87 protein-coding genes are annotated in these 115,343 nt (G+C 43.0%); 52 read left to right on the forward strand and 35 right to left on the reverse strand.

Going from position 1 to position 115,343, the window contains the following annotated elements; genetic code table 11:
- The first annotated feature begins 127 nt into the window (after positions 1-127).
- Both DB520_RS17335 and DB520_RS17340 read left to right on the forward strand, forming a co-directional pair.
- Complete coding sequence (locus DB520_RS17335; protein ID WP_114751033.1) at positions 128-1,384, forward strand: DUF6786 family protein; 1,257 nt, start codon at positions 128-130, stop codon at positions 1,382-1,384.
- A 23-nt stretch (positions 1,385-1,407) separates the two neighbouring features.
- Positions 1,408-2,862, forward strand: coding sequence for a sulfatase (locus DB520_RS17340; RefSeq protein WP_198675379.1), 1,455 nt, complete (start codon positions 1,408-1,410; stop codon positions 2,860-2,862).
- A 191-nt stretch (positions 2,863-3,053) separates the two neighbouring features.
- Here DB520_RS17340 and DB520_RS17345 read toward each other — a convergent pair whose 3' ends face one another.
- The 4 genes from DB520_RS17345 to DB520_RS17360 all read right to left on the reverse strand — a co-directional run bounded on the left by DB520_RS17345 (position 3,054) and on the right by DB520_RS17360 (position 9,405).
- Positions 3,054-3,842, reverse strand: coding sequence for a tetratricopeptide repeat protein (locus DB520_RS17345; protein ID WP_114751034.1), 789 nt, complete (start codon positions 3,840-3,842; stop codon positions 3,054-3,056).
- Positions 3,843-3,983: 141 nt separating this feature from the next.
- Positions 3,984-5,108: a PQQ-dependent sugar dehydrogenase gene (locus DB520_RS17350; protein WP_232835034.1), complete on the reverse strand. Its 1,125-nt coding sequence runs from the start codon at positions 5,106-5,108 to the stop codon at positions 3,984-3,986.
- A gap of 258 nt (positions 5,109-5,366) precedes the next feature.
- Positions 5,367-7,829, reverse strand: coding sequence for a ligase-associated DNA damage response DEXH box helicase (locus DB520_RS17355; RefSeq protein WP_114751035.1), 2,463 nt, complete (start codon positions 7,827-7,829; stop codon positions 5,367-5,369).
- On the reverse strand, positions 7,819-9,405 hold the full coding sequence (locus DB520_RS17360) for an ATP-dependent DNA ligase (protein ID WP_114751157.1): 1,587 nt from the start codon (positions 9,403-9,405) through the stop codon (positions 7,819-7,821). The genes DB520_RS17355 and DB520_RS17360 overlap by 11 nt, the downstream gene beginning before the upstream one ends.
- Positions 9,406-9,583: 178 nt before the next feature.
- Between DB520_RS17360 and DB520_RS26755 the strand changes: the two genes are divergently transcribed.
- The 3 genes from DB520_RS26755 to DB520_RS17370 all read left to right on the forward strand — a co-directional run bounded on the left by DB520_RS26755 (position 9,584) and on the right by DB520_RS17370 (position 10,582).
- Positions 9,584-9,751, forward strand: coding sequence for a hypothetical protein (locus DB520_RS26755; RefSeq protein ID WP_157972141.1), 168 nt, complete (start codon positions 9,584-9,586; stop codon positions 9,749-9,751).
- A gap of 4 nt (positions 9,752-9,755) precedes the next feature.
- Positions 9,756-10,283 carry a hypothetical protein gene (locus tag DB520_RS17365; protein ID WP_114751036.1) on the forward strand — a complete coding sequence of 176 codons (528 nt, stop codon included), beginning with the start codon at positions 9,756-9,758 and terminating at the stop codon, positions 10,281-10,283.
- A 62-nt stretch (positions 10,284-10,345) separates the two neighbouring features.
- Positions 10,346-10,582: a hypothetical protein gene (locus tag DB520_RS17370; RefSeq protein WP_157972142.1), complete on the forward strand. Its 237-nt coding sequence runs from the start codon at positions 10,346-10,348 to the stop codon at positions 10,580-10,582.
- A gap of 117 nt (positions 10,583-10,699) precedes the next feature.
- Here DB520_RS17370 and DB520_RS17375 read toward each other — a convergent pair whose 3' ends face one another.
- From DB520_RS17375 to DB520_RS17395, 5 genes are all read right to left on the reverse strand, one after another.
- Positions 10,700-11,641: a DUF4625 domain-containing protein gene (locus tag DB520_RS17375; protein ID WP_114751038.1), complete on the reverse strand. Its 942-nt coding sequence runs from the start codon at positions 11,639-11,641 to the stop codon at positions 10,700-10,702.
- 90 nt (positions 11,642-11,731) lie between these two features.
- Positions 11,732-14,110, reverse strand: coding sequence for a TonB-dependent receptor (locus DB520_RS17380; RefSeq protein WP_232835035.1), 2,379 nt, complete (start codon positions 14,108-14,110; stop codon positions 11,732-11,734).
- A 79-nt stretch (positions 14,111-14,189) separates the two neighbouring features.
- Positions 14,190-14,399 carry a DUF3820 family protein gene (locus tag DB520_RS17385; RefSeq protein WP_114751039.1) on the reverse strand — a complete coding sequence of 70 codons (210 nt, stop codon included), beginning with the start codon at positions 14,397-14,399 and terminating at the stop codon, positions 14,190-14,192.
- Positions 14,400-14,413: 14 nt separating this feature from the next.
- Positions 14,414-14,845: a hypothetical protein gene (locus tag DB520_RS17390; protein WP_114751040.1), complete on the reverse strand. Its 432-nt coding sequence runs from the start codon at positions 14,843-14,845 to the stop codon at positions 14,414-14,416.
- Between the two features lie 76 nt (positions 14,846-14,921).
- Positions 14,922-16,082, reverse strand: a complete 1,161-nt coding sequence (locus DB520_RS17395; RefSeq protein WP_114751041.1) for an AI-2E family transporter — start codon at positions 16,080-16,082, stop codon at positions 14,922-14,924.
- A gap of 384 nt (positions 16,083-16,466) precedes the next feature.
- On the opposite strand from DB520_RS17395, the gene DB520_RS17400 reads away from it, so the two are divergent.
- The 4 genes from DB520_RS17400 to DB520_RS17415 all read left to right on the forward strand — a co-directional run bounded on the left by DB520_RS17400 (position 16,467) and on the right by DB520_RS17415 (position 23,726).
- Positions 16,467-19,187, forward strand: a complete 2,721-nt coding sequence (locus DB520_RS17400; protein ID WP_114751042.1) for a cation-transporting P-type ATPase — start codon at positions 16,467-16,469, stop codon at positions 19,185-19,187.
- Positions 19,188-19,572: 385 nt separating this feature from the next.
- Positions 19,573-20,190, forward strand: coding sequence for a hypothetical protein (locus tag DB520_RS17405; protein WP_114751043.1), 618 nt, complete (start codon positions 19,573-19,575; stop codon positions 20,188-20,190).
- A gap of 543 nt (positions 20,191-20,733) precedes the next feature.
- Positions 20,734-21,969 (forward strand): MFS transporter, encoded by a 1,236-nt coding sequence (locus DB520_RS17410; RefSeq protein ID WP_232835036.1) that lies wholly within the window; start codon positions 20,734-20,736, stop codon positions 21,967-21,969.
- A gap of 332 nt (positions 21,970-22,301) precedes the next feature.
- Positions 22,302-23,726 (forward strand): sulfatase family protein, encoded by a 1,425-nt coding sequence (locus DB520_RS17415; RefSeq protein WP_114751045.1) that lies wholly within the window; start codon positions 22,302-22,304, stop codon positions 23,724-23,726.
- Between the two features lie 166 nt (positions 23,727-23,892).
- Here DB520_RS17415 and DB520_RS17420 read toward each other — a convergent pair whose 3' ends face one another.
- A complete protein-coding gene (locus DB520_RS17420) occupies positions 23,893-24,066 on the reverse strand; it encodes a hypothetical protein (protein WP_157972144.1) in 174 nt (57 codons plus the stop codon).
- 408 nt (positions 24,067-24,474) lie between these two features.
- On the opposite strand from DB520_RS17420, the gene DB520_RS17425 reads away from it, so the two are divergent.
- Positions 24,475-24,885: a hypothetical protein gene (locus DB520_RS17425; RefSeq protein WP_114751047.1), complete on the forward strand. Its 411-nt coding sequence runs from the start codon at positions 24,475-24,477 to the stop codon at positions 24,883-24,885.
- Between the two features lie 872 nt (positions 24,886-25,757).
- Here DB520_RS17425 and DB520_RS17430 read toward each other — a convergent pair.
- Positions 25,758-26,426 carry a hypothetical protein gene (locus tag DB520_RS17430; protein WP_157972145.1) on the reverse strand — a complete coding sequence of 223 codons (669 nt, stop codon included), beginning with the start codon at positions 26,424-26,426 and terminating at the stop codon, positions 25,758-25,760.
- Between the two features lie 373 nt (positions 26,427-26,799).
- On the opposite strand from DB520_RS17430, the gene DB520_RS17440 reads away from it, so the two are divergent.
- The 4 genes from DB520_RS17440 to DB520_RS17455 all read left to right on the forward strand — a co-directional run bounded on the left by DB520_RS17440 (position 26,800) and on the right by DB520_RS17455 (position 33,335).
- Complete coding sequence (locus DB520_RS17440; protein WP_262511326.1) at positions 26,800-28,026, forward strand: sulfatase-like hydrolase/transferase; 1,227 nt, start codon at positions 26,800-26,802, stop codon at positions 28,024-28,026.
- A gap of 26 nt (positions 28,027-28,052) precedes the next feature.
- The gene (locus DB520_RS17445) at positions 28,053-30,347 is read left to right on the forward strand and encodes an alpha/beta hydrolase (RefSeq protein ID WP_114751050.1); all 2,295 of its coding nucleotides are present in this window, start codon (positions 28,053-28,055) and stop codon (positions 30,345-30,347) included.
- Positions 30,348-30,372: 25 nt separating this feature from the next.
- On the forward strand, positions 30,373-32,481 hold the full coding sequence (locus DB520_RS17450) for a polysaccharide lyase family 8 super-sandwich domain-containing protein (RefSeq protein WP_114751051.1): 2,109 nt from the start codon (positions 30,373-30,375) through the stop codon (positions 32,479-32,481).
- A 290-nt stretch (positions 32,482-32,771) separates the two neighbouring features.
- Entirely contained in the window at positions 32,772-33,335 is a 564-nt protein-coding gene (locus tag DB520_RS17455; RefSeq protein WP_114751052.1) for a hypothetical protein, read from the forward strand.
- 260 nt (positions 33,336-33,595) lie between these two features.
- Here the strand turns inward: DB520_RS17455 and topA are convergent, their stop codons facing one another.
- Positions 33,596-35,920, reverse strand: coding sequence for a type I DNA topoisomerase (topA, locus tag DB520_RS17460; protein ID WP_114751053.1), 2,325 nt, complete (start codon positions 35,918-35,920; stop codon positions 33,596-33,598).
- Between the two features lie 147 nt (positions 35,921-36,067).
- Here topA and DB520_RS17465 point away from each other — a divergent pair, with 147 nt between their 5' ends.
- The 3 genes from DB520_RS17465 (at position 36,068) to DB520_RS17475 (ending at position 39,175) form a co-directional block, all read left to right on the forward strand.
- Entirely contained in the window at positions 36,068-36,544 is a 477-nt protein-coding gene (locus DB520_RS17465; protein WP_114751054.1) for a SixA phosphatase family protein, read from the forward strand.
- 32 nt (positions 36,545-36,576) lie between these two features.
- On the forward strand, positions 36,577-37,650 hold the full coding sequence (locus DB520_RS17470) for an agmatinase family protein (protein ID WP_114751055.1): 1,074 nt from the start codon (positions 36,577-36,579) through the stop codon (positions 37,648-37,650).
- Positions 37,651-37,777: 127 nt separating this feature from the next.
- Positions 37,778-39,175 (forward strand): MATE family efflux transporter, encoded by a 1,398-nt coding sequence (locus DB520_RS17475; RefSeq protein WP_114751056.1) that lies wholly within the window; start codon positions 37,778-37,780, stop codon positions 39,173-39,175.
- Between the two features lie 139 nt (positions 39,176-39,314).
- Here the strand turns inward: DB520_RS17475 and fdhD are convergent, their stop codons facing one another.
- Positions 39,315-40,166, reverse strand: coding sequence for a formate dehydrogenase accessory sulfurtransferase FdhD (gene fdhD / locus DB520_RS17480; RefSeq protein ID WP_114751057.1), 852 nt, complete (start codon positions 40,164-40,166; stop codon positions 39,315-39,317).
- Positions 40,163-42,439, reverse strand: a complete 2,277-nt coding sequence (locus DB520_RS17485) for an FdhF/YdeP family oxidoreductase (RefSeq protein WP_114751058.1) — start codon at positions 42,437-42,439, stop codon at positions 40,163-40,165. Before DB520_RS17485 ends, fdhD begins: the two co-directional genes overlap by 4 nt.
- A gap of 323 nt (positions 42,440-42,762) precedes the next feature.
- Here DB520_RS17485 and DB520_RS27500 point away from each other — a divergent pair, with 323 nt between their 5' ends.
- Positions 42,763-42,885: a hypothetical protein gene (locus DB520_RS27500; RefSeq protein ID WP_262511325.1), complete on the forward strand. Its 123-nt coding sequence runs from the start codon at positions 42,763-42,765 to the stop codon at positions 42,883-42,885.
- Positions 42,872-43,054 carry a hypothetical protein gene (locus tag DB520_RS26760; RefSeq protein WP_157972147.1) on the forward strand — a complete coding sequence of 61 codons (183 nt, stop codon included), beginning with the start codon at positions 42,872-42,874 and terminating at the stop codon, positions 43,052-43,054. Before DB520_RS27500 ends, DB520_RS26760 begins: the two co-directional genes overlap by 14 nt.
- A 37-nt stretch (positions 43,055-43,091) precedes the next feature.
- On the opposite strand, the gene DB520_RS17490 is transcribed toward DB520_RS26760, so the two are convergent.
- Positions 43,092-43,559, reverse strand: coding sequence for a PRC-barrel domain-containing protein (locus DB520_RS17490; protein ID WP_114751059.1), 468 nt, complete (start codon positions 43,557-43,559; stop codon positions 43,092-43,094).
- 215 nt (positions 43,560-43,774) lie between these two features.
- Between DB520_RS17490 and DB520_RS17495 the strand changes: the two genes are divergently transcribed.
- A complete protein-coding gene (locus DB520_RS17495; protein ID WP_114751060.1) occupies positions 43,775-45,334 on the forward strand; it encodes a serine hydrolase in 1,560 nt (519 codons plus the stop codon).
- Between the two features lie 18 nt (positions 45,335-45,352).
- On the opposite strand, the gene DB520_RS17500 is transcribed toward DB520_RS17495, so the two are convergent.
- A complete protein-coding gene (locus tag DB520_RS17500) occupies positions 45,353-47,296 on the reverse strand; it encodes a polysaccharide lyase domain-containing protein (RefSeq protein WP_157972148.1) in 1,944 nt (647 codons plus the stop codon).
- 151 nt (positions 47,297-47,447) lie between these two features.
- Between DB520_RS17500 and DB520_RS17505 the strand changes: the two genes are divergently transcribed.
- The 10 genes from DB520_RS17505 to DB520_RS17555 all read left to right on the forward strand — a co-directional run bounded on the left by DB520_RS17505 (position 47,448) and on the right by DB520_RS17555 (position 61,032).
- Complete coding sequence (locus DB520_RS17505; RefSeq protein ID WP_114751062.1) at positions 47,448-48,260, forward strand: 3-keto-disaccharide hydrolase; 813 nt, start codon at positions 47,448-47,450, stop codon at positions 48,258-48,260.
- Positions 48,261-48,720: 460 nt separating this feature from the next.
- Entirely contained in the window at positions 48,721-49,476 is a 756-nt protein-coding gene (locus DB520_RS17515) for an LOG family protein (protein WP_114751064.1), read from the forward strand.
- Positions 49,477-49,572: 96 nt separating this feature from the next.
- The gene (locus tag DB520_RS17520; protein ID WP_114751065.1) at positions 49,573-50,373 is read left to right on the forward strand and encodes a PhzF family phenazine biosynthesis protein; all 801 of its coding nucleotides are present in this window, start codon (positions 49,573-49,575) and stop codon (positions 50,371-50,373) included.
- A 194-nt stretch (positions 50,374-50,567) separates the two neighbouring features.
- Entirely contained in the window at positions 50,568-51,356 is a 789-nt protein-coding gene (locus DB520_RS17525; protein ID WP_394340945.1) for a DUF547 domain-containing protein, read from the forward strand.
- Positions 51,357-51,470: 114 nt separating this feature from the next.
- On the forward strand, positions 51,471-52,016 hold the full coding sequence (locus DB520_RS17530) for a sigma-70 family RNA polymerase sigma factor (RefSeq protein WP_157972149.1): 546 nt from the start codon (positions 51,471-51,473) through the stop codon (positions 52,014-52,016).
- A gap of 113 nt (positions 52,017-52,129) precedes the next feature.
- Positions 52,130-55,330, forward strand: coding sequence for a SusC/RagA family TonB-linked outer membrane protein (locus DB520_RS17535; protein WP_232835038.1), 3,201 nt, complete (start codon positions 52,130-52,132; stop codon positions 55,328-55,330).
- An 18-nt stretch (positions 55,331-55,348) separates the two neighbouring features.
- Entirely contained in the window at positions 55,349-56,875 is a 1,527-nt protein-coding gene (locus tag DB520_RS17540) for a SusD/RagB family nutrient-binding outer membrane lipoprotein (RefSeq protein ID WP_114751068.1), read from the forward strand.
- A gap of 485 nt (positions 56,876-57,360) precedes the next feature.
- Positions 57,361-58,671, forward strand: a complete 1,311-nt coding sequence (locus tag DB520_RS17545) for a peroxidase (RefSeq protein WP_114751069.1) — start codon at positions 57,361-57,363, stop codon at positions 58,669-58,671.
- Positions 58,653-60,092: a Dyp-type peroxidase gene (locus DB520_RS17550; protein WP_232835039.1), complete on the forward strand. Its 1,440-nt coding sequence runs from the start codon at positions 58,653-58,655 to the stop codon at positions 60,090-60,092. The genes DB520_RS17545 and DB520_RS17550 overlap by 19 nt, the downstream gene beginning before the upstream one ends.
- A gap of 1 nt (position 60,093) precedes the next feature.
- A complete protein-coding gene (locus tag DB520_RS17555) occupies positions 60,094-61,032 on the forward strand; it encodes a catalase family protein (protein ID WP_114751070.1) in 939 nt (312 codons plus the stop codon).
- Here the strand turns inward: DB520_RS17555 and DB520_RS17560 are convergent.
- Entirely contained in the window at positions 61,005-63,065 is a 2,061-nt protein-coding gene (locus tag DB520_RS17560) for a D-arabinono-1,4-lactone oxidase (protein WP_114751071.1), read from the reverse strand. The genes DB520_RS17555 and DB520_RS17560 overlap by 28 nt on opposite strands.
- A gap of 210 nt (positions 63,066-63,275) precedes the next feature.
- On the opposite strand from DB520_RS17560, the gene DB520_RS17565 reads away from it, so the two are divergent.
- Complete coding sequence (locus DB520_RS17565) at positions 63,276-67,106, forward strand: PVC-type heme-binding CxxCH protein (RefSeq protein WP_114751072.1); 3,831 nt, start codon at positions 63,276-63,278, stop codon at positions 67,104-67,106.
- Here the strand turns inward: DB520_RS17565 and DB520_RS17570 are convergent.
- Complete coding sequence (locus tag DB520_RS17570; RefSeq protein ID WP_114751073.1) at positions 67,103-67,711, reverse strand: hypothetical protein; 609 nt, start codon at positions 67,709-67,711, stop codon at positions 67,103-67,105. The genes DB520_RS17565 and DB520_RS17570 overlap by 4 nt on opposite strands.
- A 153-nt stretch (positions 67,712-67,864) precedes the next feature.
- Between DB520_RS17570 and DB520_RS17575 the strand changes: the two genes are divergently transcribed.
- Positions 67,865-68,554 carry a tetratricopeptide repeat protein gene (locus DB520_RS17575; RefSeq protein ID WP_114751074.1) on the forward strand — a complete coding sequence of 230 codons (690 nt, stop codon included), beginning with the start codon at positions 67,865-67,867 and terminating at the stop codon, positions 68,552-68,554.
- Here DB520_RS17575 and DB520_RS17580 read toward each other — a convergent pair.
- Together DB520_RS17580 and DB520_RS17585 are read right to left on the reverse strand one after the other, a co-directional pair.
- Positions 68,541-69,377, reverse strand: coding sequence for a universal stress protein (locus DB520_RS17580; RefSeq protein WP_114751075.1), 837 nt, complete (start codon positions 69,375-69,377; stop codon positions 68,541-68,543). The genes DB520_RS17575 and DB520_RS17580 overlap by 14 nt on opposite strands.
- Before the next feature lie 14 nt (positions 69,378-69,391).
- A complete protein-coding gene (locus DB520_RS17585; protein WP_114751076.1) occupies positions 69,392-70,312 on the reverse strand; it encodes a 2-hydroxyacid dehydrogenase in 921 nt (306 codons plus the stop codon).
- A gap of 248 nt (positions 70,313-70,560) precedes the next feature.
- Between DB520_RS17585 and DB520_RS17590 the strand changes: the two genes are divergently transcribed.
- Positions 70,561-71,409: a DUF2911 domain-containing protein gene (locus tag DB520_RS17590; RefSeq protein WP_114751077.1), complete on the forward strand. Its 849-nt coding sequence runs from the start codon at positions 70,561-70,563 to the stop codon at positions 71,407-71,409.
- Positions 71,410-71,460: 51 nt separating this feature from the next.
- Here the strand turns inward: DB520_RS17590 and DB520_RS17595 are convergent, their stop codons facing one another.
- The 4 genes from DB520_RS17595 to DB520_RS17610 form a co-directional block, all read right to left on the reverse strand.
- Positions 71,461-72,873 (reverse strand): Gfo/Idh/MocA family protein, encoded by a 1,413-nt coding sequence (locus DB520_RS17595; protein WP_114751078.1) that lies wholly within the window; start codon positions 72,871-72,873, stop codon positions 71,461-71,463.
- Between the two features lie 83 nt (positions 72,874-72,956).
- Positions 72,957-74,060 (reverse strand): acyltransferase family protein, encoded by a 1,104-nt coding sequence (locus DB520_RS17600; protein ID WP_114751079.1) that lies wholly within the window; start codon positions 74,058-74,060, stop codon positions 72,957-72,959.
- A 403-nt stretch (positions 74,061-74,463) separates the two neighbouring features.
- Positions 74,464-75,885 (reverse strand): DUF1593 domain-containing protein, encoded by a 1,422-nt coding sequence (locus DB520_RS17605; RefSeq protein WP_114751080.1) that lies wholly within the window; start codon positions 75,883-75,885, stop codon positions 74,464-74,466.
- Positions 75,886-75,975: 90 nt separating this feature from the next.
- Positions 75,976-77,109, reverse strand: a complete 1,134-nt coding sequence (locus DB520_RS17610; RefSeq protein ID WP_114751081.1) for an SGNH/GDSL hydrolase family protein — start codon at positions 77,107-77,109, stop codon at positions 75,976-75,978.
- Positions 77,110-77,267: 158 nt separating this feature from the next.
- On the opposite strand from DB520_RS17610, the gene DB520_RS17615 reads away from it, so the two are divergent.
- The 3 genes from DB520_RS17615 to DB520_RS17625 are packed head-to-tail and all read left to right on the forward strand — an operon-like array spanning position 77,268 to position 82,509.
- Positions 77,268-78,752, forward strand: coding sequence for a sulfatase (locus tag DB520_RS17615; RefSeq protein ID WP_114751082.1), 1,485 nt, complete (start codon positions 77,268-77,270; stop codon positions 78,750-78,752).
- Between the two features lie 19 nt (positions 78,753-78,771).
- Positions 78,772-80,397 (forward strand): sulfatase family protein, encoded by a 1,626-nt coding sequence (locus tag DB520_RS17620; RefSeq protein ID WP_114751083.1) that lies wholly within the window; start codon positions 78,772-78,774, stop codon positions 80,395-80,397.
- A gap of 3 nt (positions 80,398-80,400) precedes the next feature.
- The gene (locus DB520_RS17625) at positions 80,401-82,509 is read left to right on the forward strand and encodes an outer membrane protein assembly factor BamB family protein (protein ID WP_114751084.1); all 2,109 of its coding nucleotides are present in this window, start codon (positions 80,401-80,403) and stop codon (positions 82,507-82,509) included.
- A gap of 6 nt (positions 82,510-82,515) precedes the next feature.
- Here the strand turns inward: DB520_RS17625 and DB520_RS17630 are convergent, their stop codons facing one another.
- Positions 82,516-82,881 (reverse strand): Hpt domain-containing protein, encoded by a 366-nt coding sequence (locus DB520_RS17630; RefSeq protein WP_114751085.1) that lies wholly within the window; start codon positions 82,879-82,881, stop codon positions 82,516-82,518.
- Between the two features lie 281 nt (positions 82,882-83,162).
- Here DB520_RS17630 and DB520_RS17635 point away from each other — a divergent pair, with 281 nt between their 5' ends.
- The 4 genes from DB520_RS17635 (at position 83,163) to DB520_RS17650 (ending at position 84,914) form a co-directional block, all read left to right on the forward strand.
- Entirely contained in the window at positions 83,163-83,579 is a 417-nt protein-coding gene (locus DB520_RS17635) for a rhomboid family intramembrane serine protease (protein ID WP_232835040.1), read from the forward strand.
- Between the two features lie 66 nt (positions 83,580-83,645).
- On the forward strand, positions 83,646-83,807 hold the full coding sequence (locus DB520_RS27075; RefSeq protein WP_198675380.1) for a hypothetical protein: 162 nt from the start codon (positions 83,646-83,648) through the stop codon (positions 83,805-83,807).
- Positions 83,800-84,264, forward strand: coding sequence for a DUF2452 domain-containing protein (locus tag DB520_RS17645; RefSeq protein WP_114751088.1), 465 nt, complete (start codon positions 83,800-83,802; stop codon positions 84,262-84,264). Before DB520_RS27075 ends, DB520_RS17645 begins: the two co-directional genes overlap by 8 nt.
- Positions 84,264-84,914, forward strand: a complete 651-nt coding sequence (locus DB520_RS17650; protein WP_198675381.1) for a DUF7255 family protein — start codon at positions 84,264-84,266, stop codon at positions 84,912-84,914. The genes DB520_RS17645 and DB520_RS17650 overlap by 1 nt, the downstream gene beginning before the upstream one ends.
- A gap of 6 nt (positions 84,915-84,920) precedes the next feature.
- Here DB520_RS17650 and DB520_RS17655 read toward each other — a convergent pair whose 3' ends face one another.
- Positions 84,921-85,538, reverse strand: a complete 618-nt coding sequence (locus DB520_RS17655) for a deoxynucleoside kinase (RefSeq protein ID WP_114751089.1) — start codon at positions 85,536-85,538, stop codon at positions 84,921-84,923.
- A gap of 60 nt (positions 85,539-85,598) precedes the next feature.
- Between DB520_RS17655 and DB520_RS17660 the strand changes: the two genes are divergently transcribed.
- From DB520_RS17660 to DB520_RS17670, 4 genes are all read left to right on the forward strand, one after another.
- Entirely contained in the window at positions 85,599-85,988 is a 390-nt protein-coding gene (locus DB520_RS17660; RefSeq protein ID WP_157972150.1) for a GNAT family N-acetyltransferase, read from the forward strand.
- Positions 85,989-86,330: 342 nt separating this feature from the next.
- Positions 86,331-88,571: an outer membrane protein assembly factor BamB family protein gene (locus DB520_RS17665; RefSeq protein WP_114751091.1), complete on the forward strand. Its 2,241-nt coding sequence runs from the start codon at positions 86,331-86,333 to the stop codon at positions 88,569-88,571.
- Between the two features lie 13 nt (positions 88,572-88,584).
- A complete protein-coding gene (locus DB520_RS26765; protein WP_157972151.1) occupies positions 88,585-88,737 on the forward strand; it encodes a hypothetical protein in 153 nt (50 codons plus the stop codon).
- A gap of 193 nt (positions 88,738-88,930) precedes the next feature.
- Entirely contained in the window at positions 88,931-90,151 is a 1,221-nt protein-coding gene (locus DB520_RS17670; protein ID WP_114751092.1) for a cupin domain-containing protein, read from the forward strand.
- A gap of 178 nt (positions 90,152-90,329) precedes the next feature.
- On the opposite strand, the gene DB520_RS17675 is transcribed toward DB520_RS17670, so the two are convergent.
- Positions 90,330-92,261 carry an SMP-30/gluconolactonase/LRE family protein gene (locus DB520_RS17675; RefSeq protein WP_114751093.1) on the reverse strand — a complete coding sequence of 644 codons (1,932 nt, stop codon included), beginning with the start codon at positions 92,259-92,261 and terminating at the stop codon, positions 90,330-90,332.
- A gap of 331 nt (positions 92,262-92,592) precedes the next feature.
- On the opposite strand from DB520_RS17675, the gene DB520_RS17680 reads away from it, so the two are divergent.
- Complete coding sequence (locus tag DB520_RS17680; protein WP_114751094.1) at positions 92,593-93,384, forward strand: hypothetical protein; 792 nt, start codon at positions 92,593-92,595, stop codon at positions 93,382-93,384.
- Here DB520_RS17680 and DB520_RS17685 read toward each other — a convergent pair.
- Genes DB520_RS17685 through DB520_RS17700 form a run of 4 tightly spaced genes read right to left on the reverse strand, consistent with a single transcriptional unit; the run spans position 93,351 to position 98,293 of the window.
- Entirely contained in the window at positions 93,351-94,019 is a 669-nt protein-coding gene (locus DB520_RS17685; protein ID WP_232835041.1) for a hypothetical protein, read from the reverse strand. The genes DB520_RS17680 and DB520_RS17685 overlap by 34 nt on opposite strands.
- Positions 94,020-94,033: 14 nt before the next feature.
- Positions 94,034-94,726 (reverse strand): SIR2 family NAD-dependent protein deacylase, encoded by a 693-nt coding sequence (locus DB520_RS17690; protein WP_114751095.1) that lies wholly within the window; start codon positions 94,724-94,726, stop codon positions 94,034-94,036.
- Entirely contained in the window at positions 94,726-97,125 is a 2,400-nt protein-coding gene (locus tag DB520_RS17695; RefSeq protein ID WP_114751096.1) for an OmpA family protein, read from the reverse strand. Before DB520_RS17695 ends, DB520_RS17690 begins: the two co-directional genes overlap by 1 nt.
- Before the next feature lie 10 nt (positions 97,126-97,135).
- A complete protein-coding gene (locus DB520_RS17700) occupies positions 97,136-98,293 on the reverse strand; it encodes a hypothetical protein (RefSeq protein ID WP_114751097.1) in 1,158 nt (385 codons plus the stop codon).
- 331 nt (positions 98,294-98,624) lie between these two features.
- Between DB520_RS17700 and DB520_RS17705 the strand changes: the two genes are divergently transcribed.
- Positions 98,625-99,299, forward strand: coding sequence for an NUDIX hydrolase (locus DB520_RS17705; RefSeq protein ID WP_114751098.1), 675 nt, complete (start codon positions 98,625-98,627; stop codon positions 99,297-99,299).
- A gap of 23 nt (positions 99,300-99,322) precedes the next feature.
- Here DB520_RS17705 and DB520_RS17710 read toward each other — a convergent pair whose 3' ends face one another.
- The gene (locus DB520_RS17710) at positions 99,323-100,114 is read right to left on the reverse strand and encodes an AraC family transcriptional regulator (RefSeq protein WP_198675382.1); all 792 of its coding nucleotides are present in this window, start codon (positions 100,112-100,114) and stop codon (positions 99,323-99,325) included.
- Between the two features lie 464 nt (positions 100,115-100,578).
- On the opposite strand from DB520_RS17710, the gene DB520_RS17715 reads away from it, so the two are divergent.
- The 5 genes from DB520_RS17715 to DB520_RS17735 all read left to right on the forward strand — a co-directional run bounded on the left by DB520_RS17715 (position 100,579) and on the right by DB520_RS17735 (position 112,261).
- The gene (locus tag DB520_RS17715) at positions 100,579-103,797 is read left to right on the forward strand and encodes a SusC/RagA family TonB-linked outer membrane protein (RefSeq protein WP_114751100.1); all 3,219 of its coding nucleotides are present in this window, start codon (positions 100,579-100,581) and stop codon (positions 103,795-103,797) included.
- Between the two features lie 12 nt (positions 103,798-103,809).
- Positions 103,810-105,387, forward strand: a complete 1,578-nt coding sequence (locus DB520_RS17720) for a RagB/SusD family nutrient uptake outer membrane protein (RefSeq protein ID WP_114751101.1) — start codon at positions 103,810-103,812, stop codon at positions 105,385-105,387.
- 409 nt (positions 105,388-105,796) lie between these two features.
- Positions 105,797-109,231: a CRTAC1 family protein gene (locus DB520_RS17725; protein WP_114751102.1), complete on the forward strand. Its 3,435-nt coding sequence runs from the start codon at positions 105,797-105,799 to the stop codon at positions 109,229-109,231.
- Entirely contained in the window at positions 109,191-110,795 is a 1,605-nt protein-coding gene (locus tag DB520_RS17730) for a glycoside hydrolase family 28 protein (RefSeq protein WP_114751103.1), read from the forward strand. The genes DB520_RS17725 and DB520_RS17730 overlap by 41 nt, the downstream gene beginning before the upstream one ends.
- A gap of 44 nt (positions 110,796-110,839) precedes the next feature.
- Positions 110,840-112,261 (forward strand): endo-1,4-beta-xylanase, encoded by a 1,422-nt coding sequence (locus tag DB520_RS17735; protein ID WP_114751104.1) that lies wholly within the window; start codon positions 110,840-110,842, stop codon positions 112,259-112,261.
- A 207-nt stretch (positions 112,262-112,468) separates the two neighbouring features.
- On the opposite strand, the gene DB520_RS17740 is transcribed toward DB520_RS17735, so the two are convergent.
- Both DB520_RS17740 and DB520_RS17745 read right to left on the reverse strand, forming a co-directional pair.
- Positions 112,469-112,753 (reverse strand): hypothetical protein, encoded by a 285-nt coding sequence (locus DB520_RS17740; protein WP_114751105.1) that lies wholly within the window; start codon positions 112,751-112,753, stop codon positions 112,469-112,471.
- A 149-nt stretch (positions 112,754-112,902) separates the two neighbouring features.
- Positions 112,903-113,550 carry a hypothetical protein gene (locus tag DB520_RS17745; protein ID WP_114751106.1) on the reverse strand — a complete coding sequence of 216 codons (648 nt, stop codon included), beginning with the start codon at positions 113,548-113,550 and terminating at the stop codon, positions 112,903-112,905.
- A gap of 297 nt (positions 113,551-113,847) precedes the next feature.
- On the opposite strand from DB520_RS17745, the gene DB520_RS26770 reads away from it, so the two are divergent.
- Positions 113,848-114,006 carry a hypothetical protein gene (locus DB520_RS26770; RefSeq protein WP_157972153.1) on the forward strand — a complete coding sequence of 53 codons (159 nt, stop codon included), beginning with the start codon at positions 113,848-113,850 and terminating at the stop codon, positions 114,004-114,006.
- Between the two features lie 265 nt (positions 114,007-114,271).
- Here DB520_RS26770 and DB520_RS17750 read toward each other — a convergent pair whose 3' ends face one another.
- Positions 114,272-115,276 (reverse strand): LacI family DNA-binding transcriptional regulator, encoded by a 1,005-nt coding sequence (locus tag DB520_RS17750; RefSeq protein ID WP_114751107.1) that lies wholly within the window; start codon positions 115,274-115,276, stop codon positions 114,272-114,274.
- Positions 115,277-115,343 lie beyond the last annotated feature (67 nt).

A 115,343-nucleotide genomic window follows, 5' to 3' on the forward strand; every position in this document is an offset into this window, starting at 1 on the left:
AAACTTAGGGGAGGGTGACTAGAAACCGAAGGTAATTTCCTTTCTGTAAATTTTTGTGTTTTTGCCCAAGAATGTACCTAGGTAAATGTTAACTTGTCGTTCGAAAAAAAATCAAAGCCTTTAATAAATGCAAATTAGATCTTATTTCCACTCCAATTTCCTTCTTAGAATTTTCATCTTAATTCTGGGACTTGCTTCCTGTGATAGTCCCGAGCAGGAGGAAAAGGTGGATTCTTACCCTCCCGGTACTTTCGGGTACGATTATCAATTCTTGTCCCAACACGACAGTACCTTGCTCCTTATGCGGGACAGTGCCGCCATTCTGGTGTCTCCAGCCTTTCAGGGGAAGGTATTTACCAGCAGCACTAGAGGCATGTCAGGGAAAAGCCATGGCTGGATCAACTACGATGCAGTTGCCTCCGGTAAGATTGCCCCACATATCAATGCCTATGGGGGAGAGGACAGGCTGTGGCTTGGGCCAGAAGGTGGTAAGTTCGCAATCTACTTTGAACCCGGAGCGGAAAGAACCTTTGAGAATTGGCAAACCCCTAAGGGTATAGATTCCGAACCTTGGAATCTTGTTTCCAATACAGAGACCGAGGCTTTTATTACCAAAACCATGCAGGTGACCAATAACCTGGGTACTACTCTTGACCTCAGGCTCGATAGGGAAGTAAGGTTGCTTTCTGGCAGCGAACTTATGCGCTATTTGGACATTACTCCCAATGAGAAAATTAGTTGGGTGGGTTTTGAATCCGTAAATTCCCTTATCAATATTGGAGAGGAACCTTGGGACGAAGAAGGGGGTACGCTATCCATGTGGACACTTGGTATGTTTAACCCTTCTGATGAAGTTACAGTAGTTATTCCCTACAGAGAGGGATCCGCAGAGGATCTTGGCCCTGTGGCCACCACCGACTACTTTGGAGAAATCCACGAAAGCCGAATTAAGGCAGAAAATGGTATTCTCTATTTTCGTGGAGATGGGAAAAAGCGAGGAAAGCTAGGACTTTCAAAAGAGAGGGCAATCCCGCTTTTTGGCAGTTATGACGCTAGGTCTGCTGTGCTGACCCTGGTACAATACAGTGAGCCGGAAGGGGAGGAGTTACGATACCTCAATCAAATATGGGAAGAAAAAGAAGAGGCCTTTGGTGGGGATGTAATCAACTCCTACAATGATGGGCCTTTGGAAGATGGCGAGCAAATGGGTCCATTCTATGAACTGGAAACTTCCTCACCGGCAGCCTTTTTGGAACCCAACGAGAGCATGGTCCATGTACATAGGACCTTTCACTTTGAAGGGGATGCTGAAATGTTGGATCAAATTGCCAAAAAATGCTTAGGGATCTCTTTGGGGGAAGTAGCCACAGCATTGGATTATTGATTAGTTTTAGTTAACTGAATGTAATGGTTAAAATCATTCCCACTGTCGTTTTGGTGTTTATTGCCTCTTTTCTGCTAGTATCAGGATGTGATGGCTTGAACGCTGCGAAGGTAGATGCGCCTCCTAACATCCTTTTGATTGCCGTGGACGACCTAAACGATTTTGTGGGAGGAATGGGGCATCCGGATGCCATCACCCCCAATTTGGATAGTTTGATACAACAGGGCGTGTTATTTGCGAATGCCCAATGTCAGTCTCCCATGTGCAGTCCATCTAGGGCGGCTATCATGACTGGGCTAAGACCATCCACTACCGGAATTTATGGGTTTCTGGATGATAACCTGGTGCAGGGTACCAACGAAGCAACCAAAAAAGTCCCCTTGATGTATGCGTACTTCAAGGAACATGGCTATCATACCATGGGTGTAGGGAAACTTTTCCATTTTCATGCCCCAGAAGGCTTGCTCGAAGAAAGCGGTGGTAGGGAAGCGGGATTTGGCCCTGCACCTCCGAAACGCATCCACTGGGATAAAAAGGGAACTTCTACAGACTGGGGGCCATTCCCGGAAAGGGATGAGCAAATGCCGGATTACCGAAGTGCCAAATGGGCTGTAGAGCGCTTACAGCAGGAATATGAAAATCCATTTTTCCTTTCGGTTGGTTTTTTAAGGCCTCACGTTCCCTGGCATGTGCCCCAAAAATGGTTTGACCTCTATGATACGGCCTCCCTTTCCCTGCCTGCCTATTTACCCGAAGACAGAGAGGATCTGCCGCCAATTGCGCTTGAGATAGATGACTTGCCCATGATGCCCAGTACAGAATGGGCCATTGCCAACCAACAATGGAAAAACATCCTTCAAGCCTATATGGCCTCCGTGTCTTTTGTGGATCATTATATAGGAGAAGTCCTATCGGCCTTGCAAAACTCGCCCTATGCGGATAACACATTGATAGTACTTTGGTCAGATCATGGGTATAGGCTTGGGGAGAAGGGCACCTTTGCTAAGGTGGCATTATGGAACAGAGCAACGCACTCCCCATTGGTGTTTTCCGGAGTAGGAATACCCAAGAATGTGAAGCTGGATTGGCCTGTGGAGCTGTTTAGCATTTACCCCACCTTAGTCGAGCTCAGTGAATTACCCGAGGTGCCCGATATGGAGGCAGAATCCATCGCCCCATTATTAAAAAACCCAAAAATGAGTTGGGAAAAACCTGCTCTTACCACCTGGGCGAGAAACAACCACGCCGTGGTTACCAAGGAGTACAGGTATATTCACTATGAGGACGGATCCGAAGAATTTTATCTCCTAAGTGAGGATCCTCACGAATGGTATAACCGTGCGAAACTTCCCGAATATAGGGAAAGAATGGATGAACTGAAGCAGTACCTCCCACAAACCAACGTGAAATGGGCTGCTGCATCAAAATATGACAACAATGACTATTTCGTAAAACAAAAAAGGGAGCAGAGTGAGTAGATAATTAATAGAGGTCAAGGAAAATGTATCCGTTTATGGACACCAACTTCAGGCAACCGGGAAATTCATCCCCAACCGGGGAGGGGTTTAAAATGCGCAGTCAACAAAACCAGATTCAGAGATTTGGGGCTAATGGGGTTGAAAGCCTGTCGGGTGTCTTTGTTTTTTCTCTTAATTTACCCAAGAACAATTTACTGGCACTTATTCTGATAATAGGCTTTTCCCAGAAAATTTCCGTTGTCCGCAGCTTTTTTCAATTCCTGACAGGCCCTCCTTGGTTCATCCTCCAGCCTGCAAACAGCCCTTCTAGCCATCGCCTCATAGTGGTCAGGCTTTACCCGCAGCACCTCGTCAAAATCCTCGATGGCCCAGTCCTTATAACCGAGTTTCATCAGGGCAAAACCTCGGTTGTAATGAGCCACTACGTTGTCGGGTTCAAAAAGTAAGTAATGGTTAAGGGAGGTTACTACACCAAGCCCATCTCCTGAGTAGCCCCTGGCCAATGCCATATAAAAGTGAGGGGTTGGTTCTTCTGGCTTCAAGTCAATGGCCGTTTGTAAAAACTCCTCTGCACTTTTGAACCTTTGGTTTTTGATCATGGATCTGCTGAGTAGAAGCAGTATGTCGTAATCGTTGGGGTCATGCATGGCAGCATGAAGAAAATGGCGTTCAGCCTTTGGAAAGTCCTCCTGCTTCCATGCCAGTTTTCCTAAACCCGCATGGGCCTGGGCGTACTTGGGGTCTAAGCTTAGAATATGCTCGTAATCTGCTTTTGCCAGTTTAAACTGCTCCAATTCCTCATAGGCTCTTGCCCGCAGGTGTAGGGATTTGACATCGGTAATGCTAACGAACAGAACCCTATTGAATTCCTTAATGGCCTTTTCGTAATCGCCATTCCTGAAATAAGCCTCTCCATCCTTAAACTTTCCAAAACATCCGGTAAACAATAAAACGAGGGCTAAGGGAAGAAGTATTCTCATAACAAACACTAATTGATTAGTTAAAATTACCCAATCTTTGTAAGTATCAAAACCATTTGGTGAAATAAATTCCAATAAGTCACTACCAACAAGGGGTTTAGCCAAAAATGACTATCATATTACTTACAATCTTGGAGGGAATTAGGTTCCTTTAGGTATAATTTTCACGATTCCTTTGCCTTCCACTCCTGCATAAATAAAGCCATCGGGACCCTGCATCACATTTCTAACCCTGCCCATCTTGTCCAACAGCCTTTCCCGCTTGGTAACTTCCCCGTTTTCTAAGGTGAGTTTTTCCAAATAGGCGAAGCTTAGAGAGCCAGCCAAAAGATCCCCTTTCCATTCGGGGTACTTATCGCTGGTAATGATGGCAAAGCCACTGGGAGCTATAGAGGGAACCCAATAATAAAGAGGTTGCTCCATTCCATCCTTATGGGTCTTTTCCGTAAGGATACTCCCGTCATAATTAATGCCATAGGAAATCACTGGCCATCCGTAGTTTGCAGCCTTCTTGATGACATTGATTTCATCACCGCCCCTTGGACCATGCTCATGAACCCAGATTTCACCCGTTTCAGGATGTACAATCATGCCTTGAGGGTTACGGTGTCCATAGGAATAAATAGCCTCTTTTGCGCCTGCCTTTCCCACAAAGGGATTGTCATCAGGAACTTTGCCGTCATCGGTAAGTCTATAGATTTTTCCTCCGTCCCTACGTATGTTTTGCGGGTTTTCCTTGTGGTTTCCTCTTTCCCCAATGGAAAAATACATGTATCCACTCTCATCAAAAACTATTCGGGAACCGAAGTGATGGCCTGCTGAGGTGTTGGGCTCTGCTTTATAGAGGGTTTCGATATTTTCCAACCGGTCTCCGGACAGCTTTGCCCGGCTGATTGCCGTATGCGCTCCAGAGCCATCTCCTTCCTTGGAGCTGTAGGAAAAATAAATCCATCCATTATTTTCATAATCGGGATGCAGGGTGATGTCCAGCAGTCCTCCTTGGCCCTGGGCCCTCACTTCTGGTACATTGTTGATTGTCGTTTTTTTGCCGTTTTTTACATGGAGAAGTTCACCTGATCTTTCGGTAATCAACATGCTTCCATCCGGCAAAAATGCCAATCCCCAAGGTACCTTCAAACCGTCAACAACGGTTTCAACCTCGAAATTGCTCCAACTGGGGTCAGTGACCTCTGGGCCATTAGGTGGTGTTTGGGCCATGCAAAATTGACTGATGAATGCTACTAGTATTAGCTGAAGTCTTTTCATATGATTATAATTTGTTTTTTAAAGGCCATATGGAATCTCGCAGTCTATAATCATCCCAGTGTGTGACGTGCTCGTCATGCCCTGACTGCCGTCAGGACAGGCTCGATTTCATATGTTTATATTTTTTTCAACGGTCAGAGCTTACTGCCGTCCTTTAGATTTAGTTATTATAGTGGTTCCTTTTGGGAATAAGGTAACTTAAGAACAAACAAATTAATGTATAGTTCATTAGTTTAAAACCTGTTTTCCACTGATGGTTTACCTTAGAAGCCTGGCTTGCATTTTCATCACCCTATCTTCTAAAGACTCACTGCTCAAAGTGGCCCTGCTCAGTCTGTCCACCATGATCGGAAAAGCAAAAGGGGTAACCCTTTGAGGCCTTTTTAGGATCAGTTTTTGGCCACCTATCCGCTTTACCACTTGGAGTAAGCGGTCCTTTTCCATTTGTACTTGTAATACTTCTTCCCGGGCTTGCTTGAGCAACAAACTGTCCGGTTCATAATCTTCAAATACACCGTATAAAATACCTGATGTAGCTTGCAAATGCTTAGTGTTTACTCCTTTGCCAGGAAACCCCTGGAAAACCAAACCGGCAATAGCAGCAATTTCCCGGAACCTTCTTCTAGCCATTTCACTTTCATTTACGCTAGCTAGTATGTCTTCTAAAAGGTTTTCCATACGGAACAGGTCTGAGGCCAATACCTCTTCTACATCGAAACTGGTATCACATAAAAGTTCAAACCCGTAATCGTTCATGGCAATGCTGAAACTTACGGGAAAGGAGACGCTTATGCGATAAGCCACCAATGCTGCCAAAACATCATGTACAAACCGGCCTTCGAAGGGAAACATAAACATATGAAAACCTTCACGGGTACTGATGGCCTCAATTAGAAGTCCGTCTTTTGGTGGAATAATGGAAAGTTCCTGCTGCAAAGCCACAATAGGTTGGATGGTCTGCAGCTCCGGGGAGTTTAACTTACCAACAGACATTTCCTGCAATTCTTCTCGGATTACCTCAGAAAGCCTGGAGGAGAGCGGCATTCTCCCTCCCATCCATCTGGGGATGATGCTGGTTTTCTTTTTGGAGCGCCTAACCAAAACGCTCATGTCCTTAAGCTGAATAAATTCCAGGCTTTTACCACCAAACCAAAATACGTCATGCGGCTTCAATTTGGATATAAAACTCTCTTCTACCGTTCCGACGTATCCCCCAGTCATATATTTGATTTTAAGCATGGGATCGCTGACTATGGTGCCAATCGATAGCCTGTGCCTCATGGCAGTTTTTCGGTTATTCACCTTAAATTTTCCATCGGATTCTACTTCCACTTTTGCATATTCCTCATAACTTCCCAAGGCTCTACCTCCTTTGGTAATAAAGTCGAGGACCCAGTGAAAAGACGCCTTGTTTATAGATTTGTACGTATAGGTACTGGATATGCTGGTAAATGCCTCTTCAGGAAAAAAGCCGTCCCCCAGGGCCAGGGTAACCATAAATTGGATTAATACATCGTAGCAGTTTTCAAGTGGTACCTGCTCTTCAAACTTCTCCTCTTTTATGGCCTTTCTCATTGCGGATGCTTCAATAAGTTCCAGTGCATGCGTAGGTACAAAAAAGATCTCACTTGGCATACCCGGTTGGTGGTTGGCCCTTCCTGCCCTTTGCACAAATCTGGAGACCCCTTTTGGGCCTCCCACTTGAATCACCGTATCAACGGGGCGAAAATCCACTCCTAGGTCTAGGCTACTGGTGCAGACCACCAACCTTAGCTGTTTGTTGTGTAGGGCATTTTCCACCCAGGTCCTTACTTCTTGGTCTAGGGAACCATGATGCATGGCCATTATTCCTGCCCAATCGGGTCTTTTTTCCAGGATTTTTTGATACCAGATCTCTGTTTGAGAGCGGGTGTTGGTAAACAACAGGGTGGTTTGGCTTTTTGCGATGATAGGTAGAATCTGCGGAAGCAGTTTAATTCCCAAATGTCCCGTCCAAGGGTATTTCTCCACCTCCTTGGGTAGTATGGAAGTCACAATTATTTCCTTGGGTAGTTGGGACTTTATAATATGAATGGGTTCTTTCTCGCCTAGAAGTACCTGATGCGCCTGCTCCATGTTGCCAATAGTAGCAGAGATTCCCCATATTTTTATGGGTATTTTAGAAAGGTTTTTTAACCAACATAGTGCCAACTGAACTTGTATACCTCTTTTGTTGCTTAACAGCTCATGCCATTCGTCCACAATCACAGATTGTAATCCCGAGAAAAGCAGATGTGCATCCTTCTGCGAGAGCAAAAGGTGTAGGCTCTCCGGGGTTGTCACCAAACACTCTGGCATATTCCTTTTTTGCTTTTGCCTTTCGGAGCTGGGGGTATCCCCGTTTCTCAAGGCGATGCGCCATGGCAAGCCCAATTCATCGCACACCTGCTGCATGGCTTGATGTATATCCTTTGCCAATGCCCTAAGCGGGGTGACCCATAATATCCTTAACCCGTTTTTTTTTCTTGTTTTCCAACTATTTGGGTGTTCGGCAATGTATTCCAATAGCACCGGAAACCAAAGCGCAAGGGTTTTTCCACTTCCAGTTGGGGCGTTTAGCAGTCCACTTTTACCCTGAAGATAGGAATCCCAGGCCTCGTATTGGAAGTCGAAGGGTTTCCATCCCCTTTCCGAAAACCAGTTTTCGGCCACTGCTATCTGCTTTCCCAGGTTATTTTCCATAAAGATCAAGTAAATCTTGAAGATCCGTCAAGGTATTGGCATCCTCAGGCTTTTTGTCCTTGCGCCAGCGAAGGATTCGTGGGAAACGCAAGGCAATTCCCGACTTGTGCCTTGGGCTTTCTTGTATGCCTTCAAAGGCAATTTCAAATACCAACTCCGGTTCTACGGTCCTTACCGGTCCGAACCGTTCCTTTGTATGTTTTTTCACGAAACGATCCACTTCCCTTATTTCTTGATCGGTAAGTCCCGAATAGGCTTTTGCAAAGGGAACGAGCTGATCTTCTTTCCAAACGGCCAAGGTATAGTCCGTGTAAAGATCGGCCCTCCTGCCATGGCCTTTTTGGGCGTAAAGCATAACTCCGTCCACCGTGAGGGGGGCTATTTTCCATTTCCACCAATTTCCCCTTTTTCTTCCCACCTCATATAACCCATCCCTTTTTTTGATCATTAGTCCCTCGGCCTTTTTGATTCTGCTCTTTTCCCTTTCCTTCGTAAGGTCCTCCCAGGTGGGAAGTTGGATTAGTTCGGAAACCCTAAAGTTGGGATGGATATTGCACAATAATTCCAACTTTTCCCTTCGCTTTTCCAAAGTTAAAGCCCGAAGGTCTTCCCCTCCCCACTCTAAAAGATCATAGGCAACGAAGGAAACAGGAACATCGGTGAGGATCTTTTTAGTCAGGTTTTTCCTGCCAATTCTTGTTTGAAGTGCGCCAAAGGGTAGGGGGGAGCCTTCCCGAAAAGGTAAAATCTCCCCATCCAAAACGGTACCTGAGGGTGTTTGATGACCTATTTCGACAATCTCCGGGAATTTCTCTGTGATGAGTTCTTCGCCTCTGGACCATAGGTACACTTCTCCATTTCGGTGTATCAACTGACCACGGATCCCGTCCCATTTCCATTCCAACAGCCATTCACCCGGCCTACCCAAGCTAGCTACGTCGGCCTCTACGGGGTGTGCCAGACAAAATGGATAAGGACGGGAAAGATCATCCTGAGGGTTTTGGGAGAGTATTAAGCTTTCAAAAGTGGTGGTTAAGGGGTTCCAATTACCCATGATTCTATGGGCCACCTCCGTTTTATCCATTTTAAATGCCCCAGCAATTGCCTGGGTGATCAGGTTTTGACTCACACCGATTCGGAACCCACCTGTAATCAATTTGTTAAAAACAAACCTCCCCTCCTGGTCCAATTCTTCCCATAGGGAAAGAATGCTTGTTTTTTTTTCTTCATCCGAGAGAGGCTTCATACTTAAAAGTTCCTGGATGATTTCGCTAAGCGTTTTTGAGGTGCTTTTTTCGGTTTTGGGGAGCAATAAGGAAATGGTTTCGGCCAAGTCGCCAACCGTTTGGTAGGACTCCTCAAAAAGCCACTCCGACGTAGAAGACACCTCTCTACACCATTCCCTCAACTGGGCGGTTTTGACGTTCCTTTTCGGCCTCTTATGGGTAAAAAGCGCCAATGCCCAAAGTTTATCCTGATCCGGAGCTTCCAAAAAGTAGGATTCTAAGAATTCGATTTTATCTTTGGTCTTGTTGGTTTGGTCAAGCTGTATGAATAGGTCTGTAAAACGCCTCATAAAAACTTTTTTGTTTTTGCTGACAATAATCATGCAATAAGGGTATAACTTAATACCCTGATCATCGTTTAATTTAATGTTACAATATTTAATAGCTTTATGAAATCAAGCATGAGGAAAACCTAATACGAAGGGATGATAATAATCATGCAAGATTCCACCTAGACGGCAGTCAGGCATGACGCAAGCAACACACGAAGGTATGGTTATCGTTGCGAGATTCTCCCGAAATAAATTCCCCGAAACGAGTTCGGGGCAGGCAGGGACAGGCTCCCGAAACGAGTTCCCCGAAACGAGTTCGGGGCAGGCAGGGGCAGACTATATGACCGCTAAAAAGAAATTATAAACATATGAAAAAATTCAAATCACTGGTACTTATAGCATTGGTTGTATTGGTTTCCTGTCAGGAGCAGGAAGTAGAGTCTGTTTATTCAGGAAGAAGTTTAAGCTATGACTTGTTTCAGTCTAGTGATTTTGACTACAAGGGATTAGCTTTGGTAAGGGAATTGAAGTCTGGGGATTTGGAGATAGAAATAGACATGGAAGGCCCTGGCTCAGTAGAGGAGTATTTCTTTGCGGGACATTTGCATTTTGGCACCTATGATGCCGAAAGCGCAGATATTGCTTATTTGTTAAATCCCGTGGACATCAGGAGCCTAAATAGTAAAACCATTTTGGGCCAGCTTTCCAACGGAGAAAAGTTGGACTTTGAGTCTTTCAAATCTTTTGATGGACATATTAAAATCCACCTGGCGGAAGAGGGGCCTGACTATTCAATTATCCTGGTATCGGGAAATATTGGTGCCAACCCAAATTCTATCGAGAGTTTTGACAGGAATAAAATTACACTTTGTACCCCGTATTATCCCGAAAATTAATTCTAATTCCCATTTAAACAATTTTGTTTAACAGTAGTTCTATTATTGTTAAACAGATTAGAATGGGAACTTTTAATAAATTTATGTTAGGTATGGCACTCTTTTTGGTCATTGATCAAGAAGGTATCGGAAATACCACCCTGTCCGATGCGTTTGGGCATGAAGAAGACCTGAAAAAGATGCCCATTGAGGAACCTAGCATGGAAAGTCCCTTTTCTATATTAAAAGGGCTATTCGGCAAATTTTCGGAGAAAATGGGTGATTTTAAATTGGAAGATCTTGGGGATACCTTGCGATAAAGGAATGTCAAGAAACTTCAATCTAGTTTATCAAATCTTAAAAATATTTACTCTCTCTATAAAAATAAAAGAGGCTGAATTTCAGCCTCTTTTTTATTTGTTTACCTAATTACTGTATTATTCCAGGTGGACTTCATAAGTCATTTCTGTAATGTTTCCGTTTTGATCTTCTACCCAAATAATCAAATTTAGATGATCGGCTCCTGCAGGAGGTATAATGGCATTATCTCCTACAAAAACATCAGCAAGATTTAGGGATTGCGTATTGGGTATTTCCGGGCCACTCATTCCGCCTCTCCATGCAGATGAACCCCACATTTGTTCGTAATATTCGTCCAGCACCCTGCTATCGTGACCTCCATGCCCATGTTCGTCTTCGTCTGTAAGCCTCACCCAGATAAATGCTATTTCTGAACTCAATTCGTGATCCCCCATACCGATGGTACCCTCAATCTGCAATGGCTCTCCAGCTTCTCCTTCGATCTCTCCGTCATGAAGGTTGGTGATATCCACTACAGGAGCATAGGCCCTTCTGATATGGAAGCGCACAAAATAGTTGGACTCATCCGCAAAACTTGTCTGATTGCCATGGATGTCTATGGCTTGTATAGTAAAGTCATAAGGCCCAGCCAATACATTGCCCTCTACTCTGGAGGAAGGTCCCCCCCAATAAATATCGGTACCCGGTCCATCTATACTAACCCTGGTAGCGCCTTCTGGAAACAAAAAGTCGGGGCTTGCAGCGTTTGGGGAATAAATGTCATCCACATTTAAAGGTTCAAAATCAGATTTTATCCGACCATGAGTATGCCCGTCAAAGCTATTATGTACATCTACCCGTATCTGTGCAATTCCTGATGGGTCATCTACTCCAAACCTGACATGCATATGATCTGTCGTTGCAGCCCTTGCTTCTTCATTTTCAGGTCTAATGGCATCCCTTCCATCAGCAGGTCCAATAATGGGAGCGTCTAGGTCCCGAATTGGGTCATCATCGGTTTCACATGCCGCCATTACAAAGGCTAGTCCAATCAAGGGGTAAAGAAAGGTTTTTTTCATGGTATGTTAAATTAAATATGGTTGCAAATGCAAATATGTTGCAATATTAAAATATAGGTTTGAAACCTCCTAGGCATTCTACCTAAAAATTCAATTTTTTATCTGAAAGGGGATTTTCAAACTGAGATTTACATTCCTGCCCTGTTCCGGTAAATTAAGCAACCTATACCTACTTAGGTGGTTGAAATAGAATGCATTGGTGAGGTTTTGACCACTCAATTGGAATTTCAGGAGCTGTGATCCAAGGGAGAGATCCCAACCAATTCCCGCTTCCAGTAAGTCAAAGCCAGCGGTACTCCTTTCGTTTCTGTCCACTCTGTTTTGGGCAGCAGCATGCCTGTATTCCACATAAACATACCCGTTTTTCAGAGTACCACCAATTTTTGGCACTTTGTATTCTACCCCAGAAAGAATGCTTAGGGGAGGGGTAAGAGGAAGGGGAAGACCCGTTTCCAAATTGAGGTTGTACACGTATTCACCAGCGATGTTTAAATGCAAGTTTGGGAAAGGAACCCATTCTGCTTTAATTTCTCCACCGGTAAATATGGCGTTGTGTTGCCTATATTCCCACATGGTACTGGCTCCAGGGATGGTGGAAAACCTGCCCATAGGGGCAAGGTAGATAAAACCATCATAATACCCCCAAAAAGGGCTAATTCCAAAAAGGAACTGTTTTCTGGAGTAAGAGAAATTTAAATCCGCCTGATAGCTTCTTTCACTATTTAGCTCGGGGTTGCCCACTTCATGCCTAAAGTTCCCATGGTGGATGCCATTGGTGGAAAGCTCTATGGCAGTGGGAATCCGGTAACTGCTTCCAAGGTTTAATTTAAGGTTATGGTGGTTGTCAAGGATCCAGGAAAAGCCCCCTGAGCCACTCATATTGACAAAGGAGCGGTCTATATTGGGGTTTCTCTGGTCATACTCCCCTGTTGGTTCCAGCCTTTCAAACAGCGGTTGCAGGTGTTCCATAATGCTGTGCCTTGCTCCATCCACCCGAACTCCGGCGTTTACGATAAAGTTGTCTGCCCAACGGTATTCGTGAAAATAAAAGGCTCCTCCCTGCAAAGTGGTGAATTGTGGAAGCAAAAATTCAAAGCCTGCGTAATTATTGTCCATCAAGGAAGCCTGAAACCCAACAATGCTCTGGGATTTTTCATTGATTTGAGCATTATACCTCAGATTGGCAGTATAGGTGTCCAAGAAAAGTCCCAGGGCAAGATCCCCCTCCGGAGTAGGCGCACTTCCATGGGCATGGGGAAAGGACCTTTCAAAGCGGGTATTTCGCTGGAAACCCAGGTCCAACTCCAGCCAATTTTGTTTGTATTGGATGGTGGTATTGGAGATTACTTTTAAGTGGGTGTTGTCCTGGCTTGGAAGGTCTATGGAAGAATGGTCTCCATCATGCCTTAGATTATATGCCCGGGGTATGCCCACCGCACCGGGGAAGAGCCCTGCATGCTGGTTAAATTGGCTTACGGTCAAGGTACTTTTTCCCCAGTTCTTTCGAACCCCTCCCGTAAGGGAAAAATGTCTTTCCCTTCCTGCCGTATTCTTTAGTCTATTGTCATAGACCGGCAGCACAAAGCCTGCATAATTGAAGCTTTCGGTGGGAACCCGGTAGTCCTGAAAATCCTGTGCCGTGAACCTGCCCTTGAATACAAAGTCCTTTTCGCTGCCCTCTACCATTGCTGTATTTCCCCACATGGCATTATTGGTGCGGTAGGTGCTGATCACATGGCCCCTAATAGTGCCCTCCTCGGGAAAGCCGGCAGGTGAAATATTGATGACTCCGGACATCCCATCCGAGCCGTAAATTAAGGAGGCAGGTCCTTTTATAACCTCTACCCGGTCCACGTCAAAGGGATCAATTTCCAAGCCATGGTCGGCACCCCATTGCTGTCCTTCTTGCTTGATGCCCCTGTCATTGACCATGATGCGGTTAAAACTCATACCACGAATCACTGGTTTGGAAATCCCAACACCTGTGTTGATAGTGCTGATGCCAGGCAGTTTTTCCAAGGCATTGGCAAATGTTCCTGTGTTGTTTTTCTCCAAATAGTTCCTATCTACCACATCTATGGTTTGGGACTGCTCCACAGGGCCGTTCTTAAAGGGGTTTGCTTCTATGGTGAGTTCTTGAAGGGTAATGGAGGATGGCTGCATGACTACCTCAATTTCCTCCCCTTCATCCTTGATTATTACCGTGGTGGAAGCCGATTTGAAACCCATATGTGTAAAGTGCAGGTGATAGGTACCCTGCCTTAGGTTTGGGATAGCAAAATTCCCATCCAGGTCCGCGATGGCACCTTTTCCCAATTCATGGATATGTATATGGGCACCCAAGCCTTCGCCATCCTCTGCGACCACCTTGCCATGAAGCTGAAAATGCCCTTTTTGCTGACCTTGCCCAAGAATGGAGACAGTATTAAGTAAAAAAACGAAGAAGAAAAGGATAGGGATTTTTTTCACCTGCAGGAAGGTATTTTCTTTTATGCAAAATTATTGCACCTTCAACAGAATAGCAAAAAAAAAGGTTTCTCTTTTTCTTTTATTTCTTTAATCTATCCAATAAATAGGTAAGCCCATTAAGTCGGATTTCATACATGGTCTCCAGCCAAATGCCCAGCTTACCCGGGGGAAAACCCTTTCTGTAAAACCAAATCAGATAGTGTTCGGGGATTTCACAAATCAATTTTCCCTTATACTGTCCAAAAGGCATTCGCTTGGTTACCAGGTCTTCTAGAATAGTAGGATCCATGACAAGGATTTATTTTAGTTTAACCATGCCACCCAGGGTATCCTGCTGAGAATAAGGATAAAGGCAATTCCGTAAAACATATAGATGCTTCGAAATTGGCTCCTACTTTCAGTCAGTTTCTTAGCCCTGCTGTATCCTACAGTTATCAAGGCGACCGCAATGATGTTGATGACGGGATGCTCTAGGGCATACAGCCTGCTCATGGAATCTGACATGGTCCCGGGACCCAAATTGGATATGCCCAAGGGACTCAGAAAATAAAGAATTAAGCCTACCAATAATTGGATGTGTGTGGGGATCAGTCCCAGCAAGCCCATTTTCCGGTCCTTTTCGCCGAAAGTTTTTCCGGAAAGTGCCCCTACTAATGCGTAAATAAAACTTATGGCTATGCCCAATAACACCAAATAGGCAAAATAGGAATGTAAGTGCTGAAATCCAGTGGTCATCTTCAAAAGGTTTGTTTGATTAGCTAAATAAATGATTAGCTAAATAAAGCAAAATTCCGCAGAAAAGTTGCCTCTATTAAGGCTTTTCCTCCGCATTCTTCCTCCTTTTTTCCTCAAACGTCTCATTGTCATTGCTAAACAGATAGCCAAAGGCATCCAATTGAGGAATGTTTCTGCACAAAATACTGACGATGGCAAAGAGAGGTATGGCCAGCACCATGCCGATAATTCCCCAAATCTCGTTGCCAAGGATCACCGAAAAGATGATAAAGAAGGGGTGTACGTCGAGTTTTCCTCCCAGCACCATAGGCTGAAGAATATAACTGTCCAAAAACTGCACAAACAGGAAGGTAATAGTGACGCCCAACAGAATACCCGTGTCGCCTCCGGAAAACAAGCCCATGGCCATGGCTATCAAATAGCCCAAAAAGTTGCCCACAAAGGGAATGATGGAAAGTATGGCCGCAATGACACTTACAAAGAGCCAATTTTCCACCCCGGAAATCAAGAGTCCTATGCTGTATAATATCACCAAAATAACCATCAGAAATAGTCTTCCCAAAAGATAGGTCTGCACCACTGTAGACGATTTTCCCAAAATCACACTGACTTCTTCCTGCTTTCTCTTGGGGAAGAGCAAAAGGATGAAAGTTTTAAAATGTTGCCGGAAATGCATGAACAAGAACACATAAACCAGTGTAATCAAAAAATTTGTCAAAAAGGTAATGGTGCCTCCCATAATTTGTAGTGCCTGTTCCCCTTTATCTTCCTCGTTACCGTTATCTTCCTCCTCCTCATTCTCCCCGTCTCCATCCTCTTCCTCGCTCATTCCGTAATCGTTTTTGTATTCCTCCAAGGACTCTTTTTCCATGGGGGTATGGTCAAGGATAAAACCTTCAAATTCTTTCAGTTTTGGCATAAAGGACTCCTTTAATTCCTCCCAGTCCTCCAATACATCTTTGATCTGCAAGGATACCACGAATGAAACCCCTAAAAACACTACAATCAAAGCCAAAAAGCTTATCAGGCTTGCAAATATGCTTTTTAGCCCCCATTTCTCCAATTTCTTGGCCATGGGGATAATAAGTAGTGCCAATACGAATGCAGTAAGCAGAGGAGCCAAGAAAGGCTGGGCCTTGGTAAGGCCATAGAAAAATATAAAAGTGCCCATCAGTAATAACGGGGTTAGCACCAAAAATAAAATTGGTTTCGAAAAATATGTTTTTCTTTCCTGCATGGATAATAATTTAGTTTCTGAGGTTACAATTATCGTGCTTATAAGCCCTCAAGATGAAAAATAATTATGCAGGCCAATAAAGTCCAAGAAAACATAGATTCCTGAAAATTTTCAAGAAAAAACACTGTTTTTTTTGATAATATGTTCCGAATTTTCGAACTAATTATAATCCTTTCCGGAGAGTTGGCTGAGATCTATGCCACTATTCGGCCATTAAAATAGGGATTTGGGGACTTGTCCCATAATCTCCAGACTTGGGTGAAAGCTTTTTAAATGGTAATCAGTTCAATTTAAGCAGCGGTGATTTTTGCTTAGATTGCATTTGATTAACGCTGGCTTGTGGATGTTGTAAATAACAAACCGTAAAGAATTGAAGGATATACAATGAAGAACAATAAGGAAGCTAGGTATAATGACAGACAATTCTATACGGACTCTATCGATGATGTTGCGGAATTCTTTAATTCCAATATCAAAGATGGCTTGAATCAGAAGGAAGCTCTTCAACGTCTCAATCAGCATGGTCGAAATAAACTGCCTTCTCCCGGTCGAAAAGGTGTGCTAGTTCGTTTCTTTTCCCAGTTCCATAATGTTCTAATTTACCTACTAATTGTTGCCGCAGTTGTAGCTGCATTTTTTGGCGATTGGGTAGAAGCGGCAGTTATCTTTGCAGTAGTTATTATAAACGTACTTGTAAGTTTTATCCAGGAGGGGAAAGCTGAAAAAGCCCTAGATGGAATTAAAAGGATGCTCTCGCAGGTAACCGTGGTTATCCGTGAAGGAAAACGGATGACCATTGAAGCAGAGGAAGTAATTCCAGGGGATTTAGTGTTTCTTAAATCCGGCGACCGGGTCCCCGCAGACACAAGATTGGTTTCAGTAAAAAATCTGCGAGTTGAAGAATCAGCACTGACAGGTGAATCAGAAGGTGTTGAGAAACACTCGGAAACATTAGTTTCAAAAGCGGTTCTGGGTGACCAAAAGAATATGGTGTTTGCAGGAACCACCGTATCCTATGGGGAGGCAACAGGCATTGTCACTGCTACAGGAGAGAAAACAGAGATCGGGCGCATCAACAAAATGATGACTGATGTTGCTGAAAAAACCACTCCGCTGTTACGCTCAATGGATAATTTTGGGAAAATCATATCTTTTGCAATCATAATTGCGGCAGGTGGTTTTTTTGCTTTTGGTTTGCTTGTTCAAGGTAGTAGTGCCGAGGAAATGTTCATTGTCTCCATAAGCATTATTGTAGCGTCAATACCAGAGGGCCTTCCTGCAATTCTAACCACAACTTTGGCTCTTGGTGTACAGCGTATGGCGCAGCGAAACGCCATTATCCGAAAACTCCCTTCCGTGGAAACGCTTGGTTCCGTAAAAGTAATATGTTCAGATAAAACCGGTACACTTACCCGAAATGAAATGACTGTGCAGTCGGTAGTTATCGCTTCTGGAAACTATTCTGTTGAAGGTACAGGGTATGAACCTTCAGGACGTATTTTAACGAATGAAGGGGTTTCTGTTGATATAAGCGAACATCCTATACTGTTATCCCTGCTTCGTTGCGCGCGCGCATGCAACGATTCCTCTGTGGAAAAAGGAACCTCTGGCGAATGGGAACTTCAGGGTACACCCACTGAAGGTGCGCTCACCGTTTTTGCGCTTAAAGGTGGACTGAAAGATTATAAACCTAACAGGCTGGATAGTATTCCTTTTGAATCCGAACACAAATATATGGCCACCTTGAACGACACGGAAAGTGGTAGAACGGTTTTTATTAAAGGGGCTCCGGAGCGGATAATAGAAAAATGTTCTCGGCAACTGACCGAAAAAGGAGAGAAGGAAATCGATGTAAAATTTTGGCAAAAAGCAATGGAAGATATTGCTGGAGAGGGAAACAGGGTTATCGCATGTGCAAAGTTGGATGTTTCAGCTGATACTGAAACTATCGAACACGATGATATATCCGGTGATTTGGTACTTTTAGGGCTTATAGGCATAATCGATCCTCCTCGGCCTGAAGTAATGGAAGCCATACAGGAATGTAAAGAAGCTGGTATAAGGGTTATTATGATAACTGGTGACCATGCAGCTACCGCGGATGCGATAGCCCAAAAGCTTGGGTTGGAAGTGATAAATGGTGCCTTAACCGGCTCACAGATTGAGGAAATGGACGAGAAGACACTTGGAGAAGCAGTTAAAACCCATAATGTGTTTGCACGAACAAATCCCGAGCACAAACTCCGGCTTGTACAGGTGCTGCAGGCTCAAGGCATGCTCTGTGCAATGACCGGTGATGGGGTCAACGATGCTCCTGCGTTGAAAACAGCCGATATTGGTATAGCCATGGGAATCAAGGGGACGGAGGTCACCAAAGAGGCTGCGGAAATGGTGCTTACAGATGATAATTTTGCCACTATCGTTCATGCGATTGAGGAGGGGAGAACCATCTATGACAATATAAAGAAAACGATACTTTTCCTTTTGCCTGCTAATGGCGCTGAGGCCTCAATTATTAGTGCCGCCATTCTTTTTGGTATCACCCTGCCCATTAGTCCATTACAGATTCTATGGGTCAATATGGTCTCCGCAGTAACGCTTGCGCTTTGTTTAACGGTGGAACCGATGGAACGGTTAGTCATGAAGCGGAAACCCCGAAAACAGGATGAACCTATAATAGGGCCAAGTTTTTTTTGGAGGGTGCTGTTTGTTTCTTTTATCAGTGGAAGTGTTTCTTTTGCCGCATTCCTGCTTGCTCAAAGAGGCGGCCTAGGGGAAACACTTAATCTGGAGCAGTCCCGAACTGTCGCAGTTAATATGTTGGTGATAGCTCACACCTTTTACCTGTTCAGTAGCAGAAAAATGTATGAATCAAGTATTTCCCTAAGGATTTTTGACAACAAAATATCATTTTTTTTGGTTGGCGTTCTATTGGTATTGCAGGCAGTGTTCACCTACCTTCCCATAGCGAATCAACTTTTTGGCACGGCTCCATTTCCGTTGCGTATCTGGTTGTTACTATTTGCCGCAGGTTTGTGTGTGTTCTTTATTGTAGAACTGGAAAAATTTCTTCGAATTAAATTTTCAAAAAAAAGAATAATATAGAAAATTTCATTGCTTACTTCGTATCACGAAAACCAACGTCCTGATTGGCAATTTCTGGGTATAATTTCCTATTGAAAATACTCTATGGACAAGTAATGAGCAACCTGTACCAGGATGGGTTGATATTCGGCATGCCCAAGTTTTAATGTGCCGATAACATGCCTAGTATAATGAGTTTCCCTTTTCCCCAAATTTATCTTCACAGAAAAATTCAAGGGTAGAGGGTATAACTCTTATTACTGGCTCCTACAATTCTTCTCCCAATAAACTCCTGCCGCATTTTTTACCTAAATTTTTCAAACATTGTCGCATTAGTCTCGTAATTTTATAGTGAGGCATTTTTGTTAGACCTTTTAAAATTTTCTTTTATTATAACCTTTAGAAAATGAAATTCAACCTTCTAGTGTCTGTTTTCCTGCTCCTCTCTTTCGTTTCCCAAGCACAACAGGTTAACCTGGATGCAGGACTCGGTTTGGGTACGACTTTTAATTATGGTGAAATAGGTCCTGCAAAAATTCTATTCACCTCTTCACTGAAATACCAATCCAATCATCGTTTTGATTTTAGCTTGGACTTTCTTACCACTGGGCAGATGGGGTTTTCTGACCCCTCACCGATAGTATCCTTAGACCATTTCGATATTTATGACGAAAGGCAGGCCAATTTGACCAATTTCATGTTTTTTAGTAAATACAAATTTGCCATCCAAGATCCCAATAAATATGCATTTGTAGGGGCTGGAGCTGGCCTGAGTCATGTAGTGCAAAGGGTGAGAACCAATGAAACCCGAAATGTCACGAAAAACAACTTTTTAGTAGGCATTGAGGCGGGTTTAGTTAGAAGAAACTTCACCTTTGGCCTTCGATGGCTCAGCCCGGTGACCACACCCACCTTTGAGGAAATCAGTGAAGAAACCAGCAGAACAGTGGTCTTCAGTGAAGCTAACCTCACACCCATTTTATTCTATGCCAAATACGATATCCTTCGGATTTGGAAACTATAATCCATGCTTGGGGTAGTATTCAATATGTTTTTTTACCCGTATTTTTTTAGGAATCGCAATGTTGGAAGGCCGTTTGTGAGGAAATGCCTCTTGTAAATTCCTAATTTCCCTTGGTCAGCAAGTTCTAGGATGAAGACCACAATTTTTTGCCTGGTCTAATTCAAGCATTGGGTTAATAGAAAATGGCCCTAATTTTTTCGAGGATATTAATCCAGCCGACCAGTTTCCACAGCATATTCATTAATCTAAAAAAAGTAAAATTTGAACTGGGGATAAGAAACCAATAAAAAGGCTTTTAGAAAATTGTTACTACTGATAACTAATTTGAAATTTTTTAAGAAAAGAAATAAGTGGAGTAATCAATACAAGTAAATTCCACAGCAAATTGCTTAGTTTTGCCTTTTCAAAAACAAGCTGTCGGAATCTTATTCTTCGTGTAGTTTGGGTTTCCGATGTTTTTCCCTGTTCCCTCAGATAAGGTTATTGATGCATTACCTCTCATTTGTCAAGTCCAATAGCAGGTTGCTCACTTTTGGACTCTTAATGAATTGCTTATCGGGTTATGGCCAAACTTACCTTTTGGCACTTTATATTCCCTATATCATAGCCGACTATTCCCTTTCCAATGCACAGGTGAGTGTGTATTATATGCTTGCCACCATTGGCAGTGCATTTTTGTTGCCCTCCGTGGGTAAGCTCATTGACAGAACTGCCCTGAAGCCTTACACACTTTGGGCCACCTTGGTGTTTGTCATATCCATGGTATTGATGAGTGTCAATACTTTATGGTTTATTCTTCCCTTTGCGTTTTTTGGGTTAAGGATTGCTGGTCAGGGTCTGTTTAGCCATATAGGTATCACGGCCATGTCCAGGTATTTCGAGAAGGGAAGGGGCAAAGCCATCAGTTTGGCCTCCTTAGGCCATCCCTTGGGGCAGGCCCTGCTTCCGATTTCCTTAGTGGGAATTATAGAATGGGTGGGATGGAGAGAATCCCTACTGGTAACGGGTGCCTTGGTAGCGGTAATGGTTCCTCTTTATCTGTATTTTTTCATCGATGAGGGCAAGTTGGTAATTTATGAGAGTAGCCCTTCAACAGGTGGGAGAAAAGCCGCAGAAAATTCACAATGGGACATCATCAAATCCCCTCAGTTTTTGCTCCTCGCTCCAAATTTGTTTATCTTTTCCTTCGTGGTTACCGCCTTGTTTTTCTACCAGTTTGCCATAGCTGATTTTAAGGATTGGTCCCTTCAGCGAATGGCCTTGGGACTTACCTTCTATGCGGTGGCAGGTTCCTTAGCCATTATTGTGGCTGGGCCCTTGATTGACAGATATTCTGCTAGGCGTTTTTTTCCTTTCTATCTCATTCCCTTTTTTCTGGGTGTGATGGCGGTGTGGCTGGTAGATGCAAAATGGGCGATTTTCCCATATATGATTTTGATGGGGGCGTCATCCGGGGCTGGGAATGCAATAATGTCCGCTATTCAAGTGGAGTTGTTTGGCACCAAAAATATTGGTAAGGTACGAAGTGTTTTCGCTTCTTTGATGGTGCTTAGTTCCGCAATAGGACCCGCGGTATTTGGGGTTTTAGTGGATGCCTCCATAAGTTACGATGTTATTTTCCTAGCTTCCCTGGGCTTGTTACTACTGGTAATTGCCCAGTCTTTCAGGGTAATACCCACTTATACCTATGCCAGGATGAAGTACAAATTCAAGCAGAGAGACAGAAGATTCGATTTTTGGCACATCCTGAGTTTTGGTTCCCTAATGGGAAAGAAATAAGAATATATAGTGTAGGCCTTTTTGGTAACCATAGGCCTATTTTATACTTTCAAAAACCACTTTTAACCTCCTTCAATAGAGGCTTTTATATTCACAAAAATGGCGTAGGTTGCTAGATTTCTATTTTCGTTTGGTAAATCAAGTTCTCTTTTTTAATCCTTTTTACCTAGTCAAAAAAACCTATCCCCATAAATTCCTTTCCCAATCCAATACTGTGTTATTTATAAGGTTCCTCCCTATTTTGCTTTGGAGGATTTTCAATTAACCAAAATTATCTTTAGTTTTAAAGGCTTGGTTGGTCCCTGAATTTCTGCTCATAAACCCATATCTTCATGAACAAATTATTGTTGATTTTCTACTGTCTTTTCATTTGTACCAGTTTGTTTTTACTTACCTCCTGTGAACCCGAAACGGAGAAGGAGGAAGGTTCTGCGCAAAGGAGCCCTAATTTTGTTATTATTTTTGCCGATGATATGGGGTATGGGGATCTGTCCTCCTATGGTCACCCCAGTATCAAGACCCCACATTTAGACCGAATGGTTTCCGAAGGCCAAAAATGGACCAACTTTTACTCTGCGGCCAACGTCTGTACACCTTCCAGGGCTGCCCTGCTTACCGGGAGGTATCCGATCCGGAATGGCATGTGTTCGGATAAACGCAGGGTGTTGTTTCCCGACTCGGACGGAGGCTTGCCTGCCACAGAAAACACCATAGCCAAGTTGCTGAAGGAGCAAGGCTATGCCACAGCGGCCATTGGCAAATGGCACCTGGGTCATCTTCCCCAATATCTACCTACCAGTCATGGCTTCGATTATTATTTCGGCATACCTTATTCTAATGATATGGATAGGGTAAATGACATTGACAGGCAAGAGGCGTTTTGGAATGCCAAGATAGATTATTTCAATGTTCCCTTGATGAGGAATGAGGAAATTATTGAAAGACCCGCAGATCAACGTACCATCACTAATAGATATACACAGGAAGCCATCTCCTTTATGAACGACCATGCAGAGGAGCCATTCTTTGTGTACTTGGCCCATAACCTGCCTCATGTGCCTCTTTTTGTAAGCGAGGATTTTACTGGGGTGAGCGACAGGGGTCTATATGGGGATGTCATTGAGGAAATAGACTGGGGGGTAGGGCAGATTTTGGATTACCTTAGGGAATCAGGACTGGACGAAAACACATTGGTGGTTTTCACCTCGGACAACGGCCCTTGGGTGATTTTTGATGACCACGGGGGAAGTTCGGGACTGTTTCATGGTGCCAAAGGAACCAGTTATGAAGGAGGGGTGAGGGAGCCTGGGGTTTTCTGGTGGCCAGGTACCATCAGCCCTGGTCTTGTTACAGATATGGGTGCTACATTGGACCTTTTACCCACTTTGGTAAACCTCTCAGGAGGCACGCTACCGGATGATAGGGAATATGATGGCTATGACCTTTCCCAGTCTTTGATTTATGGGGACAAGTCCCCCCGAGAGGAATTGATTTATTACCACAGTACCCGGATTTTTGGTGCCAGGAAAGGTAATTACAAAGTGCACTTCTTCGAAAACAACCCAGATGGATATCCGGAGCGAATGAGGGAACTGGAAAAGGAAAAGCTATACCAAGTGCAGCATGACCCCTCCGAAAGATTTGACCTGGCGGAGGATTATCCCGAAATCATTTCGGAAATCAAGGAAATGGTGGAGGCACATAAAGGTACTGTGGAAAAAGTCCCCAGCAATTTGGAAAAGAGGATAGGGGAATGATAAATGTTCCCAAGTTTATGTTTTTTCTACACATCTTCCCAAAGCAGGCAGATCTGCTTCTTGGCTTTGGGAAGTGGAAAGTGATAATTAAGGTGTTGGTGTCTTAGGAGTAATAATATGGCATCGAATTTATAGACCCAAAATTCATGGCTCCTAATTCATCACCTTACCAATAATAGCCTTTAAAGAGAATCTGGATGTGCTTTTGAAGTATTCTTTCTTCCAAGGGTACCCATTCCGGAAATAAGTTGCTGTGGTAATAGGCAATTTCACCTCGGTAGTTGTCCAAAATCATGACTCTTGCTGAGGAATTTGCCTTTATAGGAATAGGTGCATACATACCTAGGGTAAGGATGCCTATTCCCACCCCCTTCGCTATCTGACCTTTATAATTGCCATTTCTTCGTGTAAACCCGGATATAATTTAGGCATAATTTTTATGTGTTAATTATGGTTTTTTCAGCGATCAGACCTGATTTCCATGCCTTCGGCAGGTAAACCGTCAGGCAGGTAGCCTGCCCCGAACTGGTTTCGGGGAACTTGTTTTAGGAGAATCTCGCATCTCCCCGTAACTATCCGGGGCATCCCCCTTTTGACGTACTTATCATGCCTGACTACCGTCCAGACAGGCTCGATTTCATCCGTAGATGGAAAAAGAGGACAGCTTATTTATTACAGATGGTATTTTTCCAGGGCAGGTTCGTTTCCTGTCCTGGAATTTTTTTCTTAGAATTTATTCCAAAACTTGATGATAAATCCTTCTGCTTCAGATGTAGTTAAAAAAGCCATGCATTACCAAAGCCGATTTCTGTTAGGATTACTTTTCGTTTCCATTTTGATATTTTCTTGTAGGGAGGACGATGAAGGTCAGGGGCCATTGGAAGGAAATGGGAACATTACATTCTATATCAATGAACCAATGCCCTGCAACGAGATTCAAATTACTTTTTATGGTTCCGGGAACAATGAGGTTCAAGGGAGGCTGAGGGGAGACCGCATATTTGACGGTGTCCCAGAATGTTCGGAAATGCCCTCCATGAGCTTTATGAACCGATCCTATGGGAGTTATTCTTATACAGTGGAATGTGGGTCCTTGTCTTTTGGAGGCGATCTAATGTTAAATACCCCTTGCCATACCATCAAAATTGAGGCTCCTTGATGCTATTTACCGAATGAGATAGAGGGGTGTTTTAGTCCATTTAGGTAATTTAGGATTTGTAAAATCGAGCCTACCGGTACGGCAGTCAGGCATGACGAGCACGTTACACACTAGGACGATTATAGATTGCGAGATTCCCCCGTAACAAGTTCCCCGAAGCGAGTTCGGGGCAGGCAGGGGCAGGCTATATGGCCTTTAAAAAACAAATTATAATCATATGAAATCGAGCATGACGCAAGCGACGCACGGAGGGATGATTAAGATTGCGAGATTCCATATGGCCTTTAAAAAACAAATTATAATCATATGAAATGCCCATGAGAAAGTATTCTCACACAGGGGGATGATTAATCTGGGCATTTCATCTGACCACTGAAAAACAAATTATAAACAGATGAAATAAAAGGATTGAGATAAACTAAATGTAGGCTGTTGTAAATGAAATGATAAAGGTGTTTTAAATCAAAACGCATTTTTTATTATTCAAATTATATAAAAAGTTGTTTGTAAATGTCTTATTTCCTCCACCTCGGAAGCAGTAGGGGTAGTTGGTTTCCTTTTCTATACGATTCATCTATTTTTTTTGCAAAGGTTTTTAGATGTGAACGCGAACCCTCCTGCCAATCAGTGTGGAAACATGATTGTCAAAACTGAAATCCCTCCGTCCTAGCGTTTTCACGTGGGGTTGAGGTTTCCTTCCTATCCTTTTTAAGCCAATAAGGCTTCTAGGGGTTGTATTTAGTAATAATTTTAAGTAGTTGGAAAAGAGAAGAAAGTCTATTTAATGCAGATGGTATTATTCCAGGGCAAGTCCTTTTCCTGCCCTACAATTTTTTTTCTCCAAATTTATTCTATGGAAGAGGAATATAAAACTACCAAAAATAGCCTTTGAACAAAAACTTGGCATGCTTTAAAAGGGTTTTGTTCTCCAAGGGTTCACCCTCTGGGTTAAAGCTGTTTTTGTAAAAGGTGATTTCTCCCAGTTGGTTGTCCAAAATCATCACCTGCACAGCTGAATTTGCCTTTAATGGCATTGGGGAGTAAATACCCATAGTAAGAAAAGTCAGTGCCACTCCCTTTACCAATTGACCTGTATAATTTCCTTCCCTTCGGGTAAACCCACTGCTGAGAGTCAACATATAAAACCTTTGGTTATGATGATCCATGGTAGCAACCAGGTTAGGTGGCAGTTCCAAAGGGTTGAGGTTCCTTCCCCCGGCTTCCTCAGCCCAGAAAAAGAGTTGATCAATTTCAGTTTTAAGCACTTCTGTCTCCACAAACCCTGGAATCTTCACCAAACCCTCAACAGGAAGGTCTGGGATATTAGCTGCAATGAGTGACCAGCGTTGGGAAAAGTAGTTGGATAAACTATCGCTATGAGCCATTTGATTGCCTTTTTCAATTAGGGAAATAAATGCCAATGGCTCAAACATATGTATGTCCTTAACTTGGGATAATGGAGTTGCCGAAGTGTAGGCTTTTTGCGAAACACATGCGGATTGTAGTGTGGATAAACTTAAAAATATTAATAGGAGTCTCATGGATTTGGATGAATAATGCCAAATTTCCTGCTCATCAGCGAGGATACATGCATGCAAAGGTAGGAATTCTTACCTCCTTGCAGATTCATGTGTTTATAATTGTTTTTTCATCGGGGGGAGGAAAGCCCTTGATAATCATTTCCCTACCATTGATATATTGCTTTAAATCTTATAATTTATTGATTGATTACAAATTTCTGAAACTACCTGCCTAAGGAATTGGCCACTTTGTTTGTTTGATTAATGAATAACTTGTAATTTTTCAAGTGTCATCAACGATATGCCCAATATGAACCTGGTTTTTATATTTATTCATCTTCTTTTTGCTTCAAGCTTTTTACCTAATTCCATTCAAAACCCACCTCCAAACATTATTTTAATCATGGCGGATGATATGGGGTTTGAATGTCTTGGCGCATACGGTAGTAGCGTTTACCAAACTCCAAATCTGGACCAGATGGCAAAAAATGGGGTCAGATTCGAGCATTGTTATTCCCAACCCCTTTGTACCCCTTCCCGGGTTAAAATAATGACTGGGAAACATAATTTCAGGAATTACCAAGCTTTTGGGTATCTGAGCCCTAAAGAAAAAACCTTTGGAAACTTACTTAAGGATGCGGGTTACGCCACCTGTGTGGCAGGAAAATGGCAGCTCAATGGAATTTCCGGCCAGAAGATAGAGGGATGGGAGGACAGGAACCGACCCCACCATTTTGGTTTTGACGAATATTGCCTGTGGCAATTGGACCTAACCAGGGCTGAAGGAGAACGCTATGCCAATCCACTCTTGGTGCAAAATGGGGAGGTCTTACCAAGGGATGAAAATCAATATGGCTCAAGGGTTATTTCCGATTTTGTATTGGATTTTATAGACCGGAAAAAGGAGGAACCATTTTTTGTCTATTACCCCATGAACCTGGTGCATGACCCCTTTGTGCCAACCCCAAAAAGCGAGGATTGGCAGGATCCTTCGAAGAGATATGAAGCGGATACCAGCTACTTTAAGGACATGGTGGCCTATACCGATTTTATCATTGGAAGGATATTACAGAAATTGGAGGAAAATAATCTCTCCGAAAACACCCTCATTTTGTTTACCGGCGATAACGGCACCCATGTCAGCATCTATTCGCCAATGAGGGACGGAAATGTGATCAAGGGGGATAAGGGGAATATGACAGATGGCGGAACCCGGGTTCCCTTGATTGCCTATTGGCCGAATAAAGCCAGAAAGGGAGATATATCCAACACCTTAGTGGATTTTAGTGATTTCCTACCTACTTTGGCAGAGGCTGCGGGAATTCCCTTAAATGAAACTTACCAAACCGATGGGATGAGTTTTTTGCCACAGATCTTGGGTAATCCCGATAGGCCAAAAGAATATATTTATATGTACTATCAGCCCAAATGGGGAAAGTTTGAAAATGGGGTGTTTGTCAGGGACCAACGGTTCAAACTCTACGGTGATGGGAGATTTTTCGACATCCAAGAGGACGTACTGGAAGAGCTCCCCCTTCCCAAGGAAAAACTGAGCAAGGAGTTGATGCAGGTTTATGAGAAATTTGAGAGCATATTGGCAGAAAAACCAGGTAATCCGTGATAACTCCTTTAACCTCACTACATAATATGACCACATTTCAGTTTTTGCTTAAAAGGAACTTTCCGGCCCTGATTGGAAATTGGGTCCTCCTTTTTTGCCTCTTGGGAGGTTTAAGTCCCCTACAGGCTTCTGCTCAAGATAGGGGATCCATTTCTGACCATATCTATTATTCTGAAGCATTTGGGGAGTCGAGAAATTTCAGGGTCATCTTGCCCCCTTCCTATGAAAGCAGTGAAGAAACCCGCTATCCGGTCGTGTATTTTATGCATGGCTGGTCGGAGCGGTATTTTGGAAGCCTGACCCGCGAGCCTAAAGAGGATGATGCCATCAGCTTGGATGATAGCCTTTCCCTCCTGGCTGCCAAACACAACCTGGTGATTATAAAATCCGATGGTTACAATGCAGATCAAGATGCCCCATACTACCTGCGACCCTACAATATCGGTCCTGTGGAGACTTTTAGGCAATTCCCCTTGTATATACCCGAACTAGTAAAATATGTGGACACTCATTTCAAAACTTCCCCAATCCGGGAGGACAGGGCAGTTTCTGGTTTTTCTATGGGTGGGTTTATGTCCCTTTGGCTAGGGGGAAAGTATCCTCACTTATTCTCAGCGGTAGGTGCATTTTGTGCTTCTCCTGAGTTTGTGATTGGTCCCAGGGATTTCCCGGTGGAGTATTTTCATGCCAATATGTATGGGAATTTCGAAAACACCCGTGTTAGACACCATTACGGAGACCAGGACTTTATCAGAGCCTATCATAAGGATGTAAACGCTGTTTGGGACAAGGCCATGCAACACTATTCCTGGAAGGAGTATGGGGCTTCCCATGAGGTTTGCGGTAAAGCTGACATGTTTGCCTTTTTCTCCAATCATTTCAAGAACCCCCTTCCTTCTACTCCCATTTGGCATCATATCGATGTTTATCCCAACTTCGAGGTTAGGGGATATGCAGTGTATTCGGACAGGGATTTACCGGGTTTTACTAGTTTGGAAAATGTAAGTAAAAATGGTTTCAGGAGCAGTGTGAAAAGCTTTTTGCCCAATGGGGAAACCATGCCATTTGTGCATCTTAAGATACATACAGCCCCAGTTTACAAAGAGGGACATCCTTACCTAATACAAGTTTTTAACCTTGCCGAGGACAAACCTTTGCCCGATATACAGGAAATCACTGCAGGAATTAACGGTAGAATTAGTATTGAACTGGATGGTGGCCTAAGGGAAATATTTATAACGGATGCTGCTGAACGGCGCTCTGAACTGACCTTGTTGAATGCAACAGTGGATAACCACAAATGGGCTGTAAATCAACGTGTTCACACCTTCCGCCTATCTCTACTCAACAAGGGAAACCTACAGGCTGAGGGAATAAAGCTGCTCCTTCAGTCCCGGAATCCAAAGCTACGTATAAGGCAATCCCATGTAGAGCTGGAGAGCCTTGGCTCTGGTCAACAAAGGGTTTTAAGCGGAACCTTTGAATGGGAAAGCCAAGAGGAAGGAAGCACTTTTGAAACCTTAGAATTGCACATGGAGGACCGGGAGGGACAGGAATGGAATTATACCATCCCAATGCCCATTTATACCGACAGTGAGTTGCCAAAACCCACCATGATAGCAGATGGTAAGGAAGTCACCTATCTTACAAAAGGCAATCAAGTAACAACTGGAACTTTGGGTATAGGCAATGGGGACGGCATTGCAAATCCGGGTGAGTCCATAGTCATGTTAGCCAAGGACAGGGATAATTGGAGGCCCCTGCATCTGCATACTTCCGATAATAGGGTGGATATTTGGGGTGGCTCTACCCGTCATTCAGATTATTGGGGTTCCTTTGACCATGTTGGAGGCTCCTTTAAGTTTACTGAACCCTTAATACTTAGTAAGATGAATTTTTCCGAAGATCTTGCATTTGTAGGCACCTATTGGGGAGCCGACTATCCAGATCATCCGATTTATAGCGGGGTTGTTAACCTTACTATTGAAGGAGATGATTCCACAGCACCACAGGTGGCATGGGTAAAGGGGGATAGGAATATAATTAAGGCTAGTCTTTATGACGGGGGGGAAATTAAACAAGTAAAGGCAAAATTGATACCCTTAGACAAAAATGGCCAAACTATGGAACTGGAAATGAAAGATAATGGAAAGGATGCGGATAGAATAAAGGGAGACGGGGTTTTTAGTGTAAGAGTTGAGGTGTCTACTTTCGGGGAATATGAACTTTTTATTCGCGCGGAGGATGAATTTGGAAATCAAGGTGAACATAAGGTAAAGGATAATGTACGCCTACATGGAACCAAGAGATATCATTATTGAGGAAGAAATAAAATAAAACACTTATATGCGGATAGCTCAGCTACATTTTCCTTTTTTCATCAATCTCATGGGGGGCTGGATAATACTGTCTTTTCTTTGCCTTCCTTCTTATGCGCAGGATGAAGAAATTGCCCTTCTCAGGCAAAGGTTGTTGCAAGATGCCTTGGATCAAAAAGGGTTTGTACCAAGAGTGTCCCAATACATGATCCCGAATTTTAAAGAGGCTGATGAGTACCTGGGCTCCTTGAGCGAAGAGGGTAGTTGGCAGGATGTGGATTATGCAGACCGGGACAATGAATGGGAACCTCTGATTGCCCTGAACCGGATATTGGTGATGGCACATGCGTTTGCTAACCCAAAGCAAGAGGCTTATCAGAAACAGGAAATCATGAGGGGGATAGAAAAGGCCTTGACCTTTTGGTATAGCACAAATCCAGTTTGTGACAATTGGTATAAGAACAGGATCGCAAAGCAAATGTACCTGGGCGTAATAGGCCTTTTAGTAAGGGATGAGTTGGACAAAACCTTGCTGAACAGGGTGATAAATGACCTGACAGAGGAACCAAGCATGACAGGGTCCAACCGGACTTTACTTGCCACTTCTGTATTTTACAGGGGAGTTCTGGAGAATAATCCCGAAAGGGTTAGGATGGGTGTAGAGGGGGTAACGGATCAGGTAGTGATGGCTGAAGGGGAGGGGGTACAGGTAGATTACAGTTTTCATCAACATGGCCCTTATCTCTATAATGGCAGCTATGGTAGTAATTTCCTGAGGGAATCCATATGGATGGCCGCAATGGTGCAGGGGACCTCGTATGCTTTTGAAGAGGTACACCTGGCCCTACTGAGGAATTATTATTGGAAGGGTACCCGATGGATGATCAGGAAGGGAGTATTGGATTACAACGTACGGGGAAGGCAAGTAGGAAGGCCCAGCGGGTTCAATCAGAGAGCCGATATTTTGGTTCCTCAACTGGCATATCTTATATCGGCAGATCCCAAACATGAAGAGGACTTAAGGGATTCCAGGGAGAGGATAGCTCAACGGCTTCCCCAAGACATTACTGGAAACCGCCATTTCTGGAGGTCGGACTATACCGCCCACCACCGGGATGCGTATTTCACTTCGCTTAGGATGTGTTCAGAACGAACAGTGGGAGTGGAGACGGATGTGAACTCTGAAAATTTGATGGGCTATTATTTACCCTATGGGCTCACCTACATTTACAGGAGGGGGGATGAATATGAAAATATTTTTCCAGTTTGGGACTGGGCCAAGCTGCCAGGTGTAACGAATCCCAGTGAGGTTCCGGTTTCAAAAGGCAATTTCACCCAGGAGGTGGCCTTTGTGGGAGGTGTAAGTGATGGGAAATATGGAGTTTCGGCTATGGAGCTACAAGTCCAAGCTACCAAGGGGAAAAAAGCATGGTTTTGGTTTGACGATGAATGGGTGGCTCTAGGTGCTGATATTTCGGGAGGAGGCGGTGATAGGGTCACCACAGGAATTAATCAAAGTCGGCTTTTTGGGCATGTTTACATGGATGGAAAGGTGCAAGTAAAAGGTATAAGCAATCCTCAGCAAGCTTCGTGGATTTGGCATGACAGTGTGGCCTATGTTATTCACGACCATTCAACAGCGTTGAAGCTAGAGGCCAAAGAAAAATCAGGAAACCTACATGCCGTTTTTGGATTGGGTGCTGACACAGTATATCAAATGGAGACATTTACCTTGTATGTAGACCATGGGGTCATGCCCGAGGATGGTAAATATGCCTACACCGTGATGCCAGGAAAAACATTAGCACAAACCGAGGAATATGTAAGGGATTCCCCAATTCTCCTGCTATCCAACACCCCTAAAGTACAGGCAGTTCACCATACTGAGTTGAACCTAACTGGTATAGTATTTTATGAGCCGGGGAGTTTTCAGGTGCAAGGGGATATTTCCTTATCCGTAAACGCACCTTGCATATTGCTATTCCATAGATCCAATGGGGATATATGGATCAGTGATCCAAGCACTAATTTGAAAGAATTAAAATTAGGATTAGCTATCGGTAAAAATGAGGAGTTTTTTAGGATAAACATGCCCAGGGGGCAGGAAGCTGGAAAAAGTGTGCGTGTTTGCAAATGACGAAGCATCAATTTCTGGTTTGGTAATGGTAGTTTTTTAAGGATTTAGAAGAGGCAAGAGTAGTATAATAATAGATAAAATATTGATCTATAGTTTACTTTTATTTTAATTTTTACATAAAATAAAAGCTTTATTTAATAAATAATTATTATTTATAATTATATCGATTAAAATTTTAAAATTTAAAATATAATTTATTATTTATATTATATACTTTGTATAGAATTTTTTTAACTCAAATTTTTTTATTTAATTGTAACTAGTCATTAATCATTTAAACCAAAATTTATATGGGAATTCCAATTATTTCTAATGTCGTAAACGGTATCAAAGGAGGATTGAAAGCTACCTTAAAAGGAACTGCGGATGTAGGCAGTGTATTGGTAAATTCTGTAAAAAATGTTACAGTAACTACCCTAAAAGGTACTGGAGAACTTGTAGTTAAAGGACTTCAAGTTCCCGCATCAATCGTTACAGGAGCTATTCAAGGTGTGTCAGATATTGGTGTATCTGTAGTGAACGCAGTGCGTGGAATCGTAAGTGGAACCATTCAAGGTGCCATGGATTCCGGTGTGAGTCAGAAAGATGCCGTTCAAGGAAGTGTCAAACAGGCCATTGAGTCAGCTAAAGACTTTGGGGAAGACGTAGGCGAAGTTGCCGTCGAGGCTGTAAAAGGAGCTGTAAACGGTGTGAAACAAGTTGGCGGTGACAGCGTTGGAGCGGTCAAAGATGCTGTGATTGCAGCACTAGAGGCAGCCCAAAGCATAGGTGGAGAAAGCTTAGAAACCGTAAAATCAGCCTTAACCTCTAGTGTAGATGGGGCTAAGGAGATAATAAAGGAAATCAAAAAATAATAGAAAAAAGGTTGCTTCAACAATTGAAGCAACCTTTTTTGCTTCCCATTCTTAGTGCAGTTCTGCGAGCTAAGCTTTCATATGTTTATAATTTCTTTTCAGCTGTCATATAGCCTGCCCCGAACTTGTTTCGGGGGAATCTCGCAACGATAATCATCCCAGTGTGTGACGTGCTCGTCATGCTCGATTTCATCTTACTAATCGATTATATCGCTTGACAAGGAAAAAATGATGAACATGGTTGGGCTGCTATTAGCCCCTTAGGCTTTTTTCTTTTTTCCTCCCTTTCCTTTTTTCGGGGCGGGTTGGTTTTCAATGATAGCTATGGTTTCCGAATAGGTCAAGTCCTCTGCGTTTTTGTCCTTGGGGATTTTGAAGTTCTTTTTTCCAAATTTGATATAGGGTCCCCATCTTCCGTTTAGTATCTCCAAATCCGCGTCCTCGTCAAAGGACTTGATATGCCGCTTGGCATCGGCCTCCCGTTTTTCCTTAATGAGTGCAATGGCCTCTTCTTCGTTTACAGATAAGGGGTCGTACTCCTTTCCCAGGGAGACAAATTTACCGTCATGCCTAATATAAGGCCCAAATCTTCCAATGGCTGCCACTATTTTCTTATCCTCAAAATGCCCTACATCCCTAGGAAGCTTGAAGAGTTCGAGTGCATCCTCCAATGTGATACTTTCGATAAACTGGCCTTTTTTGAGACTGGCAAACTGTTTTTCCTCATCTTCTTGCTCCCCGATTTGTACTAAGGGGCCAAATTTCCCCAGCCTGGCGATTATTTTCTTTCCAGTCTTGGGATCCGTGCCTAGTTCCTTGGAGGAATTGACATCCGTTCGCTTAATCTGCTCAGTAAGTTCCACCTTACTGTGGAATTTACTGTAAAAGTTCTCTATCATCTCATCCCAGGGCTGTTGGCCGTGGGCAATATCATCAAACTCCTTTTCAACTTTGGCAGTGAATGAAAAGTCGATGACATTAGGGAAGTGTTCGACCAAAAAGTCATTAACTACCATTGCAATATTGGTAGGGAAAAGCTTGTTTTTGTCCGATCCCGTAATTTCGGTCTTTTCGGCTTCCTCATAGTTTCCATTTTCAATCAGCATTTCCACATATTTCCGCGGAGTGCCGTCTCTTGACTCCTTGATAACGTAATTTCGCTTCTGAATGGTGGATATGGTAGGGGCGTAGGTAGAAGGCCTTCCTATACCCATTTCTTCCAGTTTCTTTACCAATGAAGCTTCGGTGTATCGTGCGGGTGGACGGGTAAAACTCTGCCTGCCCTTCATCTCCCTTAATGGTAAGTCCTGTCCAATTTCCAATGGTGGGAGCAGTCCCTTTTGTGTTGGGTTTTCCTCCTCATCCTCATCCTCTGAGCTTTCTAAGTATACCTTCAAAAAACCTTGGAATTTAATTACTTCACCACTGGCACTTAAAGTTAAATCTGAATTGGAAACTGCAATGGATACATTTGTTTTTTCAAGTTGGGCATCGGCCATTTGAGAGGCTATTGCCCTTTTCCAAATCAGTTCATATAACCTTTTCTCGTTCCGATCTGAACCTGCATCTTGTGCAGAAAAATCCGTAGGCCGAATTGCCTCGTGAGCTTCTTGCGCTCCTTCGGACTTTGCGGAGAACTTCCTGCTTTGGTGGTATTCTTTACCATAGGCGCTAAGAATTTCGCGTTGGGCTCCTTCCATGGCGTCGTTGGAGAGGTTAACGCTGTCGGTACGCATATAGGTGATTTTTCCCGCTTCATATAGCTTTTGTGCAACACTCATCGTTTGTGCCACCGAGAAATAAAGCTTGCGGCTGGCCTCCTGCTGTAAAGTAGACGTGGTAAATGGGGGAGCAGGGGTCTTTTTGGCAGGCTTGGTCTCAAGGGATTTAATGGAAAAACTTGCTGCTAAACAAGCTTTCAAAAATGCCTCAGCCTCTTCTTTGGTGTCAAATTTTTTGGGCAACTCCGCATGAAGTACCTTGCCCTTCACATCAAAAAGGGCTGTTATTTTGTAAGAGGACTCCGACTTGAATTTCTCGATTTCCCTTTCCCTATCAACGATAAACCTTACTGCTACTGATTGGACCCTTCCTGCCGACAGACCCGCTTTGATTTTTTTCCAAAGCACCGGAGACAATTCGAATCCCACAAGCCTATCCAAAATTCTTCTTGCCTGTTGGGCATTTACCAAGTCCAGGTCAATATTCCTAGGGTTTTCCAGTGCCTTTATGATGGCTGATTTGGTGATTTCCCGGAAAACGATGCGTTTGGTATTTTCATCCTTTAGTTTTAAAACCTCCTTTAAATGCCAGGAAATCGCTTCTCCTTCACGGTCATCGTCACTCGCCAGGAATACGATCTCTGCATCCTTCACCATAGCTTTGAGCTGTTTAATGACCTCTTTCTTGTCGGGAGAAACCTCATAGGTGGGTTTAAACTTGTTTTTTATGTCTATGGCGTTTTCCCCTTTTGGCAAGTCCCTGACGTGTCCATAGCTGGAGGTTACTTTGTAGTCTTTTCCAAGATAACCTTCTATGGTCTTGGCTTTTGCAGGGGATTCGACTATGACTAGATTTTTTGGCATTCTATGTAAGGGTGGTTTATGCTGTTTTAATTTTGGCCTAAAAATAGATGTCTTAATATTCTTGTCCAAATATATAGGCCTCCCAATTTTTTTGGCATGATAATTTCTTAATTTTTTACTTTTAAATAACCAGAAGAAGTACTAGTGATGGTTAAAGAATTATGTATCATACGCCACGGAATGGCAGAAACATCTCATGGTCAGGAAAATGATTTCGAAAGGAAACTTACGAGTTCTGGAAGGGGTAGAATTTCCAGGTTAGCACATTTACTGAAAACGAGGGAATTTGAGTTTGATCTTGCGCTTTATAGCAACGCTGTTAGGTGCAAAGAAACCTTTGATATTCTCCAATCTTATGATCTAATCCGTAAAGCCATACCCAAACCCAGTATTTATCAAGCCAGTCACCCTACTTTGTTGCAGTTGATTTATGGTTTGGATGAATCTTTAGAGCGAGTATTATTGGTAGGGCATAACCCGGGTGTCTCGCAGCTTGTGGGGTATTTAAGTGGTGATCTATCCTTGATGCTTTCCCCAGGAATGGTGGTGCATTTGAGATTTGAAGGATTGGAGTGGAAGGAACTTTCCAAAAAATCGGGAATGGTAATAGAGGTTTTTCAATAAGCAGCCCCGAGGAAAATTAACCAATTAAATTTATGACGAATATAGAAAAGGAGAAGCAACTATTACAATTTGACCCGAATGCGGTAAGTGAAAAGGGTAAGTTTTTTGGCTTACCGTTTAATGTAGATACCGCTGAACTAATTATTATACCTGTTCCCTGGGAAGTGACAGTAAGTTATTCTTCCGGAACAGCCAAGGCTCCTGCGGCTATTTCCGAGGCTTCTTCACAGGTGGATTTGCTTCAGGAAGACATAAAGGATGCCTGGAAGATGGGTATGGCAATGTTGCCGGTTCCTGAAAGGCTGAAGGAAGAAAACAGGAAATTCCGAAAGCTAGCCAGCAGCTATATCAACTGGTTGGAAAAAGGATCCCCCGTTCGGGATTTAGAGCGTTTTGGTGCAGTTCCAGATATCATTAACCAGGCAAACAGGGAAATGAACCAATGGGTGAAAGACCAAGCACTGGAGCATTTGGAAAATGGGAAAATGCTGGGATTGTTGGGCGGAGACCATAGCACTCCTTTGGGGCTTGTACAAGCTATGGCAACAAAGCACCCTTCCTTTGGCATTCTTCAAATTGATGCACATGCAGATCTCAGGAAAGCCTATGAAGATTTTGAATTTTCCCATGCATCAGTAGCGCTTAACTGGATGAAAATCCCTCAGGTTGAAAAAATGACAATCGTTGGCCTCAGGGATTACTGCGACCAGGAAAATGAGATCATCCGCTCTGGGGGAAAAGTGAAGGCCTTTACGGACCAATGGTTGAAGGAGAAAATGTACGATGGAGCAAACTGGAAGCAATGCTGCGAGGAAATTATTGGCAGTTTGCCTCAAAAGGTATATTTAAGCGTGGATATTGACGGACTGGATCCTAAGTTTTGTCCCAATACGGGTACTCCCGTGCCAGGTGGGTTACAATTTGGGGAATTGACCTATTTGGTGAAGGAATTGGTAAAATCGGGCAGAGAGATCATTGGTTTTGATTTGGTAGAAGTGTGCCCAGGACCGGAGCCTGATGAGTGGGATGCCAATGTGGGAGCGAGGTTGTTGTATAAACTTTCCAACTATATGGGTGTTTCACAGGGGAAATTGAACTGGAGTTGATACCGAATTAAAAAGGTATTATTGCTTCTCGGTTAGATTTTTTTAAGTTTTTACCTTTCACCCCAATGTAGGAAAAGGGAAAAGCGTAATTTTGTACATCTTCAACCTCCATTCCTTTTTCTATAATATGGCACAGAGAATCAGGTATTTTTTTTCCTTGTTTAAAGATGCTATTAGAGGTCAGGAGCAGGATTACACGAAAACTCCACTAAAAACGAGCATTTTCCTTTTAGCCGTCCCAATGATTCTGGAGATGGTGATGGAGTCGCTTTTTGCGGTGGTGGATATATTTTTTGTTGCTCGTCTTGGGGAACATGCCATCGCAACAGTGGGCCTTACTGAGGCGGTGCTCACAATAATCTATTCCGTAGGCGTAGGCATCAGCATGGCAGGAACGGCCTTGGTGGCGAGAAGGTTTGGGGAGAAAAAATACCATAGGGCAGGAACAGTGTCTTTTCAACTATTACTGGCGGGTTTTTTGTCCTCAGCACTTATGGGTCTGGCTGGGGTAGTATGGGCAGAGGATGTGCTGCTGTTAATGGGTGCCGAACCGGAAGTTATAGAAAGTGGAGTAGGGTATACCCGGATTATCTTTGCGGGCAATATGGCCATTATGCTCTTGTTTCTTATAAATGGTATTTTCCGTGGTGCAGGTCTTCCCCATTTGGCAATGCGGACACTTTGGCTTTCAAATGGATTAAATATTATTTTGGATCCCATTTTTATTTTCGGTATAGGCTCAATACCGGGAATGGGTATAGTAGGAGCAGCCTGGGCCACGACCCTGGGAAGATCCATAGGAGTGGTCTTCCAGTTGTACCACCTCTTCAACGGTAAACACAAACTTACCATTACCAGAAGTAACCTTAAGGTGAGGTGGGAAACCCTTAAAAAGATTTTCAGTATCTCGATGGGAGGCATGGGCCAGTTTCTCGTGGACTCCGCGGCTTGGATAGTATTGACCAGAATTGCAGCTACTTTTGGCAGTGCAGCAGTGGCGGGGTATACCATAGCTTTCAGGGTGTTGCTATTCAGTCTAATGCCGGCGTGGGGACTGGCTGCGGCCGCAGCTACATTGGTGGGGCAGAGCCTTGGAGCAGACAAGTTTTTTAGGGCAGAACTTTCGGCCTACCTTACTGCAAAGTACAACTTTTATTTCCTAGCTGTCGTCACCTTACTTTATTTGTTTTTTGCAGATGACATCGTTAGTCTTTTCGCTTCTTCGGAGGAGGTGGCAGTCGTAGCCAGTGAAGGGCTGAGGATCACAGTACTGGGTTATGTTTTTTACGCTGTGGGCATGGTAATGGTACAGGCTTTCAATGGTGCCGGGGACACCAAGACTCCGGCATATATCAATGTGGCAATTTTTTGGTTGCTTGAAATTCCCTTCGCCTATCTATTCGCGGTGACTTGGGGGATGGAAACCACCGGAATCTTTGTGGTGATTGCTTGTTGCCATTCCTTACACGCTCTAGTGGCTCTTTGGTTTTTCCGCAAGGGAAATTGGAAAAAAACACCAGTTTGACCCAAAAAATACCCCGATCGGGGTATTTTTTATCCCCCCTCAAGATCCTACATTTGTAATAGGTGATAATCGTTTTTAAGCTTTGTTTTTTAAGAAAATTGGTGGGTGGTTTTGTCTCAATATTTTTTTCCCCACTACCTTACTGCAAGCAAACCCGGTTTGGGTGTGCATATATGTTCATCCGGTCTTCCCTTAAGAAACCTATTAAGGTTACACCTTTTTCCATGGCCAACTCAACAGCCAAACTGGTAGGTGCACCAACTGCAGCTATTGTAGGAATACCGGCCATGACTGCTTTTTGAACCATTTCGTAACTGACCCTTCCACTTAACCAAACGAAGCTATTTGTAAAGGGGGGAGCTTCCTCTTTCAAGGTTGCTCCTATTACTTTGTCCATGGCATTATGCCTTCCTACATCTTCCCGGAGCACCAATAACTTTCCTTCCAGGTCAAATAACGCAACACCATGAAATCCTCCAGTAAATTTAAATCCCGTTTGCATTTCCAAGATGGATGAGTAACATGACTTTAATATATTTATTTTCAGATTATTATGCTTTTTTACTTCAAGTATTTTGTTAGCAGAAAGAAAGGCTGGTAATGTTGATTTACCACAAAGCCCGCAGGAGGAATTTTGAGTGTTCCTGCGAACATCCAAGTCCCTTGCGGGCTTTAAGCCAGGCATCCATTTAGCGATTACCACGTTTTTATGTGCTTCCCGCTCCACCTTTTGGCAGTACCTTATCCACTGCAGGTCTTTAGGTGATTCCAGCAAACCCTCCGACCAAAGCATTCCCCGTACCAAGTCAAAATCATGTCCTGGCGTTCGCATGGTAATGCTCAAGTCCTCACTACGCCAAGAGGACTCCTGCCCCCATTCCAACTTAATCTGAAGGGGTTCCTCAACTGCTAATAGGTCCTGCTCCACCAAAGTGGTGTTTCCTACTTTTTTTTGAACTTCCCCTTTCGTTACCAGCCCCGCATGCTTCATGATAGAACCAGTTTTTCTGCACTTGCCTCGATGTACTTTGAGGATGGGCAGAGACTTTCGCCAGATTGATTGTCCAAGGCTACTAAAACGTTTCCTTCCGGAAAGTAAACTGCCAGAGTCCCCAAGGGCATGTCATAGGGCACTGCCTTAAACCCTTCCAGGGTTCTCGACTCCCCCTTAAAATGGCTGGTAATCCTCATTGAATCCCCTTCCTCAAGCTCCAGCTTCTGCATATCCTCCGGATGGATCAAAACCACCTCCCTGCTGTTTCGAATGCCTCTGTATCGGTCGTCCATACCATAAACGGAGGTATTGAACTGGTCATGGCTCCTTATCGTCATTAGAATAAAAGTGTCGCTCCTTTTTTCCCGAAGGGGCCAAGGGTTCACCGTAAATATTGCTTTTTTTGATGGTGTATGAAATTTACCCTCCCTTGGGCCATTAGGGAGGTAAAAGCCCCCAGCACTTCTTACCCTAATATTGTAATCTTCAAAACCGGGAATTACCTCTTGGATTTTATCCCGGATCAGGTCATAGTTTTCTGCCATGCCTTCCCAATTTGTGTGGTTATCTTTCCCCAATAGTTCCCTTCCCAGTCGGCAAATAATTTCTACCTCGCTTTTCAGGTGCTTAGAAACAGGAGGCAAATCCCCTTTGGACATTCGGACCCTACCTGCCGTATCCTCTGTGCTTACGAATTGGTTTCCGTTAGGAGTGTGGTCTCTTTCAGTCCTTCCCAGGCAAGGGAGAATAATACCCGTTTTACCGTGAACCAAATGGCTGCGATTGAGTTTAGTGGAAACCTGAACCGTCATGTTGCATAACCGTAAAGCCTCAAACACTTTTTGGGTATCGGGTGCGGCAAGAGCAAAATTACCTCCTAAACCAAAGAAAAATCTCCCTTTGCCCGAAAGCATTAGCCTTACTGCATCCACCGCGGCCACACCATGGGTGCGGGGTGGGGAAAAATTGAAAGCCTTTCCAAGACGGTCCAGAAAGGCATCTGGCATTTTTTCCCATATCCCCATTGTGCGGTCTCCCTGTACATTACTATGTCCCCTTACAGGCAGGGTTCCAGCTCCTTCTTTTCCAATGGCCCCAAGCATCAACAAAAGATTCACAAATTCCCGAATGGTGGATTCAGCATTACTGTGTTGGGTGATGCCCATGGCCCAGGCAATGATTACCCTTCGCTTTCCCTTTAGCATTTCAGCGGCCTCATGGACGGCATCTTGGGCCAACCCCGTAGCAGCAATCAACTTTTCCAAACTCAGCTCCTTAAGGTCAGCAATAAATTCCTGATAGCCACCTGTGTTGTGATCGATAAAGGGTTTGTCAATTACCGTTCCTGGATTTTCTTCCTCAAAGGAAAGCAGCAGTTTTTGCAATGCCTTCAGCAGTGCCCAGTCTGCATTGATGGTAATGGGGAGAAAGAGATCTTGAATGGCAGTAGGTTTACCCACCCACTCCCATGGTTTTTGGGGGTTTCGGAACTGCATCAGCCCTGCTTCGGGTAGGGGGTTTACCGCCATGATTTTTCCTCCATTGGCTTTGAGTTTTTGCAGTGCCGTAAGCATTCTTGGGGCATTGGTGCCGGGGTTTTGGCCAAAAATAAGCATTACCTCAGCTTTTGGGATATCGTCTATGGTTACCGAGGCCTTTCCAATACCTAGGGTCTCCATTAAGGCCTTTCCTGAAGCTTCATGGCACATGTTGGAACAATCGGGAAGATTGTTGGTCCCAAATTGTCTGACCATGCACTGATAAAGAAAAGCAGCCTCATTAGAAGTTCTTCCAGAGGTATAAAAAAGGGCCTGGTCAGGATATTCCAACTGTCTCAAGGAACCGGATATGGAGCTAAAAGCTGCCTCCCATGTCAAAGGTTCATAGTGATTGGACCCTGGCTTCACGATGAAAGGCTGCGAAATTCTTCCCTGCTTTTCAAGCCAATGGTCACTTTTATTCATCAAATCCGCTATGCTGTGTTCACGAAAAAACTCCTCTCCAATCGTGTTTTTACTGGCTTCCCAAGCCACGGCCTTAGCTCCGTTTTCGCAATATTCACCCACCCTAGATACATCAGAGGGGTCGGGGTCAGGCCAAGCGCAGCTTGGGCAATCAAACCCATTAGGTTGGTTAAGTTGAAACAGGGACTTTATTCCCCTTCCTGTGTGGGTTTCCTCCCATATCTTAAAGGCAACTGATTGGATACTGTCCCAGCCAGCGGCAGGTTTTCTTGGTGGATAGGGAATAGGGGCTGACTTTTTGGGCATTCTTTAAAATGGTCAATTCCAGTTCAATTTAAGTAATGTTTAGGAAGTAAACAGGCAATACGAATTGAAATGTTTAGTTAATTTTATTGCGTATTGGAAATCTATCCGATTCATGGATATTATCCCCTCTTTTTTGCTATCATTATCAGGTGTTTAGCAGAATTTTAATAGGGCTACCGTTTTAACTTTTTTCCTGTGTGTACTGGCAGCCGCCTTTGCTACTCGTTCACATGCGGATTGCCCTGGAGTAATTTACGAGGGGATAATAGGCACTTACCGGATTTTCAGAAACGATTTTAAGTGGGGTAAGTATTGCATCGGTAATGGAGAGTAAAGAATCCAATATAAATGTGTTGGGTAGAGATGATTCCTATACCATCACCAATCCAGTGGGAATCGAAACCAATAAGTGGAACCCCAGAATCATGCTCTGTGCCGCTTATTGATGGCCAACAAAGTCTCAATCCTGAAAAGGATAACTTTGAACACAAAGAACACAATATGGTAAGGATTCCAAATGACCTTCCTGATTATGAAAAATTTATGGTCTTGCTTAAGATAAAGATGGATGGTAAAATAGTAGATGGCGCCTTTGACCTTGCAGTAAAAAAATAAAGGCCCTCCCTAATGGGAAGGCCCATGGATATCGGGGTTATCCTAAAAATTCACTTTCCTTTTTATCGGGGGAAGGTCTACTTTGGTGGTTGTCCCTTTGTGTTTTATTTGTTTCCACGCCACTTCTTATGTGACTGGAGTCTCTTCTTCCTTCGTAGCCATAGTACTTTCTTACCTTGGCGATAAAGTCAGCCTGAGGTCCAGTAGGCCAATTGTCCTTGTCGAAACCCGGAGAGTTTTCCAGCTTTTCCTTGTCTACATCCAAGATGAAAACATCATCCTGAATGGTGTCGAATTCAAATGCTTCCCAGGGAACAGCAAAATACTTACTTCCCATGTTCAAAAAACCAGTATCCACAGACAGCAATACATAAGCTGACTCCCCAGTAGCACAGTCCATCATGATTTCTTTAATATCACCAATGGTTTCGTCCCCAGGATTTTTTACAGTAGTTCCGGTTATTTCCGAAGCTTTCAAAATGAGATTACCTAATTCGTCTTTCATAGTTGGTTTTGGTTTGGTTATTAAATTGAATTACTAATATTAAGTCAATAATTATGCCAATATATTATTTAATATTTTAAATTCAATTCTAGTTTTTTTTAATAAAAACTAAATATTTTATTGTAATTTATCTAATCGATAAAATAAAAAAATACAGGAGAGTCTTTGGATTTTGATTTTTATTTTGCAAATTCATTAGGCAGATTAGGTTAATCATGAAAAAGATAGTTGGCTTTTTTTTAGGGCTTTTATTTCTCGGAGCCAATTTATTGGCACAAGACCAGTTTCCCAGGGTTTTACCTGCAGAGGAAGGTGTATCCAGTAAGGCCATAATTGAATTTTTGGATGCTATCGAACAATCGGAGCATGAAATGCATAGCTTAATGATACTCAAAAATGGCAATGTTGTGGCCGAAGGATGGTGGGATCCCTATTCGGCAGACCTCAGGCAAACTATGTATTCTGTGAGCAAGAGTTTCACTGCTACTGCAATTGGATTTGCGGTTCAGGAAAAATTACTCGATGTAGATGATACTGTCGTCTCCTTTTTCCCTGGGCATTCTGGCGAAAGCCTGGAATCGTATCTACAGGAGCTGAGAATCCGGGATTTGCTCACCATGACAGTAGGCCATGAAAAGGACATGACTTTCCAAGTTGTAGGGAGTGAAAATTGGGTAGAGGAGTTTTTTAAACTTCCAGTCAGCCTACCCCCTGGAACCAATTTTGTCTATAATACCATAGCCACTTACATGTTATCGGCGATAGTACAGAAATTAACCCAAGAAACCCTGCTTGAGTATTTGACTCCAAGGTTGTTTGAACCACTAGAAATTATTGAAGCAGACTGGGAAACGGATCCTTCCGGAATTAATGTAGGAGGATATGGTTTGCGCATAAAAACCGAGGATATGGCGAAGTTTGGTCAGCTTATGCTTCAAAGAGGCCAATGGCAGGGCCAACAACTCCTACCCATTAGGTGGGTTGTGGATGCTTCCTCAGCACACATATTTCAAGAACCCTTGGCCCCTAAGGAAAAGAGGGACATAAGCGATTGGCACCAAGGTTATGGATACCAGATGTGGCGCAGCAGGTTTCAATCCTTCAGGGCTGATGGTGCATTCGGGCAGTATATCCTTGTATTGCCTGAATTAGAATCCGTAGTTGTCATTACCTCTGAAACTTCAGATATGCAAAGCCTTCTCAATTTGGTATGGGATCATTTACTTCCGGGATTGGACGGAGAAGAGGTTTCCCCTGATAAAGACCAATCCCTGAAACAGCGGCTTGATAGGCTCTATCTTAGTCCCTATGTGGGCATAGCCAACACCTCCTTAGAGGAAAAAATAAAGGATATTAACTATGAGTTAAATCCAAATGGGAAAGGAATTTCTTCCATTAAGGTTTCCTTTGAAAACGAACAACTATTTCTGACTTTATTGGTAGAGGGAGAAGAACCCCATCTGCTTACGTTTGGGAAAGGGGTATGGTTGAATGGGGAAACTCGTCGGAAAGGTCCCAACTTGGTAGGTAAGGCCAGGGGCGCTCAAGATGGGTTGGCTCCTTTCCAAGTGGCTGGGAGTTATGGATGGAAGGATGAAAGTTCCTTAGTGGCAAAACTCAACTATCTGGAAAGCCCCCATACCGAAACCATTGAGGTTAATTTTAAGGACAATAGCATTGAATTGAAAATACATAGTAAGGTCAATGCTGAGGATAGTAAGCAGACCATTAACGGGAAAAAGGTTCCAGATGTAGCGCAAGCGCATTGTCATTGATGGTGAATCCCTGAATAATTACCTGTAAAATGGTGAGTTTTTGAGATTTCTTGGTCCATAAATCGGTAAATCATCTCCATGCTCCAAGGCTCCAAGATCCGGTGCACTGCCCTTAAAATCATCGTTTACATTGGGAATTCTTTCCCCGGAGTCTATGGCCTTACCATTTGGGTTGAGTGTAAAATCCAAATCCACAGCATGGTAAACCCCGTGTGGATTTTCTGGATCGGGTCCTTTTAAATCATTAAAAACATCATAATCCACCATTATGCCATTTTGTTCCAGCCCTGAGGTTTCCCTCAATTCCTCCAAACTGGAAAAAGACCTTGCATCTGCACCGGTAAGTGAATAATCCATCTGCTGGCCCTTACCCGGTGAAATCCAAAGGAAATGGGTCTCAGATTGTTTGTTTGGCCGATACCCATTATAGTCTGAAGTAGAATAGGAGGTGGCATGAGCAAAGGCATGTATGGGCCTGCCTGGCGCATCCGTACCCAAAAACAAGTTGTTTCGAAAATGGGAGTTGGAATAGGTTTGCGTGTTCCTATTTTCTGCGATAATGGTATTATGATAAACAATCAGTCCTGCTGGTTTGGCCATGAACTTCAGGGCAAATCCATTGGGAATGTGATATACCAGGTTGCGAATAAAATAGGCCGGTCCCCCGAAAACAGGTTGAGCGCTAAGGGCACATTGGGCAGAATTCACCCCCCTGTTTCTCATAACCCTAATATTGTGTACCCCTCCATCGGCCTCAATAAAATCATCCACCATCAGGTGCATGTCATTATTGTAAATATCTATAGACACTGCTTTAAGTTCTTGCTCCTTTTCCGGGGTTCCATAGGTGGAAATGTTTATGGCATCATGAAAAAAAGCAAGTGAATTATGGCAAATGACATGGCCACTGCCATACACCTTCAATCCCATATAGCTTTTCAGGGGACTGGCTCCGTATTTTCCGGGATTAGCCCATCCTACCAAATGATTTCTTGGGTCTCTACCCAAAATGACGTTATCAGCGATATAGAAATTTTTTGAACCAGCAAATTCTGAAATCAGTGCTATCCCCACCTCCTCAATCCTGCAATTGATTACGCTAAGTGCTGTTGCACCAATTACCTCTTTTGTGCCTGCTGAAAAAGCGATATCCGTATTTCGGATCACCAAATCCTCAAAAATATGGTGGGAAGTACCCATGACGTCAAAAAGGCGATGAGCTCCGTTACCGTCAAAGATAGCCTTACCATCTCCTGCACCTTTAATTACTATTGGGTTTTCTTCGGTAGCCTTAACATTGAGGACATAGGTTCCGTCAAACGGAATACCATGTGGATCCACATAGTCTTCCAAGTCGGCCTTATAGAGACCTGCATGAACCAGAATCACATCTCCGGGCTGTACTTTATTTTCACTGACCACAGACCAATCCCCGAGTCCGGATCCGAAATAGGCTGCTTTCAATCCTTCAAAAGAAGGCTCCTCCTTTTGACCTTTAAACCCTGGGGGGTAGACATGCAGGATCCTTCCCTTATCACTTGCTTTTGGCGCGGTCCTGGTCGTCACCCTGACCGTTTTTTCTCCCTCACCCAAAACACCGTCGGGATCGCTCATGGTAAATTTACATTCATAGGAAGTCCCTTCTTCAAGGTCCAAAATACTGCCTGCAAATAGATGAGGTACAGTATAATCCAGTTTTTCCATCTCCCTAAATACCCGCTCACCTCCAATCCTCAATAAAGGCATTGCCTTTTTCCAGGTAGTTTCACCTTCTTTTCTGTATACTACCTCTACACTCGCATTCCTGTTGTCATCCCCTTCAACTTTCCACTCAAACCCAAGATTTTGAAGAGTGGGTGGTTCCACGATGAACTCTCCCGGTGTCACGGGGTTACCGGCCTTGAGTTGAACGGAGGTGAAAGAAAGTAAGAAGAGTAAGTATAAGAATTTTGGTCGCATCATAGGAATAAGGGTTTATATATCAAGAAAGAGGCTAGTGTGTTTTCTGAAATGATGGATTCGGAAAAATTTTGCCTTTGAGTCAAACAAACTGTTTTTTGTTCTTGGTAAACAAAATACGTAATTTTAATCCTTTAATCAATCAAAAAGTAACATGAAAATTTTTAACGTGGCATTAATGCTAATAGCCCTTTTATGGGTTTCTTGTGACTCTAAGGCCCCCTCTAATTCGGAAGTGAAACAAAAAGGAGAGGAGTGGAAAAAAATCTTTAATGGAAAGGATCTCAGCGGTTGGGTTCCAAAAATACATAGACATGAAGTGGGAGAAAACTATGCTGAGACCTTTCGGGTGAACCAAGACGGGGAAATAGAGGTGAATTATGATGGCTATGATAAATTTGAGGAACGATATGGGCACCTTTTTTATGAAGAACCCTTCGCTTCCTATCACCTTAAATGGGAGTACGTTTTCACGGATCAATGGAGGGAAGATGCCCCACATTACACTTACAGAAACAGTGGTGTAATGTTTCATTCTCAACCTCCTGAGAGTATATTAAAAGAGCAGGATTGGCCTATTTCGGTAGAGTTTCAACTTCTGGCAGAAGAGGAAGAAGGTGAGCCCAGGCCTACTGCCGCAATTTGTAGTCCAGGTACACAGGTGGTTTATGAGGGTCAACTGGATGAGCGTCATTGTATTGATTCCAGTGCCAAAACCTACCCATGGGACCAATGGGTTTCTGCCGAACTTATCGTTTATAAGGATTCCTTAATTCTGCATGTGGTGGAAGGGGATACTGTTCTAAGGTATAGTCAACCACAAATAGGAAGTTCGGGAGTAGTCAACAGATATGACCCAAAAGAAAAGGTTGACGGTACGCCCTTAAAGCAGGGATATATCGCCTTGCAGGCAGAGGGTCAAGGGGTAAAATTCAGGGAAATTTATATTCGTAATCTTGAGAAGTAATTGGGTGATTCTTTATTCAATTTGTAAATACGCACACCCTTGGTTTGGATACCGGGGAAGTCAAACTCCCCGAATAATGGTTTTCGGAGTGGATGCTTAAGGGTCGGGGAGTGATTCTACCTAGGTTTGGGGGTGGAATCAAAAGAGATCTGGCCCCTAACCAAAGAGGGAGCAATTATAGAATTAAGAATTTCCGGGCTCTTATGGCCGACCCAAAAAAGAAAAGGTAAAGTACCCTTTTATAATTTTGGAAGCAATTGGCAGGGGTTCCTTTGCTTGACCAACTCCCAAAGAATTATTTTAGAAGTTGATGCCAACCTTATATTCAGTAAATGTGCTACTTCAAATTATTTTACTGATAATCAATAAGAAGCAAGTGGCAACGTAAACCTTCATTATAGAGGATCGTTAATTAAAAGGCTTAATTACGATATGTTTCACTTTTTATAAATGGAAAGCTATGATCAAAAAGCAGGATAAAACGATTCTCCCCTTGGTAAATCCCGAGGAAGAGGCATTTTTGGCGGGTCCACAATCCAGATTCAAAGATTTCAAATTCAGTTTGAAAGTATTGGCGGAATTTATACGTGGCTTTAGGACGCTCCACTTTGTTGGGCCTTGTGTTACGGTTTTTGGTTCTGCCAGATTTGAAGAATCAGACCATTACTATCAGATGGGTATGGATGTGGGGGGAAGAATTGCCCAAATGGGATTTACGGTGATGACTGGAGGAGGTCCAGGCATCATGGAGGCGGCAAATAGGGGGGCCAAGAATGTGGGTGGCAAATCCGTTGGTTGCAATATCGTTCTTCCATTCGAACAGTTTCCGAATAAATACCTGGATAGGTTTGTGAACTTCAAATACTTTTTTGTTAGAAAAGTACTGTTGTCCAAATACAGTTATGCCTTTGTGGTGTTGCCTGGAGGGTTTGGGACTATGGATGAGTTGTTTGAGGCACTTACCTTAATTCAAACAGAGGTTATGAAGCGGTTTCCTGTAATTTTGATGGGCAAGGAGTTTCACCAACACCTTTATGATCATATCCAGTTTATGGCAGAGATAGGAACCATTAGCCAGGTGGACTTGGAATTGTTCCTTCTTACCGATTCCATTGAAGAGATGGAAGAGCATCTCAACAAGTTTGCCATTGAGGGGTTTGGGTTGAAGAGAAAACAACCTATAAAACCAAGCAAATGGCTGGGAGAAGAGGCCTGATATAATTAGCTTATTCAATATCAGTTAGGTTTTCCATAAATTAATTCGCAATTTGTGTTTCATCAACCTAATGGATCACTTTTTATACCTACAGTTATGGAATTACCAATAATTACAGTGGATGCTTTCACGGAAACACCCTTTGCAGGAAACCCCGCAGCCATTTGTTTGTTGCCTTGGGAAATTTCTGAGCAGGCCATGCAATGGATCGCAGCCGAAATGAACCTCAGTGAAACTGCTTTCTTGGAAACTAAAGGGGACCAATTGTATAAACTAAGATGGTTTACACCGACAAGTGAGGTTTCCTTGTGTGGGCATGCCACTTTAGCTGCCGCTTTCTTGATGTTCACCGAAGAACTGGCAAAGCCTGAAAAGCCAATTGTTTTCCAGACCAAAAGTGGTGATTTAGAGGCAGCTATGGTAGAAGGCTATGTGGAGTTGAATTTTCCTCTGGTACCCACAGAAACGGCCACTCACAATTATTTCACTAAGTACTTTTTCGGACAAAAAGTAGTAGGTGCAGCCAAACTTTCCAAAAACTGGATACTGGAGTTAGAAAACCCTAAAGCAGTGGAATTTGTATTGCCGGTTTGGCAGGAACTTGCCATTCACAGCGAACAAGGCCTGATCATCACCTGCCAGGGGGACGAAAACTACGATATTTATTCCAGGTACTTTGCCCCCAATATTGGGATAGAAGAGGATCCTGTTACCGGGTTTGCCCATTGTGCCTTAATGGATTATTGGCATAAGAAGTCCGGGAAGAAAAGCCTCAAAGCTTTTCAAGCTTCAAAAAGGGGAGGGGAACTACTGGTAGAATTAAAAGCGGACAGGGTTTATCTAAAAGGCAAGGCCGTTAAGATGTTCGAGGGCCTAATGAATATACGCCTAGAGTAGCGGGTTCCACTTTATTGAAATTCACATGGGTCTTCACAGGGTTCTGGAAACCCAAATGAACGGTAGGCGTGAATGTTGGGGTTGTAAGGATCTTGTATCCAATCTGTGAAAAGGATTAATTAAATGAGACACAGTTTCCACGAAAAACCTTAGGAGTTCGGGAAACCCTTAGGGTCAAGAAGGAAATAAGTAATATGATTCAATTTTTAAGAAGCGCTCTACAGGCGAACAAATGGAAGCACTTTGTGATGGCAATGATGGCCCTGGTCTGCTTTTCTTGCCATTCTACGCCTAGTAGCGATAGCCCACCACCATCCCACCAACTGTGGGACCAACTGTTGAAAGCCCACGTGGATAAAGAAGGCAAAGTAGATTACCCCGGGTTTATTAGGGAAATGGAAAAGCTTCAGGAATACCTGAATCTGCTTTCTGAAAAAGCACCTGATCCGGATAGATGGACTGAAGCAGAGCAGCTTGCCTATTGGATCAATGCCTACAATGCCTTTACCGTAAAGTTAATTGCAGATAATTATCCGGTGGAAAGTATCAGGGATTTAGATCCGACCCTTTCCATACCTATGGTACGTACTGTTTGGCACAAGAAGTTTTTTAGCATAGGAGGAAAGCCCATGAACTTGGACCAAATTGAGCATAAAGTTTTGAGAAAAGAATTTGAGGAGCCAAGGATACATTTTGCCATAAACTGTGCTTCCTATTCCTGTCCCCCGCTAAGAGTAGAGGCATATGTTGCCGAAAATCTGGAGGAACAACTGGAAGAACAAGCCCGTTGGTTTATCAACCATCCTCGTTGGAATAACATGGGGAAGGATAAGATTGAAATTTCTGCAATTTTCAATTGGTTTAAGGGGGATTTCACCAAAAAGGGAAACCTCATTGCCTATCTCAACCGGTATAGCGAGGTACAAATTCGGGAGAATGCTAAGGTGGAATACTTGAAATATGATTGGGGGTTGAATGAGTAATCCTGTATCTGATTTTTTATACTAGAATACTTTTTTTGTTTAGATTTCTTTTACTTTTCTAAAATACTGGTAAATTTCAGTGAACAAAATGTTTTTCTGATAATAAGCCCAAAAGTGAAACATATCTCCCAATTTACTGACCTAGAATTATGTTTATTGCTGAAGAAAGACTCAAGAGAGGCTTTTGAGCTTTTGTACTTTCGGTATGTTGGGTTAATGACTTCCTTTTCCAGGAAAATTTTTAAGAACACCAATATGGCAGATGAAGCGGTACAGGAGGTTTTCATAATCATGTGGGAAAAGAGAAACAAATTGGAGATTAAAAAAAACCTGAGAGCCTATTTACTAGCTGCGGTAAAAAATTATTTCTTAAACTACATAAAGGAAAATAAAAGGTTTGTTATTTTGGATGAAACCCAAAATGAAATTCTTGTTTGGGAAGATTTTATAGAAGATGAATTGAATAATTACGAATCATATTTGTCAAAGCTCATACATCTGGTCAATAAGCTGCCTAAAACTCAGCAAATGGTTTTTAACCTTAATCGGTTAAGGGGAATGTCCAGTGAAGAAATTTCATTGCGTCTTAATATTTCAAAAAGAACAGTTGAACACCATCTATACCTTGCCACCAAGAAAATTAGGTCAATTGGTTTATAAATTTGTCTGGAGGCGATCAAAAAATTTGGATATAAGGATTTTTTTAAATTTTTTTTGATCAGAATTAAGTAAATACCAGCATGGGTTTTTCTAACAAAAAAATCCATGTAACCATGAAAACATTATTACAAAAAAAAATTACAATTCCTACCCATTGGGCTTGGATGATTGCTTTGATTACCAATGCTAATGCGATTGTTGGCATCGGTCATGCTCATATCCTTGATCCGGTAAAAGTGAGTACGGAGGAGAAAACTATCTCTGGTACGGTTAAAGATGAAATGGGAAATCCAATTCCCGGTGTCACCATTGTGGTGGATGGAACCAATATCGGTACGGCAACAGATATTGACGGCAATTTTTTGTTGGAAGTACCAGATGAGGCAGTTCTTTTTATATCCTACATTGGATATCAATCCCAACGGATTACAGTTGGAAATCAAACTTCCTTTTCCATTACCCTAAAAGAAGATCAGGCATCCCTAGAAGAAGTGGTGGTTACTGCATTAGGAATCAAGAGAGAAGCCAAGCGACTGGGTTATGCCACCTCCTCGGTGACTGCGGATCAGATCAATGTAAACAGGACCCCAAATTTTATGAACGCCCTTCAGGGTAAAATTGCAGGTGTAAACATTAGCTCTTTGGCCACTGGTCCTGCGGGTACCAGTAAGATTAGGATCAGGGGACAGTCTTCTGTGGGAGGACAAAACAATCCCTTAATCGTTTTAAATGGCATGCCCATCGATAACACCAATTTTGGTGTGGCAGGTAACGTGGGTAATAGGATGGGTAATAATGCTGATGGTGGGGATGGCCTATCAAGTATTAATCCTGACGATATTGAATCCATGACGGTATTGAAAGGGGCTGCCGCCGCCGCGCTCTATGGCTCTCGTGCTAAGGATGGGGTGATCATGATTAATACGAAGAACCAAGGGGTGGCTGATGGTATTGGTGTGGAATGGAACACGAACTTCACTGCTGATTCACCCTTGGATTATACGGATTTTCAATACGAGTATGGACAAGGGGAAAATGGCATTAGGCCAACTTCCGCTAACCCCACCTCCGGGGTGTGGAGTTTTGGGGAGAGATTTCAACCAGGCATGACACAGATTTTGTTTGATGGAGTGGAAGTTCCTTATGTGCCCGTTCGAAACAGGATCAACCAATTTTATCGAATGGGACATACGCTAACCAATACCCTTACCCTTTCTTCTAGGTCGGATCGGGGAGGTTTTAACCTGTCATTGGCAAATATGGATAATGAGGGGATAGAACCCAATTCACGGTTCAACAGGCGAACAGTAAACCTGGGTTTCACCCAAGACGTAACCTCAAAGCTAAACGTTTCGGGAAACATCAATTACTCCATAGAGGAAAATCGAAACCCTCCCATTGTGGCCCAACAGGACATCAGTACAGCATTTGTCGTTTATACCTTGTCTAATTCCATGCCCTTGGATCTTTTAGAGCAAAAACGGTTGGACGAAGACGGGAACGAATTTATTTGGTCCAGGTTTAGGAACAGAACAAATCCATATATGTCTATCAATGAGAGATTTGAGAAGATTAAGAGAAACAGGATTTTTGGAAATATTGCCCTCAAGTATAATTTTACCGACTGGTTGTATGTGCAAGGTAGAGTGGCACAGGATTTTTTTGTAAGGGATCAGGAATTTAATTTCCCCACGGGCTTGGCCTCACTGCCACCTGCCCCTCCCGGTTTTGAAAATGGAAGGTATGTGCAGGACAATAGGAGGTCTAATGAAACCAACGCTGACCTTTTGATTGGTATCAACAGGGGCTTCGGTGATTTCAATATAGACCTTACCTTGGGTGGCAATGCTATGTACAGGAGTTTTGAAACCAACAGTGTGGCTGTTACAGACTTTGTGATCAGAGACCTCTACACTGTTCAAAACGGAAGGGTAAAGGACCCGATTTACCTGCTATCGGAGAGAAAAGTGAATTCGGTTTTTGGGGCCGCGGAATTTTCATTCAGGGACTATCTGTTTTTAAACGTGACGGGCAGGAACGATTGGTTTTCTACCTTGTCTCCCGAAAACCGAAGCATAGTTTATCCTTCCGTGACCGGGAGTTTCGTTTTTTCCCAGTGGTTTGAACGATTTCCGGATTGGGTTAATTTCGGTAAACTGAGAGCAGCTTATGCAGAGGTAGGAAGCGATACTGATGTTCCGCCTTATTCCAATAACCTCTTCTTTGGAGTGGCAAATAACCTTTTTGCAAACCCTTTGGGTCAGTTACAGCCTTTGGCTTTTGTAAACACCAATACTGTTCCCAATCCTAACCTTAGACCCATGCGGGTGAAGGAATACGAAATAGGTTTAGAGTTGAAACTCTTTGATAACAGGATTGGGTTGGATTTCACCTATTACGACAAAGTAACCTTGGATCAAATTCTTGCCGCCCAGATTAGCGATGCTTCTGGATATACCAACAGCCTGATCAATGTGGGCGAAAGCAAAAATTATGGAATGGAAATGTTACTGAACCTTGTGCCGGTGAGGACGAATAGTTTCCAATGGGATTTCACCTTCAATGGTTCCTATAATCGGACCAGAGTATTGACATTGGGGCTTACCCCAGGGGATACCACCATAACGGTCGGTGGAATTGGAGCAGAAATACGACATGTAGTGGGAAGGCCCATGGGTGAGCTTTATGGGTTTGGCTACCTCAGGGACGAGCAGGGAAGACAGGTGTTTTCCTCCGCCAACGGTAGGCCTCTTCGCTCGGCCCAAATGATGAATTTCGGAACTGCGATACCTGTATGGGTAGGTGGTTTCAATAATGCCTTCAACTACAAGGGAATAAACATGTCCTTTTTAATTGACTTCAAACTTGGGCACAAAATGCACTCTTTCACCAATTTCAATGTATGGAGGCATGGCTTGCACAAAGCTACACTTGAGGGTAGGGAAAATGGGTTTGTGATAGGTGATGGGGTAAATGAGAATGGAGAAGCCAACACCACTCAAACTGAGATTCAAATGTACTATGAAACAGTTGCTGCCAATGCTATAAGAGAAGAGTTCATCTATAATGCAGGCTTTTGGCAGTTGCGTCAGGTAACCGCTGGCTATGACTTTACTCGGTTGCTCCCTGACAACTTCTTTGTGAAGGGACTCCGGCTCAATGCTGTGGCAAACAACGTATTGTTACTTAAAAAATGGGTACCCAATATCCACCCAGAACAGTTGCACTCCGGATCTGACAACTTGGTAGGACTGGAATCAACCAGTATGCCATTAGCCAGGAGTGTTGGTTTTAACCTAAATGCCAGATTTTGATCCTAAAGCTTAGAAATCATGAAAAATACAATAAAATCCATCGCATTCTTATTTTGTTTTGTGGGTCTAGGGAGTAGTTGCGACAGTGACTTTGATGAGCTCAACATAAATCCAGTAGCCCCAACAGAAGTGAATCCTAACTACTTACTAAATCATGCAATCGTCCATTCTTCACTCTCTACTTCCATTTTCATTTTTGAGTTGGCAATTATTCAACAGGTAGTAACTCCGAACGGAAGTACCTTAGCAGGAGGTAACTTTAATCAGGAGAATAGGGGTAGACCTGGATTTTGGGTTCAGTTTTATCGTACGGTTTTGAAATCCACAATGGAATGTATTTATGCCACCAGAAATGATGAATCTTTGTCTAATCTGTATAACATGGCGAGGATATGGAGGGCATTTTCGGGAATGATTCTTACAGACACTCATGGGGAAGTCCCCTTTTCCAAGGCTGGTTTGGGTTTTTTGGAGGGAGCTACCCTACCGGAATACGATACTCAAGAACAAATTTACAGGGAAATTCTGCGTGAATTGGAGGAGGCTAGTGCTGCACTTACTACCAGCAGACAGGTTTTTTCAGGGGATGTTTTGTTCGCTGGGAATATTGACAAATGGAGGAAGTTTGGTTATTCACTAATGCTCAGGGCAGCCATGAGACTTACTAAAGTGGACCCCAACCTTGCCAGAGAATATGTTACTAAAGCTATTAACGGGGGGCTGATGCAATCCAACGAGGATAATGTGGTTATACGTCACGATGCGAACTACACCAACCCTGCTGGAAGTTGGCTAAACGGAACGGAAGCAAACAATTATTACCTTACTGCTAATTTTGTAAATTTCCTGATGGAAAACAATGACCCAAGGTTAGGCTCAATCGCAGTAAGGTATGTTGGAGCTGCAAGTGGTCCTCAGCAACAAGAGAATAGGGCCAACAGAGATCCAAAGGTACAACTTGGGATGCCTATGGGGTATGACAACAACTCCATTCCACCGCTCTTGAATGAATTGGGATTAGTAAGTTTTTATGAGTTTTCACAGGTTGACCGTACCCGGTTGGCAAAATTAAACTCCCCTTGTTTTTTGGTCACCCATGCCCAAACACAGTTATTGCTTGCTGAGGCCATTCACAGAGGTTGGGCTAATGGAGATATTCACCAACATTACAGAAATGGAATTACAGCTCATATGGAGCAAATGGAACTTTATGATGAAAACGCCTACATTTCAAGTCAAGAAATCTCCAATTTTATTCAATCCCATCCCCTGGAATCAGGAAAGGAAATGGAGATGGTAAATACTCAGTATTGGGTGGCTTCATTTCTGAATGGAGCCGAAGCATTTGCCAATTTTAGACGCACAGGATATCCTGACTTAACTCCTAATCCCTATCCTGGTGGTGAACTCCTCAATGAAGATTTTATTAGGAGGTTGACCTATCCGGATTTGGAAATTGCCATAAACCAGGGAAATCTTTCTCAAGTAATAAGTAGACAAGGTCCTGATAATTTGGAAACGAGGGTTTGGTGGGATAGGCCCTGACATTCTTTAATCCGAGTTTTAATCCTAAAAAAAGGTTTACAGAATTATATTGAGTTAGTTTATAGTGCACCTTAGCAAAAGATTAGCATCTTAATACAAATGGGAAGACTCCTTAGGGTCTTCCCATTCTAATTTCCTAAAATCCAACGGATTTTAGGACTTAATTAATATTTATTAAATTTTAAGTGACCTGTCACTAGAAGATGATTAAGAGTGCGAGATCCTCCCGAAACCAGTTCCCCGAAGCGAGTTCGGGTCAGGCAGGGGCAAGCTCCCTGCCTGACGGTTTACCTACCAAAGGCATGGCAGCTAGGTCTGACCATTGAAAAAAGACAATTATAAACAGATGAAGGACATACATTAGGTGTAACAGAAAGTAAATTCCCCTGTTTTGGGTTTTCAAGAAAATTAATTGGGTTATTTTTTAGTTTCTGTTTATTTTCTACCATTTTTTTACTAGTTTTCTTATCGTTAACCCCAACGATATGTCTTTAATTCACAGAGGCCTTACTTTATCCTTTAAGGTGGAAGAAAACCACTTGGAACAGGTAAATGAGCTTTTGGAGGCCTTTAACCGGCAGCAGCCTTCCAAAGAATCGCTACCCGACACCTTTTTCATCAGTTGGCTGGGAGTACCCCCTCAGGTATATGCCGAAAAGGAAAAACTTCCTGCAAGGATTTTGTTGATGAGCAGTTACGTAGGATCGAAGAGAAAGCACCTTCAAGTATTGGTAGAAGCAATAGGGGAGGAATTGAGACAGGTACTCGCCTTTACTGTAGGATTCCCCAAAGAGCAAATCACCAACAAGTCCTTGGTTAGGTTTTTGGCTAAAAGTAGCAAGTTCAACACCTATTATTCCGGTTTCAAATTTATTTCTCCAAAGGAGGTAATTCCGGAAAAAAATCTTAGGGAATGGGTCTACGGATGGGTAGAAAAGCAACTTCAGGATCCAAACTTTGGAACAAGTACACCCCAGGAAATTAAAGACAGGATTGAAAATGCCGTAGAAAAAGACCCCAACTATAATTGGGCGATGAAAAAACCCAAAGGCCTAGGAAGAAGTAAATGGGCCATGCTTTCCGCCCTGGGGTTGTTTGGGTTGTTGATGGTGCTTTCCCTTTTCATTGCTTTGGTGAGCATTTGGTGGAACCTGGGTAGCTGGGTCCTGTTGGCTTGGTTGTTTCCTTTCTTTATCGTGTCCATTTTCCTTCTTTTGGTACTGCTTAGAAAAGAGGAGAACATAGAACCTCCTCCGATACAGGTGATTAATGATAAAGACTATCTAGAAATCGTTTCCAGGGAAAAAAATAAGGTAGTGAACGAAATGACAGTCATTGCGCCCCTTAAACCCGGGAAGTTCAGGCGAGTCTTTCTTGCTGTTTCTTTGCGGTTGGTAGCAATGATCCGCTATTTCACCTATATACCCACGGTACATACGGCCAGATGGCTTCAGCTAGACGGCGGTAAAAGGTTGGTTTTTATCGCCACTTTTGACAACCAGTCAGAGGCATATGCACATGATTTTGTGGATAGCGAACAAAGGTCCCGAAACCTAGCGGTGATTTTCAGCCACGTGATGGGTTTCCCAAAAACTACCTGGCTGATAAAAAGGGGTGAAAACTATAGAAAAGACTATATGAAGGGAGTGAGGTCATTCCAGTTCAAAACCAGGTTCTGGTATGCCTTTAATACCGATTTAAGTGTGGAAAACCTGAAAAACAACAGGGCTTTTCGCTTAGGATTGCATAAAAAAATGAAGGAACATGAAATTCGAAGATGGCTATTGAGACTATAATCCACGGATCCGACCTTGAACTACACGATATGCAGGGAATCCTTATCAGGGGCTACGGAGCTCTGCCCGAAGCCAAGTACCTGCTCTTGGGCTTCGAAGATAGAAAATTGGCTAAATCCTATTTGAAGGACATGCATCTATTAATAACCAATGGTTTGGTCAAGCCAAAGGACCAAGCCATGAATTTTGCCCTGACAGCTTCGGGAATAAAGACTTTAGGTATAAATGAAGAGGACTTTTCTACATTTTTAAGGGAATTCAAGGAAGGAATGACAGAGCCACACAGGCAATTTGTATTGGGGGACAAAGGTGAATTTTCCGCGGGAAATTGGGATTGGGGGCAACCAGGGGGAGAGAAGGTGGATCTTTTACTGATGGTATTTGCCAAAGACCATGAGCTGATGGAAAAGATTCTGGACAGGGAAAAGGAAAGGATGGAAAGGTTTGGAGTGAAACTACTCCATTCGCTTCCAACGGCATTGCTGCAGGATCATAAAGAGCACTTTGGCTTCCGGGACGATATCTCTCAACCTCGGATCAAGGAACTGGCCAAAACATACCAAGAAGGAGATTTTCCTGCTGGCGAATTTTTCCTGGGGTACAGGGATCTTTATGATGAATATCCCTTAAGTCCCTCTGTGGCGGAGCAGGAGGATTCTATGGATTTACTACCTATTTCCTACGAAAATAAACAGAGAAAAGATCTTGGAAAAAATGGGAGCTACTTGGTATTCAGGCAAATGCAGCAGGATGTTGTGGCTTTTTGGGAGTATATGAAAACTAAGACTATTTCTGAGGAAGAGGCCATTTTGCTAGCCAGCAAGATGGTGGGAAGATGGCCTGATGGTAGTCCATTAACCCTTTGTCCGGATGGGCCAAACATGGATTTATCTCAGGAAAATGACTTTAACTTTTGGAAGGAAGACAAACTGGGTTTAAAATGCCCTATAGGTGCACATATCAGAAGAACCAACCCAAGAGATCACCTGGTGACAGAAACAAATGCAAAAGATTCAAAAGAGATGGCAGGTAAACATAGGATGTTGCGAAAGGGACGTCCATATGGTAAGCCGCTGGAAGCAGATATAGACCCCTTAAAAATGATGATGAAAGCGGATGATGGGGAGGAACGCGGCCTCCATTTTATCTGCCTCGTCACCGATATCAGGAGGCAGTTTGAGTTTGTCCAAAACAGTTGGGTGAACTTCCACAAGTTTGGGGGACTTGACCAGGATGCAGACCCTATAATTGGCAATCATTACCAAGAAGGGAACCTTAAAACTGATGAATTCTCTGTACCTCAATTTCCTGTACGGAAAAAGTATGAAAAGCTACCGAATTTCACCAAGGTGAGGGGAGGAGCCTATTTTTTTGTGCCGGGTATGAGGGCGATGAAGTTTTTGTCAAAAGCCTTGGAATAAGATGAACCAGAAAGCAGAAGAAAATACAGAGGAGATCATTCAGACCATGAAAAGGTTTCTGAATGAAAACTATGCTCAAGGAGCCATCAAAAGGAATTTCCACCCCAAAATGCATGGATGCCTGAAAGCAACACTTAAAATTAGGGCGGACATAGCCCCACACCTACGTCACGGAATTTTTAGGGAAGAAAGAAATTATGATGCATGGCTGAGGTTATCCAATGCCCCCCCAAAGTCCCAATCCGACACCAACAGTTCGGGAAGGGGTTTGGCCATTAAGGTTTTAGACGTAGAGGGAGAGCAACTTGATGCGGACCCATTGGGGATTCCAACACAAAACTTTTTGTTGACCAGCAGTCCTATTCTTTCTACTTGGAATACAGGATTGTACAAAAAGGCCATAAAAGCCGTTTTATTCGGATTTTGGGAGCGCTTGTGGTTTGCCATTAATCCCCTTCATTGGAGAAGTATATTTTTGACTTTTAAATATGCCAAAAAGCACGATAACTTATTGGGAATAACTTATTTTTCTGGTGCTGCTTTTTGCCTAGGTCCTGCCGCCTATGTCAAATTTATACTGAAACCAAAGAAAAACCATTTGGGTTATACCCTTAACAAGCCCAAAGGAGAAAACTTTCTTCGGGAACAACTGGTCATGGACTTAGGAGAAAAAGATTATTACTTTATTCTGGGAGTACAGGTCCATGAGTCTAAAAAAAAACAACCCTTGGAAAATACTTCAAAGGTTTGGGAAGCCCCCTTTATCCCTTTAGCCGATCTCCAAATTCCCAAACAGGAATTTGACACTTCGGATAGGAGGGCCTTTGGAGACAAACTGGTATTTTCCCCCTGGATTGGCCTAAAGGACCACCTGCCAGTAGGAGAACTCAACCAAGCCAGAAGAAGGGTTTATCAAGAGTTGGCAGCTTTAAGATCATAATCCATCAACTCCTCCAAGAAAGGGTTCAAAAAGGTATTTCCAGCATATTTTGCTTGCTGGACTTTCCACTTATCGAACATAGGAAAAGCTTTTCGGACCTTTTTCCCGTTCCAAGGCAACAAGGAAAGGCCCCAATGGGGCACACCCCCCAACTTTAGCATTTCCTTTTCCAATTTTTTCATTAATGATATGGTACCCGTTACCCCCATTACGCTTACCAATTCGATCATGCAGACATTCCCCTGTTGCATCATGGAAAGATGTGCAGGACAGTGTTTGACAAACCTTAACGCGAAGGGTGCTGCCAAATAATGATCATACTCGGCGGAATCCTGACAAACCTCCAGAATTTTTTCCACTGCGACAATCACTTTGTCTAGGGGAAAGCCAAACTCTATCGCATAGCCGTAAAACTTTAATTCCCCAAGACCCTGGTCCAGTACCAGGTTGGCCAAATCCAGGTATCCTCCTCCTTTTTCTTTATGATCCTCAATTCTCTGTAAGGAATTGTTGATCATGTTGGGAATGTTTTGGCTTCCCCGGTTAAATACCCATGGAGATAGTCTACCAGAAATAGAGATCCCCGAGATCAGCGAGGAGAGATAATTCCTTTCGTGCTTTCCTTTGATCTCCCTTTCCATAATTTCTTTCTCTGCATAATTTCGGGTAGTAACCAGGCATTTTCTGGGAATGGTTTCCCCTGCTTCATTTTTTGTTTCATAGGGGTTGATCAATACTTCAAAATGCCTGTGCCGATTGGCATAGGCCCTAAGGTCCCAAGCCTCCATTTCCTTTTTTACCAGCTCCCAATCGAAAATCTTTCTTTCTTCATAAAGGTAGTATAGTGGCTGGACGGCTATGATCAGGGAAAAAACCACACCCATAGCTCCAATGCCGACCTGAGCAGCACGAAAGGCTTCATCATTCTGAACGAGGCATATATCCAGGTCTTCAATTTGGAGCCGCTGGGCATTCGCCAGTTGGGTTCTCTCGCTTTCATCCCCACACTCGTCCATTTCGAATTTCCATTCTTTTTCGTACTCATCCACGGCATTCACCAAACTCTCCATTTGGTCTTCTTTCCAAAGTTGAAAAGCCTGGGGATCAGTGATCCCATTTTTGGGTTCGATGCGAAAAATCTTACCCCCTTTTCCCACCACTGTGATTGATTTTACAAAAGCCGGGAATGGGCCTATTTCCATACCGGATCCATGGGTGGAAGTGGATATGGCACCGGTGATGGATTGAACACTAGAACCACCCTGATTGATCAGGGCAAGGCCACCACAATGATTATTTAACTCCTCAATCAAGTGATGTAGTTTGGTGCCACCACTGGTTTCAAACAAGTACCATTTCTCTACGGAGGTCGTATTGTTATAGTGGACCGATTGCTCGAAACCGTCCAGGTATTCGGGCTTGATGGCCTCTTTTGCAAGGCGCTGGGTGAGGTTCAGGTTATGGGTGCAAACCAAATACTCATCACTTTGTGCCAGGGGGGTCAGGGCATGTCCCGAACCCATGGCCTTTACTTGCCTTCCTTTACTTTCCGCTTGTTTCACTATTCCTACCAATTCAACCAAGCCCTTAAAATCAACTTTCTCCCGGGATCCTTTTAGGCGACCAAAATTTTCAAAATCCCCACCACCAGCGACAAAACATTTTTTAGGCTCCGAAAAGTGATTTCCATACCAGTTGCTCCACCTTTGTCTTTTACGGGAATCGTAGCGAAAGATTTTGCTATGGGAATATTCCCTATCCAAGGCCAAGAATATCCTTTCATGAGTGGGCAGACCCTTATTCAACCTGTTTTCTATCATGCGGCGAAACCATCTTGGATGTACAATGGTATTAATAAATTTCACCCATCGGTTTCTCTGCTCCCGGGTGCAGTTGTACGTAAGGGAAGTATCCAGCATTTCCACCGAATCGGGCAATTTTTTCCTGTTAAAGATGAGGTGGGAAACGATAAGGGCCAATGCCCAGGAAACCCTTGTTTTTCTCTTGGTATTAGGAACGGTTGTATTTAACATAAATAGTAGGTATTAAAAGTATATGTCTATAAAAATTAAGGTAAAATCCCATTAGATCCAAATTTTAATTCAGGAAAGTTTCATGGTTACCAACCCCGTTAAATTAAATTGGAAAAGACATAGGTCCCATTAACCAGTTTCCAGCCATCATTTTAAAGTTTTTTTTGTGAAGGAATTCTTCTATTTTACGCCGAAAATATAATTTCCCAAATGACCTATTTCATAAAAGCTTTCCGCCAATTCTGTGGTTTTTTGATAATTCTTCTTATAAGTTCTTGTGGCAATGGGAATACAGAAGAGACCCAGGGGGAACCAACCGGGATTTCTACATTAAAGCTAGAACAAGATGAAGCTACTGGATCCATTCAAGTATTTAGGCAAAATGGTAAGGAGGCTTTACTTACTCAGGAAGCCAAAGAGGACTTCCGCCCTTACATACACCCGATTCTTTCTCCTGACGGGAAGGGATACGCCACAGAGTACAGTCCAGGGCATCATTTGCATCAGACCGGGCTTTATTGGGGCTTCACCAATGTAAATGGAAGGGATTTTTTCCATCATCCGGAAGGCAGCTATTGGAAAAGGGTAGCTGTAAATACCATTGAGAAGGAAGGGGAAGAAGTGACTTGGCAAACCTTATACCATTTATTAGATGAGGATGGAGAGCCAATGATGCTGGAAACCCAAAATTGGAGTATGGTGGAGAAAGATGGAAAATATTTCCTGGATCTGGAGTGGAAGGGGGTGGCATTGCAAAACATCACTATAGGCAAATACGATTATGGGGGTCTGTTTTTGAGAATGCCTTGGGAGGAAAGCATTGACGGAGAAGTGGTAAATGCCGCCAGGCAAAGAAATGACAAGGCAGAAGGACAAGCGGCCATGTGGGTAAATGTGGGTATGCAGGTAGAAGGCAGGGAGGATTACCTGAATGTGGCCATTTTTGACCATCCTGAAAACAAGGGTTATCCCCAGAAATGGAGGGTTGACGGCCAACTAGGTGTTGGCCCGGCATTCACTAGAGGCTCGGATTGGGGGATAGAAAAAGGAGAAATCTTGAACTTGAAGCACCGTTTGCTTGTCTATACTGGCAAAAGGGACGATATGGAGCTAAATGCTGCCTGGAATCAATTTGGGGAAGGGAAAGGTAGTACAACCGCACTATGGAGGATCGCTCAGCAGGAAGGAAGGCAGGCTAAATTCCTGAATCCTGAGGAGGCAGTGGATGCAATGACCTTGAAGGATGGTTTTAATGTGAATGTATTTGCTTCCGAACCGATGATTACCCAGCCTATGGCATTTTGCTGGGACGATAAGGGAAGGCTATGGGTGGCTGAAAACAAGGACTATGAGTCTAGGGGACACGGCTTTTCCAGCGCAGGTAATTCTAGGATATTGATCCTTGAGGACACCAATGGTGACGGAAAAGCGGACACCAGCAAGGTTTTTTTAGAAGGATTGGCATTTCCCGCAGCTATGGCAGTGGGTTTTGACGGACTGTACCTCGGAGCCCCTCCTAATTTGTTATTTGTGCCAGATAGGGATGGCGATGACCGGGCAGATGTGGATGAAATTGAAATTCTCCTCACAGGGTGGGGAATAAGGGATAGGCACGAGACCCTAAACAGCCTTCATTGGGGGCCGGATGGGTGGTTATATGGATTACAGGGTTTTGCTACCCCTTCAAAGATCCGGAAGCCAGGCCCCGATACCAAGCTCTATTATCATAATGATCCCTTTCCTGAGGATCTTTTGGAGGGGGATGGGGTAGATATCAATGGGGGAGTATGGAGGTTTCACCCCACTAAAAAGGACTTTGAGGTAGTGGCTCACGGTTTTAGCAATCCATGGGGAATTGATTATGATCATAAGGGGCAACTTTTCATAACGGCCTGTGTGATCCCTCATTTATGGCATGTGATTCCAGGAGGCATTTATCACCGGCAGGGTGGGCAGCATTTTAATCCTTATGTATATGAGGATATTAAAACGATTGCCGACCACCGGCACAGATCTGCACATGGTGGTGCAAGAATTTATCAGTCCGACGCATTTCCAAAGGAAGAATATGGAAGGATTTTCATGGCAAATATCCACGAACATGCCGTTCTGTCAGATATTTTGGTCAAAGAGGGTTCTGGTTATATCGGTAAGGATGGGGATGAATTTATGATGGCCAATAATGCCCAGTGGGTGGGGTTTAGTATGGAAATTGGCCCTGACGGGGGGCTATACGTTCTGGATTGGCATGATGCGGACATATGTGGGCAGGAGGTTCTCAACGAGGAAACCGGAAGGGTTTTCCGGATTATGCCCGAAAACTCAAGTGCTAAAAATTGGGAAGGTAGGTTCAGCGACTTAAACAATTTCACGGATCTGGAGCTGGTAAATCTCCAAACGAATGAAAGTGACTGGCATGCACGCAGAGCTAGAGGGATACTTCAAAAAAGAGCTGTCAACTCTACAATGAAGAAAAATGCCTTGGATAGGCTGCAAGAAATCTACCGGAACGATGAGAATCCGGATTGGAGGTTAAGGGCCATGTGGGCTTTGCATATTACCGGGAACATGGATGCAACCTCCATGCTCAAGGCAACTGAGGATAAGGATGAATACATTAGGAGCTGGGCCATACAGTTTTTGTGCGAAGATAAACCCACCCCACCCAAAGCCTTGGAAAGATTTGCGCAAATGGCCAGATCTGACCAATCAGCTGTAGTCAGGTTATACCTGGCACAAAGCCTTCAGCGAATTCCCCAAAATGCTCAATGGGATATCGCCAACCATCTAGTAACAAAATCAGAAGACGCCGAGGATCATAATCTACCAAAAATGATATGGTTTGGCATCGAAAATCTTATCAAAAAGGATACGCAAAAGTTCATGGATCTTACATTGAGGGCTGAAATACCTTTACTGGCTAATTTCATGGCCAGAAGGGCTGTGGATGCCGACGAGTTTGAACGCTTGGTGACGGCTATAGAAAAAAGCAGCATAAACCAAAAATGGCTATTGGAGGGAATGTTGTCTGGTATGGAGGGCAGAACAGATCTAAAAGTGCCTTCAAACTGGTCAAGGCTGTCAAAGCAACTACAAAATAACCCAAAAACAGCAGAGCTCTCCCAGCAAATTGCTGAGCTTTTTGGTGATGCCGAAGCTACCCAAAGATCCCTTTCTATCCTTAAAGACCAAAATGCCAGTGTAGAGGACAGGAAAAAGGCTTTACGTGCCTTGAGTGCTCAGCAAAGAAAAGAGTTGGCAGATTACCTTCCTTCGCTTCTGGACGAAAAAGCCCTGAGGAAGCCTGCTATCCGTTCGGTAGCTTCTTTCGATCAGGAATCATTGGGGAAGGTATTGATAGAAAGATATGAAGAATGGGATGCCGAGGAGCGTTTCGAAGTGGTTCAGACCCTATCGAGCAGGCCAAGATTTGGCAATATGTTGGCGCAGGAAATCAAGGCAAATAAAATTCCAAAGCGGGAAATTCCGGCAAATGTTGCCAGGCAATTATTAAGAGTGGTAGGCAGCGGGTTTATTGAAATATGGGGACCAATTGAGCAGGTAGCACATGATGAAGAAGCCTATGAAAAGTACAGAGGCATGCTTACGGAAAATGCATTGGCTGAGGCAAATCTTCTAGAAGGAAAGCAGTTGTTTTCACGTACCTGTGGGGGTTGTCACAAAATGTTTGGAGAAGGAAGTGATTTGGGACCTGACCTTACTGGATCAAACCGCACAGACGTGGACTATATACTACTGAATGTACTGGAGCCAAGCGCAGAGATTCAAGACGATTACAGGATGGTGGTGATATCCACCAGGGACGGTAGAACCTATACCGGCAATGTAGTTAATGAAAACCAACGTCAGTTGGTTTTGAGGGTGGTGGGTCAGGATCCAGTGGTAATCAATAAATCCTCTATCCAATCTCGGGAGGTGACCGACGTATCCATGATGCCCCCGGGCCTCTTTGAACATATGAAAGAAAAGGAAATAGTAAATTTGGTAGCCTATTTAAAATCTCCAAAAGCGGTAAATTAGAACCTAAACCGAAAACCTGTGGAAATATTCCACATTTGTTGCCAACTTGAGTATTGAACCTCCATTTCTGGATTGGATAGCCCCAAAGACAGGTTATACCTACCTTCTAAATACAGGGCAAGGTATTCATTAAACTCTACATTTGCTCCTAATTTTGGGGCAAGCATCAGTCGGGTTTGAATAGAAGTGAGTATCAAACCCTGTTGGTTTCTCAGGTTTACAAATTGGAAACCAACGTCCGAACCTGCATATGCCGAAAAGTAGTCAGAAATAAATCGCTCATATCTATAAGTAAAAGCAGTTTCTACCAAAAAGCTACTGTAGTAGCCAGAATCCACTATAGCTGCCACATTGGAAGTATTGTTTTGAAACGGGAAGAACCCCAAACTGATACCATAGGCCTGGCTGTCCATGGTGTAGGGTACTTCATCGAAAAGTTGAACACCAAACTGGTAGCCAAAACTTGGGGCCCAGAACTCCGCTTCATTTCCCAGGAAGGAAGAATAAGTCAATCCCCCAGAAAATTCAGTGGATTGGGAATGGGCACCCAAATGGAAGCCGATGCTAAGAATCAGGATAAAAATAGGTCTAAAAGCAATAATCATAGTAAGAACACCAATATATAGAGTAAATTTTTTTGAAATTTAGGCAATTTCTGTACCATATAGTTTGAAGTACCGAATTTATATCCATAAGCATCAAGGAAACAAAACCAACCTAAATTTTGTATTAATACCATAACCTTCAACTTTAGAGCATTGGAAAAACAAGAGATAGGAATAGCGAAATATAAAGAGGGTGCTTTTGAAGAAGCTTTGGTGATTTTTAATGAACTTTTGGAGCAAAGCCCCAATCATCCTGAATACTTGGTCCAAAGAGCCAGAGTTTACAGCAGAATTGGAAAGTTTAAGGAGGCACTCCAGGATTTTGACTTCTTGGTAAATAAACACCCATTTGATACTAACCTAATGAGTGATCGTGCGGTGGTACTCCACTTGTTAAAGCGGAATGAGGAAGCACTTTCCGAATTGGATAGAGCCGTGAATTTAGACCCGAATAATCCTTACAGGTATTCCAGCAGAGCTTACCTTAAAGACCGCTTAGGTGACCTAGAGGGAGCAATAATAGACTATGAAAAGGCCATTGACTTAGATCCGGAGGATGCCATATCCATGAATAATAAGGGATTGGTTGAAGAGAAGATGGGTTACAAGCAAAAGTCCAAGCAAAGTTTTAAGCAGGCGGATGATTTAGTGGGATATACTCCAGAGATAAATAAAGAATCAAATGAACCTTTGCCGGTCACAGCATCAGAAGAACCTGAAAACGAAGCAGAAAAGAAAGTAAGTTTTCCAGCCTATTTGCAAACCTTAAGCAAGCTTTTCACGGACAAAAAGGAAAGGAAGGATTTCTTTCGGTTCCTAATCGGGCGATTTAAACGTTCTTGATTACGAAAAGTGGCTTGTTTATAAAATAAGACATTTTTTTGGACAGGTTGTTCGTAAAAAGCTTTTCGAACCAACTCTTCTTTTTGCTAAGAGTGAAAAGGATATCCCCTTTTGCGGTGATGAGATAACTTTCAAGACCCAATCCTGGATCATCACGGTAAGACTTCAGGACAAAGTTTGTTTTTTCATATCGGAGGAATGGGCTGATTTCATTGATCATGCTCTGATGCAGTGCCTTGTCAATGGATTTTTGTCTAGAACCTACATGCAGTACATCTATCTCGCTGTCAAAAAAAGTGGCAATTTGAGTTACCTTTTGTATAGCGAGTTTGTCTTCTTCCAAATAGTCGGTGGCATAGACTAATTTTCTGGGGTTTTTAAAAAACACCTTCCTAGGGATGACAAAAACGTCTCTGTTGGTTTTTTCCACCAAATTGCTGGTTCTTGTCCCTACATAATTTTTTTTAAATTCATTGACCCCTTCCGTACCCATGATAATCAGATCAGCATTTACTTCATTGGAAAAATGCAGAATGCTTTCTACGGTATCACCCTCCCTTATTTCAAAACTACAGGAAGCTAACCCAGCAGAAATGCTTTCTTCATTTACCGTATCCACGAGCTGCATCAATTTAGCTCTTGCAAATGCAATTGTCGGGGCATCCCCATTTTTTCCAGCGAGCTTTTGGTAATCCTCCCTATTTGGAACATGGAAAAGAATAAGCTTTGCCTGGTATTTTTCCCCAAGTTTCGCTGCATATTCTATTGCATTCAAGGAGCATTCAGAAAAATCCGTAGGGCAAACAATAGTGAAGCTTTTCATGGCAGTCAGTGGTTTTAATAGCCTTGGCTTGAATTAACTTGGTTTTTGAAAGGCAGTTTATTTTTGAGGTTGTGATAGTTTTCCATTATTTGGGGCGCTGCTGCTTGGTACATGGTAATGCAGGCAATGTGGGGAGTCATCATAATTTTGGGATGATCCCAAAAAGGGTGTTCTTTGGGCAGAGGCTCTTGGCGATATACATCCAACATGGCACCCGAAAGATATTCTTTATCCAAGCCTTTAATTAAGTCCTCTTCCACTAAATGTTTTCCCCTTGCCACGTTTATCAAATAAGTTCCGGGAGTACATTTTTCAAATAATTCCATATTTAAGCGACCCTCTGTTTTCTCAGTCAGGGGCAAAAGGCAAACCAGTACGTTTACCTTCGAAAGAAAGTCATTCAATTGACTTCCATAATAATAAGAATGCTTAAAATTGGATTTTGGGCTGTTGCCATAACCAATGGCAGGAATGCCTAAGGCAGACAATTTATCCAACACATCCCCACCCAGCTGCCCTACACCCATTACTCCCACAGTAATGTCGATCTCGGGATCGCTCATGTCCCAAATTTTCTCCTCTTTGTATTTGATGTATCTGAAAATTTGTCTGTGATAATTTAGGATTCCCATTATCACGTAGTTGGTCATGGAATAGGTAAGCCTAGGGTCCACGATTCTGGTTATGGGTATTCCTTTGGGCAGTTCCGGGTCAGCAATAATGTGATCCACTCCCGAACCCATAGAACATATTAGTTTTAAATTGGGAAAATCCATCAGCGAACCATGTGGATGTAGCCACACTACCGCCACATCCACTTTCTCGGGCTTTGTAATATTGGGGTATACTTCTACATCTACCTGATTGTCAATGGTTTTAAAAACACTTATCCAATTGTTTACTTCTTTGTTTGGCGCGATAATAGCTATGCTCATACCATCAAAATGAGTTAAAGTGTTAAGCACTTTATTATTTGTTACATCTCCGCAAAATGGACAAAACCAAAAATACTAACGGAGACTCCTGAATAATTCCTTAAGAACATTAAAGGTTTAATGTCAAATCTAATGGTCTATTTGTACCTTTGTGTCGGTTAAGATATGTAATAAATTTTACCCCCAGATCCTAAAATATATTGATCCTTGCTCTCAGAAATCAAAAACTAATTTAACAATATTTATTTATGAATACAAAAAAAATCATTTTACTGCTACAATTTTCGATTTTGTGTACAATAGGTGCCTTTGCGCAAATTAAAATGCCGCAAGCAAGTCCCCCGAGTAAAGTGGCGCAAATGGCTGGGCTTACACAGTTTAACCTGGAGTACAGTAGGCCTAGCATGAAGGGAAGAAAAATTTTTGGCGACCTAGTTCCTTTTGGGGCTGTTTGGAGAACGGGGGCAAATGCCGCAAGCACACTGGAATTTGATACCGAGGTGATGGTGGAAGGCCAAAAAGTCGATCCGGGTAAATATGCTATTTACACCATCCCAGAAAAAAACGAATGGACAGTGGTATTATCGAAGAACACAGAGCTATGGGGATCCATAGGGTATAGCAAAGAAGATGATGTGGTAAGAGTGAAAGTCCCAAGCAAAAAACTGAAAGATCCATTAGAAACCTTTGAAATCAGGTTCACCGATATTTCCGATACCGGAGTGACCATCGCTTTGGCATGGGAAAAAACCAAAGCCGAAGTAAGATTGGAAACGGAAGTGGATCCTTCGGTGATGAGACAAATCAAGGCCCAGGTAATTGATGGCACACCAGCAAATACCGGATTGTATTTTCAAGCAGCCACCTATTATTTCAACAATGAAAAGGACTTGAAGCAGGCACTGGAATGGGCCACAAAGGTGGTGGTGGAAGATGAAAAGTATTGGAATGTCCATCTAAAGGCCAAAATCGAACAAAAGCTGGGCATGAAGGAAGAAGCCAAAAAATCAGCCATGAGATCCATGGCCTTGGCTAAACAGGAAAAAAACCCTGACTATATCACACTCAATGAAAAACTGCTTAAATCCATAAAATAAAAAAAGGCTGTCTCTCTATTTTTAAGGAGACAGCCTTTAATTTTTCAGGGATTATACTGTGACACCCGTAGTCCCGGCACCCTTCAGAGTGGTTTCTACGGGAGAATTTTCTTTCCATGCACCTGATGTAAAGTCTGGTACGTCTATCCCACTGGATTTGTTGGCTACAGACCATTCGCTTAAGGGAGTGATGCAGGACCACAAAGCCGCATCATAAACATCCTGGTCCAAAGGCAACCCGTTTCTCAGGCAATCAATCAGCCTCCAGTCCATCATGAAATCCATTCCTCCGTGTCCTCCGATTTTTTTAGCCATTTCCCCCACCTTTTTCACAATTTCTGGAGTGTATTTCTCTTGGAGGGATTTCATCTCCTCTTCATCTAGCCAGCCATGACCCTTTGAAACTCCTTCCTTCGGCCATTTCTGAGCCATCCCCTTCGTTCCGCTAACCAGGTGAATCCTGGAATAGGGTCGGGGAGAGGTGACGTCATGTTGTATCATAATGGACCTTCCCTTTTTGGTTTTTACCAGGGTGGTATTCATGTTTCCCCTATAATTTCTAGCAGCAAACTGATTGAAAAAGGAATCTTCATTTGCCAATTTCTCCGCATGATCCCTCATATGAAAATCATGGCTAGACAGTGAGGTAAGGTAATCCATTTGATCCCCTCTGTTGATGTTCATGATTTGGCAAATTGGTCCCAATCCATGGGTAGGATATATATTTCCGTTTCTGAAGTTTTCCTTTAATCGCCACATTTCTTGGTAACCTTCTTCCTTGTTGAAGTTAAGATCCAATAGGTCATGAATATATGCACCTTCCCCATGAATGATTTCACCAAAATAACCACCTCTTGCCATGCTCAAGGTCATAAGTTCAAAGAAATCATAACAGCAATTCTCCAGTTGCATACAATGCTTTTTGGTGCGCTCAGAAGTTTCCACCAACTGCCAACATTCCTCTAAGCTCACTGCAGCAGGTACCTCGGACGCTGCATGCTTTCCTGCTTCCATGGCATATACGGCCATAGGAGTATGCCATTGCCAAGGTGTGGCAATATACACCAGGTCCAAATCATCCCTGTCGCACATTTTTTTCCATGCATAGGCCGAACCACTGTATTTTTCCGGTTTATGGGTAGTGCCTTCAAGGCTTTTCACTACCTTATCCACCCGTTCGGGTATTAGGTCACAAAGTGCCTTAATTTCTACCCCTTCTATTTTGCTAAGGCGGTTTACTGCCCCAGGGCCCCTATTTCCTAAACCTATGATGCCTACCCTAACCTTTTCAAGTTTTGGGGCAGCATATCCAGACATGTTGAATTTTTGAAACCGTTTTTTTTGGCTTTGGTTTTTAATATTGGCCAATTCCGCTGTGGTAAAACCACTCAATCCGCCACCCATTAGACCTATTCCTGCCATTCCGGAGCGTCTGAGAAAATCCCTTCTTTGCTTATTACTCATGTTACGTATGTTTGAAATTCTTCTTTATCTCATTAATTTACGGATAAACCATAAACTTTTATGAATTTTTTATCTAATCATTCTTAAATTTTAAAAAATATCTTTTTCTTATATAGAAAATAACACAAATACCACATCGCTCCCAAAGTGAGTAAGGCATTAATTAGTTGCATGCCAGGTTCCGGAACTCCCAATGGCTCCATTACCCCAAAACTGAAGATTTTGAGGAGGTTAAATAGCCATTGCCCTAGCACTTGGGCAAAAAGGTAGATAAAGATGGGATTCATCCCCACAAGGATAAAGGGGAACGTCCAGGATTGCACCTTTTTCATGTCCACCAACCAATAGAAAAGACCCAATGCGACTAGTGCCCAACCCCCAGAAGCCAAGACAAAAGAGCTAGTACAAATTCGTTTTACGATTGGGGTAATTTGCAAAATGTCCAATCCATATCCCAATATCAACCCCCCAAGTCCTGCTAAAAAGAACCATTTAATCTTCTTCAGATCCGGCAATTTTTTCCTCAAAAGATTACCGCACATGGCTCCCCATAAAGTATGTGCGGCGGTAGGAATGCAATTGATAGCTACCCAATTCCCCGGACTTAATTTACCCATCATTAATTGATCCATATAGGAACCGAAATTTTCTCCCTTCACGAATGGCGCCTCCGGATGATACATCCTATACATAAGTTCAGTAAGCAATAAAAGTCCAATAGATACCCCGAGTTGAACCTTAAAGGGTTGTCGAAGGAAGAGATAGGTAAATAGGATGGTAAAAGACAACTGCGTTAGCACATTCCACAACTCAAATACCAACTGCTGGTTATATACACAATGAAGGCCTGTGCCAAACAAAAACAACAATAGGCACCTTCTTAATACATGTCTGGTCACTTTGGAAGAATCCTGGCTGTTTTCCAGACGCCTAGTAAGTGAAAAAGGCATGGCTACGCCTACGATAAACATGAAAAATGGCTGAATCAGATCCCAAAACCTAAGCCCATTCCATGGGTGGTGGGTAAACTGAATCATAATATGGTGTCCCCAGGTGTTTTCTGGGAAAAGGCCTATCAAGGCCTGATAGAGAAGTGCTGATTCCGCAATCAGCAAAAACATGGTGATCCCTCTGTATGCATCCAAAGACACAAGTCGGTTTGACGGGGAGATAATCGGTTGCTTCATTGAGTTCGTTTGAAAATTGACCAGCACAAGTTAGCTTTTCATTTTTCCTTCCCAAAAGATTCTTATATAAAGTCACCATTTTGCTTATGTATGGAATCGTAATATTCAGCACCTGCAAAAAAAGCAAATGAAGGAGTGCGTCTAATGTTTCAAAGTAGGGGTTTTCCTCGATACTAGGACAAAGGCGACTGGGTTTTTCAGGGTAGAGAAGATCCAGTACAGATGGTGGTTTGTTGATCCGTTAAGATTATCTTTTCTTCTCCGCTGGTGTTACCTGCATGAGAAGTCAATGTGACCTGGGCCACGTTTATGGCTGAGATTATAACATCTGTGTTGTTCCTGAGCAGTATGGTGGAATATGCATTATAAAATCTGCGGCAAATCGCTTATTCAAGAAACTTAGTTATGGATTATTCAAAACAATTCTTCTGTAAGAAAAAAGTGCTGGGTCCCCGTCATCTTTAACTTCTAAAATCAGATGGAGGTCCTGCCCCTTTTTCAGCTCTGGCATGATGAATCGCATTTCTTCCCTGTCGTTATTTCTTAGCCTTAGATCCCCACTAAATTGGCCAATCTCTCTATAGAGAAACCAATTATAGCTTAAGGCATCGCCATCCGGATCATGGCTTCCGGCCGCGTTGAGGTGCACCTCTTCACCAGCCTTAACCTCAGCAGTGGCCAGAGCATGTCCTTCATTTCCATTTAATACGACAACTGGGTTGTGGTTGGCATCCTCAAGGTTTTCGGCAATATTCCAATCCATCCTTGCCGCAAAATCATGCTGGTATCCTTCTCTCCATCGCCATATGGTCGCTTGGTTGGAAGCCTCAGCCCTACCTTCGGGAAGAATGATTTCATCTTGGGTGTTCACCGAGCTGGTCCATATCGCGTCTTTTTCTCCATAGGACCTGTAAAGCTCATATCTTCCGCCCCAACCCCCAAAGGCGGGGCTCTTGTACCAAGCCAAACCATTTTGAATCAGCCCTATAAAGGAAGGAGTGTCGCCCTCCATAATGTAGTCCGACTCCAAATAATTGGCGCCTAGGGGACCATGATTTTCCATGATGTTCTCCCTTAGCCAAGGGTTGTCCACCAGCTCAAATTGGTAACCGGGCCCATTTTTGTACCAGCGGTCACCGGCAATGCCTGTCCAAGTGGCCCTATAGTATTCAAACCAGCTATCCCCTGCACTGGCATCCACGATAAAGAAGATACTAGGAAATTCATGGCGGATCCATGGACCGGAAAAATCCTGATCAGAGATGGTGTATACCTTCAACTTAGCGACGAAAGCATCAACTTCCTCGGCTGACCTTGTATTCTTTACTTTCCAAAGAGCCTGTGCTAAGCAATTGGCTCCTCCCCAAACAGATATCCAAAGGGGCCTATCATCCTGCTTATCTACGGCCTTGATGAGTAATTCCGATCCCGGTGAATCCTTTCCCTCACCCACACCCTCCATACTGAAAAGAGGTAGGTGCTCGGAGGTAATGTCCAGTAAGTATTCCATGCTTGGAAATCCCTCTGCATGCTTTTCCAAATTGGGTTTTACCTTACCATAATTGCGCACCAATTCCTCAATTTTATCCTTCCTGGTTTGGTTTCTGAGGTGAGTGGAAGTGGTAGCAACTATTCCCTCAATATCAAACTCATTGGAATAAACTAATAAACGAACAAGAGACTGCTGATCATCTGGCTCATTGGTAATGTCTGTCAATACAAATACACGTTGCTTCTCCGGAGCCTCAAAGGCCAATTCGGTTTGAGCTTGGATAGTACAAGCTAGAATATAATTCAGTAATAGGAAGAAAATGGAAAAACGCATAATTTTGGATTTATTAATTGTACTCAAAAGTACAATGGGAATCTAAGGAATTCTTATTACATTTTGACAAAGAACGCCCACAATCCCAATTCATTCAAGGATTTCTTTGATGATTTCCACATAGGCGTCTGCATATTGTTTCATCCCCCAATCTGTAGGGTGAGTTCCATCCACCGTAGCCTCGATGTGCATGCCTATTTCCTCTTTTTCCAAATAATAAATTTCTTCCACCCCTTCCATAAGCAGTTCCCGAAAGACGGATTTGCTCCATTTGTTTACGTTTTCCACCGCTAATTTTCGTGCATGGTCCGTTAATTGGTCCGAATATCCTGCATGCTCAACCAAAAGAATGGGGATGTCAGGTTGTATATCCTTTAGGTATTGGACGGCTTTTTTGATTCTCCCCTTTACCTCGCCTTCCGTATATCCCGCAAATGGAACAAGGTTGGGGAGACAATCCAGTATAAATAATGAGGCTTTTACTGTTCCAATAAATTCCAGCACCTCAGGTTCCAGTCTTCCATTCCCAGAAAACCCCAGATTGACCAAGGGCTTATCAAGTGCCCTTTCCAATTGGGCGGGCCAAGCCATGCCCGGCCGGCTTGCCGAAGCCCCATGGGCTATAGAAGTACCATAAACCAATATGGGGTTTGCCTCCATTTGAGATTGAAATTCAAGGGTTCCATTAACTCCAATTTCCATCCAGGAAACCCCGTTATATAAGGGCAGGTACAGCATGCCTTCATAAGGGCTTGTCCTATGGGGAGTAATTGCAAAAGTATAAGTAACGGTGTCGGCAAATTGATATTTTCCCTTAACCCACTTCCAAGTGGATTCTCCTTCACGGAGGTATAAATCCAGTCCAGATACTCCAGTGGCGGGCATATGTGGCATTTCCAATCTTCCAGTTGGGAGGTATTTAACCTTAATACTATCGGCTTGTGTCTGAAATTTAACCTTGAGCCCTGCTGAATGTTGAGATAAGTTCCACACAGTTTCCCTTACCTTTTCTTTGGCTTCCAAGGGGAGCCTTCCGTAGCCTATTCCCTCCCAAGCTTGCCCCTGAACGACTTGCCCATCTATCTGTAATGGGTTGTACCAGTACCATTCACCTTGAGCCGACAGCGAATTACCTGACACATGGATAAAAAAGCAAAACAGTAGCCCTAAGCCACTAAAAAAGGAGTGATGCCTCCTACTACTATTCGGTATAACTGATGGCATGTTGTAGATGGGGTGGTATGTTTTTATGAGTGAAAATACGAGAATAGTCTGGGTATAATACCACTTGTATGCCTAATTTTCTTTATTTCTGTAAAGGTTTAGGCATTTATTAATTATTTTGGTAGGTTACAAATTATTAAATAACCCAATTTAGAACCATGAAGCAAGTTTACCACTTAATGTGGCTTTCCTTAGGTCTTTTTATTTCCTGTACCCCTTCGGAAGAAAAGAAAGATAAACCCCTAAATGTATTGTTTATAGCTGTGGATGACCTAAGGCCTGATATCAATGCCTATGGCAACTCCATGATTAAAAGCCCTAATATTGACAAATTGGCCTCCTCTGGTACAGTTTTCGAAAACCATTATGTTCAAGTTCCCACCTGCGGTGCTTCTCGATGCAGTATCCTGACAGGTTTATTGCCCCGCACGCAAAGGCACCTTCAGAATTCCGCCGTCGAGGAGTTTTTATCCAACGAATCTGAAGGGGAACAGCCTGAGAGCTTTGTCCATCATTTCAGGAGAAACGGTTATTATACCCTTGGTTTAGGTAAGATCAGCCACTCGGTAGATGGGCTTTGGTATGGATATAATGAATCCCCCGAAGGAGCCAAACCAGAAATGCCCCATAGTTGGGACGAATTCTTGTTTGATGCCGATAAGTGGGAAACTGGTTGGAATGCCTTTTTTGGATATGCAGATGGGAGTAATCGCCAAGGGAAAAATAACCAGGTTAAGCCTTATGAAATGGCTGATGTAGACGATAGGGGATACCCTGATGGCATCACTGCTGATTTGGCGGTAGAAAAACTTGGAGAACTCAATCAAAAAGACCAACCTTTCCTCATGGCGGTGGGATTTTTCAAACCTCATTTACCCTTTACTGCTCCTAAAAAGTATTGGGACCTATACGATAGGGATAAAATTCCCCTTTCTCCAGTGCCAGACCTTCCAGAGGATGTTCACCGAGCAAGTTTACAGAACATGGGTGAATTTAATCAATACAAGGCAGGGGAGGAAAAGGCAAGCTTAGACGAAAGGCTCTCGGATGACTACGCCACTACTTTGCGGCACGCCTATTATGCTTCAGTTAGCTACGTGGATGCCCAAATCGGAAAAGTCCTGGATCAACTGGAAGAACTGGGGCTTGCCGAAAATACCATAGTGGTTTTGTGGGGCGATCACGGTTGGCATCTTGGCGATCATAGGGTATGGGGAAAACACACCAATTTTGAGGTTGCACTGAGAAGTCCACTTATCTTGAGAATTCCGGGTGAACAAGTAGATAGAGTGGGAGGGGGAACTGTAGTAAGCAGTGTGGACCTATATCCAAGCCTGGTAGAATGGTGTGGTTTACCGGATAATGTTGAACTAGATGGCCAAAGCTTGTCCGCACTGACTAGGGATGGCGAGGATCCAAATAGAGAGAACCTTGCCTTCAGCTATTTCAGTAAAGGCATAAGTATGCGAAATGAAAGGTTCAGGCTCACAAAATTCTTTAGGGAGCAATCCCCAACTGTGGAACTTTTTGACCATCAATTGGATTCTCTTGAGTCGAAAAACCTTGCTTCTGACTTTCCCGATGTGGTGGAGCAGTTGATGTCCAGTTGGGAAAAGGGCAACACCGGGCTTTTTGATCAGTAACCCAAATATTCCTAATACTATGAAGTGTTTTACCTATCATTTAATCAAAGCCAGATATTTTGTTTTGGCTTGGTGCATCCTTGCCTGTGCAACCAATAAGGGGGAAGAGGAATTGACCTACACTTATACACTGGAAGATGGGAAAAAACCCAACATCCTCTTCGTGATTTCTGATGACCAGTCGTACCCGCATGCTTCCATCTATGGTGAAGCCTGGGTTCAGACTCCCGCCTTTGACAGGATTGCCAGGGAAGGTGCTTTGTTCCACAATGCTTTTGCCGCTTCTCCAGGGTGCAGCCCAAGCCGAGCCGCTTTATTAACAGGAATGTATTGCTGGCAATTGGAGGATGCAGGTACACATGCCAGTGAATTTCCAGCACAATACACCGTATATCCCGATATTCTGGAGGATTTGGGATATCGTGTAGGCTATACCCGTAAGGGATGGGGCCCAGGAAACTGGGAAATAAGTGGTAGAACACGAAACCCTGCTGGTGATGCCTTTCAAAGCAAGGAATTGGAACCACCGACCACTGGGATCAGCAACAATGACTATGCAGCCAATTTTGCCGAATTTCTGGAAGGAAGGGATGCAGATCAGCCCTTCTGTTTTTGGTATGGAGCTTCAGAACCCCATAGGGTATTCGAAAAGGGTTCTGGGCTTAATGCAGGAAAGGATCCATCACGTGTACGTGTACCCCCATTTCTTCCCGACACCCCGGAAATCCGAAGTGATCTGCTGGATTATGCCTTGGAAATAGAGTGGTTTGACAAACATCTGGCAATGATGGTTGAACAGCTTGAGGAAATGGGAGAGTTGGATAATACTATTATAGTGGTGACCTCCGACAATGGAATGGCCTTTCCCAGGGCCAAGGCCAATTTATATGAATATGGTTTTCATGTTCCGCTTGCCATCAGATGGGGGAATAAGGTTAAGGGTAACCGCAATATACACGACCTGGTGAGTTTGATTGACCTGGCACCTACATTTTTGGAGGCTGCAAGTGGAGAAAGTTTCAGGGAGATTCAGCAAGAATACCCCATGGAGGGCAAAAGTTTGATGAATATTTTGTTACATGAGGGCTCTGGAAAACTGGATGCCCAAAGGAAAGCCGTATTTTCCGCTCGGGAAAGACACAGCAGTTCCAGATGGAACAACTTGACTTACCCCCAAAGGGCCATTCGTACAGAAAGGTTTCTATACACGCGAAATTTCAAGCCAGAACGCTGGCCGGCAGGTGCTCCGCAGAAATATGAACAAGATGGCAGTCTAGGCCCTATGCACGGTGCCTACCACGATATAGATGCCTGTCCCACTTTCGATTACTTGGTTGAAAATCGCGAGGATCCTGCAATTCTTCCTTTTTTTGAAATGGCAGTACAGAAACGTCCAGAGGAGGAATTTTTTGACCTGGAAAAAGATCCGTTTTGTCTTACGAACGTGGCAGAAGATCCTGCCTATAAAAAGGAGTTGTTGGATCACCGGGAATCCCTAGGGGGGTACCTAATGAGGACTGGTGACCCCAGGATAAGTGGCAATGGGGATATTTATGAAATGTATGTGAGGTATTCACCCATACGCGAATTTCCTGAGCCGGATTGGATCAGCGATGATGAGCTTTATGATTTAAGCACTAAATAATTTATGCAAAAGGCCTATTTAGGATTTATTGGGTTGTTAATCTTGTCCTTTACCCATTGTAAGCAAGCAGATAGTCCGGATTATACTGCGTGGAACACCTACAGAGGAGCAAAGGATGCTTCCCAGTTTTCCGGTTTATCCCAAATCAATAAGGAAAATGTTCACTTGCTGGAACTGGCTTGGACCTATAAAACAGGTGACGCTGGAGAGCGAACCCCAATGGAATGTAACCCTATAATCATTGGGGACCTAATGTACGTAACCTCCCCGCAGTTGGATCTGATAGCATTGAAGGCCAATTCAGGAGAGGAGGTATGGAGATTTTCTGCCTCGGACTTTAAGGAAGGGGCAGGCGTAAACAGGGGGGTTACCTATTATGACGATAAGGAGGATGGAAGGATATTTATGTCCTCGGGACACTATTTATTTGCCGTCAGTGCCAAGGATGGTTCTTTAGTAACCTCCTTTGGGGACAAAGGGAAGATTGACCTCAGACAAAACCTAGGTAAGGATCCAGCCTCTCTCTCTATAGCCTTATCCACTCCAGGTATAATTTACAAGGATTTGATAATCATAGGTTCTGCCACCGGCGAAGGGTATGATGCCTCACCCGGGCACATTCGGGCCTATCATGCAGAAAGTGGTGAATTTGCATGGAGGTTTCATACCATCCCCCAAGAGGGGGAATTTGGACATGATACCTGGGAATGGATGGAGGGTGAAAACTATGGAGGAACCAACAATTGGGGAGGAATGAGCCTGGATGAAGAAAAGGGATGGGTGTTTGTGGCTACGGGGTCGGCTACCTATGATTTTTATGGGGCCAACCGCTTGGGGGAAAACCTTTTCGGAAATTGCGTTATTGCATTGGATGCCAGTACAGGAGAGAGGCAATGGCATTATCAAGCGGTCAGTCACGACCTTTGGGATTATGACTTGCCTTGTGCCCCAAACCTAGTAGAGCTGCCCTGGGAGGGAAAAATGAAGAAAGCTCTAATTCAACCCACTAAGATGGGGGAGCTGATCGTTCTGGACAGGTATACGGGTGAACCCCTACTGGACATGGAGGAAAAGGAAGTTCCACCCTCCTTTGTGCCAGGAGAACGCGCACATCCAACGCAGAAGTTTAACCAGGGAATACGCCTGGTTCCACAGGGACTTGACAGCACCTACCTGACAGATATTTCCCCCGAAGCCAATGCATATGCACGAGAAGAACTAAAGAAATACAGAAATGAGGGGATGTACACTCCCCCCAGTATAGAGGGCACCATAACCATGCCTGCCACCCGTGGGGGAGTGCTCTGGGGTGGGGCTTCTTACGACCCCTACACCAATCGGCTTTATGTAAATGCAAATGAATTAGCAATGATCCTTCAATTGGACAGGGTGAATACCGGGCATCAGCCCTCGGATGGGGTAGTTTCTGGCTATCGCACTTACATGCTAAATTGCTCAAACTGTCATGGTACTGATTTGCAGGGGATTGCAGATGCCTATCCCTCCTTGGATGGTATAGGCCAAAGATACTCGGATGAGGAAATCCGTAGTATCATAAAGGGAGGGAAGGGAGTAATGCCGGCTTTTTCCCAATTTGGTGAGCAGCAGACCCAGGCCTTGGTGGAATTTCTCAAAACGGGAAAGGTACCGGAGAAGGTAGATGAGGGTCCTCAGGAAGGTTTGGAAAAATACGTGTTGAAAGGCTTCCGCCTGTTTTTGGATCAGGAAGGTTTTCCGGCATCCAAACCCCCTTGGGGTACCTTAAATGCCATAGACTTAAACACCATGTCCATAAGCTGGAAAGTACCCTTGGGGAGTTATCCTGCGCTTAGGGAAAGGGGTATTGGAAATACAGGTACCCAAAGCTTTGGGGGTTGTGTAGCCACAGATGGAGGGCTTGTCTTTATTGGCGGGTCAGCCGACGAAATGTTCAGGGCCTTTGACGCAGCCACTGGGGATGTACTTTGGGAATATAAATTACCCTATGGGGGATATGCCGTGCCCTCCGTGTATGAAGTGGATGGAAAACAGTATATTGTGATAGCAGCAGGAGGGGGTAACAGAATTGGCACCCCATCTGGGGATACCTATGTTGCCTTTGCCCTTCCCTAATTGCCCTTAATTTATTTGGGTATTGACCTCACCGGTAGAATTTATATGGTCTAAAAATAGCCCAAGCTCCTTTTCCAATAAATCAAGTTCTTGGAGTAAATGTGGATAATACCTCTCAAAGGAAGCCTCCACATTTTCCTCGATTTTCTCCAAGGTTCCCCTCACTTTAATGGCTCCAAGGTAGCTCATGCTTGGTTTGGACTTATGGCATTTCTTCTTGACCTGAAAAAAATTCCCACTTTCAAATACGCCCCCCAATCCCCTAAGCTCCTGAATGTTGGTGGAAATGATAATACCTACCATTTCATTTACCATCTGTGGATCTTCATCAAAAAAATGGAAAATCACTTCAGGATTTATCAAACTGTACATGAAAATAAACGGTTTATGTTTTAATTCTAAATTGTAAAATATTTGCTTAAAGGGTTAGGTTATTTTCTTTTTGCTAAAGTACACTAATTTTAAAGGTATATAAAGAAATGCGTCAAAAAAAGAGTTGGTTTTTATATAAAAGAATAAAGGAAAGCGCCTTCGTGCCCTTGCGGTTCTGTTTTTTGCTTATATTGGTTTTTGCAGTTCAATTTTCCCTGGGTTTGGATCTGGGCTTTCTAGGTATCTTCCCAAAAACTTTTTTGGGCTTAATTGGATTGTTTATGGCACCTTTAATCCACGGAAGCCTTGTACACTTGCTGGCTAACCTCCTTCCTCTCTTTTTTCTCGGCACATGCCTTTATTTTTTTTATGACCGAATTGCAGACATGGTATGGATCAACTGTTATTTGCTTACCAATGTAATAGTCTGGATATTTGGAAGACCTTATTTCCACATTGGAAGCAGTGGTTTGGTATATGGCTTAGCGGTGTTTTTGATATGTCTGGGGTTGTTTAGGGCATCCATTAAATCAATACTTATTTCCATTGCGGTAATACTTACCTATGGAAGCATAATATACGGGATAATCCCCAGCGCTTCTGGTAGGGTTTCTTGGGAAAGCCATTTGGCAGGAACTTGTGTGGGAATGTTTATGGCTTTTTTTTATAGCCAAAAACCAAAATTGAGCAGGTATTGACTGAACTTTTTGGTATAGGTGGGGTTTTTAAAGCTTGAGGTGGTAATTTTGCGTATGGAAAAGACCATGAAGAGAAATAAGCTGATCTTCCTTATCCTTGCAGTTATCTTTCTTCTGATTATTCTAGCCGTAAGTTGGGACATGGCCAGGCAAACCACCTTTCCTGGGGCAAAGGGTAACTTGAAAGAAAGAATGGCTCCAAGTGATGAAAACAAAGACAATGAATAAGGCGAAGAAAATTGATGTTTCCAAGATAGACCTTAAGAAATTGGGGGAAAAGACCACGGAGTCACCCGGCATTATTCCCTATGCCCACCATAGTGGTAGTGCACTGGTAAAGCCTGAGGATAAGGGTAAGATTGTGGGCAGGGCAGTAGCTGCTATGCAAGCCCAGACAGACATGCAGATGTCGCAAATCTACCGTCAAATGCAGGTATTGGCAGAGCAAGCAAAAAGTATCCAATCAAGGGTGGAGGTTTCTGAGCGGATTTATCAGGCTTCCATAAGTTTTGAGCCCCTGATCAACCATATCTATTTTCTTTATCAGAGGGAGGATGGCACGGATTTTCTGAGCATGGTAGGCCCCGAGGAATGGGGAAGAAAAAAGCCGTTTGGACAATTTGTGGCAGAGGTAAAGCTATTGGCAGACCACACTTGGGAAATCCTACAAAAAACGGACGATTGATGGCAGGTCATCGAAGAAAAGTTACTACCCTTATCCAATGTCTGATGGAGTCCGGAGAGGACCTAGAAGAGGATTTTTTACTCAGCTTGGAGAAAGGGCTTTTGGACGAAAAGGCCAGGAATTTGCTTCAAGAAGTCTTTGAAATTCTCGGCGGTAGTGGGGAAGGGGTTTATTTACAGCAACTCAAATTTGATTTTAAGATGGACAGGCACCTTATCTTGTATGATGATGCCGAGCATTTCAACCGTTACCGAGCTCTTACACTAAGAGGGGAACTGTATCAAACTTTTACCTATCCCTGGTTCCATTTATATCAAAGGTTGTGTAGACAACTGGAGAAATCTTGTTTGCAAGTGGGTTTACAAGAAAGGGTATGGAATGGGCCACCTATAGCCCGCCGTTGTTTTGGGATTTCGGAAGAACCGGGGGATTTATCCGGAAATGGTGCTGCTGGATGGAAATTAAACGCATATAACGATGCCCAGTATGACCTGATGAGCAGGCTTCATGGTTATAAAATAATTCGGATTCCCACCCATGAAACCATCATGCTGGGTGGTAGCCTCAAAAAGATAGATCAGCTTCTGCTTAACCCCGATGAATATACCCGTGCAGCAATTTCCAAATGGCTGGTCAGAAAATTGGAATAGTACCCTTTAGGAAAATAACCCATGCAGTTCCCGGTCGATTTGCTCCACAATAAAACTAAAATGCTCACGGTTGCTTACGATATCCAAGTCGTTTATATTGATGGTCAAGAGCTTGCTTTCTTTGTAGTCACTTACCCATGATTCGTATTTTTGATTGAGGCTTTTGAGGTAATCTAGCCGCATGCCACTTTCGAAGTCCCTGCCCCTTTTCTCAATTTGAGCTACCAGAGTGGAAACATCCCCTTTGAGATAGATCAAAAGATCAGGAGGCTGCACATATGCCATCATCGTCTTAAATAAGCTTAAATAGCTTTCATAATCCCTTTTTTCTAGGTATCCCGATTCGTACAGGTTAGCTGCAAAAATATAAGCATCTTCGTAAATGGTTCTGTCCTGTACGGTGCTTTTCTTATTATTAATAATTAAGTTTACCTGCTCAAACCTGCTATGTAAGAAATAGATTTGTAAATGAAAAGCCCAACGGGTCATGTCTTCATAAAAATCTGCCAGGTAAGGGTTGTTGTCCACAGGCTCAAATACGGCCTCCCAGCCATAGTGCTTGGCCAACATTTTTGTCAAGGTAGTTTTGCCACAACCAATGTTTCCCGAGACGGCAATATGCATATACAAGTTGTTTTTAAAGAGGTGGGTAATAATGCTAGCCATCAAACAAACGCCGAGCCAATGATAAAAGTTAAGGTGAATACCCCGCCGAAATCAGGGGATCTGATGAATTTGTTTTCCCAGGTGGACTGGGCTAAGAACCGTAAGTCCAGGGATGTGGAGAAAATGCTAAGCAATGAAGACTGGATGGTTTGCCTCTATGATGGGGAATTGCTGGTGGGGTTTGCCCGCATCATTACAGATGGGTGCTTCAGGGGATTGTTGGACGATGTAATTATAGATAGGGCTTACAGGTCAAAAGGGTTGGGAAGGAAGTTAATGCAGGAAATTATGGCCCTATCCAGACCCCTTGATGCCTTGTTTTTGAATGCCGGGATGGAAATGGAAGCCTTTTATGTTCGTTTCGGCTTTCACAAATTTGAGAAACTTACCATGATTTATAGGAAATAGTACTGCACTCCTTTTCTTTAGTGATAAGCAAATCCTCAGGTTTGAAGATATAGGCAAAGAAAAATAGGTTTTGAAGGTATTGGTATAATAAAATTAAGGGGAAGTCATTTTCACTTAATTTCCTTGGAAGGTATGGTAAACGTAAAGTTTCTCATGAACGGCATTTTATTAATGTCGTCAAATTTGCAAAAGCAGGAATGAGCTTTATATTTACAGCCTTAGAAATTTTTGTATATCTTTTAATATAAAGCCGAAGGGAATTCCTTTTGGTCATATTGATTGGTTGTTCTTAAGTTTCAAAATTTTACAGTGAATTTACTATAAAAGACCTATTAACCTATTATGCACCTAAAATATCCATTTACAAAAATTTATATTTTTGTATTAGTAGTTTTGTCTGCGGTTCAGACTGGCTGCCAAACTGATTTACCATCTTCTGAAAATACCACCTGGACTCATTATGGTGGGAGCCCCGGGCAATCGAAATTCTTTAATGCCAGCGAAATAAACAAGGAAAACGTAGACCAGCTTGAAGTGGCATGGGTTTATCCCACGGAGGAGCAGATGCCGAATTTTTTTAGCCCAATCGTAGTGGACACCACTATGTATCTGGTTGGCAAGAATTCCTCCTTAATAGCCATCAACCTCCATACAAGAGAGGAAATTTGGATTCATGCTAACCTCACGGGAATTACAAAGAGGGGCATTAACTATTGGGAGAGTGAGGATAAAAATGACAGGCGCTTGCTCCTGACGGTAAATAACTCCTTACAGGCAATTGATGCAGTTACTGGAGAATCCATTCAAAGTTTCGGTAAAAATGGGTATGTGGATTTGCGCCAAGGATTGGACAGGGATCCTACTTCTATTCGTAGAATACAGCCCATGATGCCCGGAGTGATCTATGATGACCTTGTAATTATGGGTTCCGCCCCGGGTGAAAATTATTTTTCAGCACCCGGTCACATCAGAGCCTACCATGTGGTAACAGGGGAGCTGATGTGGACATTTCATACTATTCCCCAACCTGGTGAGTATGGATATGAAACTTGGCCTAAGGATGCCTACAAGTATGTAGGAGGCGTGAATGCCTGGAGTGAAATTTCAGTAGATGTAGAAAAAGGAATTGCCTACCTTCCATTGGGATCTCCCACCTATGATTACTATGGAGCCGACCGGGTTGGAAGTAATTTGTTTGGTAATAGCCTGGTGGCATTGGATGCCCGGACTGGGGAACGTCTTTGGCACTTTCAAACGGTACATCATGACCTTTGGGATTATGACCTTTCACCGGCTCCACAGCTTTTGACCATCAACAAGGACGGAAAAACCATTGATGCCGTGGCTGTGGCCACCAAGCATGGGTTTATGTTTGTGTTTGATAGGGTGACAGGAGAACCGGTTTTTCCAATAGAGGAGAAAGCCTTTCCACCCAGTGAAATGCCAGGGGAAGAGGCCTGGCCAACTCAACCGATACCTTCTTTACCAAATTTCACTAGAAATGAAGTAACAGTGGAGACCCTGAATCCTTATTTTTCGGACAGTGTCAGAGAAGTGTGGATCCAAAGACTCGGAGAGGCAAAGTCGGGATTATACGTACCCCCTTCCGATCAATACGAAACCATAATGATGCCCGGTGCCTTGGGCGGTGCCAATTTTGGCAATACCGCTTCTGATCCCGCCAGCGGAATCATGTATGTACAGACGCAAGAACACGCTTCCATTTATAAGCTGAATAAAGTAGAGCCACCGAAAATTGACTTGTCAGAGAATGAAGTTTTACGGGTGATGAATTTGTATGATAACACCTGTAAATCCTGTCATGGAGTGGACATGTCTGGTGGTGTGGGACCCTCCCTTCTTAATGTGGGTCAGCATATGATATATGACGAGTTCAAAAGTATTGTAATAAATGGTAAGGGACAGATGCCAGGGTTTATCCATGTGGATGAAGAAACCCTAAAGGCGTTGTACCGCTACCTTGGGGGTAATCCAAGGACCTTTAACTTTCGCAGAAATATAGAAACAAAAACGCCGGAAGGCCCTGTGGTAGCTACGGGTGGCGTTGAGATTCTGCCAGATGAAAACAGGGCATCGCCCATGTCGGAATATCCAGAGGGTGTTGACCATCCTGCCGATCGCTATACCACCGATTATGGGTTGGACTGGCCAGGGCTGGCAGCTCCTCCTTGGTCCTCCTTAGTGGCCTATGACCTGAATAAGGGAACCATTAAATGGCGAAGGCCTATCGGCCAAGATTCCTTATATGTGCAAGGGGATCCATCCAAAGGGGCTCCGGGAGGGGTGCTTAGAAAGGGAATGGTGATCACTTCCAGTGGGTTGGTATTTGCCACTGCCAAAGGTGGGAAACTATATGCGCTTGATGCTGACGATGGGGAAATAGTATGGGAAACTACCTTAAGCCATGAGGTTAATGGGCAGCCGAGCATGTTCTTGTTGGATGGCAAACAATACCTGGTAGTCAATGCCTCCTCAAATTTTGCACGTGATAGCTATGATCATTCTAAAAAAGCAGGAGCCTTGCCTAAAGGGTATGTAGTATTTGCTTTGCCTAAAAAATAAACAGAAATAGACCATGAGGAGCACGTCACACAGGGGAAGGATTAAGATTGCGAGATTCTCCCGAAACGAGTTCTCCGAATCGAGTTTGGGACAGGCAGGGGCAAGTTACCTTCCTGACGGTTTACCAACCGTTTGGGAGGTGCGACAGCAGAAAAGACAATTATAAACCTATTGAAATTAAGCTGAAATCACCGTTTTCGGTTAACTTTCAATACCTTAACCTAAATGGGACAATTATCGAAAATTGATAGATAACCAGTACAATATAATTATTCCGGTTACCGGCCAAATATGCGGTTCTTCCAACTAATGGTACATGTCCTTTAATAATTTTAATATTAAAATAACCTAAACGCCTTATGAAAAATCTATATTTAATTCCATTATTGTTTTTTGCTTTGCAAGTTACTGCACAAAATATTTCCGAAAGGATAATAAGTAATGACCCTTCCAAATACCGTGAACTTACCGGGGTTCATGCCGGGGCCGGGAAGATGGGTTTTACCGAATTGATAGGACGCAATGACTTGGCCACCAACTTCCTCTATTTACATGCAGGAAGGATAGACGCCAAGTCCGGAATTGGGCACCATTTTCATCATACTATAGAGGAGATGTTTGTGATCCTGGAGGGGGAAGCAGAATTTACGGTAAATGGAAGAACCTCAACGATCAAGGCACCTGCCGTGGTTCCTTGCAAAATGGGGGATTCCCACGCCATTTATAACCCTTCCAATGAAAGTATTTCTTGGCTTAATTTCGCCGTGAGTAAGGTGAAGGCGCGGACAGACGCCTTTGATTTGGGAGATACTCGAGTAGGTGCCTCTTTGGATCCAATCCCTACATTTGTATCTGGAAGGTTGGAAAAGGAAAAACTTGGCTTGGACAACCCTTCGTTTGAAGGCAGTGAGGTCCTTTTCAGAAGGATCCTTGGTCCTGCCGTATTCAGCTCAGATTGGAACCATGTAGACCATGTAGTCATTCCTTCTGGCAGCAATGAAGTCATCCGTAAACTTGAAGGTGTCGAAGAAGTCTACTATGTAACCAAAGGGGCAGGGGAGGTGAGTATAAATAATAATGCAGGTAGCATAAGGGCTGATGATGCCTTATTTGGCTCTTTGGGAGAAACCTTAACCTTCTCAAATACTGGTACCGAAGACCTTGAGCTTTTGGTAATTGGGATAGCATCCTCCAAACAGAAGCAGCTTAGCGCCCTAGGAAGTACAGAAGGCTATCCAAAGTCCATGGTATTACAGATGGATTTTGTAGTATCCAGGGAAGATGCGGAAGAATTCGAAAAAATGTACCATTCTATTTATGTGCCCGCCATGACCGTCCAACAGGGATATATAGAATCTAAATTGTTGAGGATGTATAATGATCAGCTATCCGAGGAAATAGAGGCTGAGGCAACGAACTATAATTATCAAATTCTAATTTCCTTTGATACTGAAGAGAACCGTAGAAAATGGGTAGACAGTAAACAACATGACATTGCTTGGCCTGCTGCCACCAGTCTCGCCTCGGAATTTAAATGGCGAGGCTATGATGTAATGGGAGATAATGTAAATGAAAAATAGCACGATCGCTCGGTTTTCGAAATTCAATCATTTGTCCAATTATATCCTAGCAATCTCCTTGGAGACTTAGAAAAAGTGACGTAATTAACTTCTAATTGAATAGTTGAGTATTGGAAATAAATAAGGGAGAGGGATAGGCTTGACCCAGCTGATTGCCTCTCCCCGTTTTTTTAAGAGATTACAAATACTGGACAAACCCTTCCTGATTAGTGCGGATTTTAAACACCTTACTATAGCTCACGATGTAGAGGGTTTTCATATCCTCATCTCCAAAACAAAGACTTACTGGAAATGAGGGCAGATTGATCATGCCCACAAATTCTCCTTTTGCATCAAATATCTGAACCCCATAATAAGTGGCCACATATAGATTACCATTTTTATCTATAGCCATCCCATCCGCACTGGAGGACCTGCCCCCCCTGTCCAGTACTTCCGGAGTCAGGAATAACTTTGCAAATTCCCTTTCATTGCTGATGGAACCATCCTCCTTTACATCATATGCCCATACGTAATTGTCTTTCTCACTTTGTACTGGAAACCAAGATTCATTGTCATAAGTATTATTGATGAACAGGGTTTTTCCATCTGGGGACAAAACGATGCCATTGGGCATGGCAAAGTCATTGGGTTCTGTAATCCTGTTGATCTCCCCATCCGGAGAAACGTAATACACCGCTCTGCCAGGCTGGTATTTTTCAGCTTCCATGGTAAATTGGGGGTCGGTAAAATAAAACCCGCCTTTGGCATCAGTGACAATATCATTGGGTCCATCAATAGGCTTCCCATTATATTCATGGGCAAGAACGCTTACTACCTGACCCTTTGGAGTCATCTCTACTACCCTATGCCCCATCATATCGCATACCAGCAAATTCCCGTTTCTGTAGGGGTACAACCCATTGGTCTGCATTTTTCCCTCTGTAATATTCCTATAAGTGCCATCCGGATCCATTTCAACGGTGGAACTTTTTTTCGGATCTCCGTTAAAATCCTGGTCAAAATACATGTTTGAAAAGTAAAGTTTTCCATTCATCCACTTAGGGCCTTCTGTGAAGTACAATTCTGGAGTAGATTTCTTTCCGTCTATCACTAGCTCAAGTTTTGCATCTTCAGGAACAATAGCATGAAAGGCTTCCATCCTTTCCTTTTCTTTTTCCAAATAATCAGGCCGGGAGGGCCAAAAAACATCCAAAACATCTGCTCCTTCCTCTCCAATTTCAGCACTATGCACCATATTCCCGGGGATCCGCACCATATCTCCAGGTTTCATGGAATGGGTATTGTCCATGATTACTTCCTCATTCGTTCCCCTCAAAACAAATAATAGCTGCTCTTCGGGATGAATATGAGGGGGAAAAGAGGAATTTGGATCCATAGAAATAAAACTTAACAGTAGGTTGTTGCCAGAAATTAACCTTGAATTTGCCCCATCAGCAAGGGGAGTAAGTTGTATATCATACAAATCGTAAATACGGTTTGGAAGGATAGTTGGAGATTGAAAGGTTTCAATATCCTCTATTTCACTTTGTGACCCATCCCCACCTAATTTCTGGAGGTAATCCAGTCGAATAGGACTAGTGACTTCCATAAGTTTTGCCCCAGAAGTTCCGGCCTTCACTGCGGATTTTGTTCCTTTTTCTTGAAACACGAAATCCAATCTGGGTGTGGCACTGTGAATACCATCAGGTTCTTCCCTTTCTCTCGACATCATGGGTACAGTTTCCCCCTCTATCCAATGCTCGATATTGCCTTCCAAAACAAATAGGAAGCGGTCGGAAGGAAGCTCTTCTTCGGGTAAACTTGCTTCTGACTCCAAGTCAAATTCTGCTCTCATGACTCCGTTACCCCAAACTATTGTAGCTAAAACCCCAGGGTAAAATTCCTTCTTTTCAATACTATTAGACTCCTTTACCTTACCCGCGGGTAGGTTTGGTGCAATAGAGGATGTAGGAAGGCCGGGTAATTTTCTTTCTTCCAATCCATGCTTTTGGATAAGTGCCTGGTTTTCCCCTTTCCAATCGGCTCGGGATTCACAACTTGGAAGAATTAGGCTAACGAGGGTGAAAAAAGACGAAAGAAGGATTACTAGCTTAAAATTAAAATTCATCGATTCAATAGGTTTAAGTTATAATGGGACATTAAAATAGAGAAAAAAGATGATTAAATAATCTTTCCTTAAGGATTTCTTATAGGTATTTTTTGTTTTATTAATCTTCAAGGCCATGGGAGAAAGGGCTTATCTCACAGTGCAAGGGCTGGGATGGAGGGTACTTTTGATAATTAGCTTGAGGGGTTGAAAATGGGTGGTCCTAAAATTGTTCCTTCATTAATTTGCTTAATTTTTTTGCTAAAAATTATGTAAATGGTTTTATTTTTTTATAAATTGTTTTGAAAACAATATGACTTACCTGTACCCGAACTAACCAAATTTGATCGTTATGAAAAAGATTGTTTTATTGTGGTTTTTGGCGACTCTATGTTGCCAAACCCTTACGGCTCAAGAAAGAACCTACCTTGTATTTGAATTTATAAGGATTGAAACAGGAAAAACAGTGGATTACCTGGAGTATAAAGATTTCCTTTCTAATATCTATAGGGAGGCGATAGATGCAGGTGACATTGTGGGTTGGGACCTTTGGTCTCTTCAGAGAAGTGCGGATCCCGATGCCTTTCATTATGCCACCGTCACCTATTATGACGACCCTGTAAAAATGATGAGTAGTAGCGACATGGAGTTTTTAATCAACCATGGCAAAAAAGCCTTTTCGGACATGTCAGAGGAACAACTTTACAAAAAGATCCGTGCTGCACATGATGACAGGGATTTGGCATTGAGGTCTTACATGGTAGAGGTGGCCAAAACGAAAGACGACTTCGAATACAAACCAGGAACCCTTGCTTCATTTGATTTGATGAAAGCAATGGAGGGAAGGTTTGATGAATACGAAAGGGTAGAGCAGGAGGTTTTTCTTCCTATCCATGAAAGGAAAATCAAGGCAGGATTGATGGAAAACTGGAGATTTTTGCGGACAGCAGTCCCCACTGGTAGTGAAGCTTCCTCCACTCATATGACCATGAACGTTTATAAAAACTATCTACAGTTTTTCAATTCCCTGGAATATGAGGACATAGATATGAACGAAAACCAACTCGTGGCCGTGGAGAAAGGACTTCAATCCAGGGACCAAAAATGGGTTTATTTAGCCACGCTGGAAACAGTAGTGCGATGATCATTTTTGGGGTTGAAAACCTCGTTTGGCCATGATCTGTATTTACAGATCCAGGTCATCAATAAATTTACCCCGGAGTGAAAAACCATTAACAAAAAAATGGCCAAAAGAGGAACCCCAAATAACTGTAGGGGCCAATTATACGTCCAAACGCCCATGTTGATGGTGATGATTTCTCCCAAAGTGGGAAATATCATCACCACCAGAAGGGCTAAAAGCCACTTATGTTTGTCATTTGTTAGGCGCATAGCCGAAAACAGATTTTTCTCCAATCGGTAGATGAAGGTAAATGCCAATGCCCAGGCAAATGGCAGCCAAGCAGGAAACTCTCGCTGACCAAGGTCATGGTATTCCCAATGTCCAAAATAAATACCCCACAATTCGCAGCAAACTCCCAGAGCTCCACTTATGATGGCTCCAGTAAGTAACACCCTTCCTTCTTCAGGGTCGTTTTTCCATCCTTTATAGAGAGAATATCCCAGGTATATTGCCAAGAAGCCCCCTACTGCAAAGTCCAAATGGTGTAAAGCCCCTATAAATACTCCTGCTAGCAGGATTTTCAGTAGATTTTTACTTATAACCTCTTGTGCCTTTTTCAAGGAAGGTTTGGAAGTGTCTGCTGTTATTTGTTTCAAGATTTCTATATCTTTTAAAAATGTCTGTCTCTTAATATCTCTGCCATTTTCACCACCCCGGTACTTGCTTTGGCCTCTATTTTTGTGAGGTTTTGCATAGCAGGAAGTACAGGTAATTTAATGTCGATCAAAAATTTAGGGACTTCCGCTGAACAATACATGATCAGCCCTGCGGCTGGATATACGAGCAAGGATGTGCCAACAACAGCGAAAATATCCGCTTGTTCTGCCGTATTGATGGCGGATTCCATCATGGGTACCTGCTCCCCAAACCAGACAATAAAAGGTCGGAGTTGGGAGCCTTTTTCACACTTGTCCCCCAGCTTGATTTCCCATCCATTCACAGGGTAAACCAGTGAAGGATCAGCAGTACTTTGGGCTTTAAACAGTTCCCCGTGCAGATGTATGACTTTTGAGGAGCCGGCTTTCTCATGCAGGTCATCCACGTTCTGGGTGATAATGGTGACATCAAAATCCTTTTCCAAATCCGCCAATAAGAGATGTGCAGAGTTGGGCTTGGCATTCAGGCAGGCTTTGCGACGCTGATTGTAAAAATCAAGTACCAGCTCCCTGTTTTTGTGCCAGCCCTCCGGAGAAGCCACCTCCATTACATCGTGACCTTCCCAAAGTCCATTTTGGTCCCGGAATGTACTTATACCGCTCTCCGCTGAAATACCAGCTCCGGTTAACACCACTAATCTTTTCATTACTCTCTTTGTTGCAGGGGCACATGGGGAGATCTAAGCATGATTTCTACTTTCCTGTCCTCTTCCTTTGAACCCCGCTTTTGACCCCTTACTAAAAGGCCTCCCGGCTTTTCCTCTATTCTTTCTTCCCTTAAGCCAAAATTTTCCACCAATAAGGTTTTTACATGGGAAACCCTTCTTTGAACCAACTGTAAGTTATAGTTAACATTTCCGGTATTGTCCGCAAATCCCGACAAAGTTACATAATATTCAGGTTGATCCCTTAATATTTGAACAATGGGCTTCAACTTTTCTGTTTCTTCCTCGCTAAGCTCATATTTATTGATCTCAAAAAATACTTCTACTTTGCTGTTTGCCAACCCTACAATTACTTCTCTTTCAAGCAATACCGTATCTATCCTCAGGGTCCCAAGGTTTTGCAGAGAATCCAAAATTGGACTACTGATTTCTGGGAGTGTAATTTCCATCAAATCAAGACTGTCTTTTCCAAGACTGTCCTGATCAAGAATTACTGCACTTGGCGCTATGTTCTGCATTTCCATGGCCGAGGTGTCTACTGGTTCTTTCGCTGTTCCTTGACTTCTTTGTCCTGTCCTAGGAATAAAAATAGGGGCAAAAGAAGTCCTTTGGTTTCTCCTGTCCTGGGTTTCAGGGTATCGATAATACCCGGGAGTGCTTCTATATGCAGAAGGCTCTTCCCTGAATGTTTCTTGTCGTTCTGATGCTCCTGGTCTTTCTCTTATGAATTCCTGGTAATAAGGGGCTTCAGGATAATATCTATAGGGAGAGGCAGGAGGAAGATCCTGTTCTCTCTGCGGAATTGATGCAAAGGGTGGGGCCGGAGCTACACTGGCCCTTTCTTCCAATGCATATGGCTGGGTGCTAAGGGGAGAGCCATAGGTTTGTGGCAGCGGTGGACCTGCCATACCTTGACGCAATGACTGGTTGATATGGTATGGCAGCTTTTCCAATTCATCCCAAAACGCCAAACTATCCCTGGTTCCATATGTAGGAAAAGCAGCCAATCTTCTCAGGCTATCCACCTGTGCACCTTCTAGAGCAATTGCCTGTTCCAAATAATTTTTTTTCTGTCTTACACTATCCATTTGGTTAGTAATGGTTTGACGGAGCAAATCTAATTCCTCCAGACGTAAGCTGTCATTTCTGGAAAGGGAGTCTTGGTTCAAAAGCTGTTGGGTTTCCAATTCCAGGTTTTCCTGTTTGTTTTCTAGCCTTTCTTCAAAACGTTGTACCTGGTCCTTTTCAAAGGACTTATTTAAAACACCCATTTCCCCTTGCATGGCCTGCATTTGGAAATTAAGGGCATTCATTCTCTGGTCGGGAGGGTTTATTTGGATAAACGTGAAATATTGGTTGCCCTTTTCCTCTGATGGTACAAGGGTATCCGGCATCAGGTTGTCACTTTCAAACTCATCCAATACGGCATGTGAAATGGGTTGTCCCTCATACCTTGCTGTACTGGAAGGAGAAACCCGCGATGCTCTAAACGCTTGTTTGGAAGGAAGAAAACTGAACTTCAGGCCTACTTGGTGAAAAACGTAGATGTCATTATGCCCATTATTGGCTCCCCGAAATGGGGTTTCGGGCGTGGCTGGTTGATTTCCAGGCATGGCGGCATATTCCTGAAATGGAGATTCATAGGAGTCTCTGTAGGGTCCACTCACATCATCCAGGTAATCTGTACCCGATAATCTGAAATCAGATTGTACAAACAACTCCAGGGACCTTGCAATCCTGAATCTTAGTCCCAAGCCCAGGTTTGCATAGAAAGTAGTGGTCGTATAGCCTCCGGGTACTTCCGTTTCCAAAGAAGTCAAATCTGATTCGAAATGCCTGTTATTGATGTGCTCCCTGCTACTGTAATCATACCAATTTCCCCAATCATCCAATAGATCCCCCTTTACCTCAAAGTTCATTATCCCTGCCCCAAGTGTGAAATATGGCGCCAAAAAGGCATGTTTGTTTAGAATTTTTCCATTATCCATTTTAAAAACAAAAGCCAACCCTGCATCCTGCACCCTTGTTCTGAAATTCAAAGCCCTCTCAAAGTTGGGCAGGTCCGTCCTCAGCACCCCATCCCTGTTCACATATCGGTCGCTCATAGAGAAATCATATTGCCCTACCTGCAGCATTAGGCCTACTGAGGAGCTTAGCCTCCTTTCCAGGGAAAAAGCAAAGGAATAATCGGGTATGTAATTTGGATTATATTCATAAAGCCTGAAAACATCCCCCAATCCTTCTATGAGGTAGGGACTGAGGTCGCCATAATAATTGGTGAATCCCACTCCGGCTCCTATGCGGTATTTGTAGGGATCCAATTGGGAATGGGACTGAAAGGCGAGCAGTAAGGAACACAAACCTAAAATGAACTTTTTCATGGCTTCCGTTTTATCTGTTTCCGAGGCCTAGCCACAGGTTGAATTCCAGGCTAAAACCGATAAAAGGATAGATGGTTACATTTTCTAAATTACCATTCACCTCTGAAGATGTAAGGGCAGCTCCTGCATTAAACTTCAAAATTCTCAGCATGGTATATCCCAATCCAAAATATAGGGGTCTCCCCACGATGGGTCCGGAAATCCGGATGCCATCATTGTTTTCCATGTTGGTTAGCATTACACCAGTATTCAGGGAGGCATTTCCCAAAAACTTGGTGAAGGCTCTTCTGCCCAATGGCATTGCCACCCCTATGAAGGGTGCAGTACCATAGTCTAGGTTGTTGAAGTCCCCGCTGAAGTAGGTACCTCCATAGCCTACATTCAAAGGCAGGTAAAAGGGTCTTTTTTCAGAGGGGTAGTTTTCCACTTCCCGGATATCTACCAGCAGGAGCAAGTTACCTCTGAGGTACTGTTCTACCTCCGACTGAGTAAGGTCAATAAGTTCATTGATGAGCTGCTCTGCATAAATGGCCCTGTCGTCAGATAACTCGTCATCTTTTCGAAGGATATTAAAGCGTGCGTTCCTAAGTCTGAGGCTATGGGTTTGGTCAATTTTTTGCCTGACCACATCACTAAAACCCGGAAAGGCCTGATCGAAGGGGTGGGCGTAATTTCCAATACCCTGTTCAACGATTTCGTTGAGTTGGGTGTACATTACCTGTTTGGCCGCCAGGGATTGCAAGCCCCTTCTGCTCACTTCGTAATTGGCCCGGATGTAAGCCGAAAGGTTATTAGAAATGGCCTCCCTTAACCCCTGAAGGTCAGCGCTGCCCGCCCGTTCATAGTACCGGAATTTGAGTGTGTAGGGCTCATTACTCCTAAGAGGGTCGGAAATATAGATTTCAAATTGGTTGGTTTCCATTCTGTATGGAGCCCTCCAGGAGTAGGTTACAGCACTGGCCGGTGACCTTCTGGCTCTATGGATGTCAACAGTGACCATCCTTACCTCCTCGGGTATACTTCCCCTTATGGTGAATCTTTCTTCCGAAGGAAGAGCAAGCCCTCCATTTAGTTGATTCCTTTCCGGTATATAGGAAACGGATTTAATCTGTGCGTATAAAGAGAAGTTTAAAAGTACAAGAATTATCAGAAGTAGAGGTTTTTGCATCTATTTTGGTGACGTTTATTTAGGGTTAATAACCAATGAGTACTCAAAATGTTAATTTTTTGCGGCATTTCCTATTATCAATATACAGTTGTAGGGATGTATTCAAAATCTTTTTTTTATAGTACTTTGGACCAAATAAAAATTCTTTAGAAATGAGTTCGTAAAACCAGGGTGCTAAAAATCAAGGGTTTGTTCTTCATGTTGGAGTTGGAAAACTATTTTAAAACAAAAGCACTTTTTTTCTCTTAATGAATTTTAGTTTATTTTTGATGACGAAATGTAGGTTTCAAGAATTTAAGTTGGGTATCAATGGTAATTTTATTGGATTGAAATGTATGTATCAGTAGACTGTGTGCTTTTTGGCTATGATAAAGAATTGAGCATTTTCCTAATTAGAAGGACCAATCCATATTTCAAAAATAAATGGTCCTTGCCCGGAAGTATAATTTTTGAGGATGAGAGTTTGGAATCTGCCGCAGAACGTACCATTTATGAGCTTCTCGGTTTATCAGGGGTTAAAATGAAACAGGTACAGGCTTTCGGGGACCCAGGCAGGACTTTCAATAAACCCAGGATTCTGACTGTTGCTTATCTTTGTCTGCTTGATAGAAGTAAACATAACCTAGAAGTTAAGGTGAAAAACAGAACGTTTATTTCACAGACAAACGAAGAGGAAATTATTCTGGAAGGCCGTTGGTTTCCTGCCATTCAGATTAGCAACTTGCCACAAGACCACTCAGAAATTGCTCGATTCTCCCTCAATTTCTTGAAGGAAAGTTTTAAAGGTGGTTCAACTGGCCTAGCCTTATTACCGGACAAATTCCAAATAAAGGAGTTGCAAAAGCTCTATGAATCCATTTTTTGTACCAATTATGATCCTAGTAATTTTCGCAAAAAGATGATTAAAGAACATCAACTAGTAGAGTGGAAAAACGATACTATCCAAGGAAGGGGTAAGAAGACAAAATTTTATTCACTCCCAAGAATACCATCAAAATCTATTTGATTTATTTGCTCGAACATTGCAACTCAACCACTAAAGTTCCTGGATTTAAGGAATTGTGTTGGGGATACTTTTTTGATTTCCTTGAATTTCCTGTTAAAATTAGACAAGTTCTTAAATCCCGATTCGTAGCAAGCCTCGGCTATGTTCATCTCATTTTCTATGAGAATCCTGCAAGCATACCCGATTTTAATTTCGTTTACATATTGAATGAAGGTTTTTTGGTGGATTTTTTTAAAATACCTACTGAAGGAGGAAGGGTTCATGTTCAAAATTCCTGCTGCTGATTCTAAACTGATGCCGTCTTTGAAATTGTCTTGGATGTACCTGTACAGTTTTTCAATTTTGTTCCCCGCATTGGCATTTTTTTCAGCAGAAAAACTATTACAAGAAAGTATTTCTTGGTTTTTACTGTCAACCAAAAACTTAAGGACATCAAGAATCATTATTACCCTATCCAACTCCTGACAATTTTTGAGTTGGTTCATTTTCCCCATCACCTCATTGATGTCAATAGAACTGAAAAAAATCCCCTTAGTAGATTTGGCGAATATCTGCTTGATCCTACTGAACTCAGGAATATGGACAAGGCATTGGGTGAAACTTTCCATAAAGTGGATAACCACTGCCTGAGGCCGTTGGTAGGAGGGTGATTTTTGACTTGGTTCCTCCATTTGCCAAAAGTGTGGCAGATTCCCTCCAATAAGTACCACATCTCCGGGATTGAAATTTTTTATGGCATCCCCAATATATAGATTACCAGTACCATTCAGGATTATTGCCAACTCTGGTTCTGAATGATAATGCCAAACTTTCAAAAATTGATGGGATTGAAAATCCAGACTGAATGAGCAGTTTTGATGAATAGACCTCGTTAATTTTTGCATTTGTGCCACCATAGGTGCAAAAATAATATTGATTGACTATTGTAACGCGAAATGGTTAATATTTTTTTAGAATTTGTTTTACTTTTTAAATACTTATTACGCTCCAATAAGTACAAAAAAATTTATTAAATAGCTGTTTATTATAATAAAAAATGCATTCGTATACCTTAGATCCTAAAAATTTTAAAGGTTAAAAAATACCCTAAAATTAAAATATGATTTTAAAGGCAAAAAAAGTATCAATAATTGTCAATTTACATGTAGATAAGAAAGGTTAGGTTTTTCAAATTTGTTTTAAAAAAACCTAAACTCTGGAAATATGGAAAACACTTGAAATTATTTTTTAAGGAATAATAAGTTGTAGAATAAAGTAGAAACCCAAAAAATCTGAATGTATGAGAAAAGAATTACTCCTATGCTGTCTTCTATTGATTAGCTATCCAATTTTAGCACAACAAGAAACAGTAACCGGAAAAGTCAGTTCTGCGCAGGATAATGAATTATTGCCTGGTGTAAACGTAATGGTGAAAGGTACCAATAGAGGTACTATCACAGACATTGATGGTGAATACCGTATAGATGTCCCTGTGGATGGTATTTTGGTATTTAGTTTTATTGGTTTTGAACAACAGGAAGTCCCCGTTGGGGGGCGGTCTGTGGTTGATGTCCAATTGAAGGAGGACTTGGGCCGTTTGGACGAGGTAGTGGTGGTAGGATACGGATCAAAGGTGAAAAGAGACATTACTGGTGCCGTTTCTTCGGTGAAATCGGAGGACCTGGAAAAGGTGCCTTTGCCTTCTTTTGACCAAGCCCTACAAGGGCAGGCGGCGGGTGTCAATGTTTCTTCAAGTAATGGTGTCCCTGGGGCACCCACCCGAGTGATGATACGTGGAACAAATTCCATTTCCAGTGGTACGGAGCCACTTTGGGTAATTGATGGGATGATATTGAGTAACCAAGGGGGTGGGGAAATCTCAGGCTTTGCAAGGTCCAATCACGGTACTACTCCACTTAATCCCTTGGCCACCTTAAACCCAAATGACATTGAGTCCATAGAAGTGCTAAAAGATGCTTCCGCTACCGCAATTTACGGGTCTAGAGGTGCCAACGGGGTCATAATTGTAACTACTAAATCGGGAAAGGGAACAGGCGGCATAGATGTCAATATGACCTATGGGGTCAGTGAAGTGGTCAGAGGCCCAATGCAAATTGGATTTACAAATGGGTCAAACTGGTTGTCATTGGTGGATCAAGCCAGGGATAATAGTGGCCTTTTTCCATTTGACCCTAATGCTATTTTAAACGATGCAAGGGATCCCAACGCAGTTTTGACTAGGGATCAATTAGCGGATATCAACTGGTTTGACGAGGTCTTAAGGCAGGGAAGCTTTATGGATGTGGGGGTATCCACTTCCAAGGCCGGAGATGGAATAAAGTATTTTCTATCGGCCAATTATAGGAATGATCAAGGTATACAAACAGGAAGCCAATTGGAACGTTACTCCACCCGGGCAAATGTAGATTTTGAACCGGTCAAAAACCTGGAAATAGGAACCAGGATCACCTTAAGTTATACCAAACAAAAAAGGCCTCCAAATGGCGGAGCACCCGGAGGAAACACCAATATGGCAACAGGCGGGTACAACATGGCAATTTCTGGAGCCTTGCCCATATTGCCCATACATCATCCTACCGTAAGCGTGGATGGAAGACCTATATTATTTGATCCCTTTTCCGGCAGAAACCTCAGAGCCACCGTTAACAGGGACAACTATTTAAACGATGTGGACACCTACCGTGCGTTAGGGGGATTATTTGCGGAATACAAACTACCTTTTCTCGAGGGACTATCTGTAAGAACTGAACTATCTGCCGACTTGCTGCATACCAGCAATGTGGAGTGGGGAAATACGGTGATTAGAGAGAGGAGTCCCTATGCCTTTGACTTTTCCTCGACCTTTAACCGATTAAATTACAACCTATATGCCACTTATAACAGGGAGTTTGCTGATATTCATCATATTAACTTTGTGGTGGGAACAGAAAGTACGACCCAACAGCAGCGCACAAGGAATATCGAGGCACAAGACATATTCGGTGTAATGCCAGAGGTGGGAACACCCGGTGACATCATGAGGGTAAGTGCCGGACTAGGTGGTGAGATTTATTTCCGGGGCTTGTTCAGCAGGCTGGATTATAAGTTAAAGGACAGGTACTTACTTGGTTTTAGTGCCAGAAGGGACGGTTCCTCGGTGTTTATGCCGGAAAATAGATGGGGAAACTTTGTGGCAGTTTCTGGAGGATGGATCATCTCTGAAGAGGATTTTATGCAAGGAGTAGCGGGTATGGATTTGCTGAAGTTAAGAGGAAGTTTCGGGCAAACGGGAAACTCTGCTATTAACCCTTTCGCCACAATGACCACCTATGCGGGCTGGGGCAGGTACGGGGATACTGGTGCAGGGGATCTCCTCGATAATATAGGAAACCAAGGGCTTACTTGGGAAACAACCGATGCATTCGACCTTGGAGTGGATTTTGAGCTTGTTAACAATAGGGTAAGTGGTAGTATCGGTTACTACAGACAAGATGCTTCCGACTTGTTGTTGCGGGTCGAAGTTCCTCAATCATCAGGAATATTCGCCAATCAACCACGAATTTGGGCGAACGTAGGAGACCTAAGGAATTACGGTTGGGAATTCGAAATTAGCACAGTTAATATCGACAGGAATAATTTTAGATGGAATACCAGTTTTAATTTCACCACAAACCGCAACGAGGTAACGCGGCTGACAGGTGGACAAGGAGAAGAAATTTATAATGTACAACAGAGTCCACATGTTTCGAGAGTTGGCGACAGACTAGGTTTTTTTAGATTGGCTGAGTATGCGGGCTTACATCCTGAGGGGGGGTATGAAATGATTTATGAAATGGATAGGGATCATTTTACCGAAACGGGCGAAAGAAGGAGAACCGGAAACACTATACCTGCTACAAGAGCTAATCTAGCCAATCATTTGTTCGATTTCGAGGAGAAATCTGGTTTGCCCACTTACTTTGGCGGACTAACCAATAACTTTAGTTATCGAGGATTTGAGCTGACGCTTCAATTTACCTTCCAAGGAGGTAATTATATCTATGATGTGAGTGAGAGAAATACATCTTATATAGGTACAGGTGGAAACGTATTGAGGGAAAGTCTAATGGGTAATACTTGGACTGAAGCAAATAGGGATGCAGATTGGCCAAAGCTGGTTTGGAACCACAGGTACGATGTTATCAATGAAGACGGAAGTGTTTCGGAGAATGTAAGGTTTGACAATAACAGGGCAGCAGAGGTTCATGACAGGTTTTTGCAGCGGGGTGACTTCTTGAGGCTAAGAACATTGCAGATAGCCTACAATTTGTCCCCTGAATTATTGAGTAGATTAGGGCTCAAAAATGCCAGAATCTTTGCTTCAGCAACTAACCTGTGGACTTTAACGGGATACGAAGGCTTCGACCCTGAGGTGGTACAACTGGGAGATGCCCAATTAAGGAATCTAGGCCAGGGTTGGGTAGGAGCACAGCTGCCCCAATTGAGGAGCTATAACTTTGGTCTAAACTTGTCATTTTAATCGCCATACAACATGAAAAAATTAGCAATTATCATAACATTGGCAATCTTTACAATGACAGGTTGTCAAGACGAGGCTTTTTTCGAGCTTAAGAGACCTGTTCAGCCCCCTTGGTTGACCCTGGATGATTTCGAAAAAGCTCCTATTGGTGCTTACTATGGGCTTTCCGGGAATGGAGGGTTCAGGTCCATCTTTGCGGCAGGAAGAATTGCGGGAGAAGTTTATGCAGATGGGGTTAATTTAGCACCCATAACAGATGGTTTTAACACTGACGGAGATGTGGAAGATATGTATGACAGAATCGGAGAGTTTCAGATTTCAGTATTTGACAATGCCGTATTCAACAGTGGCTATTTTGCCATAGGTTTTGCAAATGGTGCTTTGGATTTCATTGAGGAGAATGACGGGGACCCTTTCCCGCTGGCCAATAGGCCCGATGAAATAGACAGGATAAAAGGTGAGTTGTTGTTTGTACGTGCCTATGCGTATTATTGGCTGGTTCGTGCCTATTGTCCTGCCTATCCCAATGACCAACCTAGGCTTCCTTTCAGGACCTCTCAGGCAAGGGATTTTGATGAAGCATTGACCTCTCCTTTAGCATCTACAAACGATATATATGCCCTTATGGAGAGTGATTTAAGAGAAGCCGTTGCCATATTGCCAGAGGCCTATGACGGTTCCTTACACCCTCCAGGTTATGCAGATGGCCGGGCTACAAAGTTTGCTGCTGCCGCTTTACTCGCAAAGGTACTCTTTCATAAAGGAGATCATCAGGGTGCTTTGGAACCATTGAATATGGTGATTGACCAAAACAATGGGTTATTTGACCTATCTGAAGACCCCATAGAGGCCTTTAACAAAACTGGGGTAAATCGTGGTAACGAGGTGATCTGGTATTATACCTTATGGGCAGGAGATGGTTTGGGAGGCCCGAGTAACTGGAAACACCCAGGACGCTTTGAATGGTATAGTGCCAGCAATAGGTTTGCCGGTGGCCCGGCCAATAACCAAGGAAGGTTTATCCATAGTAGTGAATCTTTCCTCAGAGATGTAGGATGGAAAGACGAAAATGGAACTGTCACGCAGGAGGCACTTGACGACAAGCGGTTCAACCAACTTTTCGTTTGGTTGACCCCTGCGGGTTCTGGAATCAATTTAGCTCCCAATGTTTATCCTGAGCCCAATGACAACTTCAGGACCACCACCGATTTCGTATGGGGCGATAAATACTACAGGGCAGGGGACAGAATCACTAATTTGCCAATACTTCGGCTAGCGGACATGTACTTGCTTAGGTCCATCATTCGCGCTCAATCAGGTGATACACAAGGTTCCCTTTTGGATTTAAACATGGTAAGAAATAGGGCCGGCCTTTCAGATTTTAATGGCGGTGGCAACGAATTGATAGAGGCTATACATTTGGAAAGATTCAAAGAAATGGCATTTGAGGGAGACAGGTTGTATTACCTTCAAGGACTTCAAATGGATATTCCTGCCGGAGATAGGGGAGGTGCAGCTGTGCCCTACAATGGTGAGTTTTATTCAGAAATCCCAGATTACGAAAGAAACGTGAACCTGGGATATCAGTAAGTGCACAATCATTAAGAATAAATGCCAAACCTTGTTCTGAAAAGCGTTAAGCATTTTCGAACAAGGTTTGGTTTTTAAGCGGAATGTGAAATCGAGCCTGCTTGGACGGCAGTCAGGCATGACGAAAACGTCACACACTGGGGTGCCCCGGACTACCTGTCTGACGGTTTTAAACCGTCTGACAGGTGTAGCTGCTGAAAAGAAATTATAAACAGATGAAATCGAGCCTGTCCTGACGGCAGTCAGGGCATGACACAAGCGACATGCCGAGGGGTGATTATAAATTGCGAGATTCCATCTGGCCTTTAAAAATCAAATTATAATCAGATTAATTATTGCTTTACACCTTTTAGCTAAAGCAAGTAATATATTGTATATTACCTTTGGTGTTTGCCTTGAATAAATAACTATGAGGAGTTGTAAAACCTTAATCCAAGTGCTGCTTTTTTTGCCTTTTTTGGTGGTTTTTTACGCCTGCAATAGGGGTAGCAGCGAAGGGGAAGCAATGAAGCAAGAAGTCAATGAGACAAAACAGGAATCAGCAAAAAAACCACTTTTCAAGAAAATTAAGCCTGAGCATACCAAAGTCAATTTCAAAAATGAAATCCAGGAAACACCCTATCGCAATATATTAGCGTACCAATATTATTACAATGGAGGGGGGGTGGCCATAGGAGACATTAACAATGATGGGTTACCCGATATTTTTTTTACCGGAAATACGGTTCCAAACCGGCTCTACCTGAATAAGGGCAGCCTGGAGTTTGAGGATGTGACTGAGGGATCTGGAATAGTAGCCCCTTCCGGCCCCGGCTGGTGTACAGGTACTACAATGGTGGATATCAACCACGATGGGTGGTTGGATATTTACGTTTGTCGTTCTGGGAATCTTGAACCTCAAAACCGGACAAACCTGCTCTATGTGAATAACGGTGACGGTACATTTACCGAGAAAGCCAAGGAATTTGGACTAGATGATCCCGGATATTCTATTCAAGCAGTATTTTTCGATTATGATAAAGATGGGGACCTGGACATGTTTTTAATCAATCATGGGTTGGAATACGACGGCCATCCGCCTGTGCATGCCTCCAGTAAAAGGGATCCCTATGTGGGGGACAAACTTTATCGGAATGACAATGGAAAATTTGTGGACGTGAGTGAAACTGCGGGAATAATTGGAACAAAAGAAGGATATGGACTTGGCGTAGCTGTTGGGGACTTAAATAACAATGGATGGGAGGACATTTACGTAAGCAATGATTTTTTTGAACACGACTATCTCTACCTGAATAATGGAGACGGGACATTTAAGGAATCCATGAAAGCTACTTCAAAGCAAATGTCTTTTTTCGGTATGGGGGTGGATATCGCCGATTACAACAATGATGGCTGGCAAGATGTGCTGGTTTTGGATATGGCAATTGAAGACCACGTCCGACAAAAAACCAACCTGGCGGGGATTTCAAGGTCTCAATTTTGGCAATTTGTGGATAAGGGATACCACTACCAATATATGTTCAATTCCCTTCAGCTAAACAACGGTATGAATGCCGATGGAGAACTCAGTTTCAGTAATGTGGCCAGGATGGCGGGGGTTTTTCAGACGGATTGGAGCTGGGCTCCGCTTTTTGCCGATTTTGATAATGATGGTTGGAAAGATTTATTCATCAGCAATGGCCTCAGAAAGGATGTCATGAACAACGACTTTATTGCTGGATTGAAAAAAGACAAGGAGGAAGTTAACGCTGCTTTCACGGAGTTTAGCACTGAGGCCAGTTATCAGCTCCTTCAAAGTATCCCCTCTCAAAAAGTCAGCAATTATGCCTACAGAAACAACAAGGATTTAACCTTTGAGGATGTTACGGATCATTGGGGACTAAAGGATTTGACTTTTTCTAATGGTGCCGCTTATGCAGACTTGGACAATGATGGTGACCTGGACCTTGTGGTAAACAATATTGATGATTGGGCGAGCATTTATGAAAACCAATCTGATCAAAATGGCAACAACTACCTGAGGTTAAAACTCAATGGCCCATCCACCAACCCTCAAGGCCATGGTACAAAAGTATTTATTTTTAAGGATGGAAATCTTCAGTTCCAACAATTTAACCCCACTAGGGGCTATCAGTCATCTGTCGAACCCATTGTTCATTTTGGAGTGGGAGAACATCGTCAGTTGGACAGTATAAGGATTGAATGGTATGACAATAAGGTTTATGTCCTTGAAAATGTCCCTACCAACATGACCATTCAGGTGGATTACCGAATGAGTATGAATGAGGATTCAACAAGAGAATTCCCTACAACCAATTGGTTTTCAGAACTAAATACTGAAAAGGCTAAAGGTGATTTGAAATTGCATTTCAAGCATCAGGAAAGTGATTTTTCGGATTTTGCAGCACAAAATTTAATCCCCAGGAAATATTCAACAGAAGGGCCTGTGGTCATCACTGCGGATGTGAACGGTAATGGTTTGGATGATCTCTTTTTCGGAGGAGCAAGGGGGCAAGCTTCTGAATTATGGCTGCAAAACCAAAACGGCCAATTTTTCAAGGCCCACAACCAACCCTGGGAACAAGACAGTGAATGTGAAGATGTAAATGCCCTGTTTTTTGATATGGATGGAGATGGTGACCTGGATCTTTATGTGGTGAGTGGCAGTAACGAATTTGAAAAGGGTTCCCCCTGGCTGCAAGACCGGATTTATAAGAATGATGGAAAAGGTAATTTTTCCAAAACGGAAGAGGTATTACCGGATTTTCCTGGTAATACCAGCATAGTCACCGCGGGTGACTTTGACGGGGATGGGGATCTGGACCTTTTTGTAGGCGGTGGAGTAGTCCCAGGAAAGTATCCTGCTTTCGAAAGGAGTTTTCTGTTGTTGAATGAAGCAGGAAAATTTAAAGATGTGACAGAAAAAATGGCGCCTGAACTCATTAATCCCGGTATTGTAAGTGACGCAATATGGACAGATTACAATCAGGATGGAAACCTCGGTCTGCTGATAGTGGGAGAGTGGATGCCCATCCGTTTTTTTACTTTTCAAAATGGAAGCATCCAGCCAGATACAGGCGTTAACGTCCATGTAGAAGGAGAAATGCTTTCTGATTTGTCTCTTACATCAGGTTGGTGGAATTGTATCACACCCGTATTGGACGAAAAGCAATCGATCATGGGGTATATGCTCGGAAATATGGGTTTAAACTATCGATTTCGGCCTACTAAGAAATACCCCTTGGAAATTTTTGCCGGAGATTTTGAAGGATTAGGCACACAAAACCTCATTTTGGGGTATTATTTTAAGGGAAGTCTGTATCCAACCCACGGAAGAGAGGATATATCCAGTGCTATGCCCGCAATAAATCGAAATTTTATTGATTATGCCTCTTATGCGAAGGCTAAAGTGAACGATATTCTCAGCGTTTTTCCAAATCCGCCTTCCCTTCATTTTAAAGCTCACATGTTTGAACATGTGTTTTTGCAAGTTGCTGAAGACGGAACTTTTTCCATGGTACCATTACCTATGGATGCACAAAGATCATCGGTGAAGGATATTCTGGCTAGGGACATTGACGGGGACGGTAAACAAGAAGTAGTGCTTGTCGGAAACTTTTATGGAATTGAAACAAAAACACCCAGAGACGATGCCGGCATAGGTTCTGTTTTGAAATTTGAAGAAAATGGGGAATGGAATGCTATTCCAATGCATGAAAGTGGTTTTTTTGCACCGAATGAGGCAAGAAAAGTGACCTATTTCGAAACCAAGAACAGCAGGTATTTAATCATAGGCAATAACAATGAAAACATTCAAATATTTAGTATTGAATCAGCTCAATAATTCACTTTGGGGCACAGTCATCCTTTGGTCTTTTGCCTTCCACCTTTGCAGTTTAAATGCATATGGCCAGAAGATCTTTAACGTAAAGGATTATGGTGCTACCGGGAAAAACAAAAGAGAAGTTGTCACCAGTCCTATTCAGGCAACTATAGATGAATGCCACTCAGCAGGAGGTGGAACGGTTTATTTTCCCCCTGGGGAATATCTTTCCGGTACCCTAGTCCTCAAGAGTAATGTGAACTTCCACTTAGATAACGGAGCGGTTCTATATGCCAGCCAGGATGAAGAGGATTATCAAGTGCCTTTCGACATCTATAAGCATAACAATCCAAACCAACCTGTCCTCTTGTATGCAGAAGATGCAAAGCATATTTCCATTACTGGAAAAGGCACCATACATGGCCAAGCCAGGAGGTTTTATGAGGATCTAAGGGATGTAGATGGCTTTATAGAAAAAGAAACTGAAAATGCCAGACAATCCGGAGTGGAAATGAAAAAGTATTACAAAATCCCTCCCTTTGTTTCCTTGATCTATTTGGTTTCCTGTGAGCATGTTGAGATATCGGACATTCGTGTGATTGAATCGGTGGATTGGTCGGTACATGTCCAATGGAGTGAAAATGTAACTATTCGCAACTGCTATATTTATACCAGCTTGGAGGCTGGGGTAAATGCCGACGGGCTTGATATAGACGGGTGTAAAAATGTGACTATTTCGGATTGTATCATAGAGACTGGAGACGATGCCATAGTGCTGAAGTCCACCCTTACTAAGAATAGGTCTGAGGACTGCGAAAATATCACCGTGACCAATTCCGTACTGACCTCTACTTCTGCTGCACTTAAGATCGGTACGGAAACCTATGGGGATTTCAGAAATATTGTTTTTTCCAATTGTGTGATAAAAGACAGCAATAGGGGTTTCAGCATAGTGGTTAGGGATGGAGGAACCGTTCAGGACGTTTTGGTGTCCAATATTACCATGGAATTAAACAGAAAAGCCTTTTATTATTGGGGAGATGCAGATCCCATCTGGTTGGTAATCAAGAAGAGAAGTGAAAACTCAAAAGTGGGGGAGATAAAAAATATCTCCTTTGACCACATTATAGCACACGGACAAGGCACGAGCAAGTTAGAAGGTTATCAAGGAAGCAAGCTTAAAAACATTACTTTGAATAACGTTCAGTTGTTTATGCATCCCGAAGCTACTAAAGATAAAAGGGCCAACCATGCCCTAATAGCGAGTAAGGTGGAAAGTTTACATGTAGATGGTTTACGGATCTACTGGGATGAAGAGCAGGTTGAGCCCTCTTGGGGAAGCGCCATGATGCTGGAAAACGTCGATTACCTAACTTTGGACAATTTCTACGGGCGACAAGGGATCAAAGAAAGCACATCTCCAGTGATCATTTTGGATAATGTAGGGAAAGGAATAGTGAGAAATGTAGAACCTGAAGCTCAGACCGGAACGTTGATCCTAGTGAAAAACAGTAAGAAGGAAGATTTTAGGTTCATTGATTTGGATAGTTTTGGCCAGGCCACAGAAAAGGTTGCTATGGAATAAGAAAATTATATGTATCGGAAATCCTTTGATTAACCCCCTTAAGCATGACGAACAGGAGGAATTTTATTCGAAATATTACCTCTTTAGCAGCCTCTGTTATATTTTTACCTTATTGTAAGGCTTCGGATAAGGAGAGGTCAGGAGTAATGGAGGGTGAGGAGTGGAAGGATGATAAGGGTAAGCGATTGAACGGGACAGGCACCTATGTCCTCACTGAAGATCTTGAGAAAACAACACAGGATTCCATCGAAAAACACAGGATGGGGGATTTTATTATCCGCCTTTGTGATGCAGATGATCAACCACTGATTGGTGTCGATGCCCTTATCGAACTAATTGAACACGAATTTGATTGGGGTATATCGAGTGCAGGCTCTATTTGTGACACAAATCCAAAAGCAGTATTGCAGGCCGCACATATTCGGGAATTGTTTAACTGCACCACTGCAAAATGTTATTGGGATGAAGGCTGGCACCAGCCAATTGAAAAAATCGAGGGGAAACGAATCAGGGATAAATTCGTGGATGAAATCAATTGGGGACTGGCAAACGGGTTAAGGGTGAAAGGGCACCCATTAGTTTGGACCGTGAGAAAAGCCATACCCACATGGATGGACAAATACAGTTATTCTGAGCAAATGCGTTTTTTGGAAGAGCATGTCAGGGATCTAATCCGAACAGGGGGGCATGGGGTAGGGCAATGGGATTTGTGTAATGAAATGCTATGGGAACCCTCCTTGCGGAATCTCTCCGAAAGAAATTGGCCCCATATTGAAACCATTGATGAAATATTGACCTATCTAGAGCCTGCGGTACATTGGGCAAAGGAAGAAAACCCTTATGCCATCTATGCACTGAATGATTATGGATTGGTAAAGACCAATGCCCCGGGTGTTACCTCAGCTCAGCAAAGGCAACGGTATGTGGCGCTGATCAAAGAAATGAGACGAAGGGGTTGTGCCCCAGATGCACTAGGAACCCAATGCCATGTGGCAGGATGGTACACTGCCGAAGAGTTTGTACAAATGTTGGATGAGTTGTCGGAGGCAGGATTACCTATTCAAGTAACAGAATTTTGGGCAAAGCTAAAGGATTATCCGTTTGATAAAGACCCGGATGGAGAACATGCTGAGGGGGATTTGATCCGTTATGTCACGATGATTTATACCTTGGCTTTTGCACATCCACAAGTGTCGCATTTTACCTATTGGGGAGGAGGGGATTGGTTTGATGGCTATGGGGAGCCCAATCAGCTGTACCATGCCATACGCCAATTGATCAGAAACGAATGGTTTACCAAGAAAACCATAACCAGTAATTCCGAAGGAGAATTGAAAATCAAGGCCTTTTATGGAAATTATTGGATAAGCTTAAGGGATAAACAGGGGAATCATTATTCCCAGACCATACATCTTGCAAAAGGATCGGGAGGTGTTGTTAAAGTAAATCTTCCTATCCATCGTTAGACACTTCCTAATTGGGATAGATTCAAATATCAAAGAAAATAATAATACCTATGGGTAAACCCCATTATTTAAGATGGGATTTCCTTGATTATTCGTAACCCGCAGATAATCAAATGATAAAGTAAAATATTTTTTTAAAAACCCCTAAAAAGGCCCGTTTGGGCTTGTTTCCGGAGTTTTAGGTGTGTGTTTTTGAAGCTACGAAACTCAAATACAATAAAAAATACTCCTCCACTCCGCATTTTCCAAGTCTTTCAGGAATATACTCCAAAATGGTACATTTTCAAGAATAAAGGGGATGTTCGCTCCCGAGAATCGGGACAGGCTCTGATGTTTCTCAAGTCCTATTTTGACCTCAGAGACAAAAAACTGATGGAGCGTTTCAATATCGACTTGGGCATACTGCTTTTTTGCGGCAAGCTCCTGAAGGAAAACCAGGGGATAAGGGAGTACCCCTGAATTCCTGGAAGGGGGGTCATTGACAACACCCATGTGCTTTTCCTGCCTGCCGCAGGCAGGGATGCCTCTTATTATGAAAGCTAGTGTTGGCCTAACTTATTTCAGCAGAAGTCATGTAGGCTTTAATTATCACTGCTTAAATGTAAGTTATGGGGGATACCTTAATATCCCCCGTGGTACTTCTAAACATCTTGTTTTAAATGGTTATAATATGCGATGATCCTGAGTAAATCCCCGCGTCTATCCTGGGATAGTCCATATTTCCTCATAAACAGGCGAATTTCAGGAGACTTATCATCCATCAGCTCCAAGAGGTCTCGCTTCTTTTGATTAAATGCAAGAATTTGTTGGCCAGTTAAAAAATAGAAGTTAAATGCCAGTCTGTTTTGCCCGGGAATGGGTGGTCCCCACATAGGACCCATATGCATTCCTGCCCATGCCATATTGTTCATCCCCCGAGCATCTATGGTTATGTATTCTCTGCACAATAAGGTCATATCCTCACCTTCAAACAACAATTCAAAGAAGGTAGGCACCTTATATTCAGAATGAGAAGAATAAGGAAGACTGTAAAAAACCCTTACCCCCCCTAGTTGCTGATCAAATATCTCAACGTGATGTACAGATACTGCACTAAACGTTTTGACGGTCTTCTTTTGTACCTTCACCAAGTTATTTTCCAGATCGTATTTAATCATGCCTTCTATAACTTCTCCATCGGCCAAGTAAACTTTTCCGCTATGCCATAATTGAGAAGGAAAACTATGAGCATTGGCTCCATACGCATAAAACAATAAACAAATCAAAAACAGATAGCTTCGTTTTTCCATGATAATAGTTTGGTTTGGTTTTCATTTTTCCATTACGTAAAAAATTTTGTTTTGGTTGGTTGAATGAACGCTAAAATTACATGCGGCTATTAAAAATATTGCACTCAACAGGATCTCGAGTGCAGGCTCTATTTGTGACACAAATCCAAAAGCAGTATTTCAGGCCGCCCATATTCGGGAAATGTTTAACTGCACCATCGCAAAATGTTATTGGGATGAAGGCTGGCACCAGCCAATTGAAAAAATCGAGGGGAAACGAATCAGGGATAAATTTGTGGATGAAATCAATCTACTACCTTGGCTTTTGCACATCCACAGGTGTCGCATTTTACCTATTGGGGAGGAGGGGATTGGTTTGATGGCAATGGGGAGCCCAATCAGCTATACCATGCCATGCGCCAATTGATCAGAAACGATTGGTTTACCAAGAAAACCATAACCAGTAATTCCGAATGAGAATTGAAAATCAAGGCCTTTTTATGGAAATTATTGGATAAGCTTAAGGGATAAACAGGGGAATTCTTATTCCCAGACCATAAATCTTGCAAAAGGATCAGGTGGTGTTGTTAACGTAAATCTTCCTATCCATCGTTAGCCACTTCCGTATTGGGATAATTTCAACTATCAAAAAAGATAAAAATACCTATGGGTAATACCCAAATATTTAAAATAATACATGAAAAGCCAACCACACTTCTACAGGAAGCAGTGATTGGTTACATCAACTACTTTCCCTCACTATCAAGGTAGGTTTTACGATTTCTAGTTTGGGAATGCACTTTTCTTGATCACCTGAAATGATTTCTAATAGGGTGTTTGCCGCCATTTCCCCCATTTCAAAGGAGGGTTGGGCCATGGTGGTGATGGAGGGACTGATATACCTGCCTGTCACATCGTCACCGAACCCAACTATTGCCAGTTCCTCTGGCACTTTTATCTGCATACGCTGAGCTGCATTTAAGGCCCCAATGGCCAGAATGTCCGCAAAACAGAACAGGGCATCCGGTTTCGTTTTTTGATTCCACAGCTCCCTAAACGCCTTTCCGGCAATTTCATAAGAAAAATCCTCCAACTCGACTTCAAATCCCTCCAAGTTATTGGTTTGCAAAGCTTTTCTGTATCCCCCTAATCTTTCTTGACAAACGCCAAGGGTAAGGGGACCACCCATATAGGCGATTCTTCTTCTGCCCTTACTGACCAAGTGATTTACGATTTCCATTGCCCCTGCAAAGTCGTCTGTCTGAATTTTACTGGTTGTGATCTCCTGGCATACCCTTTCAAAAAGTAACAGGGGAATACCCCTATTCATAACATCCTTAAGATGGTTGTAGTCTGAGGTTTCCTTGGAGAGCGCTAGGATAATCCCGTCCACACGGCTGTTGGCCAGGGTTTCCACAATTTCCACCTCCTTTTGGAATGACTCCCCCGACTGGAAAATCATCACTTTATAGCCCTCTTGGTAGGCCACTTTTTCTATGCCTGCGATGGAATTGGACCAGAAAAAACGGTTGATGGTGGGCACCACCACACCTAGTATTCTGGATTTTTTACTGCTAAGGCTGCTTGCTAGTAGGTTGGGATGATAATCCAGTTCCTTGGCCATTTTCAAGACAGCCTGTTTGGTTTCCTTTTTGATTTCAGGTGAGTTTCTCAATGCCCGGGAGACCGTGGCGACAGAAACGTTTAACTTTTCAGCAATGTCTTTTATGGTGATAGGCTTTTTCAAAAGAACTTTGGGTTTTTGTTTTCCTTTTTTTCCATTTGCAATTTAAAACAATTCTATACCCTTTCTT

Source organism: Pleomorphovibrio marinus (assembly GCF_003347495.1).
Taxonomy (GTDB): Bacteria; Bacteroidota; Bacteroidia; order Cytophagales; family Cyclobacteriaceae; genus Pleomorphovibrio; species Pleomorphovibrio marinus.

Bases quoted from the DNA above. Each gene is read 5' to 3' on its own strand.
- DB520_RS17745 (WP_114751106.1), bottom strand. From the start codon at position 113,550: ATGGAAAAACGAAGCTATCTGTTTTTGATTTGTTTATTGTTTTATGCG.
- DB520_RS17735 (WP_114751104.1), top strand. From the start codon at position 110,840: ATGACGAACAGGAGGAATTTTATTCGAAATATTACCTCTTTAGCAGCC.
- DB520_RS17570 (WP_114751073.1), bottom strand. From the start codon at position 67,711: ATGATTATTGCTTTTAGACCTATTTTTATCCTGATTCTTAGCATCGGC.
- DB520_RS17635 (WP_232835040.1), top strand. From the start codon at position 83,163: ATGGCACCTTTAATCCACGGAAGCCTTGTACACTTGCTGGCTAACCTC.
- topA (WP_114751053.1), bottom strand. From the start codon at position 35,920: ATGCCAAAAAATCTAGTCATAGTCGAATCCCCTGCAAAAGCCAAGACC.
- DB520_RS26755 (WP_157972141.1), top strand. From the start codon at position 9,584: ATGACGCAAGCAACACACGAAGGTATGGTTATCGTTGCGAGATTCTCC.
- DB520_RS17395 (WP_114751041.1), bottom strand. From the start codon at position 16,082: ATGCAGGAAAGAAAAACATATTTTTCGAAACCAATTTTATTTTTGGTG.
- DB520_RS17420 (WP_157972144.1), bottom strand. From the start codon at position 24,066: ATGTATGCACCTATTCCTATAAAGGCAAATTCCTCAGCAAGAGTCATG.
- DB520_RS17475 (WP_114751056.1), top strand. From the start codon at position 37,778: ATGGCACAGAGAATCAGGTATTTTTTTTCCTTGTTTAAAGATGCTATT.
- DB520_RS17660 (WP_157972150.1), top strand. From the start codon at position 85,599: ATGATAAAAGTTAAGGTGAATACCCCGCCGAAATCAGGGGATCTGATG.
- DB520_RS17620 (WP_114751083.1), top strand. From the start codon at position 78,772: ATGAAGTGTTTTACCTATCATTTAATCAAAGCCAGATATTTTGTTTTG.
- DB520_RS17350 (WP_232835034.1), bottom strand. From the start codon at position 5,108: ATGAAAAGACTTCAGCTAATACTAGTAGCATTCATCAGTCAATTTTGC.
- DB520_RS17375 (WP_114751038.1), bottom strand. From the start codon at position 11,641: ATGAAAAAAACCTTTCTTTACCCCTTGATTGGACTAGCCTTTGTAATG.
- DB520_RS17600 (WP_114751079.1), bottom strand. From the start codon at position 74,060: ATGAAGCAACCGATTATCTCCCCGTCAAACCGACTTGTGTCTTTGGAT.
- DB520_RS17400 (WP_114751042.1), top strand. From the start codon at position 16,467: ATGAAGAACAATAAGGAAGCTAGGTATAATGACAGACAATTCTATACG.
- DB520_RS17590 (WP_114751077.1), top strand. From the start codon at position 70,561: ATGAATACAAAAAAAATCATTTTACTGCTACAATTTTCGATTTTGTGT.
- DB520_RS17580 (WP_114751075.1), bottom strand. From the start codon at position 69,377: ATGAAAAGCTTCACTATTGTTTGCCCTACGGATTTTTCTGAATGCTCC.
- DB520_RS17695 (WP_114751096.1), bottom strand. From the start codon at position 97,125: ATGAAAAAGTTCATTTTAGGTTTGTGTTCCTTACTGCTCGCCTTTCAG.
- DB520_RS17545 (WP_114751069.1), top strand. From the start codon at position 57,361: ATGTCTTTAATTCACAGAGGCCTTACTTTATCCTTTAAGGTGGAAGAA.
- DB520_RS17515 (WP_114751064.1), top strand. From the start codon at position 48,721: ATGATCAAAAAGCAGGATAAAACGATTCTCCCCTTGGTAAATCCCGAG.
- DB520_RS17705 (WP_114751098.1), top strand. From the start codon at position 98,625: ATGTATGTATCAGTAGACTGTGTGCTTTTTGGCTATGATAAAGAATTG.
- DB520_RS17715 (WP_114751100.1), top strand. From the start codon at position 100,579: ATGAGAAAAGAATTACTCCTATGCTGTCTTCTATTGATTAGCTATCCA.
- DB520_RS17405 (WP_114751043.1), top strand. From the start codon at position 19,573: ATGAAATTCAACCTTCTAGTGTCTGTTTTCCTGCTCCTCTCTTTCGTT.
- DB520_RS17505 (WP_114751062.1), top strand. From the start codon at position 47,448: ATGAAAATTTTTAACGTGGCATTAATGCTAATAGCCCTTTTATGGGTT.
- DB520_RS17535 (WP_232835038.1), top strand. From the start codon at position 52,130: ATGAAAACATTATTACAAAAAAAAATTACAATTCCTACCCATTGGGCT.
- DB520_RS17465 (WP_114751054.1), top strand. From the start codon at position 36,068: ATGGTTAAAGAATTATGTATCATACGCCACGGAATGGCAGAAACATCT.
- DB520_RS17525 (WP_394340945.1), top strand. From the start codon at position 50,568: ATGATTCAATTTTTAAGAAGCGCTCTACAGGCGAACAAATGGAAGCAC.
- DB520_RS17650 (WP_198675381.1), top strand. From the start codon at position 84,264: ATGGCAGGTCATCGAAGAAAAGTTACTACCCTTATCCAATGTCTGATG.
- DB520_RS17585 (WP_114751076.1), bottom strand. From the start codon at position 70,312: ATGAGCATAGCTATTATCGCGCCAAACAAAGAAGTAAACAATTGGATA.
- DB520_RS17470 (WP_114751055.1), top strand. From the start codon at position 36,577: ATGACGAATATAGAAAAGGAGAAGCAACTATTACAATTTGACCCGAAT.
- DB520_RS17390 (WP_114751040.1), bottom strand. From the start codon at position 14,845: ATGACCACTGGATTTCAGCACTTACATTCCTATTTTGCCTATTTGGTG.
- DB520_RS17720 (WP_114751101.1), top strand. From the start codon at position 103,810: ATGAAAAAATTAGCAATTATCATAACATTGGCAATCTTTACAATGACA.
- DB520_RS17610 (WP_114751081.1), bottom strand. From the start codon at position 77,109: ATGCCATCAGTTATACCGAATAGTAGTAGGAGGCATCACTCCTTTTTT.
- DB520_RS17365 (WP_114751036.1), top strand. From the start codon at position 9,756: ATGAAAAAATTCAAATCACTGGTACTTATAGCATTGGTTGTATTGGTT.
- DB520_RS17370 (WP_157972142.1), top strand. From the start codon at position 10,346: ATGGGAACTTTTAATAAATTTATGTTAGGTATGGCACTCTTTTTGGTC.
- DB520_RS17485 (WP_114751058.1), bottom strand. From the start codon at position 42,439: ATGCCCAAAAAGTCAGCCCCTATTCCCTATCCACCAAGAAAACCTGCC.
- DB520_RS17665 (WP_114751091.1), top strand. From the start codon at position 86,331: ATGCACCTAAAATATCCATTTACAAAAATTTATATTTTTGTATTAGTA.
- DB520_RS17430 (WP_157972145.1), bottom strand. From the start codon at position 26,426: ATGAGACTCCTATTAATATTTTTAAGTTTATCCACACTACAATCCGCA.
- DB520_RS17655 (WP_114751089.1), bottom strand. From the start codon at position 85,538: ATGCATATTGCCGTCTCGGGAAACATTGGTTGTGGCAAAACTACCTTG.
- DB520_RS17680 (WP_114751094.1), top strand. From the start codon at position 92,593: ATGAAAAAGATTGTTTTATTGTGGTTTTTGGCGACTCTATGTTGCCAA.
- DB520_RS17565 (WP_114751072.1), top strand. From the start codon at position 63,276: ATGACCTATTTCATAAAAGCTTTCCGCCAATTCTGTGGTTTTTTGATA.
- DB520_RS17360 (WP_114751157.1), bottom strand. From the start codon at position 9,405: ATGAGGCGTTTTACAGACCTATTCATACAGCTTGACCAAACCAACAAG.
- DB520_RS26765 (WP_157972151.1), top strand. From the start codon at position 88,585: ATGAGGAGCACGTCACACAGGGGAAGGATTAAGATTGCGAGATTCTCC.
- DB520_RS17495 (WP_114751060.1), top strand. From the start codon at position 43,775: ATGAAAAAGATAGTTGGCTTTTTTTTAGGGCTTTTATTTCTCGGAGCC.
- DB520_RS17730 (WP_114751103.1), top strand. From the start codon at position 109,191: ATGAAAACATTCAAATATTTAGTATTGAATCAGCTCAATAATTCACTT.
- fdhD (WP_114751057.1), bottom strand. From the start codon at position 40,166: ATGAAGCATGCGGGGCTGGTAACGAAAGGGGAAGTTCAAAAAAAAGTA.
- DB520_RS17550 (WP_232835039.1), top strand. From the start codon at position 58,653: ATGGCTATTGAGACTATAATCCACGGATCCGACCTTGAACTACACGAT.
- DB520_RS17690 (WP_114751095.1), bottom strand. From the start codon at position 94,726: ATGAAAAGATTAGTGGTGTTAACCGGAGCTGGTATTTCAGCGGAGAGC.
- DB520_RS17675 (WP_114751093.1), bottom strand. From the start codon at position 92,261: ATGAATTTTAATTTTAAGCTAGTAATCCTTCTTTCGTCTTTTTTCACC.
- DB520_RS17450 (WP_114751051.1), top strand. From the start codon at position 30,373: ATGCGGATAGCTCAGCTACATTTTCCTTTTTTCATCAATCTCATGGGG.
- DB520_RS17555 (WP_114751070.1), top strand. From the start codon at position 60,094: ATGAACCAGAAAGCAGAAGAAAATACAGAGGAGATCATTCAGACCATG.
- DB520_RS17455 (WP_114751052.1), top strand. From the start codon at position 32,772: ATGGGAATTCCAATTATTTCTAATGTCGTAAACGGTATCAAAGGAGGA.
- DB520_RS17595 (WP_114751078.1), bottom strand. From the start codon at position 72,873: ATGAGTAATAAGCAAAGAAGGGATTTTCTCAGACGCTCCGGAATGGCA.
- DB520_RS17645 (WP_114751088.1), top strand. From the start codon at position 83,800: ATGAATAAGGCGAAGAAAATTGATGTTTCCAAGATAGACCTTAAGAAA.
- DB520_RS17630 (WP_114751085.1), bottom strand. From the start codon at position 82,881: ATGTACAGTTTGATAAATCCTGAAGTGATTTTCCATTTTTTTGATGAA.
- DB520_RS17540 (WP_114751068.1), top strand. From the start codon at position 55,349: ATGAAAAATACAATAAAATCCATCGCATTCTTATTTTGTTTTGTGGGT.
- DB520_RS17490 (WP_114751059.1), bottom strand. From the start codon at position 43,559: ATGAAAGACGAATTAGGTAATCTCATTTTGAAAGCTTCGGAAATAACC.
- DB520_RS17520 (WP_114751065.1), top strand. From the start codon at position 49,573: ATGGAATTACCAATAATTACAGTGGATGCTTTCACGGAAACACCCTTT.
- DB520_RS17415 (WP_114751045.1), top strand. From the start codon at position 22,302: ATGAACAAATTATTGTTGATTTTCTACTGTCTTTTCATTTGTACCAGT.
- DB520_RS17425 (WP_114751047.1), top strand. From the start codon at position 24,475: ATGATAAATCCTTCTGCTTCAGATGTAGTTAAAAAAGCCATGCATTAC.
- DB520_RS17725 (WP_114751102.1), top strand. From the start codon at position 105,797: ATGAGGAGTTGTAAAACCTTAATCCAAGTGCTGCTTTTTTTGCCTTTT.
- DB520_RS27075 (WP_198675380.1), top strand. From the start codon at position 83,646: ATGAAGAGAAATAAGCTGATCTTCCTTATCCTTGCAGTTATCTTTCTT.
- DB520_RS17670 (WP_114751092.1), top strand. From the start codon at position 88,931: ATGAAAAATCTATATTTAATTCCATTATTGTTTTTTGCTTTGCAAGTT.
- DB520_RS17700 (WP_114751097.1), bottom strand. From the start codon at position 98,293: ATGCAAAAACCTCTACTTCTGATAATTCTTGTACTTTTAAACTTCTCT.
- DB520_RS17355 (WP_114751035.1), bottom strand. From the start codon at position 7,829: ATGGAAAATAACCTGGGAAAGCAGATAGCAGTGGCCGAAAACTGGTTT.
- DB520_RS17340 (WP_198675379.1), top strand. From the start codon at position 1,408: ATGGTTAAAATCATTCCCACTGTCGTTTTGGTGTTTATTGCCTCTTTT.
- DB520_RS17605 (WP_114751080.1), bottom strand. From the start codon at position 75,885: ATGCGTTTTTCCATTTTCTTCCTATTACTGAATTATATTCTAGCTTGT.
- DB520_RS17445 (WP_114751050.1), top strand. From the start codon at position 28,053: ATGACCACATTTCAGTTTTTGCTTAAAAGGAACTTTCCGGCCCTGATT.
- DB520_RS17410 (WP_232835036.1), top strand. From the start codon at position 20,734: ATGAATTGCTTATCGGGTTATGGCCAAACTTACCTTTTGGCACTTTAT.
- DB520_RS17345 (WP_114751034.1), bottom strand. From the start codon at position 3,842: ATGAGAATACTTCTTCCCTTAGCCCTCGTTTTATTGTTTACCGGATGT.
- DB520_RS17385 (WP_114751039.1), bottom strand. From the start codon at position 14,399: ATGGATCCTACTATTCTAGAAGACCTGGTAACCAAGCGAATGCCTTTT.
- DB520_RS17500 (WP_157972148.1), bottom strand. From the start codon at position 47,296: ATGATGCGACCAAAATTCTTATACTTACTCTTCTTACTTTCTTTCACC.
- DB520_RS17615 (WP_114751082.1), top strand. From the start codon at position 77,268: ATGAAGCAAGTTTACCACTTAATGTGGCTTTCCTTAGGTCTTTTTATT.
- DB520_RS27500 (WP_262511325.1), top strand. From the start codon at position 42,763: ATGGAGAGTAAAGAATCCAATATAAATGTGTTGGGTAGAGATGATTCC.
- DB520_RS17335 (WP_114751033.1), top strand. From the start codon at position 128: ATGCAAATTAGATCTTATTTCCACTCCAATTTCCTTCTTAGAATTTTC.
- DB520_RS17560 (WP_114751071.1), bottom strand. From the start codon at position 63,065: ATGTTAAATACAACCGTTCCTAATACCAAGAGAAAAACAAGGGTTTCC.
- DB520_RS17625 (WP_114751084.1), top strand. From the start codon at position 80,401: ATGCAAAAGGCCTATTTAGGATTTATTGGGTTGTTAATCTTGTCCTTT.
- DB520_RS17740 (WP_114751105.1), bottom strand. From the start codon at position 112,753: ATGGGTGTTGTCAATGACCCCCCTTCCAGGAATTCAGGGGTACTCCCT.